Below are 115,343 nucleotides of genomic sequence, written 5' to 3' on the forward strand. Positions count from 1 at the left end.
GCCATCACAGCCTGTGCAGCTTTCGCGGAGAAGCCACACTGCGGGGCATTCGGCGAACCTTTCATGTAAAGCAGAATGGTGTTGTTGGCAATCTGCTCTTTAATCGTTTCGATGATATCCATGGAGCACCTCGGCTGAACTTTCCGACTCATGGGTCGGCACGGTGGCGCATTGTAACGGAATCCCGAGCGCCATGCTCGGTCTCCCCGACAGACATGCTCAAGCCGCCGCCACCGTGACCGGTACGCCGTTCAACGCAGCATTGCCGGACAATTCGTCGAGCTGACATTCATCCGTCAGGTCGTTGGCACTCGACCCCGGCTGGCCACTGGCAATCGCCATCTGCACACCCGGGCGCGCATGGCCCCAGCCGTGCGGGAGGCTGACCACGCCTTTCATCATGTCGAGGCTGCCAAGCACTTCCACTTCGATCTGCCCGACCCGCGAACTGACCCGCACCAACTGACCATCGTTGAGCCCACGACTGGCGAGGTCGTCCGGGTGCATCAGCAATTGATGGCGCGGCTTGCCTTTCACCAGACGGTGATAGTTGTGCATCCACGAATTGTTGCTGCGCACGTGGCGGCGGCCAATCATCAGCAGCTCATCGGCGGCCGGCGCCTGCAATGCTGCGAAGCGAATGAGGTCGGCGAGGATCTCTGGCGGAGCAGCCTGCACACGCTGATTAGGCGTTTTCAGCCGCGACGCCAGATTCGCTTTGAGCGCCCCAAGATCAATACCGTGAGGATGATCGAACAGCGTCGCCAACGAGAGCTTCTGCTCGGCGGCGTCACCGTACATACCCATGCGCAGGCCCATGTCGATCATCTTCGCCGGCGGCAGGGTCGGTTTCAGCTCCTTGCCGGTCTTCGCGGCGAAGGCTTTGGCCAGGCCAACAAAAATCTCCCAGTCATGCAGCGCGCCTTCGGGCTTGGCGAGGATCGCGCGGTTGAAGCGGGTGACGTTGCGTACCGCGAACAGGTTGAACGTGGTGTCGTAGTGATCATTTTCCAGCGCCGATGTCGACGGCAGGATCAGGTCGGCGTAACGCGTGGTTTCGTTGATGTACAGGTCGATGCTGAGCATGAACTCCAGGCCATCCAGCGCCTGTTCCAGTTGTCGCCCGTTCGGCGTCGACAACACCGGATTGCCGGCCACGGTGATCAGCGCGCGGATCTGGCCTTCGCCGTCGGTGAGCATCTCTTCAGCCAGCGCCGAAACCGGCAACTCGCCACCGTACTCGGGACGCCCGGAAACCCGGCTCTGCCATTTGTTGAAATGCCCGCCGGAGGTTGATGCCACCAGATCCACGGCCGGCTCGGTGCACAACGCGCCGCCAACGCGGTCGAGGTTGCCAGTGACCAGATTGATCAACTGCACCAGCCAATGACACAACGTGCCGAAGGCCTGGGTTGAAACGCCCATGCGCCCGTAGCAGACCGCACTCGGTGCGGCGGCGAAATCCCGGGCCAATTGACGGATCTGCTCGGCAGGCACGGCACACAACGGGCTCATGGTTTCAGCAGTAAACGCAGCGACGGCGGCGCGCACGTCGTCCAGCCCATCGACCGGCAAGTGACTGTCACGGGTCAGGCCTTCGCTAAACAGGGTGTTGAGCACTCCAAACAACAACGCTGCATCGCCACCAGGGCGCACGAACAAATGCTGATCGGCCATCGCCGCCGTCTCGCTGCGCCGAGGGTCGACCACCACGACTTTACCACCGCGCGCCTGGATCGCCTTCAGGCGTTTCTCGACATCGGGCACGGTCATGATGCTGCCGTTGGACGCCAACGGATTACCGCCGAGGATCAACATGAAATCGGTGTGATCGATGTCCGGAATCGGCAGCAGCAGGCCGTGTCCATACATCAGATAACTGCTCAGGTGATGCGGCAACTGATCGACCGAGGTCGCCGAGAAGCGATTGCGCGTCTTCAGCAAACCGAGGAAATAATTACTGTGGGTCATCAACCCGTAATTGTGCACGCTCGGGTTGCCCTGATAGACCGCCACGGCGTTCTGCCCGTGACGCTCCTGAATTGCCGCCAGTTTTCCAGCCACCAGCGCAAATGCCTCGTCCCATTCGATCGGCAGCCATTCGCTGCCAACGCGGCGCATCGGCTGGCGCAGGCGATCGGGATCGTTCTGGATATCCTGCAGCGCCACCGCTTTGGGGCAGATGTGGCCACGGCTGAAAGTATCGAGGGCATCGCCCTTGATCGAGGTGATCGCGACGTTGCCATCGGTCTCGGTGGTTTCGATGGTCAGGCCGCAAATGGCTTCACACAGGTGGCAGGCACGGTGGTGGAGAGTCTTGGTCATGGCCAGTCTCTGTCTTGTTCTGGGCGGGCAATCACGCCCGCGGGAACAAAACTATGGCCCCGGCGCAGGTCTGGCGCCAGCGACGTTCGTCTTGTGAATCGAGGCCTATCAGGTGGGCCGATAGACTGCCAAGATCAGTTCGATGGCAGCTGTGGCGGTGCTGCCAACTGAATTTCCTGGATGGTTTCGATCTGCTCATGGGCGACGTGCACGCCGGTGAGTTCGCCGATCAACCGCCAGTGCTCGTCGAGCCCGGCGCTGATGGTAGCCATGCGGTCGATCATATGGCGACCGGCAGTCTTCACCACTTCGTCTTCGCTGCGCAGCAGCTCAAACGACATTGAAGTGACTGACGCCGTGAGATGGGTCAGTGAGCGAGCCGTGTGGCCCAGCAATTCCATTAACAGTTTTTCTTTCGATTCCATGCGGAGGCTTCCTGCGTCGCTCGAAACTTATTTATAACTCAGCACTTTGCTTTAGCAAATGTTTCAGGTCGATCATCCGACCAAGCGAATGCGCCACCACCCGGTTGCAAACCGACCAAAGCCTTGCCCTCCCCGTCGCGGCGCATTGCCAAGCCCCGCGAGGCCAGTGTACAAAGAGGCTCGCTACTGTCCTGAACCCGGCTTCAAATGCGCGACTGCAACATTCAGTGCGCCGTCCGAATCCCGCAAGAAACCGTAGCCTATTGGCGTAACGCGACATTTAGTGTCAATATCGCGCCTCCCCCTATTTCCGTCGCCCCGTGCGGCTTACGCCGCAGGTCTCGCCCGTTGTTCCGTTAAACAAGGCTTTGAGCATCTGCGGTTTGTAGCAATAAGGTAGTCAATGATGAGCGCAAGGCACTTTCTCTCCCTGATGGATTGCACGCCCGAAGAGCTGGTCAGCGTGATCCGTCGAGGCGTTGAGCTCAAGGACCTGCGTAACCGCGGCGTACTGTTCGAGCCTCTGAAAAACCGCGTGCTGGGCATGATCTTCGAGAAATCCTCGACCCGTACCCGGATCTCGTTCGAGGCCGGCATGATCCAGCTCGGCGGCCAGGCGATCTTCCTCTCGCCGCGCGACACCCAACTGGGCCGTGGCGAGCCGATCGGTGACTGCGCCATCGTCATGTCGAGCATGCTCGATGCGGTGATGATCCGGACCTTTGCCCACAGCACCCTGACCGAATTCGCCGCCAACTCGCGCGTGCCGGTGATCAACGGACTGTCCGATGACCTGCACCCGTGCCAGCTGCTGGCCGACATGCAAACCTTTCTGGAACACCGTGGCTCGATCCAGGGCAAAACCGTGGCCTGGATCGGCGACGGCAACAACATGTGCAACAGCTATATAGAAGCGGCGATCCAGTTCGACTTCCAGCTGCGCGTCGCTTGCCCGCAAGGCTACGAGCCCAATCCCGAGTTCGTGGCCAAGGCAGGCGATCGCGTGACCATCGTCCGCGATCCGCAGGACGCCGTGCGCGGCGCGCATCTGGTGAGCACTGATGTCTGGACTTCGATGGGCCAGGAAGAGGAAACTGCCAAGCGCCTCAAGCTGTTCGCCCCGTTCCAGGTCAACCGTGCCCTGCTCGACCTCGCTGCCGAGGACGTGTTGTTCATGCACTGCTTGCCTGCGCATCGTGGCGAGGAAATCAGCCTCGACCTGCTTGATGACCCGCGCTCCGTCGCCTGGGATCAGGCAGAAAACCGTCTCCACGCACAGAAGGCCCTGCTCGAGTTCCTCGTTGAACCGGCATATCACCACGCATGAGCCATGAATTACTGCTGAACCTGCGCAACCTCGCTTGCGGCTATCAAGATCAACGCGTGGTGCAGAACCTCAATCTGCACCTCAACGCCGGTGACATCGGCTGCCTGCTCGGTTCGTCCGGCTGCGGCAAGACCACCACCCTGCGCGCCATCGCCGGTTTCGAGCCGGTGCATGAAGGTGAGATCACCCTCGGTGGCGAAACCATTTCCCGCGCCGGTTTCACTTTGGCGCCTGAGAAACGCCGGATCGGTATGGTGTTTCAGGACTACGCGCTGTTCCCGCACCTGAGCGTTGCGGACAACATCGCCTTCGGCATTCGCAAGCACCCGAACAAGGCGCGCGTCACCGAAGAGCTGCTGGAACTGGTCAACCTGAAAAACCTCGGCAAGCGCTTCCCTCACGAGTTGTCCGGCGGCCAGCAACAGCGTGTCGCCCTCGCCCGCGCGTTGGCACCGGAACCGCAACTGCTGCTGCTCGACGAACCGTTCTCCAACCTCGATGGCGAATTGCGCCGCAAACTCAGCCATGAGGTGCGCGACATTCTCAAGGCCCGTGGCACCAGCGCGATTCTGGTGACTCACGACCAGGAAGAGGCCTTTGCTGTCAGCGATCACGTTGGTGTGTTCAAGGAAGGTCGACTGGAACAGTGGGACACGCCGTACAACCTCTATCACGAACCGGCCACGCCGTTTGTGGCGAGCTTTATCGGTCAGGGCTACTTCATTCGCGGCCAGCTCGGCAGCCCGGAATCGGTGCAGACAGAGCTGGGCGTGCTGCGCGGCAACCGGGCGTACGGGTGGCCGATTGGCGGCGCGGTGGATGTGTTGCTGCGCCCGGATGACATTATTTATGCACCGGACAGCGCGCTGAAAGCACGTATCGTCGGCAAGACGTTCCTCGGGGCTTCGACGCTGTATCGCCTGCAATTGCCGACGGGTGCTCAGCTGGAATCGATTTTTCCGAGCCATGCCGATCATCAGGTCGGTGCGCAAGTCGGGATTCGTGTTGCCGCTGAACACTTGGTGTTATTCCAGGCCTGCGGCAGCACCGCTGCACAAATCCCGGCGGTGGAAAACGGCGTCCGCCGCTACAGCACCGCGCTTTAAAGATCAAAAGATCGCAGCCTTCGGCAGCTCCTACAGGGATCAAGGTAGGAGCTGCCGAAGGCTGCGATCTTTTAGCTTTTAACCCAGGATCAGGGTGCCGCTGGCCACCAGTGTCGCATGCCCGCCAATCTTCACCCGCTCCCCTTCCAACCGGCAGAACAACTCGCCACCCCGCGCCGAACGCTGGCACGCGGTCAGGCTCGATTTGCCCAGACGCTTCGACCAATACGGAATCAGGCTGCAGTGCGTCGAGCCGGTCACCGGATCCTCATTGATGCCGATTGCCGGTGCGAAATAGCGCGAGACGAAATCATGCTGATTGCCCCGCGCCGTGACGATCGCGCCCAGCCACGGCAGCTTGGCCAGCGCGACCATGTCCGGTTTGCAATCGAGCACGGCCTGCTCGGATTCCAGCACGACAAACAGTTCGTTGGAGCCAAGCACATCCACCGCTTCGACGCCCAGCGCCCGCTCGACATCCAGGGTCACGCCAATTTCTGACGGCACGATCGAAGGGAAGTCCAGCCACAACCGGTCACCATCGCGAGTGACACTCAGCGGGCCGGACTTGCAGGTGAAGTCGATCCGCTCGGCGGTTTCCTTGTAGATCTCGAACAGCACGTAAGCGCTGGCCAGCGTCGCATGTCCGCACAGCGGTACTTCAGTGGTCGGGGTAAACCAGCGGATATGCCAGGCCTGACCTTCGCGTACCAGAAAAGCGGTTTCCGCCAGATTGTGTTCACCGGCGATCTTCTGCATCAGCTCATCCGCGAGCCACGCATCCAGCCGATAAATCATCGCCGGATTGCCACTGAACGGCCGATCACTGAACGCGTCGACCTGATGAAACTCGAGCTGCATAACCTTCTCCCTAAGTCAGTCGACAGAGCATGCAACGCGTGCAGAAACGGCGCCAGTGACAAAACCGGCCAATTTTCCTCATACAGCGATAAGGCTCAGGCGCGACCAATATCGGCGAATTTGGCCTGAGTGTGTTCGGCGAGTACGGCGGGCGCCAATTCGACTTCCAGCCCGCGCCGGCCGGCACTGACATAAATAGTCGCAAAACCCTGAGCCGAGTTATCAATGAAGGTACGCAGGCGCTTCTTCTGTCCCAATGGGCTAATGCCACCCAACAGATAACCCGTAGAGCGCTGTGCCGCCGCCGGGTCAGCCATTTCGACTTTTTTCACTCCAGCGGCGTGGGCCAGACCTTTAAGGTCAAGGCTTCCGACGACCGGCACCACCGCCACCAGTAGCTCACCTTTTTCACTGGCTGCCAGCAGAGTTTTAAACACCTGCGCCGGCTCAAGCGAAAGTTTTTCTGCAGCCTCCAGCCCATACGACGCGGCTTTTGGATCATGTTCGTAACTGTGCACGCGATGTTCGGCACGAACTTTTTTCAACAAGTCCAACGCAGGGGTCATGGCAGCTCCAGGCTCGGCAGTGACAGAAAAATCCTCCGCCGGATTCTAGGCGATCAGCGCCTAAAAGGCTCTATCCCAAGCCACGAATCCCGGGGCTTGCAGACATTCCGAGCATTCTTTGCAACGCCGAGGACACAGGATCATTCATCCAGCGAATAGTTATATTGTGACTGGCCGTTCACTTTCGACCTTTGACAGGTTTGTTTCTTGTCTATATTTTTTCGAATCTGAATAATGTAAGAATTATCATTATTGCAGCACCCAGCAGTAAACCGGGAACCGAATGGGGATTCCAACCCGGTGAAAATCGCGCCCTGCCCTTACGGCAATGCGCCAGACAACAACAAAAACCGAGGTTTTCAATGACGACTGCTTTACAGCAACCAACGCTCTCGAGCCAATGCATGGCCGAGTTTCTGGGTACTGCACTCCTGATCTTTTTCGGCACCGGCTGTGTCGCCGCGCTCAAAGTCGCGGGCGCCAGCTTCGGCTTGTGGGAAATCAGCATCATCTGGGGCGTCGGCGTGAGCATGGCGATCTACCTCACTGCCGGGGTTTCCGGCGCGCACCTGAACCCGGCCGTGAGTATCGCGTTGGCGATTTTCGCCGATTTCGAAAAGCGCAAACTGCCCTTCTATATTCTTTCGCAGATCGCTGGCGCCTTCTGCGGTGCGCTGCTGGTTTACACGCTGTACAGCAATCTGTTCTTCGATTTCGAACAAACTCACCAAATGGTTCGCGGCTCGGCCGCCAGCCTTGAATTGGCCTCCGTATTCTCGACCTTCCCGAACCCGGTGCTTTCGACCGCTCAGGCGTTCCTGGTCGAGATGATCATCACTGCGATCCTGATGGGCGTGATCATGTCCCTCACCGACGACAACAACGGCCTGCCGAGAGGCCCACTGGCGCCGCTGCTGATCGGTTTGCTGATCGCCGTGATCGGCAGTTCGATGGGCCCGCTGACCGGTTTTGCGATGAACCCGGCGCGCGACTTCGGTCCGAAACTGATGACTTTCTTCACTGGCTGGGGTGAAATTTCCTTCACTGGCGGCCGTGACATTCCGTATTTCCTGATTCCGATTTTTGCACCGATTGTCGGTGCCTGCCTCGGCGCTGCCGGGTATCGCGGGCTGATTGCCCGCCACCTGACCGGCGCCACACCTGCTACAAAGGATGCAGAACCGGCCATTGACGGCAAACCAAGAACTTCTTGAAACAGTCGGCGCAGGCTCCTGCCCAATAGAGCCTGCGCCACGGCCCACTCTCCCTTATTTCGTCCAAGGCAATCGACATGACCGACATTCAGAATAAGAACTACATCATTGCCCTTGATCAGGGTACGACCAGCTCCCGCGCGATCATTTTCGACCGCGATGCGAACGTGGTCTGCACCGCGCAGCGCGAATTCGCCCAGCATTATCCGCAGGCCGGTTGGGTCGAACATGATCCGATGGAAATTTTCGCCACCCAGAGCGCGGTGATGGTTGAAGCACTGGCGCAGGCCGGTCTGCACCACGACCAGGTCGCCGCCATCGGCATCACCAACCAGCGCGAAACCACCGTGGTCTGGGACAAGACCACTGGCCGCCCGGTGTACAACGCCATCGTCTGGCAGTGCCGCCGCAGCACTGAGATCTGCCAGCAGCTCAAGCGTGACGGCCACGAAGATTACATTCGTGACAACACCGGCCTGGTCACCGACCCGTACTTCTCCGGCACCAAACTGAAGTGGATCCTCGACAATGTCGAAGGCAGTCGCGAACGTGCGCGCAACGGTGAACTGCTGTTCGGCACTGTTGATAGCTGGCTGATCTGGAAATTCACCGGCGGCAAAGTACACGTCACCGACTACACCAACGCCTCGCGCACCATGCTCTTCAACATTCACTCGCTGGAGTGGGATTCGAAGATGCTGGAGATCCTCGACATCCCGCGCGAGATGCTCCCGGAAGTGAAGGCTTCTTCGGAAATCTACGGTCGCACCAAAAGCGGCATCGCCATCGGCGGCATCGCCGGCGACCAGCAAGCCGCTCTGTTCGGCCAGATGTGCGTTGAGCCGGGCCAGGCGAAAAACACCTACGGCACCGGCTGCTTCCTGCTGATGAACACCGGCGACAAAGCGGTGAAATCCCAGCACGGCATGCTCACTACCATTGCTTGCGGCCCGCGCGGCGAAGTCGCCTACGCACTGGAAGGCGCAGTGTTCAACGGCGGTTCCACCGTGCAGTGGTTGCGTGATGAACTGAAGATCATCAACGATGCCCACGACACCGAATACTTCGCCAATAAAGTGAAGGACAGCAACGGCGTTTATCTGGTGCCAGCATTTACTGGTCTCGGCGCTCCTTACTGGGACCCGTATGCCCGTGGCGCACTGTTCGGCCTGACGCGCGGTGTGCGCGTGGATCACATCATCCGCGCCGCACTGGAATCGATCGCCTACCAGACCCGCGACGTGCTCGACGCCATGCAACAGGACTCCGGCGAGCGCCTCAAAGCCCTGCGCGTGGACGGCGGTGCAGTGGCGAACAACTTCCTCATGCAGTTCCAGGCCGACATCCTCGGCACGCAGGTCGAACGCCCGCAAATGCGCGAAACCACGGCACTCGGCGCGGCGTATCTGGCCGGTCTGGCGTGCGGTTTCTGGGGCAGCCTGGAAGAACTGCGCGGCAAAGCGGTGATCGAGCGCGAGTTCGAGCCGAGCCTGGACGAAGTGGAGAAAGAGAAGCTGTACAAAGGCTGGAAAAAAGCCGTCAGCCGCACCCGTGACTGGGCGCGTGAAGACGCTGAATAAGCCAACCTTCTGTTTCAGATAGGCATCTAACTGGTAGGGAGCAGATTCCTGCGGCATCATGGGCAAATTTTGCACGGCAGCCCAAAGGAAGCCCCATGAATCTGCCTCCCCGTCAGCAGCAAATCCTCGAGCTGGTCCGCGAACGCGGCTATGTGAGCATCGAGGAAATGGCCACGCTGTTCATAGTTACCCCGCAAACCATTCGCCGCGACATCAATCAGCTCGCCGAAGCCAATCTGCTCCGCCGTTACCATGGCGGCGCCGCCTATGATTCCAGCGTCGAAAACACCGCTTATGCGATGCGCGCCGATCAGATGCGCGATGAAAAACAACGCATCGGCGAAGCCATCGCCGCGCAGATTCCCGATCACGCCTCGCTGTTCATCAATATCGGCACCACCACCGAATCGATTGCCCGCGCCCTGCTCAATCACAATCACCTGAAGATCATCACCAACAACCTGCACGTGGCGTCCATGCTCAGTGCCAAGGATGATTTCGATGTGCTGCTGACTGGCGGCAATGTGCGCCGTGATGGCGGTGTAGTGGGTCAGGCGAGTGTGGACTTCATTAATCAGTTCAAGGTTGATTTCGCGCTGGTCGGGATTAGCGGTATTGATGAGGACGGCAGTTTGCTGGATTTCGATTATCAGGAAGTGCGGGTTTCGCAGGCGATCATCGCCAATGCGCGGCAGGTGATTCTGGCAGCCGACTCGAGCAAGTTCGGGCGCAACGCAATGATCCGGTTGGGGCCGATCAGTCTGATTGATTGTTTGGTGACCGATCAGCAGCCTGTGCCGGCGTTGGCGCAGTTGTTGAGCCAGCACAAGATTCGGCTAGAAGTCGTTTAACCCCCAAGATCAAAAGATCGTCCGATCGCGGCCCGAGCCTTCGGCAGCTCCTACAGGTCAGGTGACCCAATGTAGGAGCTGCCGAAGGCTGCGATCTTTTGCTTTTAATGTTCGAAAATTTTCCTTTCCCCACCCTTCGATGAGTTTTTTCAATCGAACGTGACTGGCTGCGCGCGTGTTTATGGGCTACCATTTTCGCAAATGAACATTCATGTTCGATTTCCAATATAGAAAATCAAAAGAACCCGAGGCCAGCCGATGTCCACCTCTACCTTGCGTACGCCCCCAATCTCCGAGATCTACGATGTTGCCGTTATTGGCGGCGGGATCAATGGCGCGGGGATCGCAGCGGATGCCGCCGGTCGCGGGCTTTCGGTGTTCCTTTGTGAAAAGGACGACCTTGCCAGCCACACCTCGTCGGCCAGCAGCAAGCTGATCCACGGTGGCCTGCGCTACCTCGAACATTACGAATTCCGTCTGGTGCGTGAAGCGCTGGCAGAACGCGAAGTGCTGCTGGCCAAGGCGCCGCACATCGTCAAACCGATGCGTTTCGTGCTGCCGCACCGTCCGCACCTGCGCCCGACGTGGATGATCCGCGCTGGCCTGTTCCTCTATGACAACCTCGGCAAGCGCGAAAAACTGCCAGGCTCGAAAAGTCTCAAGTTCGGCGCCGACAGCGCACTGAAAAGCGAAATCAAGAAAGGCTTCGAATACTCCGACTGCTGGGTCGACGACGCCCGTCTGGTGGTACTCAACGCCATGGCCGCCCGTGAAAAAGGCGCCCACGTGCACACGCAGACCCGTTGCGTCAGCGCCCGTCGCGCCAAAGGTCTGTGGCACCTGAACCTGGAACGCGCCGACGGCAGCCTGTTCTCGATCACCGCCAAAGCGCTGGTGAACGCCGCCGGTCCATGGGTTGCCAAGTTCATTCGTGACGACTTGAAGATGGAGTCGCCGTACGGCATCCGTCTGATTCAGGGCAGCCACATCATCGTGCCGAAGCTGTACGAAGGTGATCACGCGCACATTCTGCAAAACGAAGATCAGCGCATCGTGTTCACCATTCCGTACCTGAACCACTTCACCCTGATCGGCACCACCGACCGTGAATACACCGGCGATCCGGCGAAAGTGGCAATCACCGAAGGCGAGACCGATTACCTGTTGAAAGTCGTCAACGCGCACTTCAAGCAGCAGATCAGCCGCGACGACATCCAGCACAGCTATTCGGGCGTGCGCCCGCTGTGCAACGACGAATCCGACAACCCATCGGCCGTCACTCGCGATTACACCCTGGCCTTGTCGGGTAACGCTGAAGAAGCGCCGCTGCTGTCAGTGTTCGGCGGCAAGCTGACCACCTACCGCAAACTCGCCGAGTCGGCGATGGCGCAACTAATGCCGTTCTTCACCCAGATGCGCCCGAGCTGGACGGCCACCGCCACCCTGCCCGGCGGCGAAGACATGACCACGCCACAATCCTTGAGCGCGCTGATCCGCGACAAGTTCGACTTCGTGCCGACCGAGATTGCCCGTCGCTGGTCTACCACTTACGGCAGCCGCACCTGGCGCATGCTCGAAGGCGTGCAAAGCCTCGCCGACATGGGCGAACACATTGGCGGCGGGCTCTACACCCGTGAGGTCGATTATCTGTGCAGCGAAGAGTGGGCAACCACGGCCCACGACATTCTCTGGCGTCGCAGCAAACTGGGCCTGTTCACCACTCCAGCCGAGCAGGAGAAACTTGCGGCGTACCTGGGCAAGGTCGAACAGAACCGTAGCAAGATCGAAGCGGCGTGATGTGAACATCGCTTGAGCAAAAGAAGCCCCTGAATCGCGAGATACAGGGGCTTTTTCATTTGTCCGCCGAACGATCGCAGTATTTCGTTCGGTTTTCCGAACGAGACCTGCCAGTCGATTCGGTAAACCGGATCATCCACGTTCAAAAAAACCGCCACAAAACTTTAATCACCTTATAAATCAATGCACTAACCATCAGCCACTGGTCTGGCACGACTCATGCTCTACACTCTCTCGACGAATGCCTGTTGTGCCAACACTTCAGGAGCCGTCAGGCATTCGAAGCACAAAAGGGCCGACGAACTGGCTCCATAAAAAAAACAATGTCGAGGAAAATTTGATGCGCATCGTTCCCCATATCCTGGGCGCAGCCATTGCTGCCGCTCTGATCAGCACGCCAGTTTTCGCCGCCGAACTCACCGGCACCCTGAAAAAAATCAACGATTCGGGCACCATCACGCTCGCTCACCGCGACAGCTCCATTCCGTTTTCCTACATTGCCGATGCTTCCGGCAAACCAGTGGGCTACTCCCACGACATTCAAGTGGCTATCGTTGAAGCCCTGAAAAAAGACCTGAACAAGCCCGATCTGCAGGTCAAATACAACCTGGTGACCTCGCAAACCCGTATCCCGCTGATCCAGAACGGCACCGCGGATATCGAGTGCGGCTCGACCACCAACAACGCCGAGCGCGCCCAGCAAGTCGACTTCACCGTCAACATCTTCGAAATCGGCACCCGTCTGCTGGTCAAGAAAGACAAGGAAGGCAAGCCGTCCTACGCTGACTTCGCCGACCTGAAAGGCAAAAACGTCGTGACCACCGCAGGCACCACGTCCGAGCGCATCATCAAAGCGATGAACGCCGACAAGCAGATGGGCATGAACATCATCTCCGCCAAAGACCACGGCGAATCCTTCAACATGCTGGAAAGCGGCCGCGCCGTTGCCTTCATGATGGACGACGCTTTGCTGGCCGGCGAAGAAGCCAAGGCCAAGAAGCCGGCTGACTGGATCATCACCGGTACGCCGCAGTCGTTCGAAGCCTACGCATGCATGGTTCGTAAAGACGACCCGGCCTTCAAGAAAGCTGTCGATGACGCCATCGTGGGCCTGTACAAGTCTGGCGAGATCAACAAGATCTACAGCAAATGGTTCGAGAGCCCGATCCCACCAAAAGGCCTGAACCTCAACTTCCCGATGAGCGACAAGGTAAAAGGTCTGATCGCCACCCCGAGCGACAAGCCGGCGCCTGACGTAAAAATCTGATTCCTGACTAACCTTATCTCCTGAGGGAGCCACCCTCCCTCAGGCGTCTGTTACTACCTGCTGGCTGTACTGTGGAACACTCGACCTGGCGGTTTCCGAGCCGATCGCGTGTGCCCGGCGTTCAACGTCGGGCGGGAAAGGACTTTCCCCAAGCGGGTGCTTGTACATCGATCGATTTCGAGGGGAGACCCTAATGAATTACAACTGGGACTGGGGCGTGTTCTTCAAGTCCACCGGCGTCGGCAGCGAGACTTATCTCGACTGGTACGTCACCGGTTTGGGCTGGACCATTGCCATTGCCATCGTGGCATGGATCATCGCCTTGCTGCTGGGCTCCATTCTGGGGGTCATGCGCACGGTGCCAAACCGCATCGTATCGGGCATCGCGACCTGCTACGTGGAACTGTTTCGCAACGTGCCGCTGCTGGTTCAGCTGTTCATCTGGTACTTCCTGGTGCCCGACCTGCTGCCGCAGAACCTGCAGGATTGGTACAAACAGGATCTCAACCCGACCACCTCGGCTTACCTGAGCGTTGTCGTGTGCCTGGGCCTGTTCACCGCTGCCCGTGTCTGCGAACAAGTGCGTACCGGCATTCAGGCGCTGCCCCGTGGCCAGGAAGCCGCCGCCCGCGCCATGGGCTTCAAGCTGCCGCAGATCTACTGGAACGTGCTGCTGCCCCAGGCCTACCGGATCATCATTCCGCCGCTCACCTCGGAATTCCTCAACGTCTTCAAGAACTCCTCCGTGGCGTCCTTGATCGGCCTGATGGAATTGCTGGCGCAAACCAAACAGACCGCCGAGTTCTCGGCCAACCTGTTTGAAGCCTTCACCCTGGCCACGCTGATCTACTTCACCCTGAACATGAGCCTGATGTTGCTGATGCGCATGGTCGAGAAGAAAGTCGCGGTGCCCGGCCTGATCTCCGTGGGGGGTAAATAATGGACTTCGATTTCAGCGGCATCATCCCCGCCATTCCGGGCCTGTGGAACGGCATGGTCATGACCTTGCAGTTGATGGTCATGGGCGTGATCGGCGGCATCGTGCTCGGGACGATCCTGGCGCTGATGCGCCTGTCGTCGAGCAAACTGCTGTCGCGCGTGGCCGGCGCCTATGTGAACTACTTCCGTTCGATCCCGCTGCTGCTGGTGATCACCTGGTTCTATCTGGCGGTGCCGTTCGTGCTGCGCTGGATCACCGGTGAAGACACGCCAATCGGTGCGTTCACCTCCTGCGTCGTGGCCTTCATGATGTTCGAAGCCGCGTACTTCTGCGAAATCGTCCGGGCCGGTGTGCAGTCGATCCCCAAAGGTCAGATGGCTGCCGCGCAAGCGATGGGCATGACCTATGGCCAGACCATGCGTCTGATCATCCTGCCCCAGGCGTTCCGCAAAATGACGCCGTTGCTGCTGCAACAGTCGATCATCCTGTTCCAGGACACCTCGCTGGTTTACACCGTGGGCCTGGTGGACTTCCTCAACTCCGCCCGCTCCAGCGGCGACATCATTGGCCGTTCCAACGAGTTCCTGATCTTCGCCGGTGTCGTCTACTTCATCATCAGCTTTTCCGCCTCGCTGCTGGTCAAGCGTCTGCAAAAAAGGTTCGCCGTATGATCTCTATCAAGAACATCAACAAGTGGTATGGGGACTTCCAGGTGCTGACTGATTGCAGCACCGAGGTCAAAAAAGGTGAAGTGATCGTGGTCTGCGGCCCGTCGGGTTCGGGCAAATCGACCCTGATCAAATGCGTCAACGCACTGGAGCCGTTCCAGAAAGGCGACATCGTCGTCGACGGCACTTCGATCGCCGACTCGAAGACCAACCTGCCGAAACTGCGTTCGCGCGTGGGCATGGTGTTCCAGCATTTCGAACTGTTCCCGCACCTGACCATCACCGAAAACCTGACCATCGCGCAGATCAAAGTGTTGGGCCGCAGCAAGGAAGAGGCGACCAAGAAAGGTCTGCAACTGCTCGAACGCGTCGGTCTGTCGGCCCACGCCCACAAGCATCCAGGGCAACTGTCCGGTGGCCAGCAACAGCGTGTGGCGATTGCCCGCGCGCTGGCGATGGACCCGATCGTCATGCTGTTCGACGAACCGACCTCGGCGCTCGACCCGGAAATGGTTAACGAAGTGCTCGACGTGATGGTGCAACTGGCCCACGAAGGCATGACCATGATGTGCGTGACCCACGAAATGGGCTTCGCCCGCAAAGTGGCCGATCGGGTGATCTTCATGGACGCCGGCAAGATCATCGAAGACTGCCCGAAAGAGGAATTCTTCGGCGACATCAGCGCCCGCTCCGAACGCGCGCAGCACTTCCTCGAGAAAATCCTGCAGCACTAAAAGCAACACCGCCTCCCCCTGTAGGAGCTGCCGCAGGCTGCGATCTCTTGACTTTGTTTTTAAAGATCAAAAGATCGCAGCCTGCGGCAGCTCCTACAGGGGATTGGTGAAGTCTGTTGTGGTGGTTGACCCAAGGCATCTGTGATGAAATGCGACCCCAATCTCTATCGCGCCGCGCCGCCATCACTTGCCGTGAAGCCCCGTCTGATTCGTCATTTGTTCCTGCCGCCACTGATCATCGCCCTGATGATCGGCCTGGGTTTTATCGGCTTCTGGACCAGTGAACATTTCGGCATCCGCAGCCTCGGCGAGAACGGCCAGCGTCAGCTGGAACTGCACGCCCGCGCGGTCGAAAGCGAGATCAGCAAATACACCTACCTGCCCAGCCTGCTGGAACTCGAAACCAGTGTCTCGCAGCTGCTGGCCGAGCCGACCCCGGAATACCGGGAAACGGTCAACGCTTACCTCGAAGGCCTGAACCGGCGCAGCCGCAGTCGGGCCATCTATGTCATGGACACCACCGGCCGCGTCATGGCCACCAGCAACTGGCGCGATGTCGACAGTTACCTCGGTGAAGACCTGTCCTTCCGCGCCTATTTCCAGAAAGCCGTACGCGGCGAACCCGGGCGCTTCTACGGTATCGGCAGCACCAACGGCGAGCCCGGTTATTACCTCGCCCACGGCCTCGAAGAACACGGCAAGATCATCGGCGTCGCCGTGGTCAAAGTGCGTCTGGAAGCCATGGAAGAACGCTGGCAGCGCGCACGCCTGGAAGCCTTCGTCAGCGATGAAAACGGCATCATCATTCTGTCCAGCGATCCGGCCCGGCGTTTGAAAGCGGTCATTCCCCTGAGTGAAGCCACCAAGGAAAAACTCGCCCGCAGCCTGCAGTATTACTGGTTCCCGCTCAACGAACTGCAACCGCTGGCTCGCGAAACCCTGTCCGAAGGCGTGGAGAAACTCACTTTCCCGGCCAACAGTGAAGTGCAGTCCGGCGAAGATGACATCAGCTATCTGGCGCAGACCCGGCCGCTGAGTGATACGCCGTGGAATTTCACCCTGCTGACGCCCCTTCAGGATCTGCGCCGCGAAGCGATCAACCAAGGCATTCTGGTCGCCGTAGCGTTTGCCCTGGTCGCCTTCCTGCTGATCGCCTGGAACGAACGGCGCAAGGTCATCGCCACCCGCCTCGCCGCCCGCGAAGCCCTGCAGGAAGCCAACAATCAACTGGAGCGTCGGATTACCGAACGCACCAGCGACCTGCGCGCCAGCAACGAACGATTGAAGAGTCAGATCCGCGAACGGCGTCAGGCTGAAGAAACGTTACGCCGCGCCCAGGACGAACTGGTGCAGGCCGGTAAACTCGCGGCCATCGGCCAGATGTCGACCAGCATCGCCCACGAATTGAACCAGCCGTTGGCCGCGATGCGCACGCTCTCCGGCAACACCGTGCGTTTTCTCGAGCGCGGCCAGCTCGATGTCGCCAGCACCAACCTGAACACCATCAACGACCTGATCGACCGCATGGGCCGCATCACCGCCAGCCTGCGCTCGTTTGCCCGGCGCGGCGACAATCAGGGTCAGGCCAGCCTCGGCAAAGCGGTCGATGCCGCGCTGCAAGTGCTCGGTGCCCGGGTCGAAGCCTCGGCGCTGAACGTGCATCGACAGTTCATCGACGTGCAAGTGCAGATCGACCAGACCCGTCTCGAACAGATTCTGGTCAACCTGATCGGCAATGCCCTCGACGCCATGCAGGCGCAACCGTTGCCCGAGCTGTGGCTGGAGGGCGAAGAATTCAATGGCAAATATCGCCTGCGCGTACGCGACAACGGCCACGGCATTGACGCCGAAGCGCGCAAGCACCTGTTCGAACCGTTCTTCACCACCAAGCCCGGCGAACAAGGCCTGGGCTTGGGCCTGACGCTTTCCGCCAGCCTCGCCGCCGCCACCGGCGGGCATCTGGGTGTCGAACACCCGGCCAGCGGCGGCACCACCTTCGTCCTCAGTTTACCGTTGGTAAGCCCTACACCTGCCGAGCCAATATGAACCCCGAACTCAGTGTACTGATCGTCGAAGACGACCCCCATGTGCTGCTCGGCTGCCAACAGGCGCTGACCCTCGAAGACATTCCCTGCGTCGGCGTCGGCAGTGCCGAGGAAGCGCTGGAGAAGGTCGGCGAAAACTTTGCCGGCATCGTCATCAGCGACATACGCCTGCCGGGCATCGATGGCCTGGAACTGCTGACGCGCCTCAAGCAACGCGACCGGAGCCTGCCGGTGGTACTGATCACCGGCCACGGCGACATTTCCATGGCCGTCGGCGCGATGCAGAAAGGCGCCTACGACTTCATGGAGAAACCGTTTTCGCCGGAGCGTCTGGTGGATGTTGCACGACGTGCGCTGGAGCAACGCAGCCTCGCCCGCGAAGTGTCGTCGCTGCGTCGGCAATTGGCTGAACGTGACTCCCTTGAGGGGCGGATCATCGGTCGCTCACCGGCGATGCAAAACCTGCGTGAACTGATCGCCAACATTGCCGACACATCGGCCAACGTGTTGATCGAAGGCGAGACCGGCACCGGCAAAGAACTCGTTGCCCGTTGCCTGCACGATTTCAGTCGTCGCCACAGCAAACAGTTCGTCGCGCTGAACTGCGGCGGCCTGCCGGAAAACCTTTTCGAAAGCGAAATCTTCGGCCACGAGGCCAACGCGTTCACCGGCGCCGGCAAACGGCGGATCGGCAAGATCGAACACGCCGATGGCGGCACGCTGTTCCTCGACGAAGTCGAAAGCATGCCGCTGCCGTTGCAGATCAAACTGCTGCGGGTGTTGCAGGAACGCACCCTCGAACGCCTCGGCTCGAACCAGAGCGTGGCGGTGGATTGCCGGGTGATTGCGGCGACCAAGTCCGACCTCGACGAGTCGAGCAAGGCCGGGGAATTCCGCAGCGACTTGTACTACCGCCTCAACGTGGTGACGCTGGAATTGCCGCCCCTGCGCGAGCGGCGCGAAGACATCCTGCAACTGTTCGAACACTTCACCCAGCAATCGGCGCTGCGCTTTGATCGCGCACTGCCGGAGCTGGACAACCAGACCTTGTCGAACCTGATGAGCCACGACTGGCCGGGCAACGTGCGCGAACTGCGCAACGTCGCCGAACGCTTTGCCCTCGGCTTGCCGGCGTTCAAGAAGTCCGGCGCCAGCGGTGGCGGCCAAGGCCTGGCCTTCGCCGAAGCGGTGGAAGCCTTCGAACGCAACCTGCTCAGCGATGCCTTGCAACGCAGCGGCGGCAACCTGACTCAGGCCAGCCTTGAGCTGGGCATGGCCAAAACCACGCTGTTCGACAAAGTAAAAAAGTACGGCCTCAGCCATTAAGCGAGAACGATGTGGATCTGATTTTCAAAGCCCTGTTGGGCGCGGCGGTGGTGGTAATCCTCGCGGCGCTGTCGAAAACCAAAAACTATTACATCGCCGGACTGGTCCCGCTGTTTCCGACCTTTGCGCTGATCGCGCATTACATCGTCGGCAAGGGACGCTCGATTGATGATCTAAAGACCACGATCGTGTTCGGGATGTGGTCGATCATTCCGTATTTTGTTTATCTGGCGACGTTGTATGTGATGGTGGACCGGATGCGGCTGGAGGCTTCGCTGGCCGTCGCGGCGGTGGCGTGGTTGATGGCCGCCACCGTGCTGGTGACCGTTTGGGTGCGCCTGCACAGCTAACCCTTGTAGGAGCTGCCGAAGGCTCGGGCCGCGATCGGACGATCTTTTGATCTATCCCTTAAAAAGATCCAAAGATCGTCCGATCGCGGCCCGAGCCTGCGGCAGCTCCTACATGGGAATGTGTTTAGCCGTTGACGGTGCCGCCCTTTGACTCGGCCATGATCTGGCGGATTGCGCCGACAAATGTTTCTACCGGTTGTCCGCCCGTCACCGCGTACTGACCGTTAAACACCACCGTCGGCACTGAACTCACCCCGCGCTGCAACCACAGCTGCTCCTCCTCGCGCACCTCATCGGCAAACTCGTCCGACGCCAGAATCGCCTCGGCACGCTGGCGATCCAGCCCGACACTTTCAGCAATCTGCAACAACTGCCCACGGTCAGACGGATTGCCGCCATCGCTGAAATACGCCTTCAACAACGCCTCCTTCAACGGCAGCTGCAACCCTTCAAGTTCGGCCCAATGCAACAAGCGGTGGGCGTCGAAGGTGTTGTAGATGCGGCTGTTGCTGTCGGTGCGAAAAGCAAAACCAAGCTCAGCACCACGGGCGCGAATGGCCTCGCGATTTTTCTGCGATTGCTCCGGCGTCGAGCCGTACTTTTCTTGAATGTGCTCGGCGATGTTCTGCCCTTCGGCGCCCATTTTCGGATTCAGCTCGAACGGCTGAAAACGGATCTCGGCCTGCACTTCGTTGCGCAGGATCTGCAACGCTTCAAGCAAGCCATACAGACCGACGACGCACCAAGGGCAGGAGACGTCGCTGACAAAGTCGATTTTCAAAGCGGAACTCATCACACACCTCGCGGGGGGAAATCGTGCGGGAAAGTTTGCACGATACACCTGCCCCGCAATTTACGGTGACCGTCATGGCCCCATCGCTGGCAAGCCAGCTCCCACAAGGATCACACTGAACCTGTGGGAGCTGGCTTGCCAGCGATAGGGCCTGCAGGGGCGACACACACCTGATGGTTACAGCAGCTTCCCACCCACCACCGGCTCAAGCTGCGCCCAATGCGACGTGTCCTCACGATGCGCCTGCAGATACGGCAACACCGCCGCCAGCAACGGTTCCTTGAACGCCTCTTGAAACCGATGGGCCAGGCCCGGAATCAGGCGCAATTGACTGCCACGAATATGCGCCGCCAGATGCACGCCGTGCATCACCGGCAACAACGGATCAGCGGTGCCGTGCACAACCAGCGTCGGCACGCGTAACTGGTTGAGCAATGCCACTCGGCTCGGTTCGGCGAGGATCGCCATGATCTGCCGCTTCACGCCTTCGGGATTGAACGCGCGGTCATAGGACGCCGCCGCCTGTTGCAGCAAGGCCTGTCGATCATCGGTCACCGCCGGGCTGCCTAATGCCGCGAGCAAATCAGCCTGCTGCTCCAGCGCTACCTGACGATTCGGAGCGCCGCGACGCGACAGCAATTGCACCAGCGCCGCACTCGGTGCCGGCAAGCCTTCGGCGCCCGACGTGGTCATGATCAGCGTCAGGCTTTCAACCCGCTGCGGTGCCATCGCCGCCATGTGCTGGGCGATCATGCCGCCCATGCTCGCGCCCAATACGTGGAATTGCTCGACGTGAAGCGCGTCCATCAGCCCCAGCGCATCGTCGGCCATGTCGGTCAGGCTGTACGGCGCCGACACCGGCAGACCGAGTTTGTAGCGCAGCACTTCAAAGGTCAGGTTGGCTTCAATCGGCGTCTGACGCCAGGTCGACAGCCCGACATCGCGGTTGTCATAACGGATCACCCGAAAACCCTGCTGACACAGCGCGACCACCACCTCATCCGGCCAGTGAATCAACTGCCCACCGAGCCCCATCACCAACAGCAATGCCGGGTCCGACGCGCGACCGATGCTCTGATAAGCGATGCTGACTTGTTGCAGATCGACGTGCTCGGTTGGCACGTTGACATCGCAACGCGCGGCCGCCATCGACGACGTACCGAACAAAAGCGCGGCCAACATGGCCGCGATTGATAGAAACACCTTGTGCATGAAAAACACCGAAACGCAGAACCCCAGTAGAGCGCGAGTCTGATGAAGTTTGTTCAAGCGCGCTGCCACAGTTGCGTGACAGTTTGATGAAGAGTGCCGAGCGGTCATTGCGCTGACGGAAACACACCCTGTCGACAGCTCCGCCAACATGAGACAAACTCACCACCAACGCTGAATTAGCAAATTTTGTTCATGGAGCCGTCGGTGCTTGAGATCCGCCATTTGAAAACCCTGCATGCCCTGCGCGAGGCCGACAGCCTCGTCGATGCGGCCGATCGCCTGCATCTGACGCAGTCGGCGCTGTCCCACCAGTTCAAGGAACTGGAAGAGCGCATGGGCATGCCCTTGTTCGTGCGCAAGACAAAACCGGTGCGTTTCACCAGCGCCGGTCTGCGCCTGTTGCAACTGGCCGATGCGACCCTGCCGCTGCTACGTGCGGCTGAACGCGACATCAGCCGCCTCGCCGGTGGCACCGCCGGCCGCTTGCACATGGCGATCGAGTGTCACAGTTGTTTTCAATGGCTGATGCCGACCATCGACCAGTTCCGCGATGCCTGGCCGGAAGTCGAACTGGACCTGGCTTCGGGCTTTTCCTTTGCACCACTGCCGGCTCTGGCGCGGGGTGATCTGGATCTGGTGGTGACCTCCGATCCGCTGGAAATTGCCGGCATCACCTATGTGCCGCTGTTCACCTATGAAGCGATGCTCGCGGTGGCCAATCAGCATGCGCTGGCGAGCAAGCCGTACATCGTGCCGGAAGATTTGCTCACAGAAACGCTGATCACCTATCCGGTGGAACGCGACCGCCTCGACATCTTCACCCGTTTCCTTGAACCGGCCGACATCGAGCCGGCGCAGGTGCGCACTTCCGAACTGACGGTGATGATGATGCAACTGGTCGCCAGCGGCCGAGGCGTATGCGGCATGCCACATTGGGCGCTGCATGAGTACAGCTCGCGCGGTTACGTGAAGGCCAAGCGGCTGGGTGAGAAAGGCTTGTTTGCCACGCTGTACGCGGGGATCCGCGCGGACATGCTGGATGCGCCGTATATGCGCGACTTTTTGCTGACCGCCAAAGACACTTCGTTTTCGACACTGGATGGGGTTAGCGCCGTTCGCTAAAAACCAAAATCAAAAGATCGCAGCCTTCGGCAGCTCCTACACAAACCCTGTAGGAGCTGCCGAAGGCTGCGATCTTTTGATCTTTAAGCCGGTGTCAGCTGCCGCCACATATGAATCTTGTCGAAGTAATCTTCGCCAACCCGCACCGCCAGCGGTTCCAGACCGAACTGGATAAAGCCGCAGCGCTCGTAGAGCTTGAACGCGGCATCGTTGCCAGCCGTAACGGTCAACTGGATCAGCTTCAGCGCCGAATGGTTCTGCGCTTCGGCCAGCGCCGCTTGCACCAGTTCATAACCCAGACCGTGCTGGCGAAAATCCGCTGAAACGTACATGCCGAACAGCGTGACTTTGTGTCGCGCCTTCTCCCGCGGCTCGAAGGCCAGGCCGACGATCCCGGCCAATTGCCCGGACTCGAATGCACCAAGCACCACATCCAGCTTGCTGGTCAGGCGCCCTTCCCACCAGCTCAACGGCATCACCGCACGCTCGCGCACGCTGGAGGTGAACGCCTGCGGATGGCGATCATAGGCTTCAAGCATCAGCTCTCGATAAGCCAGGGCATGACTGGCGTCCAGCCGTTCAATCCACATGTTCAAGCCGTCCTGCGCTGCTCAAGCATCAGCCGCACCGCCAGCCCGGCCAGCACAAATCCCATGAAGTAACGCTGCATCGCCAGCCATGTCGGATTGCGCACGAACCAGGACGCTATCCCTGCGGCGAACAACGCGATCAACAGATTGACGGTGAAGCTGACGCTGATCTGCGTCAGCCCGAGGATGATGCTTTGGGTGAATACGGAACCGTGTTCAGGCGAGATGAATTGCGGAAACACCGAGAGATAGAACACCGCAATCTTCGGGTTCAACGCACTGGTGAGAAACCCCATGGTGATCAGTTTGCGCGACGAATCCGGCGGCAACTGCTGGGCCTCGAACGGTGAACGCGCACCGGGTTTCACCGCTTGCCAGGCAAGCCACAGCAGGTACAGCGCACCGGCCCACTTCAACACTTCATAAGCCATCGGCACCGCGAGGAACACTGCCGTCAAACCGGCGGCCGCTGCGAACATGTGCACAAAGAACCCCGCGACCACACCGAGCAACGACGTCACCCCGGCCTTGCGTCCCTGACAGATCGAACGCGAGATCAGATAGATCATGTTCGGCCCCGGTGTCAGCACCATCAGCAGCGCGGCGGCAGCAAAAATCAGCAACTCGGGAAGCGGGATCATGGCAACGTCCTTTACAGGGATGATCAGGCGATTGCGGTCAGCGAGGCTCGATAAAACGGCAGGATCACATCCCGTGTCAATGGCGCCAGAACGACATCGCCATCAGTGGCCGGATCGATCCACAGCACTTCTTCGATTTCCGCCGCCGGGGAACCTTCGGCATGGATGGTCAGTTGAAAGATATCGGCCTGTACGATAAATCCCGGTTCGTTGGCGGCTGGCGCACTGAACTGGCCAAGGAAAGTGGCCTGTGCCGGATCAATCTGCAGACCCAACTCTTCTTCCAGCTCACGGGCCAGGGCATGCACCGGCAGCTCATGCGCTTCGATCTTGCCGCCCGGTTGCATGAATGCGCTGGTGCCGCGCTTGCGCACCAACAGGGTCTGGCCATTGGCATTAAGCAGCAGAGCAGCGGCAATGCGGATGAGGCGTGGCGAAGCGGCGGATGTCAGTGTCATGGGGCAAAAATGGCCTTGGCGAAAAGCCGTCAGGATCCCATGTTGGCGGGGCTCGCGTCATCAGAAGAACACTACATTGGCGACACCGTGATCTTCCGGATTCTGACGACAAGTCTGCCCGCAGGCTCGGAAATTTCCCACTCGCGAGTTTGGTAGCGTATCCACAGCTGCCCAAACGGCTATTCGCCTACTTCGCCTTAGAGGGAAAACGCTGCATGTCCGAGATCTCGACACTCAAGGAAAAGAACAACATCAAGACGTTTCATCTCATTCTGCTGACCCTGATTACCATGGGGCTCTATCCGATTGTCTGGCTGTACAAAACGGCGGCGCTGGTGGAGGAAATAACCCGCATCAAGACGCTGAGCCAGACTTGTCTGGTCGTCTATCTCGCGTGCTGCGGTATCGGCGGGATCCTTTTCACCATTTCTGATCTGACATTCATCATCGCGGGGTATGCGTTGACGCTCATTGCCCAGCTCATCGCGATTGCCTGGTGCTTTCGTGTACGCAGAGCCCTGCGCGCCTACACGCTGACCGAGTACGGCTTCGAGCTGCGAATGAACCGGCTGTATTCAGTCCTGTTCGGCTTCTATCACATCAATTACTGCATCAACGACATGGCCAGGGCCAAACACAAAGATGACCAAAAACGGCAAACGCCAATGGGTTCGGTAACGGCATAAAAAAGGCCGGCCCACGTCACCGGTTCGCTAGCCAGGGGAATGCATCTCGAAGTGGCAGCGAGGCTGCTCGCGAAGGCGTCGGCCCAGGAGACAGGTTTGCCCGCCAGCGCTCTGTGGGCCAGTATGCGCAACAGCATCCGCCCGGGCACCCAAAGGGACACCGATGACACTTTCCTTCGACGACATCACTTGGCATCGCGCCGTCGGGCAGTTGATCGAGGCGCTGGACAAGCCCAATTTCTGGGCGCAACTGGTGCACTTGCTCGATCAATACATGCCGTTCGATAGCTGGGTGGCGTTGCTGTTCAGCGCTGATCAACATCCCCAGGTCTTCGCCGCCAGCCCCGGTGCAGAAGGCCTTCCCGATCCACTGTTCGAGGATTATCTGCGCGGCCTTTACCTGCTCGACCCGTTCTACATCGCCAGCCGCGAACAATCGCGTTCGGGACTGTTTCGTCTGTGGGAGGTCGCGCCGGAGCATTTCGAGCTGACCGAGTATTACCAGCGATACTTTCGTCTGAATGTCGTGGCCGACGAAATCCAGTTCAATTGTCAGCTCGAAGGCGATCGCACGCTGTGCCTGTCACTGGGCAGCAAACAGCGTTTCAGCAGCGTACAGATTGCCTTGTTGTCGTTGATTCAACCGTGGATGCTGGCGTTATTGCGTCAGCGTCTGTCCCATGAAACCAGCGAAACCGCGGCACCGGCCACTGTCGACTGGCGCCTGCAACTGGAAAGCTCGGTGCAACAAATAAAAGGCGCGCAACTGACCGCGCGGGAGCTGGATGTCGGGCGTTTGATGCTCAGCGGTTGCTCCAGTAAAGAAATCGCCCGTAAGCTGGAAATCTCCGTAGAAACCGTGAAAGTCCATAAGAAACACATGTACAGCAAGCTGGGGATCAAATCCCAGTCCGAGTTGTTTTCGATCTTTCTTCAGGCGCAAAACGCCTGATCGTTTGGTGAAGTTGCCTTACGTACCGAGTCCGAACCAAGGAAACCGTATGAGCCTGTCACTCCTGAGCCGCTACGCCTTCTTTGCCGTCTGCGTGATTTTCACCCTCGCCAGTCTGCCTTTCCTCGAACATGACTGGCTGTGGCCGATCACTGCCGTTACCGGTGTATTGAGCCTGCTCGGTCTGTTCGATCTGCTACAGACACCGCATGCGGTACGCCGCAACTACCCGATCCTCGGCAACATCCGCTACCTGGTCGAAGGCATCCGTCCGGAGATTCGCCAGTACCTGCTGGAATCCGACAGCGATGCCCTGCCCTTCTCCCGCGCCCAGCGCTCGCTGGTCTATTCGCGGGCGAAAAACGAAACCGCCGACAAACCGTTCGGCACGCTGATCGATGTCTATCAGGCGGGTTTCGAATTCATCGGCCACTCGATGCGTCCGGCGCCGTTGAGCGACCCCAACAGTTTCCGCGTCACCGTCGGCGGCCCGCAGTGTTCGCAGCCGTACTCGGCGTCGGTGTTCAACATCTCGGCAATGAGCTTCGGCTCGCTCAGCGCCAATGCGATTCGCGCCCTCAACCAAGGTGCGAAGCTGGGCAACTTCGCCCACGACACCGGCGAAGGCAGCATCAGCCCGTATCACCGCGAACACGGCGGCGACCTGACGTGGGAACTGGGCAGCGGCTACTTCGGCTGCCGCACCAGCGATGGCCGCTTCGACCCGGAACGCTTCGCCACCCAAGCGCAAAACCCGCAAGTGCGGATGATCGAAATCAAGATGAGCCAAGGCGCCAAACCCGGCCACGGCGGCATCCTGCCCAAACACAAAGTCACCAAGGAAATCGCTGAAACACGCGGCATCATGATGGGCGAGGACTGCGTGTCGCCCTCACGCCACAGCGCATTTTCCACGCCGATCGAGATGATGCATTTCATCCAGCAATTACGCGAACTGTCCGGCGGCAAACCGGTGGGCTTCAAGTTTTGCCTCGGCCATCCGTGGGAGTTCATGGGCATCGCCAAAGCCATGCTGGAAACCGGCATCCTCCCTGACTTTATCGTGGTCGACGGCAAGGAAGGCGGCACCGGCGCGGCGCCCGTGGAATTCACCGACCACATCGGCGTGCCGATGCGCGAAGGTTTGCTGTTCGTTCACAACACCTTGGTCGGCCTCAATCTGCGCGACAAGATCAAGCTCGGCGCCAGTGGCAAGATCGTCAGTGCCTTCGACATCGCTAGTGTGCTGGCCATCGGTGCCGACTGGGCCAACTCCGCCCGTGGCTTCATGTTCGCCATCGGCTGCATCCAGTCGCAGTCGTGCCACACCAATAAATGCCCGACCGGCGTTGCCACCCAGGACGCTTTGCGCCAACGCGCACTGGTGGTTCCGGACAAAGCGCAGCGCGTGTTCAACTTCCATCGCAGCACGCTGAAAGCCTTGGCGGAAATGCTCGCAGCGGCGGGGCTTGAGCATCCCTCGCAACTGTCGGCCAAGCACTTGGTGCGACGCATGTCAGCGACTGAAATCAAACTGTTCTCGCAACTGCACGTGTTCCTGAAGCCGGGTGAACTGCTCACCGGGGAAGTCAACGGCGAGTTCTATTCGCGCATGTGGCAGATGGCGCGGGCCGACAGTTTCGAGCCGAACGAGATCGCGGCGGCATAGAGGACAAAGCGCCAGTCTGTGAAACGGGCTGGCGCTTCAAACCTCACGAATGCGAAACAACACAAAACGAAAAAAGCAGTACGCCAGCAACAGATTGATCCCGGTAAACGTCGCCACCGTGACCAATCCATGCAGCGCTCGCGCATCGCCCAAAGAGCCGATGCCAAAACTCACGCCGCCCATCGCCGCAATAAACAGCAGATAGCCGAGCATCGACGTGCCGGTTTCGAAGATGTACAGCATGTTCACATAAACCGTGAACGCGGCCGCCACGCAAAACGCCGTGAAATTGCTGGCCGCCTGAGTCAGCCCGCCGGCGCTGCTCATGACGAAGAACACTTGCCAGTGAATCAATGCGTCGGCCACGCCGATGACCATCAGTGCAGAGAATCCCTTCATCACCTCTCCTTGCCACTCTGGATTGGACGGAGACTCACGCTAAGCCTGCGGCCCACTTTGGTCTACTGTCAGAAATTACAGGTGGGGGCCCAAATCCGACGGATGGTGCAATAAAAAAGCCCCGATCTGGCGACCGGGGCTTTGCTGTTTCAGCGAGTAGCCGTTACGAAGCGGAACGCACCGCACCTTGCGACGCATTGCTCGGTTGCAGCTTGAACACGTAGAACAGCACCGTCAGCAGCACCAGAAACGCCGGGCCGATGTAAAGCGCCACGCGGGTGTCCGGGAAGTACGCCATCAGGCCGACCACCAGCACCAGGAATGCGAGGGCAAAGTACGAGCTGACCGGGTACAGCCACATCTTGTATTTGAGGCCGGCGCGTTCGCTGGCGCTCAGGCCTTTGCGGAATTTCAGTTGGGCCAGCAGGATCATCACCCAGGTCCAGATCGCACCGAAGGTTGCGATCGAAGTCACCCAGACGAAGACTTTTTCCGGCACCAGATAGTTGAGCAGCACGCCCAGCAGCAATGCAGCGATCGACAACAGCAACGCGCGACGCGGTACACCGTTGTTCGAGGTCTTGGCAAAACCCGCCGGCGCCTGGCCGTTCTGCGCCAGGCTGTAGAGCATGCGCCCGGTGCTGAAGATGCCGCCGTTGCACGACGACAGCGCAGCGGTGATCACCACGAAGTTGATGATGCCGGCGGCGGTCTTGATGCCCAGACGCTCGAAAGTCATCACGAACGGACTGCCCTGGGTGCCGATTTCATTCCACGGGTAGATCGACAGAATCACGAACAGCGCGCCGACGTAGAACAACAGAATCCGCCAAAACACCGAGCCGATCGCATCGGGAATGGTCTTCTGCGGGTTCTTCGCTTCACCGGCCGTCAGGCCGATCATCTCGACGCCGAGGTAGGCGAACATGACCATCTGCAGGGACATCAGCACGCCGGTTACGCCATTGGGCATGAAGCCGCCGTAGGCCCACAGATTGGAAATGCCCAGCGCCACGCCGTCATTGCCGAACCCGAAGGCGATGATGCCGACGCCGCCGATGACCATGGCGATGATGGTGACGATCTTGATCAGGGCGAACCAGAACTCGAATTCACCGAAAGCCTTCACCGCGATCAGGTTGATCGAGCCCATGCTGACCAGCGCCGCAAGCGCCCAGATCCAGCGCGGTACATCGGGGAACCAGATGCCCATGTACACGGCCACCGCAGTGATTTCTGCGACGCAGGTCACCAGCCACAGGAACCAGTAATTCCAGCCGGTGAGGAAGCCCGCCAAGGGGCCGAGATAGTCTTGCGCGTAACGGCTGAACGAACCGGCCACCGGATTGTGCACGGCCATCTCGCCGAGGGCGCGCATGATCACCAGAATCGCCAGACCACCCAGGATGTAGGAAATCATGATCGCCGGGCCGGCCATTTCGATGGCCTTGGCCGAACCTAGAAAAAGACCGACGCCGATACAGGCACCGAGCGCCATCAGGCGAATATGCCGTTCGCCGAGTTCGCGTTTTAGCGGACCGCCCTGAGCGGTGTCGCCGTGAGGCAGGTGATTGCCGACTGGCATAGGGGTACAACCTCGTCTTGTTATTGGATATGACCACCGAGTGTCGAAGCGTCGGCCGATAAGCCTTGGCTTGAAATGAAACCGTGCCTGCTTTGTGGGCAGACGCGTCTTGCAGGACAACCTGAAAGATCAGCGGGGCGTGCAGTATAAAAACCCTTGGGTAGGGCTTTTCACTCTATAAACCACAAGATTCAGCGGGAGTTGTCGCGAAGGAGCCAGTCGACCTGAAAGATCAACTGGCCTTTGTAGGAAAACTCACAACCAAAAACGGCCGCGAGTATTGCACAACCTTGGTGCGCCGCGCCTTAAGCACCGGGTTTTTCGTGGAGCAAAACCGACTCAGGTCCGATGCTTATTGCAGCGGGAAGGATTCACAGCGCGATCTGAATCGAAAAAAGCTCATCGGGCAAATCCGGCAACTCGGTGTGTGACAAGTCCTCAACGCGATCTATGTAATCCGGTTCAATATCAGCGAGACGAAATTCGCTGACTTGATACACCCGACCGCCTTTCGTATTTTTGAAGGTCGTATAGGTACTGGGGAGCGCACCACTTTCCAGCACTTTATGCAGACCGTTTTTCATGGATTGGATGGTTTCAAATTTTGCCAACCCTGCATTGGGGTCGTAGAAAAACCATGATGATTGGCCGTCGACCACTCTTGTCCCCGCGACCATTGCGTGATCTCGGGTGCTGATTCTGAGGCTTTTGGAATCAGGAGAAGCCAGCAGGTTGGCAATGATGTTGTCGGCACTCATCACATCAGGCGTGACATTAGGATGAAATGTATCGAAGCGGGCTACCTTGTCCTGAAAGCTTCTCAAATCTCTAATAAATTTTTGTGAAGCCGGGTTATCCGATCTGGACGCCACCTTGTAGAAGTTTTGTAGAAACGTTTGTTCCTTGCCGTAATGCATGGCCACTGCCATGGCATTCGCCAACCCTGCGCACTCCCCTTTGGTTGTCAGATCAACATAAGCTGCGTAATAGCTCTGCGATAAGGGCGTGACTTTCACCCCGCCGCCCTGAACGTCTTGCAGAAGCAAGCTGGAAAAGTAAGCCGCATCATCGAGAAGCCTCTTTTTGATTTCCCTTGTGACAGCGCCAATCTGTTCGGGGCTCAAGCCGGGTCGAGACGCTAACGTATAGAGATCCTGAAGCGGCATTGTGGGGGTGTAGCCCGCTATCCGTTCCAGGCTTCCACTGTCAAAACCCTTTTGATAGGACGGAAAATTTTGCGGAGCCCGCGCATTCAACAAATTACTGTGATATTCCACGAAGTAGCCGGGATGATTTGTATTCGGCCCATAAAGCCGATGCGTATCCGGAGATTTAGGCGTGAAGTTTCCAGCAGAGCCATAGAGCCGGTTGGTTTGAGCGTTGTAGGCGTACCACTGACCGTTTTTCAGCACCCCAACGCCAGCGATACTTTCGTCACCCACCTTGAAGGTGCCTAGCAAAGTCGGGCCGTGTTCCTTGCCCAGCACTTGCAGCAATTTATAACCATCCGGCGCATTGCGCAGCTTGTCGATCTGGCGCAGAGCGTGCACACCGACAAACCTGAAACCTTTGCCCAGGACACTCGCGGTGCCTCTCAACAGTTCAGGTATCCCGCTTAATGGATTAAGTTCGCCGATGACGAACGTCCCGATGATTTTGGCGGCGCGCAGTGCCTTGCCGAGTCCCGAGGCGGCCTTGGTTGCGACGTTGGCCAATTTGGAGGCAATGCCCGCGCCGGCGGTGACAAATCCCAGTACATCCATGAACAGATCCATTGCGCCGCCGAAGTAGTCGCCTTTTATAAAACTGGAAATGGCCGATTTGAACGGGATCAGGTTCACTACAAAATCGACTGCAGCCTGCAGGGTTGCCGCATGCTTGTCTTGGGTGGTCTGACCTCTGGCTTCCTGCAAGACTTTTTTATTGTCCAGGTCGAGATGCAGCATGAAGGCATGGGCAATTTCAAAAGTTCTCTGGCTGGAATAACTCACGGGAGTGGGTAGCGGAAAGTTGTCAGAGCTCGTGGCCAGCATCGGACGTTCAGGATGAAAAAGTTCCGTGGTATGAATGAGACTCGGGCTGGTCGAGTCCGACCTCTCCGTATCTTTTCCAGGATGTTTAGGATCCCTCCTTATTTCTCCCTTGTTTAAATCAATACGATACAACGTAACCTGCCCCATGAATTCAACCTTCAGTGTTAATTCAGGGCGGGTATCAATAAGTTCTTTCTTCCAGAAATCAGTGCCGATCTTATAGAGCTTGCTCTGATAGAAGTCTATCCTGCCATGTTCCAGATGTATCCTGTCCTGCAGTGGCAACTGGGAAATCAAATGTTTGATGGTCGTCATTGCACCTTTTTTGAGAGACCGAATCGTGGCGTTGAACTGAGTTGCAAAATCCTTCTCCACATCAAGTTCAAGCGGTGAGTTGATGTCACCAAGAAGGTATGAATAACGAAAGTTGTCAGTACTCCAGATATAGTAAGGCGGCCCTCCCATCATCGCGATATCCAATAGCGAATGCAGGCCCCATGTGGCTGAAAAGACTTCATCCACTCCGACATCAACGCCCGATCTTGCGTCGTAAAACAGAGGGGTTTCGAATGGGACGTTGCCCGGAAACTTTTCTTTCAGTTTTCCCAGGGCAATTTCCCTGCGACTCGGAATCTTGCTACTCAACAACTCCGAAGCTTCAAGCCGCTCGGTAGAGCGTCGATTGAATTCCCGTGCAATAGCGCCCAACTGTGCGTCGGTTACACGATCGTAGGCGTTCTCTTCGATCAAGCCATTGGCGAACCCCCAATCGATCATCGCCAATGTCTGGGCCAACCGGGCGATGTCGGGATCATTCAGCTGAGAATTTTCCGCGAGGATCATCACCTGGCCGAACGTCATCCTGGCGACTTTCCCCGGGGTCTGAGCTTCCATGAGTGCCGCAGCAACCGCCAGGTTGACCCAGGCAGCACTGCCATACCTCACGCTGTCGGGGATATCCTTGATCAGGTAGACACTGGCGTAACCTGCCAGCACGACATGCGCGGTCAAACCGGACATCGCCGCACTGCTCTTGGAAGATTGCGTCAGGAAATCCTCGAAGTTTTTAACGATCGTTGAGGCGGTCTGGCCCCAGTGTCGACTATTTGCCAGATCAAAATCAGCGATGTTGTTTCGATCAGCGATGCCAATAGACCGCTTTCCTAAGACCAATTGAATAGCGGCCAAAGCGTGTTCATCAATACTCATATCAGTTGCAATGGAGTTCATCTGCGTCTGCACCGCAAGCCCAAGTGCCTGACCCCTGGAACTGCGGACAAGGGCTTCCAGCGCGCTGGCGGGGTCGGCCAATACTGCAGCGGAAAGTGGCTCGCCACCATTCAAATGATCCAGTATCCCCAGCCTCGATTTTCCGTAACTGTCGAGCGTCTGAAGGTAATCTATCGCCGCGTTATAGGCGCTGGTCTGTTGAACGGTATTCCAGGGCACTGTCCAGGATAACGCCCCTGTGAAATCGCCAAACGCGTGTGGCAATAGAGCGTCAATTTCTGCAAACAGCTGATCAACATCATGACCGGACGCAGGAACAACTGCCAACGAAGAACCATTGGAATCAGACATGTAATCTTCCTTAATTAGAAAAACGAATAAACCTGCCAATAGAAAACAGCAACGCTTATTCAAAAAGAAGACAATATGCATTTCCAGGTTATTACACCGTCACACACCACACTGAACACACCCCCGATTTAACCCTCCGCAAAAATTACACATCAACAATCGTGCCCCACAAGCAACATCCAAATACAACACGCAGTGATAAGCAGACCCGCTCCGATAGCCGAATATACTCAGCGCAGAGCAGCATAAAAATCTGAACTCAATAAAAACTTATAGATGGTTACTTCCGCAAACCTTCATACACCCGACAAAAAATTGCCAATAACCGGCCACACTTTTATGGCGGCAGAACACTCTTGCTGTGGCGACAACCGTGTCGGATCAACAGTCCGCTCGAAACACGGCACAGGATGCTCCGCGCGGGCGCAAAGAAAATGCGTCTGCCCTGCGCAATTCCTCCTCCCACCGCCGAACCAGCGTCTAAGCTTCAGACAAGTCCGATCAATCTGCGTGAATGGATCAGTCGACTATGGGCGCTTTGTGGCAAACCGATTCGAGTAAAACCGTGGTCCCGACTGAACGTGTGGATGAAGCGTCTCCCCCTGAAAAACCTGAAAAACCACGCCGTCACCGGCATGGCTGGAAGGCGTTTTGGTTGTTGCTGGTGATTATCGCGATTGTCGTGGGGTTGGCGGCGTCCAAGGAAATGCGCACCTCGCGGTTTCAGGCCCGTGAGCTCAGCCAATATGCGGCGAAATTGACCTACAAGCTCGAACCGGGTCCGAGCGAAGCGATTCGTTATCCGGGCAATGGCCCTTTCGATTTGCGTTTGGGCTATAGCTCACTCGACGAATTCCTGCCGCGCCTGCTCAAACGCGATTACGTGGTCACCGAGCAAACCCGCTTCTCCCCCGCCCTGCTCAGCTACACCGACAAGGGCCTGTTCGTGCCCTACTCGGAGAAGATTCAGGCCGGGCTGTCGATCACCGATTGCCGGGCCGCGCCGCTGTACAAATACAACTACCCGCAACAGCTGTACTCGAACTTCGCTGCCATTCCGCCGGTGGTGGTCAGCAGTCTGTTATTCATCGAAAACCGCTTTCTGCTCGATCCCAAACAACCGCTGGCCAATCCGGCGGTGGACTGGCCGCGCTTCGGCATGGCGGCGTGGTCACAAGTGGCGAAGCTGCTGCATTTGCCCGGTCAGTCGGCCGGCGGCAGCACCTTGGCCACGCAGCTGGAAAAATACCGGCATTCCCCTGACGGCCTGACGGTGTCCGGCGCGGAAAAGCTGCGGCAGATGATGTCCGCCAGCGTGCGCGCGTATCAGGACGGCCCGCAAACCCTCGGCGCGCGGCAGAACATCGTCCGCGATTACCTCAACAGCGTGCCGCTCTCGGCGGTGCCGGGCCACGGCGAAGTGCATGGCATGGCCGAAGGTTTGCGCGTCTGGTACGGCAGCGACTTCACCAAAGCCAACGAACAACTGAACAGCCCGGCCACCGACCCGAAAACCATGGCCGACAAGGGTCTGGCCCTGCGTGAAATGCTTTCGCTGATGATCGCCCAGCGCCGCCCTTCGCATTATTTGAACAAGGGTCGCGAAGAACTCACCGACCTCACCGACAGCCACCTGCGCCTGCTCAAACAGAGCGGTGTAGTCGACAGCGCCCTTGCCGATGCCGCGCTGGCCAGCAAGGTCAGCTATCGCGACTGGCAGACCCAGCCGACCATGCAGCCGATTGAAACCAACAAGGGCATCAGCGCGGCCCGCAGCCGTCTGGCGAGCATGCTCAATCGTCCGCTCTACGATCTGGACCGCCTCGACCTCTCGGCCACCAGCACCTTGCAAGGTGACCTGCAAACCCAAGCCACCGAGTACCTGAAAAAACTCGCCGACCCGGCCTTCGCCGCGCAGATCGGCCTGCTCGGCGAACGCCTGCTGACGCCGACCAGCACCACCCAGGTGCGTTACAGCTTCACCCTGTTCGAACTGACCCCGGACGGTTCCCGCGTGCGGGTGCAGACCGACAGCACCGACCAGCCGTTCGACATCAACGAAGGCAGCAAACTGGAACTCGGCTCGACGGCGAAGATGCGCGTACTGACCACCTACCTGCAGATCATCGCCGAACTGCACGACAAGTACGGCGCCTTGAGCGTGCCGGAATTGAAGAAACTCGAAGTGCCCGATCAGGATCGCTTGAGCCAGTGGGTCATCGACTATCTGATCCAGAACAAGGATCACGACCTGTCGAAGATGCTCGGCGCCGCGCTTGATCGCAAATACTCGGCCAGCCCCGGCGAAGCGTTTTTCACCGGTGGCGGTCTGCATGTGTTCCATAACTTTCGCAAGGAAGACAACGGTCGCCTGCCGACCCTGCGCGATGCCCTGCGCGAGTCGATCAACCTGCCGTTCATTCGCCTGATGCGCGATGTGGTGCGCTACGTCACCTACTCGGGCCCCAACAGCAGCGCCGAATTGCTCAAGGATGATCGCGACCCGCGCCGGCAGGAATACCTGGCCAATTTCGCCGACCGCGAAGGCACCTCGTTTCAGCTCAAGTTCTGGAAAAAATACCGCAACAAAGACACCCAGGCGCGCCTCGACACCTTCCTCGACGGCATGCGCCCGACGCCGATCCGCATGGCGGCGGTGCATCGTTATCTGTTGCCGGAAGCCAGTCAGGAAGACTTCAATACCTTTGTGCGCGCGCATCTCAAAGGCGCCAAGCTCACCGAAAAGCTCACCGATGACCGGCTGATCCGTCTCTACGATTCTTACGGCCCCGGCAGCTACGATTTGCCCGACCAAGGCTTTATCGCCAAGGTGCATCCGCTGGACTTGTGGATGATGGGCTACCTGTTGAAAAACCCGGACGCGACCTTCAAGGACATCGTCAAAGCCAGCCATTTCGAGCGCCAGGAAGTCTACAGCTGGCTGTTCAAAAGCAAGCACAAGGGCGCCCGTGACAGCCGCATCCGCACCATGCTGGAAATCGAAGCGTTCCTCGAGATTCACCAGCGCTGGCAGAAAGTCGGCTACCCGTTCGATCATCTGGTGCCGTCACTGGCCACCGCCATCGGCAGCTCCGGGGATCGTCCCGCGGCGCTGGCCGAGTTGATCGGCACGATCCTCAACGATGGCGTACGCATGCCGACCCTGCGCATCGACAGCCTGCATTTTGCCCAAGGCACACCGTACGAAACCAAACTGGTCAACGACCCGCATGTCGGCAAACGGGTGATGCCATCAGAAGTTGCTACGGCCATGCGTGAAGCGTTGTCGCAAGTGGTCGATGCCGGGACGGCCAAACGTGTCTCGGGCAGTTTCAAACTGGCCGACGGCACGCCGTTGGCCATGGGCGGCAAGACCGGCACCGGTGACAACCGCATCGAGGCCATCGGTTCCGGCGGGCGGATTCTCAGTTCGAAGTCGATCAACCGTACGGCGACGTTCGTGTTCTACATCGGCGATCACCACTTTGGCACGCTCACCGCGTTTGTGCCCGGGCGATCGGCGGAGAACTTCAAGTTCACTTCGGCGCTGCCGGTGCAGGTGCTCAAAGGCATGGCGCCGATACTCACCTCGTACTTGCAGCCGGGCAGCGACACGGCCTGCAAACCCGCCGAGGTAGCCCAGCGCTAGGGCTCTTTCCAGTGGTGGTATCCAGGTATTTTTTCGCGGCTGTTTTCGAATGAATCTCGCGGTGAAAGCGCGCTCGCCGCGCTGAAATTTGCGCGTTTTATTTGCCGCTTCTGACGTTAGCCTGATCATCCCAATCGAGACTCAAGGATGATCACGATGTCGGTTTCAACTCAAGCTGCGGGCACTCCAGCAGCCAAAAACAAACACCTCGAACTGCTCAAACGAAACTTCAGCGACTGCTTTCAGACTGCCCCTCCCGAAAGGATCCAGGCGCTGGCCCGGGGCAAGCGCGACATTGAACATTGGTACAGCGAAAGCCCCGATCTGGCGGTGACCAACAAAGCGTCGTGGACGGCGCAGAATGCGGTCGATCAGGCGCTCGGCCAGATCCAGGGCGCCCGTGCGTTTGCCGAGCCGCTGCTGCGCGAGGCACTGCGAAAGAAGTACGCGGTGATCGTCGATGTCAACGCCACCTGCCTGCGCCTGTATCAGGCCAGAAACAGCTTGTGGGGGTTGCCCGATCCCTTGGGTGCCGTGACCACCCGCACGGTCTCTTTGCTCGACGCAGCGCTGCACAATTTCGCCGCCGGTGAAACGTTCATCGAAAAGGATTCGGTGTACATCAGCCAACCCGACGCAAGCGGGCGATTCACGATCAAACCGATCCAGCGGAACATGACCATCAAGCAGTTCATGGCCCTGTGCCGGGAACTGGACATTGGCAAGCAATACCAAGCGCATTTGAAAGAGGTCATACAGCCTGTCGACGCGACGGCCAGCCAAGCGTTCAAGGCAAAAATCATCGCCCACGAAAAGGCGATGCTGCTGACCGCCGCTGCCATGGCCGTTGCCTCGGGCGATATTTCCGAGAACGCTTACTCGGTCGTCACTGGCATGCTGGCAGGCAAAAAGAGCCTGACCCTGGTCGGCAAGGTTGCTGACACCTGTGACCTTTCACTGCTGGGAACGAAGCTGACCGGCATCGTGGTGTTTGGTCCGGTTGTGCAGCAGGACACCGGCGACAATCCGATCGTGGTCTACATCCCCCACGACCCTGATCACCCGATGAAACAGTATGACTCGTGGAAAGCGTTCATTCGCGAGTTGAGCCGGCAGTTGCGTGAGGACACCCTCTCCCCGGCCACGCAAATGAGCTACCGGCAGTTCTTCAGTCAATTCGTTGATCAACAGCAACGCGGGCATTTTTTCGCCGCCGTGCAAGCACGCGTGTCGAAGATCACCTTTCACCACAATGACGTGCTCGATAAACGGCCTGCATGGCGAGACTCGGCCGTGGAGCAACCCGACCTGCAATTCGTTCGAACCGCGTTCACCGAGAACATGGCCGAACACCTTTACCAGCGCAAAGTCGACAAGGTGCTCAAGGATGCCCGCGACCTTGCGATTTGCACCGCGGACGCCGACAGCAACGCGCGCAAGGCCTGGTGGGACAACTTCCGCAAGATCGCCTCGGATCTGTTCAATGTCGCGCTCATGGTGGTCACCCCGTTTGTCCCGGGGCTCGGTGAAATCATGCTGGCGTACACCGCTTATCAACTCGGTAGCGAAGTCATCGAGGGGATTGAAGATCTGAGCAAACACCAATGGTCCGACGCCCTGGACGATCTCGTCGGGATACTCGATGAAGTGGCGCAAATGGCTGCCATCGGCGCCGGATTCGCCGCGGGCAAACCCTTGTTGAACAGCGCATCGAAGTTCGTCGATGGCCTGCTCGCGGTGAAAATGCCCGCCGGTGAAACCCGCTTGTGGAACCCGGATCTGGCCCCCTACGAACAGAAAGACCTCGGCCTGCACAGCGAAGCGCAAGCAGAAGCCAACGGCCTCAATAGCCATAACGGCAAGCAGATTCTGCGGGTAGGCGACAAACACTACGAGGTCACCCAAGACGCCAAAACCGAGAAGCACCGGATTGCGCATCCGCAACGCGGCGAGGCCTATCAGCCTGAAGTCAGGCTCAACGGCCGGGGCACTTATGTGATCGAAATCGAACAGCCGCGCACCTGGGATGACGCCACCCTGCTGCGTCGCCTCGGCCCTTCGGTCGCCGAGCGGAGCGACGCGCAGCTGGAGACCGCGCGCAAGATCAGCGGCACGGACCCCGGCGAGTTGCGCCGTATGTACGTGGAAAACCGCCAGCCACCGGTCCTGCTTGTCGACACGTTGACGCGGTTGAAGATCGACCGCGACATCCAGATTTTTCTCGATCAGATGCGCAGCGATGATCCCGCGATCTATGGCCAAGCCGACCCGGTGACGCAACTGCACATCATGACCCAGTTCGGCATGTGGCCGAAAAACGCCTCGATGCGGGTCATCGATGGCGTTGGCAAGCCGATCTGGGAGCACACCGAAACCCTCGCGCCAGCGGGTAAAAAACTGGTCGTGCAACTTGAGGAGCGGCAAGTGCACAACGGCGAACTGCTCGGCACGGTCATGGCCGCGCTGGATCACAACGGCACGGCGATGATCCTCGACCAGGCGCCCGACATGCCGGTCGGCTCTTTGCAGGATCGCACTCAGGCCTTGCGTGAGCGGATCGCCAACGTCTGCGAAGACAAACGCAGAAAACTCTACGACGCGGACTACGCCAGCCGCGAACAACCGCTGCAACCGCTGGCCCAGCAGATTCGCGACAGGTTTCCCGAGATCCCGGTTCAAGGCATCGACAATCTGCTGGCCCAGGCCACGGCGACCGAGCGCAAGATCATGACCGATGAGGCACGCATCCCGCTGCGCCTGCAACGTATCGCTGAACAACTGACACTGGAAACCCGCACCGCGCGGGGCTACGAAGGTTTTTACCGCGATGAACTGATCAACGCCGATACCGAGCGCATGACGCTCAATGTTCTGCGCCTGTACACCGACGCCCTGAGCGACGTTCGCATCGAAGTGCGCGCTGAGCGATTCGACGGCGAACTGATTTGCCAGGCCGGCGCGTTCGACGCCTCGGTCGTGCGCGTTCTGGTCAAAGGCAAAACCAATGTCTATGAAATCCGCGACCCGGCCAATGCCAGCCTGTATCCGGCAACGGACTTTTACCGCGCGGTGCTGCAGGCCTTGCCGGACGAGCAACGCCAGCGACTGGGTTACCTGACCAGCGAAGGACCGGCATTCAAGCAATGGCTGATGGCGCAGGCCGAGCCTCCCAGCGTGCGGCGCACGGCGCTGGAGCCACAGCTTGCGCCCTACGTGCGTACCGAAGATCTATTGCTGTTACGCGGCCCGTTGCTGTCGAAAAGCCCGCGAACGCTGGCGGAACAAGTGGCGGACCTGTATCCGCACTTCTCCGAAAAAGAGGTCAGCGCGTTCGTCAGATCCCTTGATGACAGTGGTGATGCGGCCCTGACCCTGAGCCGCATGGAGAGTGAGCTGGAGGCGCTACGCACGCAGATCAAGCGCTGGCAGTACGACAATATTGTCAATTGGGGTCGCCACAGCAGTGACTACATCATGACCGGAGGCAAGCATCTGAGCGATCAACTGCTCGAATGCTTCGAACGCCGCAGCGAGGTGCTTGGCAAACGCCACACCGATCCGCGCGCAGGTTTTGCTCTGGACCTGTCCACCGAGGCGGTCGACTACGACATCGAGCGGTGGTGGAAGCAGCTGCCTGCGCTGGGCAAGTTCGTGGATCAGATCCGGGTCCTCAACGTCGATAACATTCGGCTGAAATCGGATGGCACGAGTTTGCTCAGAGACTTTCGCAACCTTCGCCAACTGAGTGCCAGAAATTGCGAGCTGACGCGTTTGCCGGAGCGCATAGGCAAGATGCACGGCATTGAAACCCTGCGCCTGAGTGAAAACCGCATCCGGCTCAGCGCGCAAGACGTCGAAAGCCTGCGCAAACTGACCCGCCTGGAAACCCTGCGCCTGGACGACAACCCCCTTGGTGCGCAAATCAACGTCGAACTGATGCCCCGGCTCAAAGTGCTGACCCTCAACAACACCGACATCACCACCTGGCCGCAAGGTCTTTTCAAAATGCACCGCCCGCGAGGTTTCTTCCTCGACATGCAGGACAACCCGATCAGCGAGCTGCCCGTCGTCGTACCGGGTTCGGAGCAGGCTTTTATCGTCGCCCGAACGCGCCTGTATTCCAATTCGCTCTCCGAAGCCAATCGCACGCTCTACGAAGACTACCGAAGATCAGTCGGTATCAGCCCGTACCTCTACTATTCCGAGCTGGCCAATCGAGAGTTGAGTAAATGGCCGGTATTCGAAGACCGCAACCTCGGCGATCGCAACCCGGGCCTTGGAACCTACCGTCCCGAGGCCTGGTCAGCGCTGGCCAAGGAGCGAAATTCACTGGGCTTTTTCAAAGTCATCGAAAAGCTCAGAGAATCGGCCGACTACCTGGCCGAAGGTGAGGCTCGCCTGGAATTGTCCGATCGCGTCTGGCGGACCATTGATGCCGCGTACCTTGATGACGGCTTGCGCGAAGAGCTGTTCATCATGACCACGGCGCCGACGAACTGCGGGGACGCCGGGGCGCAGCTGTTCAACAACATGGGCGTCAAGGTGCTCGCTGCGGAAGCACACGCCTCGGCGACCTCGCCATCGGAATTGCAGACCTCGATGGTCAGCCTCGCCCGAGGTGCTGCACGGCTCGAAGAAGTCGCAGAAATCGCCCGTGCCGATGTGCGGGCACGGCAAGGGAATCCTGATGAAGTCGAAATACACCTGGCCTACGAGACCGGTCTGGCCGCTCGCCTGGACTTGCCATGGCAGTCGCGAGAAATGTTGTACCGCCAGATTGCCGGGGTCAGTGATGAGACCATCGACCTTGCTTACGACAAGATCCTGGCCGATGAACAGGGTGATGGTCTGGTCAACCTCATGCTCGATCAGAAAGTCTGGACGGACTTCATGCAAGAGACCTGGCCTGACGAACTCGAGGGCAATCGCGTGGTGTTCCAGGACAAGGTGGCTGCCATTGAAGACCTGCGGACAGCCCAGGCGCTGTGGGCAGATTCCGCGCAGATGACCGAGGCCGAGAAAGAGCGCTTGCGCCAGCGCATGATCGTGCTCGCCGATGAGATTCCCGTGGAGCACGCACTGATCTTCACCGGCGACCCGATGAGCGAAGAAACCTGGGGTCAGCTGTATCTCGACCTGGGGCAAAACAAGAAAAACCTCGACCGCAGACTGACCCGCGACGCGCTGGAAAAAGCCGGGTTCTGACGGACGTTCTTCACTGACGGCGTCGAGATCTTGCGTGCCATGGCAAGATCTCGAACCGGTCTCAGACCGCCGAATCCCAGATCACGGTGACCTGACCACGGTAGGTTTTGCTGACGCCGTCGAGCATGCTTTCGACGTCCTTGCTGCCGACCTCAAAGTGCAATGTCCCCGGCTTGCGATCGAGGTAGTGCCCGGGCAAAAACAGCTCGGTGCCAGTGCCGTCGCGCACCAGGCGACGTCGATTGACCGATTGCCCGGAGCCGTCGGTGATGCCGTCCGGCAGGCTCACGGCGATGTTCAACGGCACCCGATGGCCGCTGACGGGCTCCTGAATCGAGCAGTTGTCGCCGCCGTCGGTGTACTGACACTCCAGATTCATGCGGAAACGGCTGGAGGCGGAAAGATTGAACGTCTGGTCGCGAAACAACCGTTCGGGACGCCGGTTGCGTTGCAGCCAGGCTTGCCATCCGCCCTGGGGCAGCAGCTCTACCTGATTGCCACCCGGTGGCACATCGACCTTGAGCGTATGCTCCACGTCCAGGGTGAAATTGAACGTCAGCAGATTGTCGGTGGGAATCATGATGTCGCCGAAATCGAAATCCATGTTCGGTCCGATAGTGAAGGTGATCGAACCGCTGTATTGGCCGGTCGACATGCCCAGCGGGTTGGGCGTGCGCAACTCGTAGGTGTATTCGAAGTTGAAGTAATGCAGCCTGGGAATATCCACCTCCGATGCCATGCCGCAAGCCCCTGCACCTTCCGGGATCAGCCAGAACCACAACCTCAACGTTGGCCCCGCCGCCCACATGCCCGTGTGTTGGCAAGGCGCCGGTGGGTTGGTCCAGTTCGGATCTGCGCCCCAGGCCAGTACCCCCGGAGGATTGGGGATGTCGAAGCGGTTGCCGATACCGGAAATGCGCATCTGGACCGTCTGCTGCTCGCCGAGACTGGAGGTCACCTGGAAGCTCTGCCAATCGGACGGCACTTTGAACATCACCCGTTTGCGGCTATCGGTTTCCCCGGCAGCCATCGGCCCGATCGAATTGAACTTGATGGCTTCGGTGCGAATGCTGAAGATCCCCAGCGCTTCGCAGCGAGCCGGCATATGTCCCGGGCAGACGCCGCTTTGTGGCGTCGTATTGGTGAATTTATTGACCATCGGGTTGCCCGGATCCGGACGAAAAACCGCCGTGATGTCCTGAACCGCCGCATTGGACGCCGGCGCCACCAGCAACCATAAACCACCAAACATCAACGCAGCGGCGCGCCATAGCGTGCTTGCAACAGGCATCGTCATTTTCCTGTTCAAGGCGCCAGCGCCTCGAAAATCATGTGCACGCTGCCGTAGTAACTGCCGGGGCGATAGCCACCTTCCGGCGCCTCGGCCGCAGCCACTTCCAGCCCTACACGCTTGCCGGGACGGGCATCGAGTTCGCTGACCACCAGATCGGCATCGAGCGTCAGGCGTTTGCGGTTGAATGTCACGACCAGAGGGATGTTGTCCGTGTCACGGCCATTGCTCAGGTACGGTTCGACATTGATACGTGCGGAGATCCCGCCGTTGCTGTTCTTCACATCGAAGTGTTTGCGCAACGGCGTGAATTTTCCGGATTGCGGATCGAAGGGCAAAACCTGTTCGAGGTGAATCCAGTCCGGCTCCGAAGGCAGTACATAAAATTCTGCCGTGGGAATCGTTACCGACACTTCAAAGGTTTCGCGCTCGGTGATGGCTTGCAGATCCTCACCGAGACACATCAGCAGCGGCACCACAAGCGCCGCGGATTTTGCCTTGAACATGGTACTCACCTTGTACGCTCGCGTTGCGCCGTCATCCTTTGATCTCCAGGCTCTTTTGGCTCTTGCCTTCAATCACCGTGAAGCTGTATTCGCGGCCGCCCTGCTTGGCAAACTCGAAGGTGCGCCCCGGCAGAATGTGGTGTTTGGTGGTCGGCTGACAGTCGGTTTCATTCTTGACCGAACAATCGCGAAACTCGTCGATCACCACCACCGAATTGCCTTGATTGCGAATCCGGTACTGCGTGGCCTGATTGTCGATCACGCTGTCGAAACGGGTCTGTGAGGGCCGCACGAAAAACACCGTGCCGTAGCCGGCCAACACATTGACCCCGGCGGAGAGGCTCTTTTTGTAGTCTTCGCGCTCTTCCCCGGAGACGGCGAATTCGTCTTCCTTTTCCGGCACCACAGGCACGAAACGCACGCGAAAATATCGCTCTCGGTCACGCTCGCCCATGTACACCAGTCGCGTCCCCTGCATGCCATTGGCCGGCACGATCAAGCGTGCCGGGCTGGCCAGCAGACCGTCACGCACCTTGGTTTCAGCCTGGGCAGTGAGAGGAATTTCTCGCGGTGTGCCGTCGGCGTCGTAAACGATTTCGAGGATGTTGACCTTGACGAACGCCGTGCTGATGCCGCCGTTGAACACCCGCTTCAGATAGGTGCTCTTGTCGGCGTCCAGATAGTCGTAGACCACCCCGACATTGATCGCCGGCACCGCATGGCCGGCCAGCGGCAACAACGCCGCGAATAACAGTGTCCATCGATAACTCATGTTGTTGATCTCCTTGAATGGATTGCCACGCCCGCGCTCAAACCTCTGAATCCCAGACCACCGTGACGTTGCCGCGATAGGTTTTGTTGACGCCGGTGAGCATTTCTTCGACGTCCTTGCTGCCGACTTCGAAATGCAGGGTGCCGGGTTTGCGGTCGACGTAATGCCCCGGCAAAAACAGTTCGGTGCCACTGCCGTCCCGCACCAGTGGGCGTCGATTGACAGACTGACCGGAAGCGTCGGTGATGTTGGCTGGCAACGTCACGGCAATGTGCAAGGGCACGGCGTGCCCACTGTTGGCTTCGTAGATCGAACAGTTATCGCCGCCGTCGGTGTGCTGGCATTCCAGGCCCATTCGGAACCGACTGGACACCGACAAATTGAACGTCTGGTCGCGGAACAAACGCTCCGGCCGACGGTTGCGCTGCAACCACGCTTGCCAGCCGCCCTGTGGCAGCAGCTCGACACGATTGCCGCCGGGGGGCATTTCGACTTTGAGGGTGTGCTCGACATCCAGCGTGAAGTTGAACGTCAGCACATTGTCATTCGGGATCATGATGTCGCCGAAATCAAAGTCACCGCCGGGCATCAGGGTGTAGCTGATGCTGCCGGTGTATTGCCCGGTCGACATGCCCAGCGGGTTGGGGGTTCGAAGTTCGTAGGCATACTCCAGCGCGCCATAACGTAACGTCGGGATCTCCTTGCCCGGATGGATCGTGCAAGCCCCCGCGTTCTCCGGGACGATCCAGAAAAACGTCCCGGCCGATACGCTGGCGGTAAAAAAACCGGTCGCTTGGCACGGCGCCGGAGGATTGCGCCAGAGGAAATCCCAAAACGTTCCCGGTCGGTTCCAATGACTGACGTGAGGTGCATGCCAGGTCGAACCGACCCCGGCAATCCGCACTTCGACCGTCTCGGTTTCCCCGGTTGAACGATGGGTGACCTGCACCGGACGCCAGTCCGACGGCACTTTGAACATCGCCCCGACCCGCGCATTCGGTTGGCCAACAAAGTTGGCCGGCATCAGCGCATTGGAATCGGCGCGGAACGACTCGTCGCGCAGACTGAAAATACCCAGTCGTTCGCACTGCGCAGGGATGTGTCCGGCGCACACTGAACTGATCGGTGTGGTGTTCTTGAATTTATTCACCAGCGGATTGGTCGGGTCGGGACGAAATACCGCAGTGAGTTCATGACTCGCGGCCATTGTCGGGCCGGCGAGCAGTCCACCCGCCAAGCCGATGCAGAGCCCCGCGAACAGGCGCCAGGAATACGTGCGTGTGATGATCGACATGGCTCAGCCCGCCTGCTCATTGCTGTGAAGATTGTCCGCCAACGTATCGGGCGAACAGCGCAAGTCACCGATCATCAGCACATTGTTTTCACTGCGCGCATTCGCCGTGTCGAGGCGGAACTGGCACAGCAACTGTTCGCCACGACGCACTTCCAGCGTCGGTGCCGAAGCATTCATTTCCATCGAGAAAAACCCGTCGACTTCCGTCACGCCACGGCTGGCGTGGTTGATCACGTGGTGGCCCTTGAGTGGAGAACCTTGCGGATCGAGCAACCGGCCAAGCACGGTGAAGGTCTTGTTCACGGTGATCTTGCGGTAGTCCACGCCCCCCTTGTTCAGGTGATAGCGCGCACGGGCCGGTTGAATACTCGCCGAAGGGGTGTGATTGCCTTCGAAATCAAAACTCACCGAACTGTTCTTGTAAGCCGTCAACGGCACGTAGTTACGGCCCGGCCGCAACGTTGCGCTGCCGCCACTGAGGTCGTCGGCGCGCAGCACGATCTCGTCCAGATCGGTCTCGACATCGATGATCATCCCGGCACCGGCGCCTTGCTGCTGACTGGTCATGACGATCCGCTGACCGCCCACCGCCACGGTGCTGTCGAGGTTCAGGCCACCGGTGTAATTGCCGTTGAAGGAAGATCGCTGAAGAAACGCATCGCCATTGACCAGGTCATTCTGAAAGTTGCTCATGCCCGTCAGACCGACGCCATAGGTGTCGGCCAGCGCCGTCACCGAAACGCTTTGCAGCACGTGATCCTGCAAAGTTCTGCGGTAGGTCAGCGAGCCGTTGTTGTCGCGCCCGCCATCACGCGAAGTGCGTGTGCCGATACTGCCCGACCATTGCTCGCCGGGGCCGCCAAGCGCCACGCTGACACTCAAATCCACCCCGCGATTGCGCGCATCGCCGCTGCTGTAACTGCCCGGCCGGTCGAACACCGAAAAGCGCCAGTTGGCCTCGCTGCCGAACAGCACGGTGCGCTGCGACCAGCCCAGATCCAGCGCCGTGCCTTCGACGTTGCCTTCGCTGTAGGAAACCCGGGCATTGAAGGAGTTTTTGCTGTTGAGCCGATGGTTGAGCGCCAGCGATGAACTGCTGGTCTGGCCGATGAACACGTTGCGCTGACGCACACGGGTGCCGTCGGGCAGGGTTTCGTAAGTGTTGGTGGTGTCCAGCCAGCTGCGGTTATGGGTGGCGAACAGGCTGCCCGAGCCATAGTTGTACATGGCTTGCACATCCATGCCGGTGCCGTGTTCTTCGGTCTGATAGACATTGGCGTAAAGGCTGGTGCTGTCGAGCAGGCTCCAGTCGATGGACGAGCCGTATTGCTGCTTGCCCTGAATCTGCCGCGCCGACAAACCGAGGATCACGCGCGGATGCAGCAAGTAATTGACCGCAGCCCCGGCGGTGGTATCACCGCTGTCCTGCTCATCCCAGTTGCTCAGCAGTTTGCTTTCCTGACCGGCGAACAGGCTGTAGCGCCAGCGCTCGTCGTGATTGCGCCAGTTGGTCGGTTTGTACACCAGTTCCTGGGTGGTCGAGGTGATCTGGCCATCCTCGATCAGACGCACTTCGACTTCGTAGATGCCACCGGGCAGCGGCCGGGTGTCGAGGGTCTGCAAACCGGCGGCGACGGCCTGGGTGTTGACCAGCAGGCCGTTGCGATAAATCTCCACCGACGCCTGGCGGTTGGCCGTGACGTAGATCGGATAAACACTCGGTTTCGCGCTGTTGACGGCCAGGCTGTCGGAGCTGCCGTACATCACGCCCACCGCCGTGTCGGGGCTAGCGCCGAACGAGCGCAGTTGCCGGGTCAAGCCATCGGAGCCGGGGGTGAAATAGCCCAGACGCAAAAAGGTGCCCGGCAATTCACGTTGGGTAAACAATTCGTGAACCGCGTGATAAAGCGTGTCGTCCGGATCGCCCAGGCGTGCCAGTTGCAGGTTGACCCGTTGCGTCCAGTTGCCGAGGCTGCTGCTCGCCTCCAGGCCATAGCGCCCACCGAGGTCTTGATCCTGGCCACCATTGAGGTTCAGTTGATTGCGCACGATCAACCCGGTGCTGCCGTTCTCCGGCAACTGGTAATAGCGCTGGGCTTCGCTGTCGCGCTCGGCATTTTGCGTGGCAATCGACAGCAACGAACTCTGCAGGTTGTAGTGCAAAGCGACCATTTGCTCCGGGCAACTGCCCTGGCAAGCTCCCAATGGCACACTTTGTTGCAGATACGCCGCCCAGGTTTCGCGCTCCACGGCCGGTATCTGGCTGTCACCGGTGTCGGTGAATTCCAGCAGGGTGACGCGATCATCCTTGGTCAGAACGATCATCGCTTCACCGAGAAATTGTTGATCACGCTCCACCCGTACAGCCAATGGCACATCGAAAAAGTGCTCTTCGAAATCCGTCGGCAAACCCTTGGCCTGCGCAAGCAGACTGCGAGGCGTAGTGCCGTTGTCATCAGGTGCAGCCACGGCACTGGCACATAAAAAAAGTGCGAGCGCCGCTGCGATGGGCGTCATCGGGAACATGATCTTGATATCCAGGTTACATAAGAAGTCGAACCCCGGCGGTGATCACTGGAACACCGCCGGGACGACTATTGAACAAACAACTTGTTATTCAACAGAGGCTGCAATCAAGGCTTGATAACAGGCTCGAAGATCACCGCAAAACTGCCGGTGTAGTTGCCGTTCTGGGTCGGGCCCGGGGTATCGGCCTTGATGCGCAAAGTGCGCTGAACGCCCGGCACCGAATCCTTCTCGTTGACGATTTCGGTGGTGCTGCTGCCCAGTTCCACGCCACCCACGGATACGGTCAGCGGAATGCTGTCGCGGCCGTTGTACAGCGCTGCAGTGCCGTCGATCAGCGCGTTGATCGCGCCTTTCGGGTCGGTGTGCTTGAGGTTGAAGATGTGATCGACCGGGCTCAGTTCACCACTGTCGAGCTGGTTCATCACTTCATCACGACCGAAATCGGGGTTCTGCGGCTTGATCACGAACAACGAGGTCGGAACGAAGGCGCGCACGTTGATGACCTGCGGATACGGTTCTACAGCGAAAGCCATCGAGGAGCTCATGGCCAGACCTGCGAGCGAAGCGGCGATTGCGAGTTTCTTGAACATCGTTCAGTACCTGTTTCTTGATGAGGATCGGATCATTGAAAGTTCAAACAACGCCTGCCTGAATGGAGCCGTGTTGCTTTGAACTTTCAACGCCGGGGCATCATCAACTTTTAGTTCTGGAAAGTAAGCAGGCAACTTCCGATGATCGCGTAGTTAGACGCCCTCGCACCCTGCCAGAAAAAACATCAAAAAACAGGATATTAAAACAGTGACTGTAAGTTATGCCTTACATACAGTTTTGAAGAAAAAACCATACAGGCAAAGCAACTAATGAATATGGGAACTTCGTAGGCTACGAATGGCGAAACAACAATTAATAGAGTGATAGCTTTAACTTTTCGGACATTAAGCCGGCCAGAAAATAATTGAAAGAAAAAAGCGACCAGATGCGTTCCCCCTCTGCCATTCATGCGAGCCGCCGCTCGTCGCCTGACGGACACGTCTGACAAAAACGCCTTGCGGGGGCCTTAAGATATATCTTAAGTTGTATCTAAATACGACGAGAGAGAAAGCAGAAATGAGAGACCATCATTCCCCCCACCGCGAACACGGCGACGGCCGCGACGGTTTCGAGAAACGCCCCGGTCGCGAACGCGGCGGTCGTGGCCCACGGGTCTTCGCCCCCGGCGACCTGAAACTGCTGTTGCTGGCGCTGATCGCCGAACAGCCGTGCCACGGCTACGACCTGATCCGCCAGATCGAAGGCATGTTCGACGGCGCCTACAGCCCAAGCCCCGGCGTGATCTACCCGACCCTGACTTTCCTCGAAGAAAGCGACCTGATCACCGGCGACGCTGAAGCGGGCAAAAAACGCTACAGCGCCACCGATGCCGGACGCTTGTCATTGAGCGAACAAGCCATCGCCCTCGACGGTGTGCGCATGCGCATCGACGTCAGCAAACGCTCACTGCGCGGCCACGATCGGCCAGCGGAAATTCATGAAGCGGTGCACAACCTGCGCCATGCGTTGCAAATGCATCACGGGCGCTGGAGCCCGGAAGAAATCCTGCGCGTGCGCGATCTGCTCAACAACACCGCCAAAGCCATCGTCGACGCCCCTGCCGTTCAACCTGCCTCGGAGAAAGCCGAATGACTGCAGTCGATACCCAAACCATTCACCGCGTGATGCACGAAATCAAACGTCGCAAACTGGAAGTGTTGCGCGTGGTCGACCTGACGCCACGCATGCGCCGCATCACCCTCGGCGGGCCGGAGTTGGCCGGGTTCATCAGCCTGGGCACCGACGATCACGTCAAACTGTTGTTCCCGCAGAACGCCGAACAGGCCGCCGCGCTGGACACCCTGGTGCTCGGCGCCGGCAAGGATGATGGGCCGAAACCCGAAATGCGCGACTACACCCCGCGCCGCTATGACCTCGAGGCGCTGGAACTGGACATCGATTTTGTCCTGCACGGCGATGGCCCTGCGTCGACTTGGGCGGAACAGGCCACCGTCGGCCAGTTCCTGCACATCGGCGGGCCGCGTGGCTCGATGATCGTCCCGGACATTTTCGACAGCTATCTGCTGATCGGCGACGAGACCGCCCTGCCCGCCATCGCCCGCCGCCTCGAAGGCCTGGCGGCCAATCGCAGGGCGCTGGTGGTGATCGAAGTGGAAAACGGTGCCGAGCAGCAAGTGCTCGAGAGTGCCGCACAGGTCAATGTGATCTGGGTATTGCGCGAAGGCGGCAAGGACAACCTGCTGACCACGGTGAAGCAGTTGCAAGTGCCCAAAGGCAATCTGTATGCGTGGGTGGCGACCGAGACCAAGGTGTCACGGCAGATCCGCCGGCTGCTGATCGATGAGCATGGGCTCGATGAGCAGCTCATTAAAGCCGTTGGCTATTGGCGCGCTGAGGGCACTGAAGAAGAGTGATATCCGCTGTAGGAGCTGCCGCAGGCTGCGATCTCTTGATCTTGTTTTTTTGAAAAATCAACGTCAAAAGATCGCAGCCTGCGGCAGCTCCTACAGGTGCTTTAACTCCGTGCAAATCTGCTGCGGTCGAGGCCGATGACCAACAACCCAATCAGCACAAACCCCAGCAAAATCCCCCCGGCATTGATCAGCACCTGTGGATAACCCAACACGGCCACATCAATGAACGGATACGCATACGCGCCGAGCAAATGCCCGCGTAGCAACGCGTAAATGAAATACGCCAGCGGATAAATCAGCCACACCGGCAGATGCCACAGGCGCAACGTTCCTTTCGGTACGCACCACCACCAATAGCCCAGAAACAGCAGCGGCATCACGTCGTGCAGCAGTTCATCGGCGATAAATTGCCAGCCTTCCGGGTGCCACAAATGCCGCAGCAAAATGCTGTACGCAAGCCCGACCACGGCAATGCTCACGGCGATCCCGCTACTGACCCACGGCTGCAGGAACCAGCGGCGTGCAGCGGATTCATGATGAGTCACGGCACAGGTCAGCACCGTCGCCACCAGTGTGTTGGTCAAAATCGTGAAGTAACTGAAAAAACTCACCAATCCGCCCAACAGACTGGCGCCGACGCTCAAGCGTGCAAAGAAAATCAGGTACAGCTGAATCGCCAACCCCGCCCAACCCAATACCGCTGCGCAGGTAATCAGGCGTCGCCGCCACACGGCGTCCATCTCAAAGCGGTCGCTTGGTGCGCATCAACTTCACGTACAGACGCTCGACCTTCTCCCGCGCCCACGGGGTTTTGCGCAGGAACGTCAGGCTCGACTTGATGCTCGGATCGCTCTTGAAGCAGCGGATATCGATGCGCTCGGCCAGCCCCGACCACTCGTAATGGCTCACCAGTGCATTGAGGATCTGTTCAAGGGTGACGCCGTGCAGCGGATCGGGGGTTTGTTCGTTCATGCCAGGCCTTTGGGCGAAGTAAAAATGCGGAAGCCGCGCACCTTAGCCGAGGGGGTGATCGGGTGGAAGGCCTACCTTCAAATGTAGGCCAACCTGAGAAGATCGCAGGCCGCGACTCGCCTCACAATGCGCCCGTTTGCCGCACTGTTACCGATTGCGAAATGCTGCATGTCTACAAAAGGCCTTTGTCTTTTTGTAACAGATCATTATCCTGCCGCCCTTCTGCTGAACCGCTTCACTGCCTGCGACATATTGAAGCGCTCGAATTGCACTCCCGAAAACACCAAAAAAAGACTTATCCATGCCTGATTTTTCCTTCTCCCGAGATAGCGCTATCTCAGCCCTGCGCACTCTCGGCGGCTGCACTGCGCTGGGCCTCGCCACCTGCGCACAAGCGGCGCCCGCGTTCGACAGCGAATCACCGTACATGCTCGGTGACTGGAACGGCACGCGCACCGAACTCGCGGAAAAAGGCTACGACTTCAAGCTCGATTACACCGGCGAAATGGGCAGCAACCTCCACGGCGGCTACGACCACGACCGCACCGCGCGTTACAGCGATCAGTTCGGTCTGGGTACGCACCTCGACCTGCAGAAAATCCTCGGCTGGGACGACGCTGAGTTTCAACTGACCATCACCAAGCGCAGCGGCAACAACATCAGCAACGACCGCATCAACGATCCGCGCGTCGGCGGCTTCACCTCGGCCCAGGAAGTCTGGGGCCGTGGCCAGACCACGCGCCTGACGCAGATGTGGTATCAGCAGAAATTCTTCGATCAGAAACTCGACATCAAAGTCGGCCGTTTTGGCGAAGGCGAAGACTTCAACACGTTCCCGTGCGACTTCCAGAACCTCGCGTTCTGCGGTTCGCAGGTCGGCAACTGGGTCGGCGGTATCTGGTACAACTGGCCGGTCAGCCAATGGGCGATGCGCGTCAAATATCACCTGACCCCAGAGTTGTATGCACAGGTCGGCGCCTACGAGCAGAACCCGTCGAACCTTGATCGCGGCAACGGTTTCAAACTGAGCGGCAGCGGCACCCAGGGCGCAATCCTGCCGATCGAACTGGTGTGGACGCCGAAACTCAACGGCCTGCCGGGCGAATACCGCGCCGGTTACTACTACAGCAACGCCAAGGCCACCGATGCTTACAAAGATCAGAACGGCCAACCGGCGGCCCTCAGCGGCGAAGCCTACCGCAGCGCGTCGAGCAAACACGGCGTGTGGCTGGGCCTTCAGCAGCAGATCACCAGCGTGGCCAGCGATAACAGCCGCGGCTTGAGCGTGTTTGCCAACGGCACCCTGCACGACAAGAAAACCAACGCCATCGACAACTACGTGCAGGCCGGCATCACCTACAAAGGCCCGTTCGACGCGCGCGCCAAGGATGACATCGGTTTCGCCCTCGCCCGCGTACACGTCAACCCGGCCTTCCGCAAAAACGCCGAAGCGACGAATCAGGCCAACGCCGTCTACGACTACGACGATCCGTCGTTCCTGCCGCCGCAAGACACCGAGTACAGCGCCGAGCTGTATTACGGCGTGCATGTAACCAACTGGCTGACCGTGCGCCCGAACTTGCAATACATCCGCCACCCCGGTGGCGTGAACGACGTCGACGACGCCCTGATCGGCGGGATCAAGATCCAGTCTTCGTTCTAAAGCACAACACAAATCCCCTGTAGGAGTGAGCCTGCTCGCGATAGCGGTGTTCCAGTCACTGGAGATGTCGCCTGAAACACCGCTATCGCGAGCAGGCTCACTCCTACAGATGAAATTTCGTTAGCTAGACAAGTTTTTATCTGAACCATGCCCGCGCCCAATCGTCATCTACAGTGACTACTGCGCGGGACTCTTTGAAACGTCACGGAGAATCACACTATGAGCACCGAAAGTGCTTCGAGTCGGGGCCGTCTGCTACCGAGCCTGCTCGGCATTCTGCTTCTACTGATGGGCCTGGCCATGTTGGCCGGTGGGGTCAAGCTGAGCATGCTCGGCGGCTCGCTGTACTACCTGCTGGCCGGTATCGGCATTGCGCTGACCGGTATCCTGCTGCTGATGCGCCGCCGCGCAGCGCTGGGCCTGTACGCCATCGTGCTGTTCGCCAGCACCGTCTGGGCGCTGTGGGAAGTCGGCCTGGACTGGTGGCAACTGGTGCCACGTCTGGCGATGCTGTTCGCCCTGGGCCTGGTCATGTTGCTGCCATGGTTCCGTCGTCCGCTGCTGCTCAACGGTCCAGCCCCGATGGGCACCGGCGCCTTGAGCGTGGCCGTGGTGCTGGCAGGTCTGACCGCACTGGCCAGCCAATTCACCAACCCGGGTGAAATCAAAGGCCAACTGGATCGCGACAGCGTCGACGGCATGACCAACACCGCACCGGCCATGCCCGACGGTGACTGGAACTCCTACGGCCGCAGCGCCCACGGTGACCGTTACTCGCCACTGGCCCAGATCACTCCGGCCAACGTGAGCAAACTGGTGCCGGCGTGGACCTATCGCACTGGCGACATCCCGGGTCCAAACGATCCGGGCGAAACCACCGCCGAAAACACCCCGCTGAAAGTCAACGGCATGCTCTACGTGTGCACGCCGCACAGCCAGGTGATTGCCCTTGATCCGGATTCGGGCAAGGAAATCTGGCGTTTCGATCCGAAGCTGAGCACGCAGAACGCGGCCAACTTCAAAGGCTGGGCGCACATGACCTGCCGTGGCGTGACTTACCACGACGACGCGGTCTACGCCTCCGAGCAGAGCCCGACCGGTTCGGCCAGCCCGGCCGCGGCCAGCGCCTGCCCGCGCCGCATCTTCCTGCCAACCGCCGACACCCGTCTGATCGCCCTGAACGCCGACACCGGCAAAATGTGCGAAGACTTCGGCGACAAAGGCCAGGTTGATCTGTCTGCCAACATCGGCGGCTTCAATGCCGGCGGCTACTACTCCACTTCGCCACCAGCGGTCACCAAAGACCTGGTAGTGATTGGCGGCCACGTCACTGACAACGTTTCCACCGACGAGCCAAGCGGCGTGATCCGCGCGTTCGACGTGCACACCGGCAAACTGGTGTGGAACTGGGACAGCGGCAACCCGGACGACACCGCGCCGATTGCCGAAGGCAAGACCTACACCCGCAACTCGCCCAACATGTGGTCGATGTTCGCGGTCGATGAAAAACTCGGCATGCTCTACCTGCCGATGGGTAACCAGACCCCGGACCAGTTCGGTGGCGCGCGTACCCCTGAGTCGGAACTGCATGCAGCGGGCCTGACCGCACTGGACATCGCCACCGGCAAAGTGCGCTGGAACTTCCAGTTCACCCACCATGACCTGTGGGACATGGACGTCGGCGGTCAACCGACCGTGATGGACATCAAAACCGCTGACGGCGTGAAGCCTGCGGTACTGGCGTCGACCAAGCAGGGCAGCATCTACGTACTGGATCGCAGCACCGGCAAGGCCATCGTGCCGATCAACGAGATTCCGGTGCCGCAAGGCGCAGTGGAAGGCGACCACACCTCGCCGACCCAACCGAAATCCGACCTCAACTTCATGCCGCCGCCGCTCAAAGAACGCGACATGTGGGGCGTAACCCCGTTCGACCAGATGCTCTGCCGGATCGACTTCAAGTCCCTGCGCTATGACGGCCCGTTCACGCCGCCATCGCTGCAAGGCTCGATCGTTTATCCAGGCAACTTCGGCGTGTTCGACTGGGGCGGCATCTCGGTCGATCCGGTGCGCCAGATCGCCTTCGTCAACCCGAGCTACATGGCGTTCCGTTCGAAACTGATCCCGGCCGCCGAAATCGCCAAGCAAGGTCCACGCGTCAGCGAGACCGAAGGCGTCCAGCCAAACAAAGGCGCGCCATACGGCGTAGTCCTCGAAGCACTGCTGTCGCCAATGGGCCTGCCGTGCCAGGCGCCAGCATGGGGTTATGTTGCAGCGGTCGACCTGACCACCAGCAAAACCATCTGGATGCACAAGAACGGCACCGTGCGTGACAGCTCGCCGGTTCCGATCCCGCTGAGCATGGGCGTACCTAGCCTGGGCGGCACCTTCACCACTGCCGGCGGCGTCGCGTTCCTGAGCGGCACCCTCGACCAGTACCTGCGCGCCTACGACGTGAAAAACGGCAAGCAACTGTGGGAAGGCCGCCTGCCAGCAGGCGCGCAAACCACACCGATGACCTACACCGGCAAGGACGGCAAGCAATACGTGCTCGTTGTTGCAGGCGGTCACGGCTCGCTCGGCACCAAGCAGGGTGACTATGTGATTGCGTACAAACTGTCGGAATAAGTTTTACCGGTAGTTGCAGAAGGCGATGTCTCGCGAGGGACATCGCCTTTTTTGTGCACGCCGATTTTGAATCCACCGCATATCCCCTGTGGAAGCTAACCCTGCTAGCGATTGCGGTCTGACGTTCAACATCTTTGTTGACTGACAGGGCCCCATCGCTAGCAGGGCTAGCTCCCACAGGTTGAGATGTGTGGGCTGTGGGAAATGTGCCTGTCCTACAAATGCCGATGGTTACGCGGAGTTTTCCGACAAGTCGCGTCGGTTGTGCCTCGGAAATCGGCTGGATAGGCTCGGGGGGTCGCTGCAAATTCAGCGAACGGGCGTCGCGGCCCGATAACTGATGCATAATCGCCACCCTCACGGCACCTCGGTGCCTGTTGTGTCATGGCGGCTGTGCGCGGGATATCTCCTTGGGGGTATGCCGATTCCTCAGTTATCGGTCCGCGAACCCGCGTACAGCTGCCACCTCAGATTGCGTCGCGGCAATCGAAGGCAGCTCCACTTTCACCAACTGAGTATTCACCATGATCAAACCCACGCCCAATCCCCCCGCAGCGGACGACACCACGCCCTACGAATTCCCCGGCTCAAAAAGATTCCACGACGCCGCCGAACGCGCCCTCGACCACTACCTCAAACCCAACGCCTTAACCCTGCGCTTCCACAAACCCAGCACCATGTTCCAGATCACCCCCGATCAGGACAACGAAACCCTGCTGGCCCACGCCTGCGAATCCCTCGCCTCCGCCAGCATCATGACCAGCGACATCGCCGCCTACATCGACCCGCCCCAGCGCCACACCATCCTGGCCATCCAGCAAATCATCATGCTGGCCGAACTGGCGGTGAACCAAGTGCTGGATAACGTCGAAACCCGCCAGCCACAACACTGACCCCTTGGTGGGAGCCAGCCCTGCTAGCGATTGCGGTCTGACCTTCAACATCACTTTCTACTGACCGGGCCCCATCGCCAGCAGGGCTAGCTCCCACGGTGGGAATTGGGTGCGGTCAGCAAGAGCTTGGTCGGCTGTCAGGCCGCCATCGCTGGCAAGCCAGCTCCCACAGGGATTAAGTTCAAACTCAGATACTCGTATCCCCCCGGCTTCTCACCACTCAAAACAATGAGCGCAAGCTCGAGTACCGCTCTTGATCTTGATCCACGAGCGACGTCGGAAGGCTTCGCTCCGGGATTGATCCGGGGGTGGGAGCGCAGCGACCGTTCGACGAAGTCGAACACATCGAGAGGAGGTGCAGCGAAGCAAACCGGAGGCGATGCGCCCGGATCGATCCCGGAGCGAAGGAACCCCGAGCCCCAGCGAGCGGGCCGAACGCAGGAGCAAAGCCTTTTTGGGTACTTTTTCGGCGTCTGGAAAAAGTGCCTCGCCGTAAGGGCGAAACCGTAATCAGCCCCCCCCGAAGCAACGGATATACCCCCAACCCCCAAGAGCATGGTCGGCCCAAAGGCCGCCAAGTCAAAAGCGTGACCCCTGTCAAAACCCTGAACACACAAGCAGAAACACCCCCACCCATTGAAACCACCCAAGCCTTGCCCCATCTAAGACCCATACCCCATTGCGCAGGTGCCCCATGAGCGACCAGCAAGAATTCCCGGAAAACCCAGACGACTACAGCGAAGCCGAACACATCGAACACACCGCCTCCGGCAAAGGCCTCGCCCTGCCCGGTCAAAACCTGCCGGACAAGGTCTACATCATCCCGATCCACAACCGCCCGTTTTTCCCGGCGCAAGTCCTGCCGGTCATCGTCAACGAAGAACCCTGGGCCGAAACCCTCGAACTGGTCAGCAAATCCGAACACCACTCCCTGGCCCTGTTCTTCATGGACACCCCCCAGGAAGACCCGCGCCACTTCGACACCGGCGCCCTCCCCGAATACGGCACCCTGGTCAAAGTCCACCACGCCAGCCGCGAGAACGGCAAACTGCAATTCGTCGCCCAAGGCCTGAGCCGCGTACGCATCAAAACCTGGCTCAAACACCACCGCCCACCGTACCTGGTCGAAGTCGAATACCCGCACCAGCCGACCGAGCCGACCGACGAGGTCAAGGCCTACGGCATGGCGCTGATCAACGCGATCAAGGAACTGCTGCCGCTCAACCCGCTGTACAGCGAAGAGCTGAAAAACTACCTCAACCGCTTCAGCCCCAACGACCCGTCGCCGCTGACCGACTTCGCCGCCGCCCTGACGTCCGCCACCGGCCCCGAGCTGCAAGAAGTGCTCGACTGCGTGCCGATGCTCAAGCGCATGGAAAAAGTCCTGCCGATGCTGCGCAAGGAAGTCGAAGTTGCGCGCCTGCAAAAAGAGATCTCGGCAGAAGTTAACCGCAAGATCGGCGAGCATCAGCGCGAGTTCTTCCTCAAGGAACAACTCAAGGTCATCCAGCAGGAACTCGGCTTGACCAAGGACGACCGCAGCGCCGACCTCGAACAGTTCGAACAGCGCCTCGAAGGCAAAGTCCTGCCGGCGCAGGTGCAGAAACGCCTCGATGAGGAAATGAACAAACTGTCGATCCTCGAGACCGGTTCGCCGGAGTACGCGGTCACCCGCAACTACCTCGACTGGGCGACTTCGGTGCCGTGGGGCGTTTACGGCGAGGACAAACTCGACCTCAAGCACGCGCGCAAAATTCTCGACAAACACCACGCCGGCCTCGACGACATCAAGGATCGCATCCTCGAATTCCTAGCCGTCGGTGCTTATAAAGGTGAGATCAGCGGCTCCATCGTGCTGCTGGTCGGCCCGCCGGGCGTGGGTAAAACCAGCGTCGGCAAATCCATCGCCGAATCCCTTGGCCGGCCGTTCTACCGCTTCAGCCTCGGCGGCATGCGCGACGAAGCCGAGATCAAGGGCCACCGCCGCACCTACATCGGCGCGCAGCCGGGCAAACTGGTGCAGGCGTTGAAAGACGTCGAAGTAATGAACCCGGTGATCATGCTCGACGAGATCGACAAGATGGGCCAGAGCTACCAGGGCGACCCGGCCTCGGCGCTACTGGAAACCCTCGACCCGGAACAGAATGTCGAATTCCTCGACCACTACCTCGACCTGCGCATGGACTTGTCGAAAGTCCTGTTCGTCTGCACCGCCAACACCCTCGATTCGATCCCCGGCCCGTTGCTGGACCGGATGGAAGTGATTCGCCTGTCGGGCTACATCACCGAAGAAAAAGTCGCCATCGCCAAGCGGCACCTGTGGCCAAAACTGCTGGAAAAGGCCGGTGTGTCCAAGGGCAGCCTGAGCATCAGCGACACGGCACTCAAAGCCTTGATCGACGGTTACGCCCGTGAAGCCGGCGTGCGTCAGCTGGAAAAACAGATGGGCAAACTGGTGCGCAAAGCGGTGATGAAGCTCATCGACGACCCGAAAGCGGTGATCAAACTCGGGCCGAAAGACCTCGAAGCGTCGCTGGGTCATCCGGTGTTCCGCAACGAACAAGTGCTGTCCGGCACCGGCGTCATCACAGGCCTGGCCTGGACCAGCATGGGCGGCGCGACCTTGCCGATCGAGGCGACGCGGATTCACACGCTCAATCGCGGCTTCAAACTCACCGGGCAACTGGGCGATGTGATGAAGGAATCGGCGGAGATCGCCTACAGCTACGTCAGCTCGCACCTGAAACAGTTCGGCGGCGACACGAAGTTCTTCGACGAAGCCTTCGTCCACCTGCATGTGCCGGAAGGCGCGACACCAAAAGACGGCCCGAGCGCCGGCGTGACCATGGCCAGCGCCCTGCTCTCGCTCGCCCGTAACCAGCCGCCGAAAAAAGGCGTGGCGATGACCGGCGAACTGACGCTGACCGGGCATGTGCTGCCAATTGGCGGGGTGCGCGAGAAGGTGATTGCGGCGCGGCGGCAGAAGATCTTCGAGCTGATTCTGCCGGAGCCTAACCGGGGCAACTTCGAGGAACTGCCGGATTATCTGAAGGAAGGGATTACCGTGCATTTCGCGAAGAAGTTCGCCGATGTGGCAAAGGTGTTGTTCTAAGTTGATCAGTGCTTCTGTCAGCGCACTGCGCTGGCAGAGGTCCTGCCTATTTCATTTGACGCAGTCAACGATCGCGAAAAGGCATAAGAACTGTCATATCTGACAGTTCTCAGTGGATGAATGCCAACCCAGACTGGCTTCTCGAATTCATTCAATTCAAGGAAGCACTTCATGGCAAATCCAACTGACACCAAAGCCGTATTCGTTGACGGAAATCTATCCGTTGAAGTGAAAGGCACGATTGGCGGCATTGCGGTCAACCTGACGAGCTACACGACAACAGCCACTTCTTTGTCATTCAGCCCGTTAGGAGGCTATTACCTTGATTTCAAGCACAATCAAAATCTGGTGAGTAACAGATCCATTTCCCTGTCGCTTCGCGATCTGTTGCAACCCGAGATCTCTAGCTACTCTGAATCAATCATTACCGAGCGAGGTATTCAGATTTATGAATACGATATGGAACGTTCATCATCAATCGACGTAACCCAACTCGGCGCGAGTCTGTACAGGTACTCCATCAGCGGTTTTAAACTTTCCGGCAAGGCTCGCTACGGGGATGACACCCGCGAAGTCACCGGCAAAGGCTTCGTTTTGCTCAACGAACTGATCTGGCCTTTCTGATACCCCGGCTATAACAGAGCTAGTTAGCGTGTGACGGCTGAGCAGTCACACGCTTGCAGCGCTCGCAAGTTGGTCATTGTCACACTTTGTCTCATCTTCAGTTATGCTCGCCGTTCGTCGTGAACGCCCGGAGCTGCTGAGCCTATGTCCCCCACTCGCCTGTTTGTCCCCCTCGCCCTTTCCTTGCTGGCCGCTTGTGCCACGCAACCGAAACATAACGTGACCGTGGAAAAACAAAGCGAATGCCCGGTGAAACTCACCAACGGGCAAAACCTGATCATCACGCTGCCAAGCAACCCGACCACGGGTTATCGCTGGGCGATTCAGGATTCCGCCGGCGGTGTATTGCGCGCCCTCAGTCCCGAGGTTTACAGCAATCCGGAAGATGCCGGCGTGGTCGGCGCTGCTGGCGTTTCCACTTGGCGTTTCCAGGCATTCACCACCGGCACCGGGCGCCTGCGCCTGACCTCGCAACAGCCGTGGGCGCCGGAAGTGCTGCCGGTGGAAACCTTTGACTGCGCGATCTCGGTGAACTGATCGTGGGTTGGCTGATTCTCGCGCTGATGGGCGCGGTGACGTTTCTCTACGGTGTCAGCACCCATGCGGCGTTGCTTTGCCTGTTGGTCAAACCGTTGCCGGTGCTGGCGTTGCTTGGCTGGTTGCACGATGCGCCGCCCAGCGACTATCGCCGCTGGATCAGCCTCGGCCTGATTTTCTCGCTGCTCGGCGATGTGTTGCTGGCGTGGCCGGGGGATCTTTTTGTATTCGGGCTGGGCGCATTTCTGCTCGCGCATCTGGCTTATCTGAAGGCTTATCTGAGTGACTGCAAGCGTCTGGCGATATTGCCGCTGCTGCTTGCCCTCGCGGTCGGCGCGGTGCTGCTGGGGCTTCTGATTTCCAGCGGTCTGGGCCCGCTGCTGGTGCCGGTGATCATCTATGGCACAGCGATCAGCGCGATGCTCTGGCGTGCCCTCGCCCGACTGGGCACCGACGTGCCCAAGCGCTCGGCGTTGCTGGCGGCCGGCGGTGCGCTGGCGTTTGTGTTCTCTGACAGCGTGATTGGCATTGATCGCTTCGTATCACCATTCCACGCTGCGCCGTACGTCATCATCCTCAGCTACTGGCTGGGTCAGTGGGGCATCGCCGCCTCGGCGTTCTCCCAGACCAAACGGATCTGATCGTTCCCACGCTCTGCGTGGAACCGATCACCGGCAAAAAACGCTTTATCAGACAACCCAAGCATCCCCGCGCCCTTTTGGCTAAAATGCCGGCCTTTCCATTTACACCGCCGGAACCGCCGTGAGCAAAGAACCCGATCGCATTTTCGCCAAGCCTCTGGCCCAGGTCCCCGACTTCGCCTTCAACGAAGACGTGGTGCGGGTGTTCCCGGACATGATCAAGCGCTCGGTGCCGGGTTATCCGACCATCGTCGAAAACCTCGGCGTGCTCGCCGCACAGTTCGCCCAGCCGAACAGTGTGCTCTACGATCTCGGCTCGTCGCTGGGCGCTGTCACTCAGGCTCTGCGTCGCCACGTGCGCACCGACGGTTGCCGGGTGATTGCGGTGGATAACTCCGCTGCCATGGTCGAACGCTGCCGCGAATACCTCAACGGGCAGGACTCGATGTTCCAGGAGTTACTGCCGGTAGAAGTCATCGAAGGCGACATCCTCGCCCTCGACTTCCAGCCTGCCTCGGTGGTGGCGCTGAACTTCACCCTGCAATTCATCGCCCCCGATCAGCGTACGGCGTTGCTCTCGCGCATCCGCCAATCCTTGCTGCCCGGCGGCGCATTGATCCTCTCGGAGAAACTGCGCTTCAACGATGCCGAAGAACACGCGCTGCTCACCGATCTGCACGTCGCCTTCAAACGCGCCAACGGCTACAGCGAACTGGAAATTGCCCAGAAGCGCAGCGCCATCGAAAACGTCATGAAGCCCGACAGCCTCGAAGAACACCGCGAACGCCTGTTGGCCGCCGGGTTCTCGAAAGTCGTGCCGTGGTTCCAGTGTCTTAACTTTGCCTCGTTGATTGCCTTGCCATGATTGATCTGTCCCCCCTCGCCCGCCGTTTGGCTGGCACACCGCTGGCCGAATGGGCCAACACCCTGCAAGCGCAACTCGACAAGAAAATGGAGAAGGGCCACGGCGATCTGGAGCGCTGGCAGAGCGCGCTGGACGCCTTGCCAAAGATTCAGCCGAGCGAAATCGACCTGCTCAACGGCCTGAAACTCGACACTGATTGCGACGATGAAACCCGCGCACAGATGCGCACTGCGCTGATGGGCCTGTCGCCGTGGCGCAAAGGGCCGTTCGACCTGTTTGGTGTGCACGTCGACACCGAATGGCGCTCGGACTGGAAATGGTCGCGGGTCGCCCCGCATCTGGATCTGAAAGGCAAACGCATCCTCGATGTCGGCTGCGGCAATGGCTACTACATGTGGCGCATGCTCGGCGCCGGTGCGGACAGTGTGATTGGTGTTGACCCGAACTGGCTGTTCTTCTGCCAGTTCCAGGCGGTGCAGCGTTATCTGTCAGAACCGAATGCCTGGCACCTGCCGTTCCCATTCGAGGACCTGCCGCCGAACCTGGAAGGGTTCGACACGGTGTTTTCCATGGGTGTGTTCTACCACCGCCGCTCGCCGATCGAGCATTTGCTGGCGCTGAAGGACTGCCTGGTCAAGGGCGGCGAATTGGTGTTGGAAACGCTGGTGGTCGAAGGCGACAAGCATCAGGTGCTGGTGCCGGAAGACCGTTATGCGCAGATGCGCAACGTGTGGTTCCTGCCGTCGGTGCCGGCGCTGGAATTGTGGTTGCGCCGCGCCGGGTTCACCGACATTCGTTGCGTGGACGTGAGCACGACAACGGTCGAGGAACAGCGCGGCACCGAGTGGATGAAGTATCAATCGCTCAGCGACTTCCTTGATCCCGAAGACCACAGCAAAACCATCGAAGGCCTGCCGGCGCCGATGCGCGCGGTGATCGTCGCGAAGAAGTAATCCGATCTCGCAAACGCTGCAAAAATCTGTGGGAGCTGGCTTGCCAGCGATAGCGGTGGATCAGTCGACATCAATGTTTGATGTGCGGACGCCATCGCTGGCAAGCCAGCTCCCACAGGGTTCGATGCAGTTCTTTATTCAGTGGTTTTCGCGCGGCGGGCTCTAAAAAATTCGGTCAACACCGCCCCACACTCCTCCGCCAACACCCCACCCTCATACAACACTCGATGGTTGAGAAAACCCTGGGTAAAAAACTGCCCCTGACTCTGCACAATCCCCGCCTTCGGCTCCAGCGCCCCATACACCACCCGCGCCACCCGCGAATGCACGATCAAACCGGCGCACATGCTGCACGGCTCCAGCGTCACATACAGCGTACTGCCCGGCAGACGATAGTTATCCACGGCCTGTGCGGCCGCACGGATCGCGACCATTTCTGCGTGGGCACTCGGGTCGCTGGTGCTGATCGGGCAATTGAAGCCGCGACCGATGATCGCGCCGTCCTGCACCAACACCGCGCCCACCGGCACTTCACCGAGCGCTGCGCCTTGTGCGGCGAGGGTCAGGGCTTCGCGCATGAAATCGCGGTCACGGCTGCGGTCGATGATCGCCGCGGGGCGAATCTGGCGCATCACTTCACCTCGATGGCGGCCATCAGACCGGTTTCCATGTGGTCGATCACGTGGCAGTGGAACATCCACACGCCGGGGTTATCCGCCACCAGCGCCACTTGCGCGCGCTCGTTCTTGCCCAGCAGATAGGTGTCGGTGAAGTACGGAATGATCTTGTGTCGATTCGACGCAATCACCTTGAAGCTCATGCCGTGCAGGTGAATCGGGTGCTGGTACTGAGTCATGTTTTTCAATTCGAAAATATAGCTCTGCCCCAGTTTCAGGCTGGCAATCGGCCGATCGGCGCAGGTCTTGTCGGTGATGTCCCAAGCCTTGCCGTTGATTTGCCACAGGCTCGGTGGCTTGCCGTTTTCGGTGTTGACCGACACCGAACCGACCCATTCGAAATTGAAGTTGAGTTTCTCGGCCTTGGCCAGATCCGGCTCCGCTACCGGGTTGGCTGGCAGCGCCTTTGGCCACTCGGTCGGCGCATCGGTATTGGCCACCGAACGCAGGGTGCCAAGACGGACCGGGCCGTTGCGCAGCGACAATTCCTCGCCAGCCGCCGGCGCCTTGATCGCCAGGCAAATGCGCATGCCGGGGCCCAACCAGTACTCCTTGCCCAGCGGGCGTGGCTCGACCGGGTTGCCGTCCAGCGCATAGATTTTTGCTTCGACGCCGGGAATGTTGATGCGATACGTCAGCGTGTTATCGAGGTTAAGCAAACGCACCCGCGTGATCTGCCCAGCGGGCAATTCAATCACCGGCAATGGCACGCCATTGATCGTCGACAAACGCCCCGCCGTACCACCACGCGCCGCTTCACGCGGAATGCTGAACTCGACGAAATTGCCTACATCATCGATGTGCCAATTCTTCAGGCTCAAGGTCTTTTCGTAGACGAAACCGGTCGGCTCGCGTTCTTCGATAATCAGCGGCCCGACCAACCCACGCCCCAGTTCTTCACTGCTGCTGACATGCGGGTGATACCAATAGCTGCCGGCATCCGGCACGCGGAATTTGTAATCGAAGTATTCGCCCGGAAGAACCGGCAATTGCGAGACGTAAGGCACGCCGTCCATTTCCAGCGGCAGGCGAATGCCATGCCAATGAATGGTGGTCGCCACCGGCAAATGGTTGATAAAGCGCACCCGCAACCATTCACCCTGACGCACCCGCAACTCGGTACCCGGCGCCGACGGCCCAAACGCCCAGGCTTCAGTCTTGTGCCCCGGCACCAGCTCAACGTCCAGCGGCGCGGCGATCAGCTGATAGTCATGCCCCGCCTCAGCGTCAGCCATTTTGCCCAGCCAATAACGCGACGCGCCCCCCGCACCAACGCCAACGACAACAAGACCGGCCAGGCCACCGAGGATTTGGCGACGGGTAAAGGACATGAACTCAACTACCTCACGAATCAGCGACGGGCACCGGGCCCGCAAAGGGCGAATACGATACACCTGCAATTGAGAAACGGTAAGGGCGACCTGAGGCCGCACGTCTTGCCAAGCGCCTTGAGTGCAGCCAAATAACCACCGCTGCGGCACAAGCTTCACTCCACTGATGTTGAGCGCCGCTGACATAAGGATGTGCAAACATTAATTCAGGCTCCTTTGTAGCTAGGAACTTTCGACCAGCCCGTTTCAAAATATGTGTTTGCCTGACAACAGGCCCATCCTCCGATAGGATGCGGGCGTGGCTATGGAACACCTTCCTTCTATCCCCATGAACTAGGGGTTCCGCTCTCCACACCGCGCCTGCTTATTGCAGGCGTTTTCATATCGATTGCAAGGTGATGCTTCTGCTCACTCGAAACGGCGACCAAGGAAGGAATCAAGATGAATCAGGAACTGTTCCTGCGGCGCCGTACAAAAGTTCACGTCCCTACGGGCACCGGCGGTGCCTCGCGCGCCCAGGTTGCGACGGCCGTAAAAGAAATTGCGGCGTTTCGATGTGTTCTTTCTGAGCCACTGATCGAGCAGATCGGCAAGCTTTCGGCGGCACAACTTACGGTCTGGCTGCGCGAGATTATTCGAGTACTTCGGCGACACACCGGAGCTCATGTTCATCACCGGCCGTTCTATCCTGATTTTCCGAATCAGGTCCTGCAGGCCTCAGAGGCGGAGTTGTACTTCAACGCCGTCATGCACTACCACACGCTTCTGCGCTTGCCTTCCAGTGAAGACGTTCGCCCGCCCATGCTTGAAGGCAACTTCATCCATCTTGTTATCGAACCGGGAAGTGTCTCTGAGTTCGAGTCGTTACTCGCACCGCTGGTCTCATCACGCACCTCGCTGTCCGAAGAGGAAGCTGCTGATGTCATCTGGTTTATCCGGAAATACAAAGACGATGTTTTCCGTCTGCTGCCCGAGACCGTCCCGTTCCGGGAGATTCGTGCACTGGTAGGCGGCGCACTGGTCCTGCATGTCGCTAACGATGCCCGTGTGGAGTCATTCCTCGAACAAAACGTCGAGACGGCAACCGACGTGCTGCGCTTGGCGATTGCGTTGCATGGCGGAGACGTCTCGCTGGCGACAGCGCAGACGCGCTTCCGCAAAATGAAACGCTCAATGCGCCGTCGGCTATTGCGCCTGCTCGATCGCGCGCCTAATGCAGTTGAAGATGTGATGCGTCATGCCGAACGCTGGAAACGTCTCGCGGAAGTACTGCATCCGGGCGACTACGCCGATAAATACCCGCGAGCGCTCGCCGCCATTACGGCAGCGCGTCGCAACGATCCGCCGGCTTCGTTTGGATCTCGTGTCGAAACATTGCTCGCCCAACGTCAGATCACAGCGCTAACGCCGCTGCTGCAAGAGCGCCCCGGTGAGTTCGCACGACGCTTGGACGTAACCCTGCGCCGCGCCACCGACGCAGATGCGGTACTCGACGCCTTTGAAGCTGCCGCGACGCAAGTATCCTCACCCGTTTTGCTGCAGTTGCTGGCCCAGGTTCGAGCTCCGCGTCCCCTGCCTTTGCGGGCCTTCACGCCAAAAGGGGCGATGGCCAAAGTCTTCGGCATCATGGATCGGCGCGAACCGATCGCACAGGAGGTGTTGGCGCGTGCAGCGAAGATCTGCGAGGAAGCTCTTGTCACACGCTTCGCGTCTCTACCACCGCTGGGCCGTAGCTTCATCGACCCGGCATTACGCGAATACCGAGTGCCTCTGGCCCAGCGGGCCGCAGCCAAGTCGCTACGCACGCTGGTACGCGGCAGTCAGTTACCGCTTCCTGACACGCAGTTCATCCGCTTGTTCCTGTGGTGGAAGAATGGCAAAGGACGCACGGATATCGACTTGTCCGCAGCCTTTTTCGACGCCGACTTCGTATTCAAGGATACGGTCGCGTATTACAACCTGAGGGGTTACGGCGGTTACCACAGCGGTGACATCGTCGACGCGCCAGAAGGAGCGTCCGAGTTCATCGACCTCGACCTTGATGTCCTCATCAAGCAAGGTATCCGCTATGTCGTTACGTCCATCAACTCGTATACACAGCAGCCATATTGCGATCTGCCGGAATGCTTCGCGGGCTGGATGGCCCGCGCCGACACCGCATCGGGTGAAGTATTTGAGCCGCGCTCCGTATTCGACCGCATCGATATCGCATCCGACACCAGCATCTGTCTGCCCTTCGTAATGGACTTGCAGGAACAACGCATGATCTGGGCCGATCTGGGGCTCACGTCTTCTCCCCAATGGAACAACGTCGCCAATAACCTCAGCGGGGTATCTTTGATGCTCCGGGCTTTGGTGCATACACCCCGGCCGGATCTAGAGACACTTTTCGAGTTACATGTACGTGCCCGGGGCGAACGAGTTGACTCCCCACTGCAAGCAGAGACGGTGTTTGCTCCTGATCAAGGGTTAACGCCGTTCGATACGGATTTGATTCGATCGCAGTTTCTTTAGCCATTACTCCAATCATTGCGATCAATTGAACGCGATGACTCTTGCCAAGATGCTTTCCGCCCAAAAACAAAAATGCCAGTCAGTACAACTGACTGGCATTGGCGAACATCCGTAAGCTGTGTTCAACGAGTACTTGCGTGCTAGTACCCACCTGATCGCTCCGTGAATTGCTCAAAAAAAACCGCCTGACGTTAACGCCAGGCGGTTTTTTATTTCAGTCAGTCGGCCTTCAGGCCGGTGACGTTACTCCCACTCAATCGTCGCAGGCGGCTTGCTCGACACGTCGTAAGTAACGCGCGAGATGCCTTCGATTTCATTGATGATGCGGCCGGAGACGGTTTCCAGCAGTTCGTAAGGCAGGTGAGCCCAACGTGCGGTCATGAAGTCGATGGTTTCTACGGCACGCAGGGCGACGACCCAGGCGTAACGACGGCCATCGCCAACGACGCCAACCGATTTCACCGGCTGGAACACCACGAAGGCCTGGCTGACTTTGTGGTACCAGTCGGCTTTGCGCAGCTCTTCGATGAAGATGTGGTCGGCACGACGCAGCAGGTCGGCGTATTCCTTTTTCACTTCACCGAGGATGCGCACGCCCAGGCCCGGGCCCGGGAACGGGTGACGGTAGACCATGTCGTACGGCAGGCCGAGTTCCAGACCCAGACGACGGACTTCGTCCTTGAAAAGTTCGCGCAGTGGCTCGACCAGTTTCAGGTTCATCTCTTCCGGCAGGCCGCCCACGTTGTGGTGCGACTTGATCACGTGTGCCTTGCCGCTTTTCGCGCCAGCCGACTCGATCACGTCCGGGTAGATGGTGCCCTGAGCGAGGTATTTGATGTTTTCCAGTTTGTTCGACTGGGCATCAAATACGTCGATGAAGGTACGACCGATGATCTTGCGCTTCTTCTCTGGATCGGCTTCGCCGGCCAGGTTGTCGAGGAACTGATCTTCAGCGTTGGCGCGGATCACTTTGACGCCCATGTTCTCGGCGAACATGGCCATCACTTGCTCGCCTTCGTGCAGACGCAGCAGACCGTTGTCGACGAAGACGCAGGTCAGCTGGTCGCCAATGGCTTTGTGCAGCAGCGCGGCAACCACCGAGGAGTCAACGCCGCCGGACAGACCCAGCAACACGTTGTCGGTGCCGACTTGTGCGCGGATGTTGGCGATGGCGTCTTCAGCGATCTTCGACGGCGTCCACAGGGCTTCACAGCCGCAGATGTCGAGGACGAAGCGCGACAGGATGCGGCCGCCCTGTTTGGTGTGGGTCACTTCCGGGTGGAACTGCACGCCGTAGTAGCCACGGTCGTCGTTGAACATACCGGCGATCGGGCAGCTCGGGGTGCTGGCGAGGATGTGGAAGTCTTCCGGCATCTTGGTGACTTTGTCACCGTGGCTCATCCAGACGTCGAGGCCGAACAGGCCGTCAGCGTCGATGTGGTCTTCGATGCCGTCGAGCAGGCGGCTCTTGCCAACCACGTCAACGCGGGCGTAACCGAACTCACGCAGTTCGGAACCTTCAACCTTGCCGCCCAGTTGCTCGGCCATGGTCTGCATGCCGTAGCAGATACCGAAAACCGGTACGCCCAGATCGAACACTGCCTGTGGGCAACGCGGGCTGTCGGCGACGTGCACGGACTCGGGGCCGCCGGCGAGGATGACGCCTTTAGGAGCGAATTCGCGGATCGCATCTTCGTCCATGTCGAACGGGTGCAGTTCGCAGTACACACCGATCTCGCGCACGCGGCGGGCAATCAGTTGGGTGTATTGCGAGCCGAAGTCGAGGATCAGGATGCGGTGAGCGTGAATATCGAGGGCCATGATTCAGTCTCGTCTAAGTCGTTCAGAAACAGTCGTGATTCAGAAACAACTCGGGGCTGAATCAAACAGCCCCGGTTGCTTACTTTATTGCTTGAAGGCTCAACCTACGCGGTAGTTTGGCGCTTCTTTGGTGATCTGCACGTCGTGAACGTGGGATTCGGCCATGCCAGCGCCGGTGATCCGCACGAACTCAGGCTTGGTGCGCATTTCTTCGATGTTGGCGCTACCGGTGTAGCCCATCGAGGAACGCAGACCGCCCATTAGCTGGTGAATGATCGCGCTCAGGGTGCCTTTGTACGGCACACGGCCTTCGATGCCTTCCGGAACGAGTTTCTCGGCGCCTGCCGAGGAGTCCTGGAAGTAACGGTCGGAGGAGCCTTGCGCCTGGGACATGGCGCCCAGCGAACCCATGCCGCGATACGCCTTGTACGAACGGCCCTGGAACAGTTCGATCTCGCCCGGCGCTTCTTCAGTACCGGCGAACATCGAGCCCATCATCACGCAGGAAGCACCGGCTACGATGGCCTTGGACAGGTCACCGGAGAAACGGATGCCGCCGTCGGCGATCAACGGAACGCCGGTGCCTTCAAGGGCAGCAGCAACGTTGGCGATGGCACTGATTTGCGGGACGCCGACACCGGCGACGATACGGGTGGTGCAGATCGAGCCCGGGCCGATACCGACCTTGACTGCGTCAGCGCCTGCTTCGGCCAGAGCCTTGGCAGCGGCGCCGGTGGCGATGTTGCCGCCGATCACCTGCACTTCAGGGAAATTCTCTTTGACCCAACGAACGCGGTCGATCACGCCTTTGGAGTGACCGTGGGCGGTGTCGACCACCACCACGTCCACACCGGCATGGACCAGAGCGGCTACGCGATCACCGGTGTCTTTACCGGTACCGACCGCAGCGCCCACGCGCAGACGACCTTGATCGTCCTTGCTGGCCAGCGGGTAGGCTTTGGCTTTTTCGATGTCTTTGACGGTCATCATGCCTTTGAGGGCAAACTTGTCGTCGACGATCAGAACTTTTTCCAGACGGTGCTTGTGCAGCAGCTCGCGGACTTCGTTCTTGTCGGCGCCTTCACGCACGGTGACCAGACGCTCTTTAGGCGTCATCACTTCACGTACGGTGGCTTCCAGACGGGTTTCGAAACGCACGTCACGGGAAGTGACGATGCCGACCAGGTCGCCATCGTGCAGTACCGGAACGCCGGAAATGTTGTGCATGCGGGTCAATTCGAACAGGTCACGCACCGTGGCATCTGCCTCGATGGTGATCGGATCCTTGACGACGCCGGCTTCGAACTTCTTGACCTTACGCACTTCGGCAGCTTGCTGCTCGATGGTCATGTTCTTGTGGATAATGCCGATGCCACCTTCCTGAGCCATGGCGATTGCCAGACGGGCTTCAGTAACGGTGTCCATTGCAGCAGAAACCAGAGGAATGTTCAGCTCGATGCCACGGGTAAGGCGGGTCTTGAGACTGACTTCGTTAGGAAGCACCTCGGAATAACCGGGCACTAGGAGAATGTCGTCGAATGTCAGAGCTTCTTGGCTGATACGCAGCATCGCGGGGGCTCCCGAGCGGGAAAATGGAAGCGCGCCATTATAGTCAGACACCCCCTTCGGAGCAACGTAAAACTCAGCTTAATATCAATGTTGCTGATGTACGGGAACGCCCGGCCCTACAGCTCCACCTTGACCCAAGAGACAGGTTGATCGAGCCAATCGGCGAACTCATCGATAAAGCTTTGCTTGAAGCCCGCCTCCAGCCAGTTGTTGAAGATGAAACCGAGGTTGGAAAACGCACATTCCTGCAAAAACAGAAAACCATTGATGTCGTCTTCGTGACCGCATTCCGGGCAGGTGAAGTTGTCGGTGCGGCCTGGGAACCATTCTTCAAGGCTTTCGAACAGTGCTTCGCCGACTTCACGCCGGCACTCGGCGCAACCGGCCTCTTCGAGAAACCCCTTGGCCGGGGTATAGATGCAGCGCTTGGTGACGATCTCCAAGCCGTTGATCGGCTCACCGAACGGCAACGCCTGCGGGTACAGCACCACGGCACGCGCACCATCGGCAATCGCGTACGCCATGCGATTGCCGGTGCGACCGCAGGTGCTCAGCTCCTCCTTGACGATGTTCTTGCGTACCAGCCAACGCAGAATCGCCCGGGCCCGGGGCTCATGGACCGGCAGGGTGGAAATTTTCGGGACGATGATGCTTTGCGAATTCATGGTGCAGCCTGCGACGTCAAATGGAAGTTCTGCGGTGCTCACTCCGCCGCCATCGCGGGCAAGCCCGCTCTCACAGGGATCTCGGTCGATCACAAATGTTGTGTACACCAGAGAAACTGTGGGAGCGGGCTTGCCCGCGATAGCGTCAGTGCGGCCGGCAGCTTAATCCCTGACGAAATCCGGTCAAGTGCTGAGATAACGCCCGATCAACGCAATCCCGCTCGCCAGCACCAGCCACGTCACCAACCGCACGAACGCCTCACGCGACAACCTCATGGTCAACCGCCGGCCAATCCACAACCCCAGCGCCATCGCCGGCAACAGACACAACGCCAACATCAACAAGGGTAGCTCGGCATACACACCGGCGATGGCGAACAGGCTCAAACGCACCACCGTGCTGCAACTGATCAGCGCACTTTGCGTGGCCCGCGCCGCGTCTTTCGGCAGCCGACTGTTGAGATAAATCGCATAGAGAAAGCCGCCGCTGCCAAACAGCGCACCAAACAACCCGCCCACCGTGCCCATCGGCACTGCCCACGCCGCCGACATTTGCGCCGGCCGCGCTTTCATCCAGAGGCTGTAAATCGCATACGCGCTGATAAACAGCCCCATCAACAGCAGCAACACATCAGATTTCAGGTTGAGCAGGAAAATCACTCCCAACGTACAACCGACCGCCATGCACGGCAGTAGCCGCAACAACTCGGGCTTGGCCACATCCCGCCGCGACGGCAACAGATTGCCGAACGCCGCGACAAAATCCAGCAACACCAACAACGGCACGATCTTCGACAAGGGCATGAACAGAATCAGAATCGGCCCCGCGACCAGCGCCGTGCCAAACCCGGCAATGCCGAACACGATATAGGCCAGCGCGATGCCCAGCCCGATCACCGCCCAACCTCCGGCGCCCCATGTCCACTCGCTCAACAACGCCGCCACACTCATGGGTCTACTTCCTTAATAAGTCTGAGATGACTTTAGCCAGCGGCGAGGGTTGCGACTAATATCTTCCAGGTCGCTTACTCATCTCGAAAAGGCATGTCTGGTGCTTTCAACCCGCCAATTGCGTTACTTCGTCGAAATCGCCGAATGCGGCAGCTTCAGTGCGGCCGCCGAGCGCTTGTTCATTGCGCAATCAGCGCTGAGCCGGCAGATCAAGGACATGGAAACGCGCCTGCAAACGCCACTGTTCGAGCGCACCGCGCGCCAGCCCCGACTCACAGCAGCGGGCGAAGCATTTTTGCCGCGCGCACGTAATCTGCTTAATGAGCTGAGCAAGGCCAGCGCCATGGCCACTGCGGTCGGCAATGGCCAACGCGGCACCTTGCGCCTGAGCCATTCGAGTACGGTGACGATCAGCGGATGGCTTCTTCAGCAGATCAGCACCTACCTTGATCAGCAGAGCAGCGTGTCGCTGGACATTGGCAAGTTGTCTTCCGAGGCGCAACTGGAAGAGCTGGCCGAAGGGCGCCTCGATATTGGCCTGCTGCGCCTGCCGGTGTTGCGCCAGCGCGAAGGCATTCAGATTGTCCCGCTGTTCACTGAACGGTTGCTGCTGGCGGTGCCGGCTAAGCATCGATTGGCCGAGGCAGCCGAAGTCGATCTGGCACAACTGAAGGAGGAAGCGTTTATCTCCATTCCCCATCCGCAACGCGGCGGCCTCAGTTATCTGTGTGCCGAGCTGTGCATGCGCCAGGGTTTCTTCCCGAAAGCCGCGCGGGTGATGTCGCGCAAGACCACGCAATTGCAGTTGATTCAGGCCGGTTTCGGCATCGCCCTGCTGCCGGAATCGATGCAAGACATTGCACCGTCGGGCATACGATTTCTTCCGCTGACTGATCCCGATTGCCACAGCACCGTCGCCCTCGCCTACCGCCAGAATCCAACACCGCTGATCCAACACTTCATCCAGACCTTCACACCTCCCGTGTAGGAGCTGACGAGTGAAACGAGGCTGCGATCTTTTGATCTTTTTCCTGCCGATCAAGATCAAAAGATCGCAGCCTGCGGCAGCTCCTACAGGGATCGTGCAATCAGCGGAAGAATGCCTTTAAACTGCGCCCCATGATTAAAGATCCCTTTGCAAGACTTGGCCTGGACCGTGAAGTCCTGACCGTCAGCCAGCTCAACGGCCGCGCGCGGGTGTTGCTCGAAGACGTGTTCAGCAACATCTGGGTCGAAGGCGAAATCTCCAACCTCGCCCGCCCGGCGTCCGGCCACATCTATTTCACCCTCAAGGACAGCGGCGCGCAGGTGCGCTGTGCATTGTTCCGGCAGAACGCGGCGCGCGTGCGTCAGGCGCTGAAAGACGGCCTGGCGGTGAAGGTGCGCGGCAAGGTCTCGCTGTTCGAGGGCCGTGGCGACTATCAGCTGATTCTCGACACCGTTGAACCTGCCGGTGACGGTGCGCTGCGTCTGGCCTTCGATGCGCTGAAAGAAAAGCTCAGCGCCGAAGGCCTATTCAGCGCCGAACGCAAACTGCCGCTGCCGGCGCATCCGCAACGCATCGGCATCATCAGCTCGCCAACCGGCGCGGTGATTCGCGACATCATCAGCGTGTTCCGCCGCCGTGCGCCGCAGGTACAACTGACGCTGATTCCGACCGCCGTGCAGGGCCGCGAAGCCACCGCGCAAATCGTCCGCGCCCTGAAAATGGCCGATGCCCGTGGGTTCGACGCGTTGATCCTCGCCCGTGGCGGCGGTTCGCTGGAAGACCTCTGGTGCTTCAACGAAGAAGCCGTGGCCCGCGCCGTTGATGCCTGCGTGACGCCGATTGTCAGCGCGGTCGGCCATGAAACCGATGTGTCGATCAGCGACTTTGTCGCCGACGTCCGCGCACCGACGCCATCCGCTGCCGCCGAATTGCTCGCGCCCGATTCCAGCCACCTGATCCGTCAGGTCGAAAGCCTGCACCGCCGCTTGGTGATGCGTATGCGCGACCGTTTGATGCGTGATCGCTTGCGTCTGGAAGGCATGGCCCGGCGCCTGCGTCATCCCGGCGAACGTCTGCGCCAGCAAGCGCAGCGTCTGGATGATCTGGACATGCGCATGCGCCGGGCGTTTGAGCGTCACCTCAATACCCGTCGCGAACGGCTGATCCGCCTGGAAACCCGCCTCGCCGGGCAACATCCGGGCCGCCAGTTGGCGATGCTGCGCCAGCGCCTCGACAGCCTCGCCGAACGCCTGCCTCGGGCGATGCGCGAAGGTTTGAAGAATCGTCGTCTGCAACTGCACAGCCAGATGCAGACGCTGCACGTGGTCAGCCCGCTGGCAACGCTTGGTCGTGGTTACAGCATTCTGCTCGATGAGCGCGGCCATGCGATCCGCAACGCTGCTCAGACCCACACCGGCCAGCGACTCAAAGCCAAGCTCGGCGAAGGCGAACTGCAAGTGCGCGTCGAGGACAATCATCTGACGCCCGTCACCCTCTCTTTACTGGACTGATCCATGCCGCGTTTTCTCGCTCCATTGTTGTTGCTCTGTCTGACCTTCAACGCCCACGCTGACAGCTACATCACCCGGCTGCTGAACAAACCGGTGCCGGGCGGTGTGGCCGTGGTTGATCTCGGCGCTGCTGCGCAGGCACCGAAGGCCACGTACCAAGGCAAACCGGTATTGGTGGTCAAAGAACAGAACAACTGGCTGGCGATTGTCGGCGTGCCGTTGACGGTCAAGCCTGGCGCGCAGCAGATCAGCAGTGGCGGGCGCAATTTGCCGTTTACCGTGGGCAACAAGAAATACCCGGAACAGCGCATCACCCTGAAGAACAAACAGCAGGTCAATCCGGATCAGTCAAACCTCAAGCGCATCGAAGGTGAACTGGCTGAGCAGATCAAGGCGTATCGCAGCTTCAGCCCGAACACGCCGAGCAATCTGCTGCTGGACAAACCCGTCAATGGACCGCTGTCGAGCAAGTTTGGTGTGCGTCGTTTCTTTAATGGTGAAGAGCGCAACCCCCACGCCGGCCTCGACTTTGCCGTGCCAGCAGGTACGCCGATCAAGACCCCGGCGGCGGGCAAGGTGATCCTCACCGGCAATTACTTCTTCAATGGCAATACCGTGTTTGTCGACCATGGCCAGGGCTTTATCAGCATGTTCTGCCATATGTCGAAGATTGACGTGAAGGTCGGCGATCAACTGGCGCGCGGCGCGGTGGTGGGTAAGGTTGGCATGACCGGCAGGGCGACCGGGCCGCATATGCACTGGAATGTCAGCCTGAATGATGCGCGGGTGGATCCGGCGATTTTCATTGGTGCGTTTCAACCTTAAGGGTTGTGTTGAGACTGGCTGCCTCATCGCTAGCGGGGCTAGCTCCCACAGGTTTTGTGTTGTGAACATGAGCCATTGTGGGAGCCAGCCCTGCTGGCGATTACTGACTTATTGGCACCGCAATCTCCCTGAAACTCCGCCAACCTCGATTGCGCCCCCATCAAACCTCGCGCAAAAAACCAAACGCCCATCGTTATTACGCACAATAAAATCGCGCAAAAACCCGCTTTCCGAGTATTCCTCTCAATTTTTTTCGACTGCTTGCCATCCTCTCCCCTCGCGGTTAGGGTTGAGGGCATGAAAACCTCTCACACCCTCATTCAGCTTCGCCAGCACCGCAGCCTGTGCCTCGTCAGCGCACGACTGCCGGGCTGAATCGCGGCACCTCGTCCCACGCTTTTCCCAAAACATTGGTAACACCGGCAGGCCGCCTCTTTTCGGCCCAGACAATAAGGAATTTCCCGATGAGCATGCTCAAAGATCCGTCTTCGAAATACCGCGCGTTTCCTGTCATCAACCTGCCGGATCGCACCTGGCCGTCGAAAACCATCGACACCGCGCCGATCTGGTGCAGTTCCGACCTGCGTGACGGTAACCAGTCGCTGATCGAGCCGATGGACGCGGTGAAAAAGCTGCGCTTCTGGAAAACCCTCGTGCAAGTGGGCGTGAAGGAAATCGAAGCCTCGTTCCCGGCCGCTTCGCAAACCGACTTCGACTTCGTGCGTACCTTGATCGAAGAAGGCCACATCCCGGACGACACCACCATTCAGGTGCTGACCCAGGGTCGTGAAGACTTGATCGAGCGTACCTTCGAATCCCTGCGCGGGGCGAAGAAAGCCATCGTTCACCTGTACAACGCCACCTCGCCGTCCTTCCGTCGCATCGTCTTCAACCAGGACAAGGACGGCATCAAGGCCATCGCCGTGAACGCTGCCAAGCTGTTCGTCAAATACGCGGCGATGCAGCCGGACACCGAGTGGACCTTCGAATACTCGCCGGAAACCTTCAGCGCCACTGAGCTGGAATTCGCCAAGGAAGTCTGTGATGCGGTGATCGAGGTGTGGAACCCGACGCCTGAGCACAAGATGATTCTCAACCTGCCGGCCACGGTTGAATGCGCGACGCCGAACATCTACGCCGACCAGATCGAGTGGTTCGGCCGCAACATCAACCGTCGTGACAGCGTGATCATCAGTCTGCACACCCACAACGACCGTGGCACTGGCGTCGCCGCCACCGAGCTGGGCCTGATGGCCGGCGCCGATCGCGTCGAAGGCTGCCTGTTCGGCAACGGCGAGCGTACCGGTAACGTCGACCTCGTTACCGTCGCATTGAACATGTACACCCAGGGTCTCGATCCGCAGCTGGACTTCTCCGACATCGACGGCGTGCGCAAAGTCGTCGAAGAGTGCAACCAGATTCAGGTTCACCCGCGTCACCCATACGTCGGCGACCTGGTGCACACCGCGTTCTCCGGCTCGCACCAGGATGCGATCCGCAAAGGCTTCTCCCAGCAGAAACCAGATGCCCTGTGGGAAGTGCCGTACTTGCCGATCGACCCGGCCGACATTGGCCGCAGCTACGAGGCGGTGATTCGCGTCAACAGCCAGTCGGGCAAGGGTGGCATCGCTTACTTGCTGGAACAGGAATACGGCATCAGCCTGCCACGTCGCATGCAGATCGAATTCAGCCAGGTCGTGCAGCGTGAGACCGACCGCCTGGGCCTGGAGATGACCGCCAAGCAGATCCACTCGCTGTTGATCAGCGAATACCTGCAAGCCAACACCCCGTACGCGCTGGTCAGCCATCGCCTGCAGGAAGAAAACGGCAACAGCAATGTTGAAGTGGAAGTGGCGAGCAAGGGTCAGGGCGAAACCAACCTGCACTGGCGTGGCAAGGGCAACGGTGCGCTGGAAGCACTGGTCGCCGGCCTGCCGATTCCGGTGGAGATCATGGACTACAACGAACACGCGATCGGCGCCGGCACCAACGCCAAAGCAGCGGCGTACATCGAGCTGCGCGTGAACGGTGAACGTGCGGTGCACGGCGTGGGTATCGATGAAAACATCACCACCGCCAGCTTCAAGGCCCTGTTCAGCGCACTGAACCGCTCGTTGAGCCAGCCTGAGGCGAAAGCGGCGTAAGCCTTCGCTGAAATGCAAAAGGCCCTGAAGTGAAAGCTTCAGGGCCTTTTTTTGCCTGCAGGTTTTGTGTTGCCTGTGCCGGCTTTATCGCTAGCAGGGCTAGCTCCCACAGGGGGTTTGTGCTGTGAACACGATCCACTGTGGGAGCCAGCCCTGCTGGCGATAGGGCCTTGGCAGTCAGCGCATAAAGATCAGGTGAACTCGAAGGTGTCGGCATCCAGATTCGCCGGAAAGCGCTCGCGATAAGCCGCCAATGGCGCCGCTTCCAGCACCACCTTGAACACGCCGTCCGCCTCCCCTGCCGCCAGCAAGCTCTCGCCCTGGAAATCCAGCACCTGACTGTCACCGGTATAGGCAAAACCCTTGCCGTCAGTGCCAACGCGATTCACCGCCGCCACGTAGCAGAGGTTTTCGATGGCCCGTGCCGGCAACAGGCGATTCCAGTGCAACCGTCGCGCCCCCGGCCAATTCGCCGTGTACAGCAGCAGATCAGTATCCTGCGAATCACGACTCCACACCGGGAAACGCAGGTCGTAGCAAATCAACGGGCGAATCCGCCAGCCCTTGAGCTCGAACTGCACCTGCCGTTCGCCGGGCGTGTAATGGTTGTGCTCGCCGGCCATGCGGAACAGGTGACGCTTGTCGTAATGCAACACTTCGCCGTCCGGCCGTGCCCACAGCAAGCGATTGCGATGGCTGCCGTCAGCCGCCTGGATGATTACGCTGCCGGTGATCACCGCATTCAATTTAGCGGCCTGCGTCCGCAGCCATTTGTGGCTCGGACCGTTCTCGGGCTCGGCGAGGGTTTCCGATTCCATGGAGAAGCCGGTGGTGAACATCTCCGGCAGGATGATCAGATCCGCGCCCTGCGCCTGTTCCAGCAACAGCTCGAAGTGTTCGAAGTTGGCCTGACGGTCGTGCCAGGCCAGGCTGGTCTGGATCAGCGCCAGGTTCAGATCGGGTAACGCACTCAGATCACGCATAGTTTTGCCGCCGCTTCACGCAGCGTCTCCTCGCGTTTGGCAAAGCACAGACGCACCAGGCGCTGGCCTTCGGGTGGATTCTGGTAGAAGACCGACACCGGAATACTCGCCACGCCGTGCTCGCGGGTCATCCACATCGCCATCTCGACGTCATTCAGGTCAGGACGGATCTGTGAGTAATCGACCAGTTGGAAATAGGTGCCGGTGACACGTTTGAAGGTGAAGCGCGACGGTGCCAGCAGATCACAGAACAGATCGCGTTTGGCCTGATAGAAGCCCGGCAACTCTTCGACGTGTTCAGGGTGCTCGGCCATGTAGTCGGCCAGCGCGTATTGCAGCGGGGTCACGCAGCAGAAACTGACGTACTGATGGACTTTGCGCAACTCGGCGGTCAACGCCGGGGGTGCGACGACGTAACCGGTTTTCCAGCCAGTGACGTGATAGGTCTTGCCGAACGAGCTGACCACGAACGCACGCGGGTACAACTCTTCGTGAGCAAGCACGCTGACGTGGGGCACGCCGTCGAACACCAGGTGTTCGTAGACTTCATCGCTGAGCAGATAGATGTCGCGATCGCGGATCAGCGCCGCCAGTTGGTCCAGTTCCGCACGGCTGATCAGGGCGCCGCTCGGGTTGTGCGGGGTGTTGATAACGATCATCTTCGTGCGCGGGCTCAGGGCCGCGGCGAGTTTGTCGAAATCGATGGAGAAGTCGTCCGCATTCAGCTGTACATGCACGCAACGACCACCGGCCAATTCCGTCGCCGGTGCGTAGCTGTCGTAGCACGGATCAAAAACGATGACTTCGTCGCCGCTGTGGATAACTGCCTGAATCGCACAGAAGATCGCCTGGGTCGCGCCCGGCGTCACGGTGACTTCGTTATCTGCATCGACGTTGACGCCGTAACTGCGGGCGATCTTCGCGGCGATCTGCTCACGCAGCGCCGGCAGACCGGTCATTGGCGAATATTGGTTATGACCACTGGCAATGTGCCGACCGACCGCATCACGCAGCGCCTGAGGGCCGTCAAAATCAGGAAAACCCTGTGACAGGTTGATTGCGCCGGTTTGCGCGGCCAGCTGAGACATCTGCGTGAAAATAGTGATGCCGACATTCGGCAGCTTGCTGGTGATCATGGGGGATTCCCTGCTCAACACCCGGCTCTGACGACGGCGCGGGAGAGCCCGAGGATAGCCCATCCGGCGCTCATAAAAAAAGGGCGCCGGATGGCACCCTTCTCTCATATTGATCGTTCCCACGCTCTGCGTGGGAATGCAGCCTTGGACGCTCTGCGTCGGCCGCTTTGTGACGCAGAGCGTCACGGGATACATTCCCACGCGGAGCATGGGAACGATCAACAGCCAGCGACCTTATTTCTTGTCGCGGCGCTTCTTGTCGGCTTTCTTGTGGTGCGACATCAAACGACGCTTCTTGTTGACCTGGCGGTCGGTCAGCGCAGTCTTGTTGCCTTCGTACGGGTTCTCGCCACCCTTGAACTCGATGCGGATCGGCGTACCGACCAGCTTCAGCACACGGCGGTAAGTGTTTTCCAGATAGCGCACATACGACTTCGGCACTTTCTCGATCTGGTTACCGTGGATCACGATAATCGGCGGGTTGGCACCACCCAAGTGGGCGTAACGCAGCTTGATCCGGCGATTGTTGACCATCGGTGGCGCGTGCTCGCCAACCGCATCTTCCAGAATCTGGGTCAGACGGTTGGTCGGCCAGCGGGTAACCGCCGACTTGAACGAGTTCTGCACCGAAGCGTAGAGGTTGCCCACGCCCGTGCCGTGCAGTGCCGAGATGAAGTGGATGTCGGCGTAATCAACGAAGAACAGGCGACGCTGCAGCTCGACCTTGACGTAGTCGCGCTCGCTCGGCGTCATGCCGTCCCACTTGTTGATCGCGATCACCAGCGCACGACCCGACTCAATGGCGAAGCCCAGCAGGTTGAGGTCGTGATCGACCACGCCTTCGCGGGCGTCCATCACGAAGATCACCACGTTGGCGTCTTTGATCGCCTGCAGGGTTTTCACCACGGAGAATTTTTCGACTTCTTCGTGGATCTTGCCGCGCTTGCGCACACCAGCGGTGTCGATCAGCGTGTACTTCTCTTCGTTCCGTTCGAACGGGATGTAGATACTGTCGCGGGTGGTGCCAGGTTGGTCATAAACGATTACCCGGTCTTCACCGAGCATGCGGTTGACCAAGGTCGACTTGCCCACGTTCGGGCGGCCGATGATGGCGATCTTGATGCCGTCCTTTTCGCTTGGGCCAGGAATGCGCTTGGCTTCCTCGCCTTCGGCAACGACTTCTTCCTCTTCACCTTCCGCCAGCTCGTCATCATCGCGCGGGAAATCGCCCAGGGCGGCTTCCAGCAACTGCGTGATGCCGCGGCCGTGAGCACCGGCGATCGGGATCGCGTGGCCCATACCCAGCGGGGCGAATTCGGCGCGGGCCATTTCCGGGTCGATGTTGTCGACCTTGTTGGCGACCACGTGGGAACGCTTGTTACGTTTGCGCAGGTGTTCGGCGATCATCTGGTCGGCGGCGGTAAAACCGGCCTTGGCATCTACCAGGAACAGCACAACATCAGCTTCTTCAATGGCCAGCAGCGACTGCTCGGCCATTTTTTCGTCCATACCATGCTCGTCACCGGAGATACCGCCGGTGTCGATCAGAATGTAGGAACGCCCTTGCCACTTGGCCTCACCGTACTGGCGATCACGGGTCAGACCGGACAAGTCGCCGACGATGGCGTCGCGAGTCCTGGTCAGGCGGTTGAACAAGGTGGATTTGCCGACGTTCGGTCGGCCCACCAGGGCGATTACGGGAACCATGCGGCTCTCCACTTCGTTATTTCAGAAAATACAAAAGCCGCTGCGAGGCAGCGGCTGGTGCTCGGGGCAACACTGCGGGAGTGAACAGGTCCACTTCCACAAGTGAAGCTGCCTGGGGTGTTATCCCCAAGCATAGTTGTTACTTGATGGTCAGGGCTTCCAGTTTGCCGCTGTTGCCATACACATAAATCGTGTCACCCACCACCAGCGGACGGGCACGCAGGCCGTCGCTGTCGATGCGCTCACGGCCGACGAAACGACCGTCAACCTGACTCAGCAGGTGCAGATAACCTTCCAGGTCACCCACTGCAACATAGCTGGAGAACACTTCCGGAGCCGACAGTTGACGGCGAGCCAGCGAATCGTTGCTCCACAATGCAGTGGTGGAACGTTCGTCGACGCCTTCAACGGTGCCCGAGGACAGGCTCACGTAAACGCTGCCGAAACCCTGGGCGATACCGGCGTAGCTCGACGCATCGCGCTGCCAGAGTTGACGACCGCTTTCCAGATCCAGTGCCGCAACGCGACCCTGATAGCTGGCAACGTACAAAGTACCGCCGGACAGCAGCAGGCCGCCGTCGATGTCGACCACGCGCTCCAGTTCCGAACGACCCTGTGGAATCGCAATGCGTTGTTCCCAGACCGGCACGCCGTTGGAAATATCCAGCGCGACTACTTTACCGGTCGACAGCCCAGCCACCGCGAGGCGGTTAGTGACCAGCGGGGCACTGGTGCCACGCAGGGTCAGTACGGCCGGAGTGCTGTCATACACCCAGCGCTGAGTACCGGTCGATGCATCCAGACCGATCAGACGATCGTCCTGAGTCTGCACAACCACAACGTCACCGTTGTTGGCCGGTGGTGCGAGGACTTCACTGTTGACGCGAGCGCGCCACTTCTCTTCACCGTTGCTGGTGTCCAGAGCGACGACTTCGCCACGCAGGGTGCCGATCAGAACCAGACCATAACCAACGCCGACAGCGCCGGAGACAGGCAGATCAAGATCCTGCTTCCATTTCACGTCGCCATTGCCACGATCCATGGCCATCACCACACCGGTCACATCGGCGGCGTAGATGGTGTCACCGTCGATCGCCGGCACCAGCATGTTGTAGGTTTCGCCCTGACCGTCACCGATCGAACGACTCCACTGCTTTTGCAGAACCACTTCTTCTTTGAAGTCGGTCAGTTCAGCCGGTGGCAATTCTTTTTTGCTGTTGCTGCTGCAACCCGCGGCCAGAAGGGCCAGAGCCAGCAATGCTGCATGCTTCCAACGGATCACGTCACGCATCCCCTTTGGCCAGGTCGTCGAGCTTGATTTGAAGGCCACCGACCGCCGCTTCATCCGACAGTGCCGCCTTGGCTTTTTGATACGCCTTGTTCGCGTCATCGGTACGGCCCAGCTGCACCAGCAGGTCGCCCTTGAGTTCTTCGCGAGTCGCCAGGAACGCTTTGTCGGCGTCGCCGTCGAGCAGTTTCAGGGCATCTTCAGCCTTGTTCTGTGCGCCGAGTACCTGAGCCAGACGCTGACGGGCGATTTCGCCCAGCGCCGGGTTGGCCGGTTTGTCGACGATGGCTTTCAGCTCGGTCGCGGCGTCGTCCAGCTTGCCGCTGTCCACAGCCACTTTGGCCACGAACAGGCTGCCGTACTGCGCATAGGCAGAACCGCCGAATTCGCTGTTGAGCTTGCCGGCCAGATCCGCAACGCGGGCAGCATCAGGCTTGCCGTCAGGCGTCAGCGTGGTTTCCAGCAATTGCTGATAGAGCACCGAGGCGCCTTGCGACTGGTTGCTCTGGTATTTGTGATATGCCTGCCAGCCGAACACGATGACCAGCGCCAACAGGCCGCCGGTGACCAGAGGTTTGCCGTTGCGTGTCCACCAGTCCTTCAAATCCGCCAACTGTTCGTCTTCGGTACTCGACACCCCAATACTCCTTAATCGCTAAATCGGCTGTTTAGACAGCTTCAACCCTGCACGACGCAGGTGGCCAGGTGAGCGGCGAGCGCATCCCAGGCAATGCTTTGTTGTTCGCCCTGGCCACGCAGGGGTTTGAAACCTACCACTTGCTGGGCCATTTCGTCGTCACCGAGGATCAGTGCGTACAGCGCACCGCTCTTGTCGGCCTTCTTGAACTGGCTTTTGAAGCTGCCGGCGCCGGCATTGACTTGCAGGCGCAGGTTTGGAAGTTGATCACGAACACGTTCAGCCAGGGCCAGACCGGCCAGCTCGGCTTCTTCACCGAAGGCACAAAGGTAGACGTCGACCTGACGGGAGATTTCTTCCGGGATCTGCTCAAGGGTTTCCAGCATCAGCACCAGACGCTCGATGCCCATGGCGAAACCGACGCCGGTGGTTGGCTTGCCGCCCATCTGCTCGACCAGACCGTCATAACGACCGCCCGCGCAGACAGTGCCCTGGGCGCCGAGCTTGTCGGTGACCCATTCGAAAACAGTTTTGCTGTAGTAATCGAGGCCGCGAACCAGTTTCGGGTTAAGCACGTACGGAATGCCGACGGCATCCAGACGCGACTTCAAACCCTCGAAGTGCGCGCGGGACTCATCGTCGAGGTAGTCGGCCATTTTCGGCGCATCGACCAGCACTGCTTGGGTGTCGGCATTTTTCGTGTCGAGCACGCGCAGCGGGTTGGTTTTCAGGCGACGCTGGCTGTCTTCGTCAAGCTTGTCGTAGTGCGCCGAGAGGTACTCGACCAGCGCTTCACGGTAGCGACCACGGGACTCGCTGGTGCCCAGGCTGTTGAGTTCGAGCTTGACCGCATCACGGATGCCCAGCTCGCCCCACAGGCGCCAGGTCATGATGATCAGCTCGGCGTCGATGTCCGGACCGTCGAGGTTGAACACCTCCAGACCGATCTGGTGGAACTGGCGATACCGGCCTTTCTGCGGGCGCTCGTGGCGGAACATCGGGCCGATGTACCAGAGTTTCTGCACCTGGCCGCCACCGGTGATGCCGTGTTCGAGCACCGCACGCACGCACGCCGCGGTGCCTTCCGGACGCAGGGTCAGGGAGTCGCCGTTGCGGTCTTCGAAGGTGTACATCTCTTTTTCGACGATGTCGGTCACTTCACCGATCGAGCGCTTGAACAGCTCGGTGAACTCGACGATCGGCATGCGGATCTGCTTGTAACCGTAGTTATCCAGCAGGCGCGCAACGGTGCCCTCGAAATAACGCCACAGCGGGGTCTGTTCGGGCAGGATGTCGTTCATGCCACGAATGGCTTGCAATGACTTGCTCACTTTAAATCCTTAAATTCGTTCGGCTCTTCAGTCAGGGTCAGCCGCGCGCGATTACGGCAGCGTCAGCTTCGACCTTTTCGGCCGCTTTCTGGCGGATCAGCCTTTCCAGCTCGTCCACCAGATTGTCATTCGTCAGTTTCTGCGCCGGCTTGCCGTCGATGTAAATCAGGTTTGGCGTGCCGCCGGTCAAGCCGATATGGGCTTCCTTGGCTTCGCCGGGGCCGTTGACCACACAACCGATCACCGCGACATCCAACGGCACCAGCAGGTCTTCAAGGCGCCCTTCCAGCTCGTTCATGGTCTTGACCACATCGAAGTTCTGCCGCGAGCAGCTCGGGCAGGCGATGAAGTTGATGCCACGGGAACGCAGATGCAAAGACTTGAGAATGTCGTAACCGACCTTCACTTCCTCGACCGGGTCGGCCGCCAGCGAGATGCGGATAGTATCGCCAATCCCCTCGGCGAGCAGCATACCTAGGCCCACGGCGGATTTCACTGTGCCCGAACGCAATCCACCGGCTTCGGTGATGCCCAGGTGCAGCGGCTGAACGATTTCTTTCGCCAGCAGGCGGTAGGCTTCAACGGCCATGAACACGTCGGAGGCTTTCACGCTGACCTTGAAGTCCTGGAAATTCAGGCGTTCGAGGTGCTCGACGTGACGCAGGGCGGACTCGACCAGCGCGGCTGGTGTCGGCTCGCCGTATTTCTTTTGCAGGTCTTTTTCCAGCGAACCGGCGTTGACGCCGATGCGGATCGGAATGCCGCGATCACGGGCGGCATCGACCACGGCACGCACGCGGTCTTCACGACCGATGTTGCCCGGGTTGATGCGCAGGCAGTCCACACCCAGCTCAGCTACGCGCAAAGCGATCTTGTAGTCGAAGTGGATGTCGGCAACCAACGGCACCTTGACCAGTTGCTTGATCTTGCCGAACGCCTCTGCGGCGTCCATGTCCGGCACCGAAACGCGAACGATGTCGACGCCCGCGGCTTCCAGACGATTGATTTGCGCAACAGTGGCGGCAACGTCATTGGTATCACTGTTGGTCATGCTCTGCACCGCGATCGGCGCATCGCCGCCCACCGGTACGTTGCCGACCCAGATCTTGCGCGAAACGCGACGTTTGATTGGAGATTCGCCGTGCATGACTTATTGACCCAACTTCAGGCGAGCAGTCTCGCCACTGGTGAACGGAGCGATATCGACCGGTTGGCCGTTGTAGCTGACCTGTGCGGCACGAGCTACGCCCAGACGTACGTTAAGCGGCGGCTTGCCGGAAACGCTGACGCTGTCGCCTTTATGCTTGAGACCACTGAAGATCACTTTGCCACGACCATCGGTCACCTGTGCCCAGCAATCGGCGCTGAACTGCAGTTGTACCTGACCTTCGCCAGCAACGGGTGCGACTGCTTCTGCGGTGGCTGCCGGAGCAGCAGGAACAACCGGAGCAGTAACGGTCGGCGCCGGAGTGGCCGGCACGGTAGGCGCTGGGGTCGCCGGAGTGGCGACAACCGGCGCCGGTGTATGAACCGGGGCGGTCGGCGTTGCAGCCGGAGCAGTTGGAGTGATGGCCGGAGCAGCGCCTTCGGCACCGGTCGATTCAGCCGTGGTTTCGGACTGAGGCAACGCCAGTGTCGTCGACGTATCGGCCTGATTCTCCTCGACAGCCTGGTCTTCCGGCTCATCGATCGGGTGAATCTGGGTCGTACCGTCGGCACCTTCGACTTCAACGTGCTCAGGCGCCAGAGACGTCAGGTCCTTGGTGCGCAGTGAGGTCTGATCCTGCCACCAGACGAAACCGCCGCCGATGACCGCGATCAGCAACAGCAGGCTGACGATTCGCAGAATGGTGTGGGAAACCCGCACAGGCTCTTCGATACGGCCGAGGGCGTGGACGTTGCTGCCCTGGGAATCGGTGCCGGTGGATTGGTCGAACTGCTGAACCAGTACAGTCTGGTCCATGCCGAGCAATTTGGCATAGGCGCGAATGTAACCGCGAGCGAAGGTATGCCCCGGCAGCTTGTCGAAAGCGCCGGCTTCAAGATTGCTCAGGGAAGTCACGGTGAGGTTGAGCTTGAGGGCCACTTCGGCCAGCGACCAGCCATTGCTTTCGCGGGCCTGGCGCAGGGTCTCACCGGGGTTAACGCGATTCGCTGCTACAACTTCGGGATGCGCCGCTTTCATCATTGCTCCGACAGGTATTGCTGATATTCCGGCGTACCGGGATAGAGTCGTTTTAATTGCAGGCCATAACTGGCGGCCTTGTCGCGATCTTCAAACACTTTTGCCAGCCGAACACCGAGCAATAGACTACGTGCATTTTGTTCGGTCAGCAGGCTGAAACGGTCGTAATAGTCACGTGCGGGCACATAATGCCTGTCTTCGAAGGACAACTCAGCCATTTCCAGCAATGCGCGTGGTTGTTGGCGGTTCAAACGCAGGGCCTTTTCCAGCTGCTGCTGCGCCAGATCACGCTCGCCAAGCTTTGAAGCGGTCATGCCGAGGTTCTCGAACACACGCGAACGCTCAGGATACAGGGTATCGGCGGCGGCCTGTTCAAAACGCTCGTAGGCTTCTTTATAACGCTGTTGTTCGTAGAGAAAACTGCCGTAGTTGTTGAGGATCCGCGCATCGGCAGGACGCGAGGACAAGGCCTTGCGGAAGTGTTCGTCGGCCAGTTCCGGTTCCATTTCGGACTGGAACACCAAGCCCAGGGCCGCATTGGCGTCAGGATCGGAGCCGTCGATTTCCAGCGCCTTCTTCAGCGGCACCTTGGCCCGCTCGCTCATGCCTTGTTGCAAGTATCCCAGCCCCAACTGCACGTACGCAGCCCGCGCTTCATCGCGGCCCTTGCTGGTCTTCATCGGGTTGTAGTCACCCGACAGGACACAACCAGCACACAGGCTGGCCAACAGCAACAGCAGCGCAAAGCGCAGGGACATAGAGATCCTCTCTTAGTTAGTGTTCGCGGCGTTCTGTGCCAGATCGCTGTCGGCGCTCAACTCACGCACGGCGATATAACGTTCGCTGCGACGGGTGCGATCCAGCACCTGCCCTACCAATTGACCACATGCGGCGTCGATGTCTTCACCACGGGTGGTGCGGACAGTGACGTTGAAACCGGCCTGATGCAACTGATCCTGGAAACGACGGATCGCGTTGTTGCTCGGACGCTCGTACCCGGAGTGCGGGAACGGGTTGAACGGAATCAGGTTGATCTTGCACGGGATATCTTTCAGCAGCGCGATCATTTCGACGGCGTGCTCGACCTTGTCGTTGATGTCCTTGAGCAAGGTGTACTCGATGGTCAGCACACGCTTCTCGCCAAGGGCGGACATGTAGCGCTGGCACGACTCGAGCAGCATCTTAAGCGGATACTTCTTGTTGATCGGCACCAATTGGTTACGCAATGCGTCATTCGGTGCGTGCAGGGACAACGCCAGGGACACGTCGATGTGCTTGGCCAGCTCATCGATCATCGGCACCACACCCGAAGTGGACAGGGTCACGCGGCGCTTGGAGATCCCGTAGCCGAGGTCATCCATCATCAGATGCATGGCGGCGACGACGTTGTCGAAGTTCAACAGCGGCTCACCCATGCCCATCATCACCACGTTGGTGATGGCACGGTCGACGGTTGCCGGGACACTGCCGAAAGATTTGTTGGCAATCCACACCTGACCGATGACTTCGGCGGCGGTGAGGTTGCTATTGAAGCCTTGCTTGCCGGTGGAGCAGAAACTGCAATCCAGGGCACAGCCTGCCTGGGACGAAACGCACAGAGTGCCGCGTTTGCCCTGGGGAATGTACACGGTCTCGACGCAGCTGCCGGACGCCACGCGCACCACCCACTTACGGGTGCCGTCGCTGGAGATGTCCTCGCTGACCACTTCCGGACCACGGACCTCAGCAATGGCCTTGAGCTTGTCGCGCAGGGCCTTGCTGACGTTCGTCATGGCGTCGAAATCATCGACGCCAAAGTGGTGAATCCATTTCATTACCTGACCGGCACGGAAACGCTTCTCCCCGATTGAGTCGAAGAATTTTTCCATTTCCTGTTGAGTCAGACCCAGCAGGTTGGTTTTTACAGTCGATGTAGTCATGGATTCACCTTCACTCTTAAGCCAATGCTTAGCGAGTGGTTACTTCAGTAGCTGCGAAGAAGTACGAGATTTCACGAGCAGCTGCGGCTTCGGAGTCCGAACCGTGAACAGCGTTGGCGTCGATGGAATCAGCGAAGTCAGCGCGGATGGTGCCGGCAGCAGCTTCTTTAGGGTTGGTAGCGCCCATCAGCTCACGGTTCAGAGCGATAGCGTTTTCGCCTTCCAGAACCTGAACAACAACAGGACCGGAGATCATGAAAGCAACCAGGTCGCCGAAGAAACCACGAGCGCTGTGCTCAGCGTAGAAGCCTTCAGCTTCGGCTTTGGACAGTTGCTTCAGTTTCGAAGCTACAACGCGCAGGCCTGCTTTTTCGAAACGAGTGGTGATCTCGCCGATGACGTTTTTAGCAACAGCGTCAGGCTTGATGATGGAGAAAGTACGTTGAACAGCCATGGTGTAACTCCAGAAACGGTAATTTGCGAAAAATTAAACCCGCGAATTATACGCGGGTTCTTGGGTATTGCCTAACCTGCGAGACGATCAGTCCAATTCTTTGGCCCAGAGCTCCTGAACCGCTTCCAGCACCTTCTCGCCGACACGGCCAGAAGTGCTATCGAAGTCAGGCAGATCCAGGATCATCTGCTGCAGACGGACAAAACCTACAGAATACGGATCGACGCCGGCATGGGCCTCGGACAGTTCTTCTGCAATACGTTGAACATCATTCCAACCGTAGCTCATGACAGTCTTACCAGTCAGTGCGGCGCTTCAGCCGCATGGTTAAGCGAATATTTCGGAATCTCGACGGTGATGTCTTCTTCACCAACGATAGCCTGGCAAGCCAGACGCGATTGCGCTTCCAGTCCCCAGGCACGATCAAGGAAGTCTTCTTCCAGCTCGTCCGCCTCTTCCATCGAGTCGAAACCCTCGCGAATGATGCAGTGGCAGGTGGTGCAGGCGCAGACGCCGCCGCAGGCACTTTCCATCTCGATGTGGTGTTCGTGGGCCAGCTCGAGAATCGAGGTGCCGGGTGCAGCCTCGACGACCATGCCTTCAGGGCAGAACTTCTCGTGGGGCAGAAAAATGACCTGCGGCATCAGATATCCTCGATTTCATTCAGATTGCGCCCCGACAGAGCGGCTTTCACCGTCAGATCCATGCGGCGGGCAGCAAAAGCATCGGTCACTTGCGACAGACGTTTGGTCTGCTGCTCGATGGCGTAACCATCAGTACCTTTCATCAGTTCGGCCAGCTCCTGCACCTGCAGGTCGATAACCATGCGCTCTTCGGCGTCGAGCAAACGCTCGCCATCAACCTCGAGAGCACCCTGCACCGCTTCAATCAGGCGCTGGGCATCGACTTGCTGCTCGCGCAGAACGCGGGCGACCTTGTCGTCATTGGCGTGCTGAAACGAATCCTTAAGCATTTTGGCAATTTCGCCGTCGGTCAGACCGTAGGACGGCTTGACCTGGATGCTCGCCTCAACGCCCGAACCCAGTTCACGGGCGGAAACGCTGAGCAGACCGTCGGCATCGACCTGGAAGGTCACGCGAATTTTCGCTGCACCGGCCACCATCGCTGGAATGCCGCGCAATTCGAAGCGCGCCAGCGAGCGGCAGTCGCTGATCAGCTCGCGCTCGCCCTGCAATACGTGGATCGCCATGGCCGACTGGCCGTCTTTATAAGTCGTAAAATCTTGTGCGCGAGCGACGGGAATGGTGGTGTTACGCGGAATCACCTTCTCCATCAGGCCGCCCATGGTTTCCAGCCCCAGGGACAGTGGAATCACGTCGAGCAGCAGCAATTCGCCGCCATCACGCTTGTTGCCAGCCAGGGTATCGGCCTGGATCGCGGCACCGATGGCCACCACTTGATCTGGATCGATCTCGGTCAAAGGCTGACGACCAAAGGCTTCGGCAACGGCTTCGCGAACACGCGGAACGCGCGTCGAACCGCCAACCATGACCACGGCGTGCACGTCTTCCAACTCGATGCCGGAATCGCGAACGGCGCGACGGCAGGCTTTCAGGCTGCGCGCGACCATTGGCTCGATCAGCGCATCGAAGGCTTCGCGAGTCAGCGGCGCTTTCCAGTTGCCATAGACCACTTCAACGCTGGCCGCATCGGTCAGGGCTTCTTTGGCCGCACAAGCGGTTTGCAGCAGATTGCGTTGCGCGCCCGGATCGAGATCAGCGGACAGACCCGCGCTCTCGATGATCCAGCCGGCAATCGCGTGATCGAAGTCGTCGCCGCCCAGCGCGCTGTCGCCGCCAGTGGCCAAGACTTCGAAAACACCGCCAGTCAGACGCAGAATGGAGATATCGAAGGTGCCGCCGCCCAGGTCGTAAATGGCGACCAGACCTTCAGCATGCTGATCCAGACCGTACGCCACCGCAGCGGCAGTCGGCTCGTTGAGCAGACGCAGCACGTTCAGACCGGCGAGTTTGGCCGCATCTTTGGTGGCTTGACGCTGAGCATCGTCGAAATACGCCGGAACGGTGATCACCGCCCCCACCAATTCGCCACCCAAGGTCGCTTCAGCGCGCTGACGCAGGACCTTGAGGATATCGGCGGAGACTTCGACCGGGCTTTTCGGGCCCTGCACGGTGTCGATGAACGGCATGTGCGATTCGCCGCCGACAAAGCGGTACGGCAGTTGCTCGCCCAATTGCTTGACGTCGGACAGACCACGACCCATCAAGCGCTTGACCGACAGCACAGTGTTCAAAGGGTCGGAGGCGGCAGCCAGTTTGGCCGATTCGCCGACTTCGACGCGATCGGCGTGATAACGCACGGCGGACGGCAGGATGACCTGCCCGTTAGCGTCGGCCAGCGGCTCGGAAAGACCACTGCGCAATGCAGCGACCAGCGAATTGGTAGTGCCCAAGTCGATCCCCACAGCCAGGCGACGCTGGTGCGGTTGAGGACTTTGGCCGGGTTCGGCGATCTGCAGTAGAGCCATGGTAATCAGGTCTTGTCTGTCTATCAGGCGTGCAATCAGGGCAGCACTGGGTTAATCGTCGAGGCGCTCTTCTAACTGGCGCACTTCGTAGGTGAGCTTGTCGAGGAACTGCATGCGCCGCATCAGGCGTTCGGCCTGTTCGCGTTGCGCTGCATCATCCCAACAGGCTGCGAAGCTTTCGTTGAGTTCTTCCTGAGCCACCTTCAAGCGACGCTTGAATACCGCGACACCGTCGAGGTCGGCACTGTCCTGAAGGTCTTCGAGCTCTTCGCGCCATTGCATCTGCTGCAGAAGAAACTCGGGATCATGGACGGTGACTTCCATCGGCACTTCATGCCCGCTGATGGTCAGCAGGTAGCGTGCGCGCTGGGCCGGACTCTTGAGCGTCTGATAGGCGTCGTTGAGCCGCGCAGATTGCTCGAGTGCCGAGCGCTGCTCACGCTCGGAAGCATCGGCAAAGCGGTCAGGATGAACGCCGCGCGCCAACTCACGATAGCGCGTGGCCAACTGCTCGAGATCCAGACGGAAACTCGGTTGCAGCTCGAATAAAGCGAAATGACAAGGAATACCCACGACAAGCCTCAGATGTTGAAGCTTTCGCCGCAGCCACACTCACCGCGTACGTTGGGGTTGTTGAACTTGAAGCCTTCGTTCAACCCTTCCTTGACGAAATCGAGCTCGGTGCCGTCCAGGTAGGCCAGGCTTTTCGGGTCGATGATCACTTTTTCGCCGTGACTCTCGAACACCTGATCCTCTGCAACCACCTCGTCGACAAACTCCAGCACGTAGGCAAGGCCGGAACAGCCTGTGGTGCGAACACCCAGACGAATCCCTTCACCTTTGCCGCGCCCGTCGAGGGAGCGCCGCACGTGTCGAGCAGCCGCTTCTGTCATGCTGATAGCCATCGGTGACTCCTTACTCGTCGCCAAATCCAGAAAGTCAGATCAAGCCTTTCTTCTGCTTGTAATCGCGAACAGCCGCTTTGATAGCGTCTTCAGCCAGTACCGAGCAGTGAATTTTCACTGGCGGCAGGGCCAGTTCTTCGGCCAGCTGAGTGTTCTTGATGGTTTCTGCTTCGTCCAGGGTCTTGCCCTTCATCCACTCGGTAGCGAGGGAGCTGGAAGCGATAGCCGAACCGCAGCCGTAGGTCTTGAACTTGGCATCTTCGATGATGCCAGCGTCGTTGACCTTGATTTGCAGACGCATCACGTCGCCGCATGCCGGAGCACCAACCATGCCGGTGCCGACATCAGGATCTTCCGCGTTCATCTTGCCGACGTTGCGCGGGTTTTCGTAGTGGTCGATGACCTTTTCGCTGTAAGCCATGATTCTCAATCCTCACTCATCAGGGCCGCTCTTGAGACCCTGTAACTGCGCTGCGTAAACCGCCGCGTCGCTACAGGATCTGTATCCGGCGGCTTCTATATTTAGTGTGCCGCCCACTCGATTTTCGAGATATCGACGCCGTCTTTGTACATGTCCCACAGCGGCGACAGAGCGCGCAGCTTGGTAACGGCCTCGCAGACTTTCTGCGCGGCGTAGTCGATTTCTTCTTCGGTAGTGAAGCGACCGAAGGTGAAGCGGATCGAGCTGTGTGCCAGTTCGTCGTTGCGGCCCAGGGCGCGCAGTACGTACGAAGGCTCGAGCGACGCCGAGGTGCAGGCCGAACCGGACGATACCGCCAGATCCTTGAGCGCCATGATCAGCGACTCGCCTTCAACGTAGTTGAAGCTCAGGTTCAGGTTGTGCGGAACGCGGGCGGTCAGGCTGCCATTGACGTACAGCTCTTCCAGATGCTCGACCTGCTTGTAGAAACGGTCGCTCAAGGCTTTGATACGGACGTTTTCAGCAGCCATGTCTTCTTTGGCCACGCGGAACGCTTCGCCCATGCCAACAATCTGGTGAGTCGCCAGGGTGCCGGAACGCATGCCACGCTCGTGACCGCCGCCGTGCATGGTCGCTTCGATGCGCACACGCGGCTTGCGACTGACGTACAGCGCGCCGATGCCTTTAGGGCCGTAGGTTTTGTGAGCGGAGAACGACATCATGTCGACTTTCAGCTTCTGCAGGTCGATCTCGACCTTGCCAGTGGACTGAGCGGCGTCGACGTGGAACAGAATGCCCTTGGCGCGGAGCATTTCGCCGATCGCGGCGATGTCGTTAACGGTGCCGATTTCGTTGTTCACGTGCATCACGGAGACCAGGATGGTGTCTTCGCGCAGTGCAGCTTCAATCATCGCCGGTGTGATCAGACCGTCTTCGGTCGGCTCGAGATAGGTCACTTCGAAACCTTCACGCTCCAGTTGGCGCATGGTGTCGAGGACAGCCTTGTGCTCAATCTTCGAGGTGATCAGGTGCTTGCCCTTGGAGGCGTAGAAATGTGCCGCACCTTTGATTGCCAGGTTGTCGGATTCGGTAGCGCCCGAGGTCCAGACGATCTCGCGAGGGTCGGCGTTGACCAGATCGGCCACCTGACGACGGGCGTTTTCGACGGACTCTTCAGCTTTCCAGCCGAATACGTGGGAACGGGACGCCGGGTTACCGAAGTTTCCGTCAACCAGCAGGCATTCACTCATTTTTTGCGCAACGCGCGGATCGACCGGGGTGGTCGCAGAGTAATCAAGGTAAATCGGCAATTTCATGGACTATCTCCTAAATCAGGGCTGGCGTACCGCTAGCTCTTCGGCTGTCATTCGACGGCGGACGCTTCAATCTTGTCCAGGCGTGGCGCCTTGCTGTTGCAACGGCGCTGGTCCTGACGCTGGGCTACTTCTTGCACCTCACGGCGAGTTACAAGATCAGCCAAGCTGATACCACTTAGAAATTCGTGAATCTGCAGGCTCAAGTCGCACCACAGATGGTGAGTCAGGCACGTGTCGCCGGAATGGCAATCGCCTTGGCCCTGGCACTTTGTGGCATCAACCGATTCGTTTACTGCATCGATCACCTGGGCGACCTGGATGCCCTGCATGTCGCGGGACAATTGGTAGCCGCCACCCGGACCGCGAACGCTGGAAACCAGGTTGCTGCGGCGCAGCTTGGCGAACAGCTGCTCGAGGTAGGACAGGGAGATGCCTTGGCGCTCGGAGATATCGGCCAGGGACACGGGCCCGTGCTGCGCGTGCAACGCCAGGTCAAGCATGGCGGTCACGGCGTATCGGCCTTTTGTAGTCAGTCGCATGGACAGTTACCACGGAGTTCAGAATGGGGCGAGTATGCAATTCCCGAGTATTTAAGTCAACTTTAAGACCTAGTACTTTAGTCAGGATTACCCGCAAAAGAGCGCGCGAATGATAGCAGGGTCTGTGGCGTAATGGCACACCGGCTGCCGGATACCCCTGTAGGAGCTGCCGCAGGCTGCGATCTTTTGATTTTGCTCTTTAGAAAATCAAGGGATCGCAGCCTGCGGCAGCTCCTACAGGGGAATGTCAGCTCGCTTTGGATTCGTCTTTGCCTTTGACGCAGGCAAAGTCTTCCTCACGCAGCTCAGGCAGATCTTTCGCACAGTAATTGCTGCCCAGATCCTTCAAAGCGCCGCACATTCCTTCCAGCCGCCCGTCCACCGCTTGCAAGTGATCGAGCAACTGACCGATGGCGCGCGCCACCGGGTCGGGCATGTCTTCGCTGACGCCATAAGCATCGAAACCGATCTTCTCAGCCATGGCCTTGCGCTTGGCGTCCTGCTCTTCGTCAGATTTGACGATGATCCGCCCCGGGATACCCACAACCGTAGCGCCCGGCGGCACTTCTTTGGTCACCACGGCATTGGAACCGACCTTGGCACCGGCGCCGACCGTGAACGGGCCGAGCACTTTGGCGCCCGCGCCCACCACAACACCGTCGCCCAGCGTTGGATGGCGCTTGCCTTTGTTCCAACTGGTGCCACCCAGGGTCACACCCTGATAAATGGTTACGTCGTCGCCAATTTCGGCGGTTTCACCGATGACGATGCCCATGCCGTGGTCAATAAAGAAGCGTCGACCAACTTTTGCCCCCGGATGAATTTCGATACCGGTCAACCAGCGACCGAAGTTCGACACCAGCCGCGCCAGCCATTTCAGTTCGTTGCGCCACAGCATGCCGGCCAATCGATGAATCCAGATCGCATGCATGCCGGGGTAGCAGGTCAGGACTTCAAAAGCGTTACGCGCCGCCGGATCTCGATGGAATACGCTCTGGATATCTTCACGCAAACGCTCAAACATCATTTAGTCCTTCCGTTTAAGAAGCTCGCCACGGGCCGCTTTTTGGGTTTCCGTGAGGATGCCACGCAAAATATTCATTTCCGCTCGGCTGACCGAGCTGCGTCCGTACAACCGGCGCAGGCGCGCCATCAAGTGTCGCGGTTTTTCCGGATCGAGGAATTCGATGGCAACCAGCGTCTGCTCCAGGTGCTCATAAAAGCGCTCCAGCTCATCCATGGTCGCCAGCTCGGCGCTTTTCACCGAGGCCACTTCTTCTTTCTCGATCTTGCTCGGTTGACCTTGTGCGGCCAGCCAGGCCATGCGCACTTCATAGCTCAACACCTGCACCGCCGCGCCGAGGTTCAGCGAACTGAACTCCGGATCGGAGGGGATGTGCACGTGAAAGTGACATCGCTGCAGCTCGTCATTGGTCAGGCCGGAATCTTCACGGCCGAACACCAGGGCGATTTCGGCGCCCTGCCCGGCCTCCTCGACCACTTTGGTGCCGCACTCGCGCGGATCCAGCAGCGGCCAGGGAATACGACGATCACGGGCGCTGGTGCCGAGCACCAGATTGCAGCCGACCAAGGCGTCTTCCAGGGTGGCGACGACTTGCGCATTTTCAAGAATGTCACCGGCACCGGAGGCGCGAGCATCGGCCTCGTGGTGCGGAAACAGGCGCGGTTCGACCAGCACCAATCGCGACAGACCCATGTTTTTCATGGCGCGCGCGGCCCCGCCGATGTTGCCGGGGTGGCTGGTATTGACCAGGACGACACGAATGTTCTGCAGCAAGGGAGGCGCTCTCGGACACAGGAAAGGGGTGCAAATCTTACAGAACAGCCTACCGTTAAGCTATGAAAGCGAACAGCGTCCTTCACCTGAAGAAAAGTTCTGATAGAATGCGCGGCTTTCTTTAACAACCTTAGGTGACACATCCATGCAGCCCATGCTGAATATCGCGCTGCGCGCCGCCCGCAGCGCCAGTGAACTGATCTTCCGCTCCATCGAGCGCCTGGATACCATCAAGGTCGACGAAAAAGACGCCAAGGATTATGTATCCGAGGTCGATCGCGCCGCTGAACAGAAAATCATCGATGCCCTGCGCAAGGCTTACCCGAATCACTCGATCCAGGGTGAAGAGACTGGCCTGCACGCCGGCACTGGCATCGAAGGCGAAGAGTACCTGTGGATCATCGATCCGCTGGACGGCACCACCAACTTCCTGCGCGGCATTCCTCACTTCGCTGTCAGCATTGCCTGTAAGTACCGTGGTCGCCTGGAGCACGCAGTGGTTCTCGACCCGGTTCGCCAGGAAGAATTCACCGCCAGCCGTGGTCGCGGCGCTCAACTGAACGGTCGTCGCCTGCGCGTCAGCGGTCGCACCAGCCTCGACGGCGCCCTGCTGGGTACCGGCTTCCCGTTCCGTGACGACCAGATGGACAACCTCGACAACTATCTGGGCATGTTCCGCGCTCTGGTTGGCCAGACTGCCGGCATCCGCCGCGCCGGTTCGGCGAGCCTGGACCTGGCTTATGTCGCTGCCGGTCGTTTCGATGCATTCTGGGAGTCAGGTCTGTCCGAGTGGGACATGGCTGCAGGCGCCCTGCTGATTCAAGAAGCTGGCGGCCTGGTGAGCGACTTCACCGGCGGTCACGATTTCCTTGAAAAAGGCCACATCGTTGCCGGCAACACCAAATGCTTCAAGGCAGTTCTGACGGCGATCCAGCCGCACCTGCCGGCTTCGCTGAAGCGCTAAGCTTCAGGCGTAACGAAAAAAGCACCCTTCGGGGTGCTTTTTTTATGCCCGAATTTTCCATCATACCCAGTAGGAGCTGCCGAAGGCTGCGATCTTTTGATCCTGGTTTTTAAAAGACAAAGATCAAAAGATCGCAGCCTTCGGCAGCTCCTACAGTAGAGATCGGGTTTCCTGTGGGCACAAAAAAGCACCCCGCAGGGTGCTTCTTTTTAAAAACAGTCGGTCCTTACTGACCCGGCTCATTCTGCGACAGAATCAGCTTACCTTCCTTGTCGACCGGAATCTGGTTGCCCGGATCGCGATCCATCCGCACTTTGCCTTCCTTGCCATCGAGCGAGTAACGCACGTCGTAACCGACAACCTTGTCGCTGATGTCATTCACGGTGTTACAGCGAGTCTGGGTCGTGGTGTAGGTGTCGCGATTCTGCATACCTTCCTGCACCTTGTTACCGGCGTAACCGCCACCGACTGCGCCAGCCACCGTGGCGATCTTCTTGCCGGTGCCGCCGCCAACCTGATTACCCAGCAAACCACCGGCTACCGCACCGATTGCAGTGCCAAGAATCTGGTGCTGATCTTTGACCGGCGCCTGGCGGGTCACCGCTACATCCTTGCACACTTCACGTGGCGTCTTGATCTGTGTTTTAACCGGTTCAACGGCCAACACTTGCGCATACTCAGGGCCGCTTTTAACCAGGCTGTAGGTGGCAACAGCACCCCCGGCAGTCACACCGACAGCACCCAATACCGCACCAACCAGCAACGACTTGTTCACATGAACCTCCTGACCATCACATGCGGGACGCGCCCGCGCTTCTCCCAGCCTTGGAGCATAAAAAAAGGCGCGAGTTCAACTCGCGCCTTTCTTGGGCTGACAGCCGGGAAAGCGATGGCCGTTATGGACGGTCGTCGACTTCCTTCTCGGTGTTGGCCGGAGGAATCAGATCCTCGGTGCTCAGATTCAGCCAGATCAACACCACGTTGGCGATGTAGATCGACGAGTAAGTACCCGCCAGAACACCGATGAACAGGGCGATCGAGAAGCCGAACAGATTGTCACCGCCGAAGAACAGCAGTGCCGCGATCGCCAGCAAGGTGGAGATCGACGTCGCCATGGTCCGCAACAGGGTCTGAGTCGTCGAGATGTTGATGTTCTCGATCAGCGTAGCCTTGCGCAGAACACGGAAGTTCTCACGAACCCGGTCGAATACCACGATGGTGTCGTTCAGCGAGTAACCGATGATTGCCAGTACCGCCGCCAGTACCGTCAGGTCGAAGGTGATCTGGAAAAACGACAGGATACCGATGGTCACGATCACGTCGTGAATCAGCGAAACGATGGCGCCGACCGCGAACTTCCACTGAAAGCGGAAAGCCAGGTAGATCAGGATGCCGCCGAGCGCCAGCAGCATGCCGAGGCCGCCCTGGTCGCGCAGCTCTTCACCGACCTGCGGGCCGACGAACTCGACACGCTTGACCGTCGCCGGGTTGTCGCCACCGAGCTTCTGCAGCGCTTCCGCGACCTGATGGCCCAGCTGCGGGTCTTCACCCGGCATGCGCACCAGCAGATCGGTGGTTGCACCGAAGCTCTGCACGATGGCTTCGTGGTAACCCGAAGTCACCAGCTCTTCACGCACCTTGGTGACATCCGCTGGACGCTCGTAGGTCAGCTCGATGAGCGTACCGCCGGTGAAATCCAGGCCCCAGTTCATACCCTTGGTCACGACACTGAAAATAGCCAGCAACGTGAGAAACACTGTGACGCCGAACGCGAAGTTGCGAACGCCCATGAAGTTGATTGTACGTAACATGGCAGCCCCTTAAATCCACAACTTCTTGAAGTCACGTCCGCCAAAGATCAGGTTGACCATTGCGCGGGTCACCATGATGGCCGTGAACATCGAGGTAAAGATCCCGAGGGACATGGTCACTGCGAAACCTTTGACCGGGCCGGTGCCCATCGCAAAGAGAATCCCGCCGACCAACAAGGTAGTCAGGTTGGCGTCGAGAATCGCGGTGAATGCCCGGCCGAAGCCTTCGTTGATTGCACGCTGCACGGTCATGCCGGCGGCGATCTCTTCACGGATCCGCGAGAAGATCAGCACGTTGGCGTCGACCGCCATACCCATGGTCAGCACGATACCGGCGATACCCGGCAGGGTCAGTGTTGCACCCAGCAGCGACATCAGCGCCAGCAGCAGCACCATGTTCACCGCCAGTGCGACGGTGGCGATAATGCCGAAGAAGCGGTAGATGGCAATGATGAACAGCGACACGAACAGCATGCCCCACAGCGACGCATCGATACCTTTGGTGATGTTGTCAGCACCCAGGCTCGGGCCGATTGTGCGCTCTTCAGCGAAGTACATCGGTGCAGCCAGACCACCGGCACGCAGCAGCAGCGCCAGTTCGGACGACTCGCCCTGACCGTTCAGGCCAGTGATGCGGAACTGAGCACCCAGCGGCGACTGAATGGTCGCCAGGCTGATGATCTTTTTCTCTTCTTTGAACGTTTGCACCGCGACGTCTTTTTCGACGCCGTCGACCATCTGCTTGACGTAGGTGGTAACCGGACGCTGCTCGATGAAGATCACCGCCATGCTGCGACCAACGTTCGAGCGGGTTGCGCGGCTCATCAGCTCACCACCGTGACCATCCAGACGGATGTTCACTTCAGGTGTGCCGTGCTCGCCGAAACCGGCCTTGGCGTCGGTGACCTGGTCACCGGTGATGATCAGACCACGTTCGATCTGCGCAGGAGGACGATTGCCTTCACGGAACTCGAAAGTCTCGGAAGTGGCTTTCGAAGCACCCGGCTCTGCAGCCAGACGGAACTCAAGGTTGGCCGTCTTGCCGAGAATACGCTTGGCTTCGGCAGTGTCCTGCACGCCCGGCAGCTCAACCACGATGCGGTTGGCGCCCTGACGCTGGACGATCGGTTCGGCAACACCCAGCTCGTTGACGCGGTTACGTACCGTGGTCAAGTTCTGCTTGATGGAGTATTCACGGATTTCCGCCAGCTTGGCCGGGGTCATCGCCAGACGCAGTACCGGTTGACCGTTGAGGTCGGCCGGAACAATGTCGAAATCGTTGAAGTTCTTGCGGACCAGCGCACGGGCCTGTTCACGGGAGTCTTCATCGCTGAAGCCCAACTGAATGGCACCATTGAGCTGCGGCAGGCTGCGATAACGCAGTTTCTCTTTGCGCAGCAGGCTCTTGACGTCGCCTTCGTAGACTTTCAGGCGTGCATCGAGGGCTTTGTCCATGTCCACTTCCAGCAGGAAGTGCACACCACCGGACAAGTCCAGACCCAGCTTCATCGGGTGCGCGCCCAGATTGCGCAGCCATTGCGGGGTGGTCTGTGCCAGGTTCAGCGCGACGACGTAGTCATCACCCAACGCCTTGCGCACCACGTCTTTGGCCGGCAGCTGATCTTCAGCCTTGCTCAGACGGATCAGGCCGCCCTTGCCATTTGCCGCCAGCGTGGCTGCCTTGACGTTGATGCCGGACTCGTGAAGCGCGGTGCTTACGCGGTCCAGATCGGCTTGATTGACCTGCAGAGCCGTGCTGGCGCCGCTGATCTGAATAGCCGGGTCATCGGGGTATAGATTCGGAGCGGAATAAATCAGACCGATCGCCAGCACCGCCAGGATCAGAATGTATTTCCACAGAGGATATTTGTTCAGCATCACGCCGCCCGTTATGACGCGGGGCGCCTTGCGCGCCCCGTCGATTGAGTAGAAGTTGTTGCTCTTAGATCGCTTTCAGCGTGCCTTTTGGCAGCGTGGCAGCGATGGCGCCTTTCTGGAACTTCATTTCCACGGTGTCGGAAACTTCCAGAACCACGAAGTCATCGGCCACTTTGGTGATCTTGCCGGCGATGCCGCCAGTGGTCACAACTTCGTCGCCCTTCTGCAGGCTGCTCAGCAGGTTCTTCTGCTCTTTGGCGCGCTTGGCCTGTGGACGCCAGATCATCAGGTAGAAGATGACCAGGAAGCCGACCAGGAAAATCCACTCGAAGCCGCCGCCCATTGGGCCGGCAGCAGCCGGTGCAGCCGCGTCAGCCATGGCGTTAGAGATAAAAAAGCTCATTTAGCACTCCAGTTGCAAATGTTGAATCTTGGGGTCAGAAAACTCAGTCCAAAGGCGGAACGGGGAGCCCGCGTTTGGCGTAGAAGGCATCGACAAAGGCGGCCAATGTACCCTGTTGAATAGCCTCGCGCAAACCAGCCATCAGCACCTGATAATGGCGCAAGTTATGGATGGTATTGAGCATGCTGCCGAGCATTTCGCCGCACTTGTCCAGGTGATGCAGATAAGCGCGCGAGAAGTTCTGGCAGGTATAGCAATCGCAGGTCGGATCCAGCGGCGATTCATCATGGCGATGGAACGCGTTACGGATCTTCAGCACGCCTGTATCAATGAACAGATGCCCATTGCGGGCATTACGGGTTGGCATCACGCAATCGAACATGTCCACACCGCGGCGCACACCCTCAACCAGATCTTCCGGTTTGCCAACGCCCATAAGGTAACGAGGTTTGTCAGCCGGCATCATGCCCGGCAGATAATCCAGCACTTTGATCATTTCGTGCTTCGGTTCGCCCACCGACAGACCGCCAATGGCCAGGCCATCGAAGCCGATCTTGTCGAGGCCTTCGAGCGAGCGCATGCGCAGATTCTGGTGCATGCCGCCCTGAACGATACCGAACAACGCTGCGGTGTTTTCACCGTGGGCATTTTTCGAACGCTGGGCCCAGCGCAGCGACAACTCCATCGAAACGCGCGCGACATCTTCGTCAGCCGGGTACGGCGTGCATTCGTCGAAGATCATCACGATGTCGGAACCGAGATCGCGTTGAACCTGCATCGATTCTTCCGGCCCCATGAACACTTTGGCGCCGTCGACCGGGGAGGCGAAGGTCACGCCCTCCTCCTTGATCTTGCGCATCGCGCCGAGGCTGAACACCTGGAAGCCACCGGAATCGGTGAGGATCGGGCCTTTCCACTGCATGAAATCGTGCAGGTCGCCGTGCTCCTTGATCACCTGAGTGCCGGGACGCAGCCACAGGTGGAAGGTGTTGCCCAGAATGATTTCCGCGCCAGTGGCGACGATGTCACGCGGCAACATGCCCTTGACCGTGCCGTAAGTGCCCACCGGCATGAACGCCGGGGTCTCGACGGTGCCACGGGGGAAGGTCAGGCGACCACGACGAGCCTTGCCATCGGTGGCAAGGAGCTCAAAGGACATTCGACATTCGCGACTCATTCTGTTTCCTCTGGGCCTGTTTCTTTAGGGGCAGTCGGTGCGGGATTGCGGGTGATGAACATCGCATCACCGTAGCTGAAAAAGCGGTAACCGTTGTCGACGGCAGCCTTGTAGGCGGCCATGGTTTCGGGATAACCGGCGAACGCGGAAACCAGCATCAGCAGCGTGGATTCCGGCAAATGGAAATTGGTCACCAAGGCGTCGACCACATGGAACGGCCGGCCCGGGAAGATAAAGATATCGGTGTCGCCACTGAACGGCTTGAGCACGCCATCGCGCGCCGCACTTTCCAGCGAACGCACGCTGGTGGTGCCGACCGCGATCACTCGACCGCCGCGCGCACGGCATGCCGCGACCGCATCGACCACGTCCTGGCCGACTTCCAGCCATTCGGTATGCATGTGGTGATCTTCAAGCTTCTCGACGCGCACTGGCTGGAACGTCCCCGCGCCAACGTGCAGCGTGACGAATGCGGTCTCGACGCCCTTGGCGGCAATCGCTTCCATCAGCGACTGATCAAAATGCAGCCCTGCGGTCGGCGCCGCCACCGCGCCCAAGCGCTCGGCGTACACGGTCTGATAACGCTCGCGATCCGAGCCTTCGTCCGGGCGGTCTATATAAGGAGGCAACGGCATGTGCCCGACGCGATCGAGCAGCGGCAGCACTTCTTCAGCGAAGCCCAGTTCGAACAACGCATCGTGACGCGCAAGCATTTCTGCCTCGCCACCGCCGTCGATAAATATCTTCGAACCCGGCTTCGGCGATTTGCTGGAACGCACATGGGCCAGCACGCGGTGCGTATCGAGCACCCGCTCAACGAGGATTTCCAGCTTGCCGCCGGACGCTTTCTGCCCGAACAGCCGCGCCGGAATCACCCGGGTATTGTTGAACACCATCAAATCGCCCGGGCGCAAGTGCTCGAGCAAATCAGTGAATTGACGGTGTGCGAGGGCGCCGCTCGGCCCATCAAGGGTCAGCAGGCGACTACCGCGACGCTCGGCCAAAGGGTGGCGGGCGATCAGCGAATCAGGGAGCTCGAAAGTAAAGTCAGCAACGCGCATGATGGGGTTCGTCTAGCAGGGCCGGAAAGTCTAGCGGAAATATTGAAAATTCTCTATGTACCTGATTGACCGACGGTAATCTCATCTCTATACTTCGCCGCCATTGAGCCCTGATGGCGGAATTGGTAGACGCGGCGGATTCAAAATCCGTTTTCGAAAGGAGTGGGAGTTCGAGTCTCCCTCGGGGCACCAAAATTAAGAAAGGTCTTGCTTAGCAAGGCCTTTTTTTTCGCCTGCCGGAAAGTGCCGACGGCCGCCCGGCGAGATCCCATAAAGGTCATCCATGGAAACGTCACTGGAAACAGTCGCCCTTTTCTCCCTCAAGCTCGCTTACGAGGAAGAAGGCTTGAGCCCGATTCTGCGGGACGACATGGTCATGGGTGATTATCAGAAAGACATTTTCGAGTTGTTGGTGCGCCGTGGCGATGTGGAGGCTATTCAGTTCAAGATGAATGAATGCCTGGGCTTGGCGATGACTGCCTTGGGCGGTGTCGAGAAACCGCTGGGACGCGAGTTGCACAAGTTGTCAGCCGACTTCTGCCAGGCGCAATCGCTGGAGCAGCTCGGTCAGCCGCTCCTCGCGCTCAAGGGTTACTTGAAGGACATTCTGTGATCGAACGGGGCGATCACTTGCGCACTTTCACCACTCGAATCTTGATCGGAAACCCACCCGCTCCCTTCAGCGTCTTCCATCCCACGTACTGGAATATCAAATCTTCGTCGATGGGGTCGCCCCGCTCTACCATTGGTCCACCCAGCACCGCGACTTCCTTATAGACGGCGCAGCTGCCCGAATTGGGGCCGACGACGTAGACCACATAGGGTTTGACGTATTGCACCGCGCGGAAATGTCGGCCGCACTTCCAGTCGACCGTAAGCATCAACGTCTTCAGATACGCTTCGCCATCCGTCTCCGATTCCTCGGCGAGTTCTTTGAGCTTGCCGATTCCGCCGACGTCTTTAAATCCCAAAGCCCGTGCGCGCTTGTATTCCGGGGATTTCTGGTGCTCGGCCTGAGCTTTGTAGTATTGCTCTTGAAGCTCTGCGACCAGGACCGGCTCTTCCTTGTTCCGGATCTCGAACGCTTGGGCAATGATGGTTTCGCAACGGGTATATTCGGGAGAGGCAAGGCTTGCCGGGACGAGGTGATCGCGGTGGACGTACAGCGTGTGATTCAAGCTGTCGACGCGGTTCATCGCTTGCCTGCTCGTCATGACCCCGCTTTGAACCCTGTTCACTACCTCCTGAAAACTCTGACAATCGGCGAGGTAGCCTTTCCAGGCGACCTCCGGGGTTTCATCCCAACCGGCGAGCGCCGGGGTCATTACGATGGCAAGCAGGAAAGCGCTGAGCAGGCGCGAGACAGAAGAAACCGTAGGCATGTGTAGTCCGTTACGCAGTTGAAGAAAGTGGCGCGAAGCTACTATTTTGCTATCTTGCCGTCCACATCGCTGGAGGCGTATCAACCGCCTCCGTTATCGGGCGCTCGGGAATAAATCAATGGATGCTGTGTTGTGCTTGCTGGTAATGGCCGGAACCTGGTTTTGGGTAGTGAAGCAACGGGGTGAGTGGAATTTGTGGGTTGCCAACCTCGCCGGTGCAGGAAGTAGCGTGGTGACCGGCATTGTTTTCACGCTTATTTATGGCGGACTGATTGGTACGTCGATGGCGACGCAGAATCTGGATCGCAGTCTTGTGGTTTTCATGACCAGCGCCGGCGTTCTGGCGGGTGTATGGATGTGGGTTGCCAATCGCCGCCAACCCGAACATCCGGTGGCACGGCAACTGTTGGGCGCGGTGTGTGGCTTTGCTGCCGGCATGACGACGCTCACGTTTCTGGCGGTGAATTATTTTCCCCACACTTGATTGGACGGCGCGCCTGTTTTGTTATCGTGCTGCGCAGCATTGGCGTTCACTTCGGACGTGCGTTGGTTTCAGATTTAGAAGTTTAAGGAAAGGATCGAATGGATTTTCTGCGTTTATTGGCCTTTGTCGCCACCTGGGGTTTCATGTGGCGCTGGGTCGTTAAGAACCGCGGTAGCTGGAATATTTTCTACGGCAATATCGTTGGCGTAGCAGGCGGCCTCATCGTGGGTTTAGTGGTGCTGTCGATCACGTTCTCGTTGTTTCCGTCGGCGCACACGCCCGAAGTGGCACAGACAGAAAGCGCGGTAACACAACCCGTCGAGCCCACTTCGTTGTTGCCGGAATCCGAATCAGCGTCGACGACCGTTGCCCTCGAAAACGCGCCCGCCTTCGCGGCAATCGAACCGGACAACACGCCCTCTCCGGCCGACTCCGCGCTGCTGCCGAACTACGCCAGCCGGGCGCCGAAGTCGATGTCGGAAAAATCCGTGCTCGAGCAAAGCGATGAGCAGGGTCGCAAGGCCTTGACCGCGCTGAGCAATAAACTCGGACACGATGCCGACAGCGACAAGTCGATGCTCGCTTATGTTATGTGCAGCCCGTTTGTCACCAGCACCCTGCGCTTCCCGGCTTCGGCACAATTTGCCGACAGCAAGTCGCTCACCACTCAGCGCTTCAAGGATCAGGTTTACACCTTCAGCAACATCCTGACCGCACGGAACATGAATGGCGACGATGTCAGCTACCGTTTCAATTGCTCGGTACAAGAAAAAGCGTCGTCCGAATGGACGCTGCTGAGTCTGAAACTGCAGAAAACCGACTCTTAAGCCTCGCTTAAGGGTTCAAGGCGCCGGCTGCGCTATCATCGCCGGCCTGTGCGCCTTGAGCTTGTCCCCGGATGTCCGCAACCCTTGATGACCTGACCCCGCTGCCAGCTGTTTTGGCCGGCCCGCTGCTGCGACGGCTGGAACCGACTCGGCTGGTGTTCTGGCTGGTCGGCACGCGCCGTTTGTCACTGACCCTGCGCCTGCAAGGTGCAGGAGACATTCCTCTCGACGCCGGGAAATGCACGGTGATTCCCGTAGGCCGCCAGGCGTTTGTTCATCTCATCGATGTATCTCTCGACAGCGCCCTGCCCTGCGACACGCAGATCGACTATGACCTGCTGATCGACAATGCAGAGGGTATCGCCAACTGGGCGCCGCACCTGCTGTACGGCAATTCGACAAGTCCGAATTTCGTCCTGCGCTCACGGATCGATCAACTGCTGCACGGCTCTTGCCGCAAGCCCCATCACCCGGCAACGGACGGTTTGTTGTGCGTCGATAAACTGCTGGCGACCGAAACCGATCCACAACAACGCCCCGCCCTGTTGATGATGAGTGGTGATCAGGTCTACGCCGACGATGTGGCCGGTCCGATGCTGCGCGCCATTCACGCGTTGATCGAACGCCTCGGCCTGTTCGACGAACACCTCGAAGGCGCGGTGGTCAGCGACAGCGCCAAGCTCTACGAACACCCGGCCAGTTATTACCATCGTGCGGATTTGTTACCGGCGCTGGAGAGCAACGAGACATTGCGCGAGCGATTTTTCGGCGGTGCGCGTAAGCCGATTTTCACCAGCAGCAGCGCTGACAATCACTTGGTGACCTTCGCCGAGGTGATGGCGATGTACCTGCTGGTGTGGTCTCCGACGGCTTGGTCGCTGATCGACCCGCAAGCTCCCGAACTGACGCCTGAGCGCCTCAAGCGCTACACGCTCGAACAGACGCGCATCGACGCCTTCAAGGCTGGCCAGGGCAACGTCGCCAGAGCGCTGGCGCATCTGCCGAGCCTGATGATTTTCGATGATCACGACATCACCGATGACTGGAACCTGTCTGCGCAGTGGGAGGAAACGGCCTACGGTCATCCGTTTTCCAAACGCATCATCGGCAATGCGCTGATTGCCTATATGTTGTGTCAGGGTTGGGGCAACAATCCCGACGCCTTCAAAGCTGTGATGGAGAAAACCCTCGCGCTGAGCGCCAGTGGCAATGACCAGTATCTCGACAGTCCGGTGCAGGATGATCTGATCGATGATCTGCTGCGCTTTCAGCAGTGGCATTTCGTGCTGCCGACGAGCCCGGCACTGGTGGTCATCGACACTCGCACCCGGCGCTGGCGCAGCGAAATGGCGCTCAAGCAACCTTCGGGGCTGTTGGATTGGGAGGCTTTGAGCGAGTTGCAACAGGAGCTGCTTGATCACCCCTCGGCCATCATCGTTTCCCCGGCACCGATCTTCGGCGTGAAGCTGATTGAAACCGTGCAAAAAGTGTTCAGTTGGTGCGGCCACCCACTGCTGGTCGACGCGGAAAACTGGATGGCCCATCGTGGCGCCGCTCAAGTGATCCTGAACATTTTCCGACACTCGCGGACACCGGGTAACTACGTAGTGCTGTCCGGCGATGTGCATTATTCCTTCGTCTACGAAGTGCTTATCCGACACCGCAAGGCCGGCCCGAGAATCTGGCAGATCACCAGCAGCGGCATCAAGAATGAGTTTCCGAAAACCCTGCTGGAATGGTTCGACCGCCTCAACCGCTGGCTCTATTCACCACGCTCACCGCTGAACTGGTTTACCAAACGCCGCCGCATGCGCATCGTGCCGTACACACCTGAACATGCTGAGGCAGGTGAACGGTTATGGAATTCGGCTGGGATCGGTCAGGTGTTTTTCAATGAGCAGGGGCAGCCACGCGAGATCATTCAGCACAATTCGAATGGCAAGGCGAAGACGCGGATGCTGGCGCCGGATCTGGCGGATTATCCGGACTAGAGGCTGTCCGTTGTGGGAGCGAGCTTGCTCACGATTGCGGTCTAGCATTCAGCATTAATGTCGACTGTGACGACGCCTTCGCGAGCAAGCTCGCTCCCACAGGGTTATCGGATATCCATTAACTGGCGGAAACAATCCGTCCAATTCCTCTGACAATCATCTCCACCTCCCGCTCATCAATCGTCAACGGTGGCAGCAGCCGTATCGTCTTGCCACGGGTGACGTTGATCAACAGCCCATGATCCCGCGCGGCGATCAGCGTCAGGTCACGCACCGGTTGTTTCAACTCGATGCCGATCATCAAGCCCTGCCCACGAATCGCCAACACATTGGGATTGTCCGCCAGCTCTGCCCGCAGCCGGGTCAACAGACGTTCCCCTTGAATCCGGGCATTTTCCAGCAGCCCCTGTTCTTCGATGATGTCCAGCACTGTGCAAGCCACCCGGCAGGCCAGCGGATTGCCGCCGAAGGTGCTGCCATGGCTCCCGGGCGTAAACAGATCTGCCGCCCTACCCCGCGCCAGGCAAGCGCCGATCGGCACGCCATTGCCCAGCCCTTTTGCCAGCGTCATCACGTCCGGAACGATGCCTTCATGCTGGAATGCAAACCAACGCCCGGTGCGACCGATACCGGTCTGAATTTCATCGAGCATCAGCAGCCATGCATGACGATTGCACAGTTCGCGCAGGGCTTTCAGATAACCGGGCGGCGCCAGTTGCACGCCACTTTCGCCCTGAATCGGCTCGACCAGAATGGCCACGATGCGCTCGCCGTGCTTTTGCTGCACCCGCTCGAGCGCCGCGAGATCGCCGAACGGCACTTTGGCGAAGTCTCCCGGTAACTCGTTGAAACCCAGCCGCACCGCCGGGCCATCGCTGGCCGACAAAGTGCCAAGCGTGCGGCCATGGAAGGCGTTGGCCATGACCACCACCAGCGGCTGTTCGATACCCTTGCGCCAGCCGTACAAACGCGCGAGTTTGAGCGCGGTTTCATTGGCCTCGGCGCCAGAGTTATTGAAGAACGCTCGCGCCATTCCCGACAGCTCGGTCAGCCGTTTGGCCAACTGTTGCTGCCAGTCGATGCTGTACAGATTCGAGGTGTGCAGCAGCAATCCCGCCTGCTCGCTGATCGCTGAAACAATCCGCGGGTGCGAGTGGCCGACGTTGGTCACCGCCACACCGGCCACCGCATCCAGGTACTCGCGACCGGCCTGATCCCACAGGCGGGTGCCGAGGCCTTTGGTGAAACTCAGGGCCAGCGGTTGGTAGGTGTTCATCAGGGCGGCGGTCATGACTTCAAACTCCAGTGAAGGTCGGTGTACTGGCAGTATGGTTAGCCACCTAAACTGGATAAACTCGGGAAAACTTCATTCATTTAAAAGCAGAGCTTGATAATGGACCTGTTCCAGTCGATGAGCGTCTACGTCAAAGTCGTCGAAGGCGGAAGCATGACCGCGGCCGCGCTGCAGTGCGACATGTCGACGACCATGGTCGGCAATCACCTGCGCGCGCTGGAGCAGCGTCTCGGTGTGCAATTACTGCAACGCACCACCCGGCGTCAGCGGCTCACCGAATTCGGCAGCGTTTATTACCAGCGTTGTCTGGATGTCTTGGGACTGGTGGCCGACTCCGAACGCCTTGCCGAACAGGCCCTCGATGAGCCACGCGGTCTGCTGCGTATTACCGCGCCGCTAACATTTGGCGTAGAACGCCTGGCACCGGCGCTCAGCGAGTTCTCCCTGCAATACCCTCAGGTCAAAATGGATGTGGTGCTGACCAACAGCCGCCCGGACCTGCTGGAAAGTGGTCTGGATGTGGCGTTTCGGTTGGGTCACTTCGAAGAGTCAAACCTGATCGCCCGTCCCTTGATCGACTACACCCTGACCGTATGCGCCTCCCCGGAATACGTCGCCCGTCGCGGCATGCCGCAAACCCCGGAAGACCTGCGACTGCACGACTGCCTGTCATTCGCCTACCCCTCCGGCGACGATTGGCAATCCGTGGAAAAACGCTGGCGCCTCAGCGGCCCCAACGGGGAAATACTCGTCGACGTCAGCGGACCGATGCTGATGAATACGTCTGCTGGCCTGCATCAGGCCGCGCGCACCGGCATGGGCATCGTCATGTTGCCCGATGCACTGGTGGAACAGGATCTGCGCGACGGCAAACTGGTGACCGTCATCCCCGACTTCCAACCGCCCAGCCGTCCTCTGCACTTGTTGTACGCACCGGATCGCTATCGCTTGCCGAAGCTGCGCCGGTTTGTCGAATTTGCGATGCAGACGTGGGGCAGATCTTGATGCCGCTTGAAATGCCCGCGCCTGAAATAGCGAACGTCGGGAAAAAACTCGACCGGCAGACCGTTGCTCCGTGACAACGCCGCCGCGCTCCCCTAAATTAGTCGGCCTGAAAAAGCCCTCGGGCTTGCTCATCTCAACTCAAGTTAAAAAGTAGTGAAATTTCAATGTCCGATTTCAACACCGCTGAATCCGTAGTCACCGAATCGTCCAAAGCGGAATACGAAAACTCCATCAATCTTTCACAACACCTTCCACAAGCCAAAATCATCAGCGAAATGGTCCTGGATGCGTTCCAGTCGACCCGTGAAAGCGACCAGATCCGCGAGCTGCGCGCCGCGATCCGTCAGGCTCACGACAGCTTCGATGATGACAAGGCCTACGAGCTGATGGGCGAACTCAAGGCGCTGAAAGACGCCGAAGCTGCCGACCTTGCAGCCTTGGAAGACCTCAGCAGCAAGTTCTCGATAGGCCGTATCCTGTCGAGCTTCAAGGACGATCCGGCGTTCCAGGAAATCGTCTATGGCCTAGCCCTCAAAGTGCTGAACCAGACCCATCAGGCGATCAGCAATCCGAGCGGTGGCAAGAGCAAAGCGGCGAAGAAGAAAGAAGTCGAAATCTTCACCATCAGCAAGGACGGCACCAGCGTGACCCTGCCACTGCGTACTCCGCGTTCGCGTCTGAACGTCGACCGTGAAGCGCTGGAGTTCCTCGGTTTCACCTTCGTCGGTGAAGGCGAAGAAGCGGAACTGGAAAGCGAAGTCTTCGTTGATAACGACGGCACTGAGCAGGCGGTGAACCGCAAGAACATCATCACCGCCCTGCAAAAGCAGACCGCGTTCGATGGCTACAGCATCGCCGCGCAGTAAGAGCGCAGCGTCAAACGAAAAAGCCCCGCACTGAGATTCAGGCGGGGCTTTTTGTTTTCTGGCGTTCGGTGATTACGCGCCTGAATGCAAAGCGGCGATCATGTCGACCTCGATCGCCGCGTTCTTCGGCAACTGATACACACCAATGGTGGTGCGGGTGTGTCGGCCAGCATCGCCAAGCACATGGCTGAACACGTCCGAAGCACCATTGGCCACTTCACTCAGATCGACAAAATCAGGCGTCGACTTCACGTACACGGTCACCCGCAACAGCGCCTTGATCTTGTCCAGCGAACCAACCGCATCAACGATCAGCGCCAGGCAACGCATCGCGCTGATACTCGCAGCAGCTTGCGCATCCTTGAGCGTCAACTCCAGCCCGACACGGCCCGGATACTGAATCTTGCCGTGGGTGCGCGGCACCATGCCGCTGATATACAACTCATCGTGATGACGGATCAGCGGCGCGTAATTGCCGCCGGCAGTGTTCTCACCGTAAATGTCATAGTTCAGCTCTTGGGCCAGGGCAATAAAACGCTCGTCGCAGCTCATCCTCTCAGTCATTTCGCCCAGCCTTTTGATCAGTGCATGAAGAAACGTAGATGACCAGTTGAGCACCCCCGAAGGCTGGGGCTATAACCGACATGGATCCAAATCTAGGTCTTTTACCCAGCATCCGCAACCAGGGATGACAGAAACAAAAAACCCCGCACATCTCTCAATGTGCGGGGTTTTTCTTGAAGCCTTTCAGCCTTACGGCGCGTACGTCAGCAACAGCTCTGCCGGCACCTTGAAGTCCAGGGACATCATGACGCTCAACGCAGTGATGGTGAAGATCGAGAACACGAACAGCTTGCGTGCCCAGACGGTGTCATCCACTGCTTTGTAGCCGGTCCAGGCCATGTACAACCAGTACATGCCCATGGCTGCGGCGACGGCGAGGTAGCTCATGCCGGCGTAGCCGCTAAAGGTCAGCATCAAGGTCGCTACGAGGAACGCCAGGATGTAGAGCAGGATGTGCTTCTTGGCCACTTGAATCCCGCGCTTCACTGGCAACACCGGAATCGATGCGGCCAGGTAATCGTTGAAGCGGAAGATCGCGATGGCGTAGGAATGCGGCATCTGCCACAGGCTGAACATCACCAGCAACGTCAGCGCAGCCATGTCGAAGCTATTGGTTACGGCAACGTAACCGATCACTGGCGGCATGGCGCCCGACAGACTGCCCACCAGCGTGCCGTGAACCGACTTGCGCTTGAGGTACAGGCTGTAGAAGCCGACGTAGATAACGAAGCCGATTACGGCGAACAGGGCAGCCAACGGGTTGGCCACCTTGTACAACAAGGCAACGCCGAGAACACCAAGGATGGTCGCGTAGACCAGGGCCAGTTTCAGGGAGATCAAGCCCTGGACCAGCACGCGGTTTTTGGTGCGTTCCATCTTCAGGTCGATGTCGCGGTCGATGCAATTGTTGAACACGCAACCGGAGGCGACGACCAGGGACGTGCCGATCATGGCTGCCAGAAACACCGCCAGATCGACATGCCCTTTCGAGGCCAGGAAGAACCCGCCTGCCACAGAAAGCACGTTACCGAAAATGATCCCCGGTTTGGTGATTTGGATAAAGTGCTTAAGCGACATCGGGTCTACCTCACTTCGCCATCATGTACGTGTGGATGCTGAACATGATCCACAACGACAGACCAACCAGCAGCACGATCACAATCGCGGCGAACACGAAGGCGATCACATTGTTACGTTGCGCAGCCGAACGATCCAGGTGCAGGAAGTACACCAGGTGGACAACCACCTGGATCACGGCGAAGGCCAGAACGATCATCAGCGTGATCGACTTTGGCAACGACGGGTACATCACCAGTGCAAACGGGATTGCAGTCAGGATCACCGACAGGATGAAGCCGATCGCGTAGGACTTGACGCTGCCGTGGCCGGCGTCGTCGTGGCTGTCATGGGAGTGTGCGTTAGCCATTACAGGGTCCCCATCAGGTAAACAACGGTGAATACGCAGATCCACACCACGTCCAGGAAGTGCCAGAACAGGCTCAGGCAGCTCAGACGGGTCTTGTTGGTCGCCGTCAGGCCGTGCTTGTTGACCTGGTACATCATGATGCCCATCCAGATCAGACCCGCGGATACGTGCAGACCGTGGGTACCGACCAGGGTGAAGAACGCCGACAGGAAGCCCGAACGGCTAGGACCGAAGCCCTCGGAGATCAGCAGGTGGAACTCGTTGATCTCCATCGCGATGAAGCCTGCGCCCAGCAGGAAGGTCATGAACAACCAACCCAGAACCTGCTGCTTCTTACCTTTGTACAACGCCAGCATGGCGAAGCCGTAGGTGATCGAACTGAAC

At 59.1% G+C, this 115,343-nt stretch carries 102 protein-coding genes and 1 tRNA gene (2 of these 103 only partly in view); 43 read left to right on the forward strand and 60 right to left on the reverse strand.

Going from position 1 to position 115,343, the window contains the following annotated elements; genetic code table 11:
• From grxD to AC3Y64_RS22405, 3 genes are all read right to left on the reverse strand, one after another.
• A protein-coding gene (gene grxD / locus AC3Y64_RS22395) for a Grx4 family monothiol glutaredoxin (RefSeq protein WP_016773402.1) crosses the window boundary here: on the reverse strand, nucleotides 1-122 show its 5' portion. It extends 220 nt beyond the left edge of the window; the window shows 122 of its 342 coding nt (coding positions 1-122); the start codon lies at nucleotides 120-122; its stop codon lies off the left edge, out of view.
• Nucleotides 123-219: 97 nt separating this feature from the next.
• Nucleotides 220-2,325, reverse strand: coding sequence for a molybdopterin oxidoreductase family protein (locus AC3Y64_RS22400; protein ID WP_489985290.1), 2,106 nt, complete (start codon nucleotides 2,323-2,325; stop codon nucleotides 220-222).
• Between the two features lie 134 nt (nucleotides 2,326-2,459).
• A complete protein-coding gene (locus tag AC3Y64_RS22405) occupies nucleotides 2,460-2,750 on the reverse strand; it encodes a hypothetical protein (protein WP_027612069.1) in 291 nt (96 codons plus the stop codon).
• A 406-nt stretch (nucleotides 2,751-3,156) separates the two neighbouring features.
• Between AC3Y64_RS22405 and argF the strand changes: the two genes are divergently transcribed.
• Both argF and AC3Y64_RS22415 read left to right on the forward strand, forming a co-directional pair.
• Complete coding sequence (gene argF, locus AC3Y64_RS22410) at nucleotides 3,157-4,077, forward strand: ornithine carbamoyltransferase (RefSeq protein ID WP_105707129.1); 921 nt, start codon at nucleotides 3,157-3,159, stop codon at nucleotides 4,075-4,077.
• Nucleotides 4,074-5,183, forward strand: coding sequence for an ABC transporter ATP-binding protein (locus AC3Y64_RS22415; RefSeq protein WP_489985291.1), 1,110 nt, complete (start codon nucleotides 4,074-4,076; stop codon nucleotides 5,181-5,183). The genes argF and AC3Y64_RS22415 overlap by 4 nt, the downstream gene beginning before the upstream one ends.
• A gap of 78 nt (nucleotides 5,184-5,261) precedes the next feature.
• On the opposite strand, the gene AC3Y64_RS22420 is transcribed toward AC3Y64_RS22415, so the two are convergent.
• A complete protein-coding gene (locus tag AC3Y64_RS22420; RefSeq protein ID WP_489985292.1) occupies nucleotides 5,262-6,044 on the reverse strand; it encodes a PhzF family phenazine biosynthesis protein in 783 nt (260 codons plus the stop codon).
• A gap of 95 nt (nucleotides 6,045-6,139) precedes the next feature.
• A complete protein-coding gene (ybaK, locus tag AC3Y64_RS22425; protein ID WP_158955186.1) occupies nucleotides 6,140-6,610 on the reverse strand; it encodes a Cys-tRNA(Pro) deacylase in 471 nt (156 codons plus the stop codon).
• A gap of 362 nt (nucleotides 6,611-6,972) precedes the next feature.
• On the opposite strand from ybaK, the gene AC3Y64_RS22430 reads away from it, so the two are divergent.
• The 11 genes from AC3Y64_RS22430 to AC3Y64_RS22480 all read left to right on the forward strand — a co-directional run bounded on the left by AC3Y64_RS22430 (nucleotide 6,973) and on the right by AC3Y64_RS22480 (nucleotide 19,382).
• Complete coding sequence (locus AC3Y64_RS22430) at nucleotides 6,973-7,824, forward strand: MIP/aquaporin family protein (RefSeq protein WP_158955184.1); 852 nt, start codon at nucleotides 6,973-6,975, stop codon at nucleotides 7,822-7,824.
• Nucleotides 7,825-7,901: 77 nt separating this feature from the next.
• Nucleotides 7,902-9,404: a glycerol kinase GlpK gene (gene glpK / locus AC3Y64_RS22435; protein ID WP_122606844.1), complete on the forward strand. Its 1,503-nt coding sequence runs from the start codon at nucleotides 7,902-7,904 to the stop codon at nucleotides 9,402-9,404.
• Nucleotides 9,405-9,499: 95 nt separating this feature from the next.
• The gene (locus AC3Y64_RS22440; RefSeq protein ID WP_489985293.1) at nucleotides 9,500-10,255 is read left to right on the forward strand and encodes a DeoR/GlpR family transcriptional regulator; all 756 of its coding nucleotides are present in this window, start codon (nucleotides 9,500-9,502) and stop codon (nucleotides 10,253-10,255) included.
• Between the two features lie 258 nt (nucleotides 10,256-10,513).
• Complete coding sequence (gene glpD, locus AC3Y64_RS22445) at nucleotides 10,514-12,052, forward strand: glycerol-3-phosphate dehydrogenase (RefSeq protein ID WP_489985294.1); 1,539 nt, start codon at nucleotides 10,514-10,516, stop codon at nucleotides 12,050-12,052.
• A gap of 340 nt (nucleotides 12,053-12,392) precedes the next feature.
• Nucleotides 12,393-13,319, forward strand: a complete 927-nt coding sequence (locus AC3Y64_RS22450; protein WP_158961030.1) for a glutamate/aspartate ABC transporter substrate-binding protein — start codon at nucleotides 12,393-12,395, stop codon at nucleotides 13,317-13,319.
• Between the two features lie 193 nt (nucleotides 13,320-13,512).
• A complete protein-coding gene (locus AC3Y64_RS22455) occupies nucleotides 13,513-14,259 on the forward strand; it encodes an amino acid ABC transporter permease (protein WP_008079435.1) in 747 nt (248 codons plus the stop codon).
• Nucleotides 14,259-14,930, forward strand: coding sequence for an amino acid ABC transporter permease (locus AC3Y64_RS22460; protein WP_007963949.1), 672 nt, complete (start codon nucleotides 14,259-14,261; stop codon nucleotides 14,928-14,930). The genes AC3Y64_RS22455 and AC3Y64_RS22460 overlap by 1 nt, the downstream gene beginning before the upstream one ends.
• Complete coding sequence (locus tag AC3Y64_RS22465) at nucleotides 14,927-15,661, forward strand: amino acid ABC transporter ATP-binding protein (RefSeq protein ID WP_007963947.1); 735 nt, start codon at nucleotides 14,927-14,929, stop codon at nucleotides 15,659-15,661. The genes AC3Y64_RS22460 and AC3Y64_RS22465 overlap by 4 nt, the downstream gene beginning before the upstream one ends.
• A gap of 144 nt (nucleotides 15,662-15,805) precedes the next feature.
• Entirely contained in the window at nucleotides 15,806-17,707 is a 1,902-nt protein-coding gene (aauS, locus tag AC3Y64_RS22470) for a two-component sensor histidine kinase AauS (RefSeq protein WP_489985295.1), read from the forward strand.
• The gene (gene aauR / locus AC3Y64_RS22475) at nucleotides 17,704-19,032 is read left to right on the forward strand and encodes a two-component response regulator AauR (RefSeq protein WP_489985296.1); all 1,329 of its coding nucleotides are present in this window, start codon (nucleotides 17,704-17,706) and stop codon (nucleotides 19,030-19,032) included. The genes aauS and aauR overlap by 4 nt, the downstream gene beginning before the upstream one ends.
• A gap of 20 nt (nucleotides 19,033-19,052) precedes the next feature.
• Complete coding sequence (locus AC3Y64_RS22480; protein ID WP_489988022.1) at nucleotides 19,053-19,382, forward strand: GlpM family protein; 330 nt, start codon at nucleotides 19,053-19,055, stop codon at nucleotides 19,380-19,382.
• A gap of 124 nt (nucleotides 19,383-19,506) precedes the next feature.
• Here the strand turns inward: AC3Y64_RS22480 and AC3Y64_RS22485 are convergent, their stop codons facing one another.
• Nucleotides 19,507-20,175, reverse strand: coding sequence for a DsbA family oxidoreductase (locus AC3Y64_RS22485; RefSeq protein ID WP_489985297.1), 669 nt, complete (start codon nucleotides 20,173-20,175; stop codon nucleotides 19,507-19,509).
• Nucleotides 20,176-20,352: 177 nt separating this feature from the next.
• Nucleotides 20,353-21,387, reverse strand: coding sequence for an alpha/beta fold hydrolase (locus AC3Y64_RS22490; protein WP_489988023.1), 1,035 nt, complete (start codon nucleotides 21,385-21,387; stop codon nucleotides 20,353-20,355).
• A 204-nt stretch (nucleotides 21,388-21,591) separates the two neighbouring features.
• On the opposite strand from AC3Y64_RS22490, the gene metR reads away from it, so the two are divergent.
• Nucleotides 21,592-22,509: a transcriptional regulator MetR gene (metR, locus tag AC3Y64_RS22495; protein ID WP_158961018.1), complete on the forward strand. Its 918-nt coding sequence runs from the start codon at nucleotides 21,592-21,594 to the stop codon at nucleotides 22,507-22,509.
• Nucleotides 22,510-22,592: 83 nt separating this feature from the next.
• Here the strand turns inward: metR and AC3Y64_RS22500 are convergent, their stop codons facing one another.
• From AC3Y64_RS22500 to AC3Y64_RS22510, 3 genes are read right to left on the reverse strand one after another with little or no spacing between them, the layout of a single operon-like run.
• Nucleotides 22,593-23,099 (reverse strand): GNAT family N-acetyltransferase, encoded by a 507-nt coding sequence (locus AC3Y64_RS22500; protein ID WP_489985298.1) that lies wholly within the window; start codon nucleotides 23,097-23,099, stop codon nucleotides 22,593-22,595.
• Between the two features lie 2 nt (nucleotides 23,100-23,101).
• On the reverse strand, nucleotides 23,102-23,740 hold the full coding sequence (locus AC3Y64_RS22505) for a LysE family translocator (RefSeq protein ID WP_489985299.1): 639 nt from the start codon (nucleotides 23,738-23,740) through the stop codon (nucleotides 23,102-23,104).
• Nucleotides 23,741-23,763: 23 nt separating this feature from the next.
• Nucleotides 23,764-24,198, reverse strand: a complete 435-nt coding sequence (locus tag AC3Y64_RS22510) for an NUDIX hydrolase (RefSeq protein ID WP_489985300.1) — start codon at nucleotides 24,196-24,198, stop codon at nucleotides 23,764-23,766.
• 215 nt (nucleotides 24,199-24,413) lie between these two features.
• Between AC3Y64_RS22510 and AC3Y64_RS22515 the strand changes: the two genes are divergently transcribed.
• From AC3Y64_RS22515 to AC3Y64_RS22525, 3 genes are all read left to right on the forward strand, one after another.
• The gene (locus tag AC3Y64_RS22515; RefSeq protein ID WP_489985301.1) at nucleotides 24,414-24,884 is read left to right on the forward strand and encodes a DUF4234 domain-containing protein; all 471 of its coding nucleotides are present in this window, start codon (nucleotides 24,414-24,416) and stop codon (nucleotides 24,882-24,884) included.
• A gap of 163 nt (nucleotides 24,885-25,047) precedes the next feature.
• The gene (locus tag AC3Y64_RS22520; protein ID WP_489985302.1) at nucleotides 25,048-25,836 is read left to right on the forward strand and encodes a helix-turn-helix transcriptional regulator; all 789 of its coding nucleotides are present in this window, start codon (nucleotides 25,048-25,050) and stop codon (nucleotides 25,834-25,836) included.
• Between the two features lie 49 nt (nucleotides 25,837-25,885).
• Nucleotides 25,886-27,505 (forward strand): FMN-binding glutamate synthase family protein, encoded by a 1,620-nt coding sequence (locus tag AC3Y64_RS22525; protein WP_158961008.1) that lies wholly within the window; start codon nucleotides 25,886-25,888, stop codon nucleotides 27,503-27,505.
• A 36-nt stretch (nucleotides 27,506-27,541) separates the two neighbouring features.
• Here AC3Y64_RS22525 and AC3Y64_RS22530 read toward each other — a convergent pair whose 3' ends face one another.
• The 3 genes from AC3Y64_RS22530 to AC3Y64_RS22540 form a co-directional block, all read right to left on the reverse strand.
• Entirely contained in the window at nucleotides 27,542-27,904 is a 363-nt protein-coding gene (locus AC3Y64_RS22530; RefSeq protein WP_489985303.1) for a GtrA family protein, read from the reverse strand.
• A gap of 163 nt (nucleotides 27,905-28,067) precedes the next feature.
• Nucleotides 28,068-29,489, reverse strand: a complete 1,422-nt coding sequence (locus AC3Y64_RS22535) for an amino acid permease (protein WP_489985304.1) — start codon at nucleotides 29,487-29,489, stop codon at nucleotides 28,068-28,070.
• A gap of 371 nt (nucleotides 29,490-29,860) precedes the next feature.
• Nucleotides 29,861-33,103, reverse strand: coding sequence for a hypothetical protein (locus tag AC3Y64_RS22540; protein WP_489985305.1), 3,243 nt, complete (start codon nucleotides 33,101-33,103; stop codon nucleotides 29,861-29,863).
• Between the two features lie 529 nt (nucleotides 33,104-33,632).
• On the opposite strand from AC3Y64_RS22540, the gene AC3Y64_RS22545 reads away from it, so the two are divergent.
• On the forward strand, nucleotides 33,633-36,752 hold the full coding sequence (locus AC3Y64_RS22545; RefSeq protein ID WP_489985306.1) for a transglycosylase domain-containing protein: 3,120 nt from the start codon (nucleotides 33,633-33,635) through the stop codon (nucleotides 36,750-36,752).
• Between the two features lie 156 nt (nucleotides 36,753-36,908).
• Nucleotides 36,909-41,957: an NEL-type E3 ubiquitin ligase domain-containing protein gene (locus tag AC3Y64_RS22550; RefSeq protein ID WP_489985307.1), complete on the forward strand. Its 5,049-nt coding sequence runs from the start codon at nucleotides 36,909-36,911 to the stop codon at nucleotides 41,955-41,957.
• Nucleotides 41,958-42,018: 61 nt separating this feature from the next.
• On the opposite strand, the gene AC3Y64_RS22555 is transcribed toward AC3Y64_RS22550, so the two are convergent.
• The 6 genes from AC3Y64_RS22555 to AC3Y64_RS22580 form a co-directional block, all read right to left on the reverse strand.
• On the reverse strand, nucleotides 42,019-43,248 hold the full coding sequence (locus tag AC3Y64_RS22555) for a hypothetical protein (RefSeq protein WP_489985308.1): 1,230 nt from the start codon (nucleotides 43,246-43,248) through the stop codon (nucleotides 42,019-42,021).
• A 14-nt stretch (nucleotides 43,249-43,262) separates the two neighbouring features.
• Entirely contained in the window at nucleotides 43,263-43,754 is a 492-nt protein-coding gene (locus AC3Y64_RS22560) for a CS1 type fimbrial major subunit (protein WP_489985309.1), read from the reverse strand.
• Nucleotides 43,755-43,785: 31 nt separating this feature from the next.
• Nucleotides 43,786-44,526 carry a molecular chaperone gene (locus AC3Y64_RS22565; RefSeq protein ID WP_489985310.1) on the reverse strand — a complete coding sequence of 247 codons (741 nt, stop codon included), beginning with the start codon at nucleotides 44,524-44,526 and terminating at the stop codon, nucleotides 43,786-43,788.
• A gap of 37 nt (nucleotides 44,527-44,563) precedes the next feature.
• A complete protein-coding gene (locus AC3Y64_RS22570; RefSeq protein WP_489985311.1) occupies nucleotides 44,564-45,820 on the reverse strand; it encodes a hypothetical protein in 1,257 nt (418 codons plus the stop codon).
• 3 nt (nucleotides 45,821-45,823) lie between these two features.
• Complete coding sequence (locus AC3Y64_RS22575) at nucleotides 45,824-48,346, reverse strand: TcfC E-set like domain-containing protein (protein ID WP_489985312.1); 2,523 nt, start codon at nucleotides 48,344-48,346, stop codon at nucleotides 45,824-45,826.
• A 107-nt stretch (nucleotides 48,347-48,453) separates the two neighbouring features.
• Entirely contained in the window at nucleotides 48,454-48,939 is a 486-nt protein-coding gene (locus AC3Y64_RS22580) for a CS1 type fimbrial major subunit (protein WP_489985313.1), read from the reverse strand.
• 517 nt (nucleotides 48,940-49,456) lie between these two features.
• On the opposite strand from AC3Y64_RS22580, the gene AC3Y64_RS22585 reads away from it, so the two are divergent.
• Both AC3Y64_RS22585 and AC3Y64_RS22590 read left to right on the forward strand, forming a co-directional pair.
• Nucleotides 49,457-50,032 carry a PadR family transcriptional regulator gene (locus AC3Y64_RS22585; protein ID WP_489985314.1) on the forward strand — a complete coding sequence of 192 codons (576 nt, stop codon included), beginning with the start codon at nucleotides 49,457-49,459 and terminating at the stop codon, nucleotides 50,030-50,032.
• Nucleotides 50,029-50,814, forward strand: coding sequence for a siderophore-interacting protein (locus AC3Y64_RS22590; RefSeq protein WP_489985315.1), 786 nt, complete (start codon nucleotides 50,029-50,031; stop codon nucleotides 50,812-50,814). Before AC3Y64_RS22585 ends, AC3Y64_RS22590 begins: the two co-directional genes overlap by 4 nt.
• A gap of 101 nt (nucleotides 50,815-50,915) precedes the next feature.
• On the opposite strand, the gene AC3Y64_RS22595 is transcribed toward AC3Y64_RS22590, so the two are convergent.
• Nucleotides 50,916-51,554, reverse strand: coding sequence for a Pr6Pr family membrane protein (locus AC3Y64_RS22595; protein WP_489985316.1), 639 nt, complete (start codon nucleotides 51,552-51,554; stop codon nucleotides 50,916-50,918).
• 1 nt (nucleotide 51,555) lies between these two features.
• Nucleotides 51,556-51,786: a VF530 family protein gene (locus AC3Y64_RS22600; protein ID WP_007916799.1), complete on the reverse strand. Its 231-nt coding sequence runs from the start codon at nucleotides 51,784-51,786 to the stop codon at nucleotides 51,556-51,558.
• A 301-nt stretch (nucleotides 51,787-52,087) separates the two neighbouring features.
• On the opposite strand from AC3Y64_RS22600, the gene AC3Y64_RS22605 reads away from it, so the two are divergent.
• The 9 genes from AC3Y64_RS22605 to cmoB all read left to right on the forward strand — a co-directional run bounded on the left by AC3Y64_RS22605 (nucleotide 52,088) and on the right by cmoB (nucleotide 63,702).
• On the forward strand, nucleotides 52,088-53,449 hold the full coding sequence (locus tag AC3Y64_RS22605) for a carbohydrate porin (protein WP_489985317.1): 1,362 nt from the start codon (nucleotides 52,088-52,090) through the stop codon (nucleotides 53,447-53,449).
• Nucleotides 53,450-53,668: 219 nt separating this feature from the next.
• Nucleotides 53,669-56,077, forward strand: a complete 2,409-nt coding sequence (locus tag AC3Y64_RS22610) for a glucose/quinate/shikimate family membrane-bound PQQ-dependent dehydrogenase (protein WP_489985318.1) — start codon at nucleotides 53,669-53,671, stop codon at nucleotides 56,075-56,077.
• 524 nt (nucleotides 56,078-56,601) lie between these two features.
• Nucleotides 56,602-56,970 (forward strand): DUF6124 family protein, encoded by a 369-nt coding sequence (locus AC3Y64_RS22615; RefSeq protein ID WP_489985319.1) that lies wholly within the window; start codon nucleotides 56,602-56,604, stop codon nucleotides 56,968-56,970.
• A 694-nt stretch (nucleotides 56,971-57,664) separates the two neighbouring features.
• On the forward strand, nucleotides 57,665-60,082 hold the full coding sequence (gene lon, locus AC3Y64_RS22620) for an endopeptidase La (protein WP_489985320.1): 2,418 nt from the start codon (nucleotides 57,665-57,667) through the stop codon (nucleotides 60,080-60,082).
• A gap of 171 nt (nucleotides 60,083-60,253) precedes the next feature.
• The gene (locus AC3Y64_RS22625; protein ID WP_489985321.1) at nucleotides 60,254-60,706 is read left to right on the forward strand and encodes a hypothetical protein; all 453 of its coding nucleotides are present in this window, start codon (nucleotides 60,254-60,256) and stop codon (nucleotides 60,704-60,706) included.
• A 144-nt stretch (nucleotides 60,707-60,850) separates the two neighbouring features.
• Complete coding sequence (locus AC3Y64_RS22630) at nucleotides 60,851-61,243, forward strand: protease inhibitor I42 family protein (RefSeq protein ID WP_489985322.1); 393 nt, start codon at nucleotides 60,851-60,853, stop codon at nucleotides 61,241-61,243.
• Nucleotides 61,244-61,245: 2 nt separating this feature from the next.
• Nucleotides 61,246-61,884, forward strand: coding sequence for a lysoplasmalogenase (locus AC3Y64_RS22635; RefSeq protein WP_489985323.1), 639 nt, complete (start codon nucleotides 61,246-61,248; stop codon nucleotides 61,882-61,884).
• A gap of 121 nt (nucleotides 61,885-62,005) precedes the next feature.
• Complete coding sequence (cmoA, locus tag AC3Y64_RS22640; protein WP_007916813.1) at nucleotides 62,006-62,749, forward strand: carboxy-S-adenosyl-L-methionine synthase CmoA; 744 nt, start codon at nucleotides 62,006-62,008, stop codon at nucleotides 62,747-62,749.
• Nucleotides 62,746-63,702 (forward strand): tRNA 5-methoxyuridine(34)/uridine 5-oxyacetic acid(34) synthase CmoB, encoded by a 957-nt coding sequence (gene cmoB / locus AC3Y64_RS22645; protein WP_489985324.1) that lies wholly within the window; start codon nucleotides 62,746-62,748, stop codon nucleotides 63,700-63,702. The genes cmoA and cmoB overlap by 4 nt, the downstream gene beginning before the upstream one ends.
• Nucleotides 63,703-63,836: 134 nt before the next feature.
• Here the strand turns inward: cmoB and tadA are convergent, their stop codons facing one another.
• Nucleotides 63,837-64,334 carry a tRNA adenosine(34) deaminase TadA gene (gene tadA, locus AC3Y64_RS22650; RefSeq protein ID WP_489985325.1) on the reverse strand — a complete coding sequence of 166 codons (498 nt, stop codon included), beginning with the start codon at nucleotides 64,332-64,334 and terminating at the stop codon, nucleotides 63,837-63,839.
• On the reverse strand, nucleotides 64,334-65,710 hold the full coding sequence (locus AC3Y64_RS22655; RefSeq protein ID WP_489985326.1) for a multicopper oxidase family protein: 1,377 nt from the start codon (nucleotides 65,708-65,710) through the stop codon (nucleotides 64,334-64,336). Before AC3Y64_RS22655 ends, tadA begins: the two co-directional genes overlap by 1 nt.
• A gap of 441 nt (nucleotides 65,711-66,151) precedes the next feature.
• On the opposite strand from AC3Y64_RS22655, the gene AC3Y64_RS22660 reads away from it, so the two are divergent.
• Complete coding sequence (locus AC3Y64_RS22660) at nucleotides 66,152-68,224, forward strand: TerD family protein (protein WP_489985327.1); 2,073 nt, start codon at nucleotides 66,152-66,154, stop codon at nucleotides 68,222-68,224.
• Nucleotides 68,225-68,467: 243 nt separating this feature from the next.
• On the opposite strand, the gene guaA is transcribed toward AC3Y64_RS22660, so the two are convergent.
• From guaA to AC3Y64_RS22680, 4 genes are all read right to left on the reverse strand, one after another.
• Nucleotides 68,468-70,045, reverse strand: a complete 1,578-nt coding sequence (gene guaA / locus AC3Y64_RS22665; protein WP_122589943.1) for a glutamine-hydrolyzing GMP synthase — start codon at nucleotides 70,043-70,045, stop codon at nucleotides 68,468-68,470.
• A 99-nt stretch (nucleotides 70,046-70,144) separates the two neighbouring features.
• Nucleotides 70,145-71,614, reverse strand: coding sequence for an IMP dehydrogenase (gene guaB, locus AC3Y64_RS22670; protein WP_158960958.1), 1,470 nt, complete (start codon nucleotides 71,612-71,614; stop codon nucleotides 70,145-70,147).
• Between the two features lie 116 nt (nucleotides 71,615-71,730).
• The gene (locus tag AC3Y64_RS22675; RefSeq protein ID WP_489985328.1) at nucleotides 71,731-72,279 is read right to left on the reverse strand and encodes a sugar ABC transporter ATPase; all 549 of its coding nucleotides are present in this window, start codon (nucleotides 72,277-72,279) and stop codon (nucleotides 71,731-71,733) included.
• A 183-nt stretch (nucleotides 72,280-72,462) separates the two neighbouring features.
• Complete coding sequence (locus tag AC3Y64_RS22680; RefSeq protein ID WP_489985329.1) at nucleotides 72,463-73,230, reverse strand: sulfite exporter TauE/SafE family protein; 768 nt, start codon at nucleotides 73,228-73,230, stop codon at nucleotides 72,463-72,465.
• A gap of 100 nt (nucleotides 73,231-73,330) precedes the next feature.
• On the opposite strand from AC3Y64_RS22680, the gene AC3Y64_RS22685 reads away from it, so the two are divergent.
• The 4 genes from AC3Y64_RS22685 (at nucleotide 73,331) to leuA (ending at nucleotide 78,698) form a co-directional block, all read left to right on the forward strand.
• Nucleotides 73,331-74,218 (forward strand): LysR family transcriptional regulator, encoded by an 888-nt coding sequence (locus AC3Y64_RS22685; protein WP_489985330.1) that lies wholly within the window; start codon nucleotides 73,331-73,333, stop codon nucleotides 74,216-74,218.
• A 131-nt stretch (nucleotides 74,219-74,349) separates the two neighbouring features.
• Nucleotides 74,350-75,729: an exodeoxyribonuclease VII large subunit gene (xseA, locus tag AC3Y64_RS22690; RefSeq protein ID WP_489985331.1), complete on the forward strand. Its 1,380-nt coding sequence runs from the start codon at nucleotides 74,350-74,352 to the stop codon at nucleotides 75,727-75,729.
• 3 nt (nucleotides 75,730-75,732) lie between these two features.
• Nucleotides 75,733-76,554, forward strand: a complete 822-nt coding sequence (locus AC3Y64_RS22695; protein ID WP_489985332.1) for a peptidoglycan DD-metalloendopeptidase family protein — start codon at nucleotides 75,733-75,735, stop codon at nucleotides 76,552-76,554.
• Nucleotides 76,555-77,018: 464 nt separating this feature from the next.
• Nucleotides 77,019-78,698 carry a 2-isopropylmalate synthase gene (gene leuA, locus AC3Y64_RS22700; protein WP_053123514.1) on the forward strand — a complete coding sequence of 560 codons (1,680 nt, stop codon included), beginning with the start codon at nucleotides 77,019-77,021 and terminating at the stop codon, nucleotides 78,696-78,698.
• Nucleotides 78,699-78,889: 191 nt separating this feature from the next.
• Here the strand turns inward: leuA and AC3Y64_RS22705 are convergent, their stop codons facing one another.
• From AC3Y64_RS22705 to trmJ, 21 genes are all read right to left on the reverse strand, one after another.
• The gene (locus AC3Y64_RS22705; RefSeq protein WP_158960947.1) at nucleotides 78,890-79,681 is read right to left on the reverse strand and encodes an amidohydrolase; all 792 of its coding nucleotides are present in this window, start codon (nucleotides 79,679-79,681) and stop codon (nucleotides 78,890-78,892) included.
• On the reverse strand, nucleotides 79,669-80,817 hold the full coding sequence (locus tag AC3Y64_RS22710; protein WP_489985333.1) for a pyridoxal phosphate-dependent aminotransferase: 1,149 nt from the start codon (nucleotides 80,815-80,817) through the stop codon (nucleotides 79,669-79,671). Before AC3Y64_RS22710 ends, AC3Y64_RS22705 begins: the two co-directional genes overlap by 13 nt.
• Nucleotides 80,818-81,051: 234 nt before the next feature.
• Nucleotides 81,052-82,524 carry a ribosome biogenesis GTPase Der gene (der, locus tag AC3Y64_RS22715; RefSeq protein ID WP_158960943.1) on the reverse strand — a complete coding sequence of 491 codons (1,473 nt, stop codon included), beginning with the start codon at nucleotides 82,522-82,524 and terminating at the stop codon, nucleotides 81,052-81,054.
• A 139-nt stretch (nucleotides 82,525-82,663) separates the two neighbouring features.
• Nucleotides 82,664-83,815, reverse strand: a complete 1,152-nt coding sequence (gene bamB / locus AC3Y64_RS22720) for an outer membrane protein assembly factor BamB (RefSeq protein WP_016984368.1) — start codon at nucleotides 83,813-83,815, stop codon at nucleotides 82,664-82,666.
• The gene (locus tag AC3Y64_RS22725; RefSeq protein ID WP_038362971.1) at nucleotides 83,808-84,449 is read right to left on the reverse strand and encodes a YfgM family protein; all 642 of its coding nucleotides are present in this window, start codon (nucleotides 84,447-84,449) and stop codon (nucleotides 83,808-83,810) included. The genes bamB and AC3Y64_RS22725 overlap by 8 nt, the downstream gene beginning before the upstream one ends.
• Nucleotides 84,450-84,490: 41 nt before the next feature.
• Nucleotides 84,491-85,780: a histidine--tRNA ligase gene (gene hisS / locus AC3Y64_RS22730; RefSeq protein WP_489985334.1), complete on the reverse strand. Its 1,290-nt coding sequence runs from the start codon at nucleotides 85,778-85,780 to the stop codon at nucleotides 84,491-84,493.
• A 37-nt stretch (nucleotides 85,781-85,817) separates the two neighbouring features.
• Nucleotides 85,818-86,927, reverse strand: a complete 1,110-nt coding sequence (gene ispG, locus AC3Y64_RS22735) for a flavodoxin-dependent (E)-4-hydroxy-3-methylbut-2-enyl-diphosphate synthase (protein ID WP_008084646.1) — start codon at nucleotides 86,925-86,927, stop codon at nucleotides 85,818-85,820.
• Nucleotides 86,928-86,930: 3 nt separating this feature from the next.
• Entirely contained in the window at nucleotides 86,931-87,965 is a 1,035-nt protein-coding gene (locus tag AC3Y64_RS22740) for a RodZ domain-containing protein (protein WP_489985335.1), read from the reverse strand.
• On the reverse strand, nucleotides 87,965-88,723 hold the full coding sequence (gene pilW / locus AC3Y64_RS22745) for a type IV pilus biogenesis/stability protein PilW (RefSeq protein WP_489985336.1): 759 nt from the start codon (nucleotides 88,721-88,723) through the stop codon (nucleotides 87,965-87,967). The genes AC3Y64_RS22740 and pilW overlap by 1 nt, the downstream gene beginning before the upstream one ends.
• 12 nt (nucleotides 88,724-88,735) lie before the next feature.
• Entirely contained in the window at nucleotides 88,736-89,884 is a 1,149-nt protein-coding gene (gene rlmN, locus AC3Y64_RS22750; RefSeq protein ID WP_025109218.1) for a dual-specificity RNA methyltransferase RlmN, read from the reverse strand.
• 28 nt (nucleotides 89,885-89,912) lie between these two features.
• Complete coding sequence (gene ndk, locus AC3Y64_RS22755; protein WP_007916882.1) at nucleotides 89,913-90,338, reverse strand: nucleoside-diphosphate kinase; 426 nt, start codon at nucleotides 90,336-90,338, stop codon at nucleotides 89,913-89,915.
• Nucleotides 90,339-90,425: 87 nt separating this feature from the next.
• Nucleotides 90,426-90,626 (reverse strand): Fe-S cluster assembly protein IscX, encoded by a 201-nt coding sequence (gene iscX, locus AC3Y64_RS22760; RefSeq protein WP_489985337.1) that lies wholly within the window; start codon nucleotides 90,624-90,626, stop codon nucleotides 90,426-90,428.
• Nucleotides 90,627-90,640: 14 nt separating this feature from the next.
• Complete coding sequence (gene fdx / locus AC3Y64_RS22765; RefSeq protein WP_007916885.1) at nucleotides 90,641-90,982, reverse strand: ISC system 2Fe-2S type ferredoxin; 342 nt, start codon at nucleotides 90,980-90,982, stop codon at nucleotides 90,641-90,643.
• Entirely contained in the window at nucleotides 90,982-92,847 is a 1,866-nt protein-coding gene (gene hscA / locus AC3Y64_RS22770; protein WP_489985338.1) for a Fe-S protein assembly chaperone HscA, read from the reverse strand. The genes fdx and hscA overlap by 1 nt, the downstream gene beginning before the upstream one ends.
• A 51-nt stretch (nucleotides 92,848-92,898) precedes the next feature.
• On the reverse strand, nucleotides 92,899-93,420 hold the full coding sequence (hscB, locus tag AC3Y64_RS22775; protein ID WP_008084660.1) for a co-chaperone HscB: 522 nt from the start codon (nucleotides 93,418-93,420) through the stop codon (nucleotides 92,899-92,901).
• Nucleotides 93,421-93,428: 8 nt separating this feature from the next.
• Nucleotides 93,429-93,752, reverse strand: a complete 324-nt coding sequence (gene iscA, locus AC3Y64_RS22780) for an iron-sulfur cluster assembly protein IscA (RefSeq protein WP_003227904.1) — start codon at nucleotides 93,750-93,752, stop codon at nucleotides 93,429-93,431.
• 34 nt (nucleotides 93,753-93,786) lie between these two features.
• Nucleotides 93,787-94,173, reverse strand: a complete 387-nt coding sequence (iscU, locus tag AC3Y64_RS22785) for a Fe-S cluster assembly scaffold IscU (RefSeq protein ID WP_007916892.1) — start codon at nucleotides 94,171-94,173, stop codon at nucleotides 93,787-93,789.
• A gap of 101 nt (nucleotides 94,174-94,274) precedes the next feature.
• Nucleotides 94,275-95,489: an IscS subfamily cysteine desulfurase gene (locus tag AC3Y64_RS22790; protein ID WP_158960936.1), complete on the reverse strand. Its 1,215-nt coding sequence runs from the start codon at nucleotides 95,487-95,489 to the stop codon at nucleotides 94,275-94,277.
• 47 nt (nucleotides 95,490-95,536) lie between these two features.
• A complete protein-coding gene (gene iscR, locus AC3Y64_RS22795) occupies nucleotides 95,537-96,028 on the reverse strand; it encodes a Fe-S cluster assembly transcriptional regulator IscR (RefSeq protein ID WP_003227911.1) in 492 nt (163 codons plus the stop codon).
• 247 nt (nucleotides 96,029-96,275) lie between these two features.
• On the reverse strand, nucleotides 96,276-97,052 hold the full coding sequence (gene cysE, locus AC3Y64_RS22800; protein ID WP_007916901.1) for a serine O-acetyltransferase: 777 nt from the start codon (nucleotides 97,050-97,052) through the stop codon (nucleotides 96,276-96,278).
• 3 nt (nucleotides 97,053-97,055) lie between these two features.
• A complete protein-coding gene (gene trmJ, locus AC3Y64_RS22805) occupies nucleotides 97,056-97,826 on the reverse strand; it encodes a tRNA (cytosine(32)/uridine(32)-2'-O)-methyltransferase TrmJ (RefSeq protein ID WP_008084663.1) in 771 nt (256 codons plus the stop codon).
• A 145-nt stretch (nucleotides 97,827-97,971) separates the two neighbouring features.
• On the opposite strand from trmJ, the gene suhB reads away from it, so the two are divergent.
• Complete coding sequence (gene suhB, locus AC3Y64_RS22810) at nucleotides 97,972-98,790, forward strand: type III secretion system regulator SuhB (RefSeq protein WP_016773320.1); 819 nt, start codon at nucleotides 97,972-97,974, stop codon at nucleotides 98,788-98,790.
• Nucleotides 98,791-99,016: 226 nt separating this feature from the next.
• On the opposite strand, the gene AC3Y64_RS22815 is transcribed toward suhB, so the two are convergent.
• The 6 genes from AC3Y64_RS22815 to queA form a co-directional block, all read right to left on the reverse strand.
• A complete protein-coding gene (locus tag AC3Y64_RS22815; RefSeq protein WP_008084667.1) occupies nucleotides 99,017-99,565 on the reverse strand; it encodes a glycine zipper 2TM domain-containing protein in 549 nt (182 codons plus the stop codon).
• Nucleotides 99,566-99,686: 121 nt separating this feature from the next.
• A complete protein-coding gene (gene secF, locus AC3Y64_RS22820; protein WP_250606270.1) occupies nucleotides 99,687-100,601 on the reverse strand; it encodes a protein translocase subunit SecF in 915 nt (304 codons plus the stop codon).
• Between the two features lie 9 nt (nucleotides 100,602-100,610).
• Nucleotides 100,611-102,479, reverse strand: a complete 1,869-nt coding sequence (gene secD, locus AC3Y64_RS22825; RefSeq protein ID WP_489985339.1) for a protein translocase subunit SecD — start codon at nucleotides 102,477-102,479, stop codon at nucleotides 100,611-100,613.
• Between the two features lie 64 nt (nucleotides 102,480-102,543).
• Nucleotides 102,544-102,882, reverse strand: coding sequence for a preprotein translocase subunit YajC (gene yajC, locus AC3Y64_RS22830; RefSeq protein ID WP_007916913.1), 339 nt, complete (start codon nucleotides 102,880-102,882; stop codon nucleotides 102,544-102,546).
• 43 nt (nucleotides 102,883-102,925) lie between these two features.
• Nucleotides 102,926-104,041, reverse strand: coding sequence for a tRNA guanosine(34) transglycosylase Tgt (gene tgt, locus AC3Y64_RS22835; protein WP_163004910.1), 1,116 nt, complete (start codon nucleotides 104,039-104,041; stop codon nucleotides 102,926-102,928).
• Between the two features lie 14 nt (nucleotides 104,042-104,055).
• Nucleotides 104,056-105,120, reverse strand: a complete 1,065-nt coding sequence (queA, locus tag AC3Y64_RS22840; protein WP_489985340.1) for a tRNA preQ1(34) S-adenosylmethionine ribosyltransferase-isomerase QueA — start codon at nucleotides 105,118-105,120, stop codon at nucleotides 104,056-104,058.
• 107 nt (nucleotides 105,121-105,227) lie between these two features.
• On the opposite strand from queA, the gene AC3Y64_RS22845 reads away from it, so the two are divergent.
• Nucleotides 105,228-105,312: transfer RNA gene (locus AC3Y64_RS22845), tRNA-Leu, on the forward strand.
• Between the two features lie 91 nt (nucleotides 105,313-105,403).
• Entirely contained in the window at nucleotides 105,404-105,733 is a 330-nt protein-coding gene (locus AC3Y64_RS22850; protein WP_489985341.1) for a hypothetical protein, read from the forward strand.
• 13 nt (nucleotides 105,734-105,746) lie between these two features.
• Here the strand turns inward: AC3Y64_RS22850 and AC3Y64_RS22855 are convergent, their stop codons facing one another.
• Entirely contained in the window at nucleotides 105,747-106,502 is a 756-nt protein-coding gene (locus tag AC3Y64_RS22855; RefSeq protein ID WP_489985342.1) for a hypothetical protein, read from the reverse strand.
• A gap of 118 nt (nucleotides 106,503-106,620) precedes the next feature.
• Here AC3Y64_RS22855 and AC3Y64_RS22860 point away from each other — a divergent pair, with 118 nt between their 5' ends.
• The 3 genes from AC3Y64_RS22860 (at nucleotide 106,621) to AC3Y64_RS22870 (ending at nucleotide 109,804) form a co-directional block, all read left to right on the forward strand.
• Nucleotides 106,621-106,986: a hypothetical protein gene (locus AC3Y64_RS22860; RefSeq protein WP_158958306.1), complete on the forward strand. Its 366-nt coding sequence runs from the start codon at nucleotides 106,621-106,623 to the stop codon at nucleotides 106,984-106,986.
• A 98-nt stretch (nucleotides 106,987-107,084) separates the two neighbouring features.
• A complete protein-coding gene (locus AC3Y64_RS22865; RefSeq protein WP_489985343.1) occupies nucleotides 107,085-107,813 on the forward strand; it encodes a hypothetical protein in 729 nt (242 codons plus the stop codon).
• A gap of 71 nt (nucleotides 107,814-107,884) precedes the next feature.
• Nucleotides 107,885-109,804, forward strand: coding sequence for an alkaline phosphatase D family protein (locus tag AC3Y64_RS22870; protein WP_489985344.1), 1,920 nt, complete (start codon nucleotides 107,885-107,887; stop codon nucleotides 109,802-109,804).
• Nucleotides 109,805-109,922: 118 nt separating this feature from the next.
• Here AC3Y64_RS22870 and AC3Y64_RS22875 read toward each other — a convergent pair whose 3' ends face one another.
• Entirely contained in the window at nucleotides 109,923-111,095 is a 1,173-nt protein-coding gene (locus AC3Y64_RS22875; protein WP_489985345.1) for an aspartate aminotransferase family protein, read from the reverse strand.
• A gap of 102 nt (nucleotides 111,096-111,197) precedes the next feature.
• Between AC3Y64_RS22875 and AC3Y64_RS22880 the strand changes: the two genes are divergently transcribed.
• Both AC3Y64_RS22880 and AC3Y64_RS22885 read left to right on the forward strand, forming a co-directional pair.
• Complete coding sequence (locus tag AC3Y64_RS22880; RefSeq protein ID WP_489985346.1) at nucleotides 111,198-112,103, forward strand: LysR family transcriptional regulator; 906 nt, start codon at nucleotides 111,198-111,200, stop codon at nucleotides 112,101-112,103.
• Nucleotides 112,104-112,267: 164 nt separating this feature from the next.
• Complete coding sequence (locus AC3Y64_RS22885) at nucleotides 112,268-112,969, forward strand: hypothetical protein (protein ID WP_489985347.1); 702 nt, start codon at nucleotides 112,268-112,270, stop codon at nucleotides 112,967-112,969.
• Between the two features lie 72 nt (nucleotides 112,970-113,041).
• On the opposite strand, the gene AC3Y64_RS22890 is transcribed toward AC3Y64_RS22885, so the two are convergent.
• From AC3Y64_RS22890 to cyoC, 4 genes are all read right to left on the reverse strand, one after another.
• Nucleotides 113,042-113,533: a RidA family protein gene (locus AC3Y64_RS22890; RefSeq protein WP_489985348.1), complete on the reverse strand. Its 492-nt coding sequence runs from the start codon at nucleotides 113,531-113,533 to the stop codon at nucleotides 113,042-113,044.
• A 189-nt stretch (nucleotides 113,534-113,722) separates the two neighbouring features.
• Complete coding sequence (cyoE, locus tag AC3Y64_RS22895) at nucleotides 113,723-114,610, reverse strand: heme o synthase (protein ID WP_053123579.1); 888 nt, start codon at nucleotides 114,608-114,610, stop codon at nucleotides 113,723-113,725.
• 10 nt (nucleotides 114,611-114,620) lie between these two features.
• Complete coding sequence (cyoD, locus tag AC3Y64_RS22900; protein WP_053123586.1) at nucleotides 114,621-114,959, reverse strand: cytochrome o ubiquinol oxidase subunit IV; 339 nt, start codon at nucleotides 114,957-114,959, stop codon at nucleotides 114,621-114,623.
• Nucleotides 114,959-115,343, reverse strand: partial view of a cytochrome o ubiquinol oxidase subunit III gene (cyoC, locus tag AC3Y64_RS22905; protein WP_129395410.1) — the 3' portion only. Its footprint extends 239 nt past the window's final position; 385 of the gene's 624 nt are visible here — the last part of the coding sequence; the start codon falls outside the window, past its right edge; its stop codon occupies nucleotides 114,959-114,961. The genes cyoD and cyoC overlap by 1 nt, the downstream gene beginning before the upstream one ends.

It is taken from the genome of Pseudomonas sp. 4CAES_32.4 (assembly GCF_058136335.1).

Bases quoted from the DNA above. Each gene is read 5' to 3' on its own strand.
- AC3Y64_RS22400 (WP_489985290.1), bottom strand. From the start codon at position 2,325: ATGACCAAGACTCTCCACCACCGTGCCTGCCACCTGTGTGAAGCCATT.
- AC3Y64_RS22405 (WP_027612069.1), bottom strand. From the start codon at position 2,750: ATGGAATCGAAAGAAAAACTGTTAATGGAATTGCTGGGCCACACGGCT.
- argF (WP_105707129.1), top strand. From the start codon at position 3,157: ATGAGCGCAAGGCACTTTCTCTCCCTGATGGATTGCACGCCCGAAGAG.
- AC3Y64_RS22415 (WP_489985291.1), top strand. From the start codon at position 4,074: ATGAGCCATGAATTACTGCTGAACCTGCGCAACCTCGCTTGCGGCTAT.
- AC3Y64_RS22420 (WP_489985292.1), bottom strand. From the start codon at position 6,044: ATGCAGCTCGAGTTTCATCAGGTCGACGCGTTCAGTGATCGGCCGTTC.
- ybaK (WP_158955186.1), bottom strand. From the start codon at position 6,610: ATGACCCCTGCGTTGGACTTGTTGAAAAAAGTTCGTGCCGAACATCGC.
- AC3Y64_RS22430 (WP_158955184.1), top strand. From the start codon at position 6,973: ATGACGACTGCTTTACAGCAACCAACGCTCTCGAGCCAATGCATGGCC.
- glpK (WP_122606844.1), top strand. From the start codon at position 7,902: ATGACCGACATTCAGAATAAGAACTACATCATTGCCCTTGATCAGGGT.
- AC3Y64_RS22440 (WP_489985293.1), top strand. From the start codon at position 9,500: ATGAATCTGCCTCCCCGTCAGCAGCAAATCCTCGAGCTGGTCCGCGAA.
- glpD (WP_489985294.1), top strand. From the start codon at position 10,514: ATGTCCACCTCTACCTTGCGTACGCCCCCAATCTCCGAGATCTACGAT.
- AC3Y64_RS22450 (WP_158961030.1), top strand. From the start codon at position 12,393: ATGCGCATCGTTCCCCATATCCTGGGCGCAGCCATTGCTGCCGCTCTG.
- AC3Y64_RS22455 (WP_008079435.1), top strand. From the start codon at position 13,513: ATGAATTACAACTGGGACTGGGGCGTGTTCTTCAAGTCCACCGGCGTC.
- AC3Y64_RS22460 (WP_007963949.1), top strand. From the start codon at position 14,259: ATGGACTTCGATTTCAGCGGCATCATCCCCGCCATTCCGGGCCTGTGG.
- AC3Y64_RS22465 (WP_007963947.1), top strand. From the start codon at position 14,927: ATGATCTCTATCAAGAACATCAACAAGTGGTATGGGGACTTCCAGGTG.
- aauS (WP_489985295.1), top strand. From the start codon at position 15,806: ATGAAATGCGACCCCAATCTCTATCGCGCCGCGCCGCCATCACTTGCC.
- aauR (WP_489985296.1), top strand. From the start codon at position 17,704: ATGAACCCCGAACTCAGTGTACTGATCGTCGAAGACGACCCCCATGTG.
- AC3Y64_RS22485 (WP_489985297.1), bottom strand. From the start codon at position 20,175: ATGAGTTCCGCTTTGAAAATCGACTTTGTCAGCGACGTCTCCTGCCCT.
- AC3Y64_RS22490 (WP_489988023.1), bottom strand. From the start codon at position 21,387: ATGCACAAGGTGTTTCTATCAATCGCGGCCATGTTGGCCGCGCTTTTG.
- AC3Y64_RS22500 (WP_489985298.1), bottom strand. From the start codon at position 23,099: ATGTGGATTGAACGGCTGGACGCCAGTCATGCCCTGGCTTATCGAGAG.
- AC3Y64_RS22505 (WP_489985299.1), bottom strand. From the start codon at position 23,740: ATGATCCCGCTTCCCGAGTTGCTGATTTTTGCTGCCGCCGCGCTGCTG.
- AC3Y64_RS22510 (WP_489985300.1), bottom strand. From the start codon at position 24,198: ATGACACTGACATCCGCCGCTTCGCCACGCCTCATCCGCATTGCCGCT.
- AC3Y64_RS22515 (WP_489985301.1), top strand. From the start codon at position 24,414: ATGTCCGAGATCTCGACACTCAAGGAAAAGAACAACATCAAGACGTTT.
- AC3Y64_RS22520 (WP_489985302.1), top strand. From the start codon at position 25,048: ATGACACTTTCCTTCGACGACATCACTTGGCATCGCGCCGTCGGGCAG.
- AC3Y64_RS22525 (WP_158961008.1), top strand. From the start codon at position 25,886: ATGAGCCTGTCACTCCTGAGCCGCTACGCCTTCTTTGCCGTCTGCGTG.
- AC3Y64_RS22530 (WP_489985303.1), bottom strand. From the start codon at position 27,904: ATGAAGGGATTCTCTGCACTGATGGTCATCGGCGTGGCCGACGCATTG.
- AC3Y64_RS22535 (WP_489985304.1), bottom strand. From the start codon at position 29,489: ATGCCAGTCGGCAATCACCTGCCTCACGGCGACACCGCTCAGGGCGGT.
- AC3Y64_RS22540 (WP_489985305.1), bottom strand. From the start codon at position 33,103: ATGTCTGATTCCAATGGTTCTTCGTTGGCAGTTGTTCCTGCGTCCGGT.
- AC3Y64_RS22545 (WP_489985306.1), top strand. From the start codon at position 33,633: ATGGGCGCTTTGTGGCAAACCGATTCGAGTAAAACCGTGGTCCCGACT.
- AC3Y64_RS22550 (WP_489985307.1), top strand. From the start codon at position 36,909: ATGTCGGTTTCAACTCAAGCTGCGGGCACTCCAGCAGCCAAAAACAAA.
- AC3Y64_RS22555 (WP_489985308.1), bottom strand. From the start codon at position 43,248: ATGCCTGTTGCAAGCACGCTATGGCGCGCCGCTGCGTTGATGTTTGGT.
- AC3Y64_RS22560 (WP_489985309.1), bottom strand. From the start codon at position 43,754: ATGTTCAAGGCAAAATCCGCGGCGCTTGTGGTGCCGCTGCTGATGTGT.
- AC3Y64_RS22565 (WP_489985310.1), bottom strand. From the start codon at position 44,526: ATGAGTTATCGATGGACACTGTTATTCGCGGCGTTGTTGCCGCTGGCC.
- AC3Y64_RS22570 (WP_489985311.1), bottom strand. From the start codon at position 45,820: ATGTCGATCATCACACGCACGTATTCCTGGCGCCTGTTCGCGGGGCTC.
- AC3Y64_RS22575 (WP_489985312.1), bottom strand. From the start codon at position 48,346: ATGTTCCCGATGACGCCCATCGCAGCGGCGCTCGCACTTTTTTTATGT.
- AC3Y64_RS22580 (WP_489985313.1), bottom strand. From the start codon at position 48,939: ATGTTCAAGAAACTCGCAATCGCCGCTTCGCTCGCAGGTCTGGCCATG.
- AC3Y64_RS22585 (WP_489985314.1), top strand. From the start codon at position 49,457: ATGAGAGACCATCATTCCCCCCACCGCGAACACGGCGACGGCCGCGAC.
- AC3Y64_RS22590 (WP_489985315.1), top strand. From the start codon at position 50,029: ATGACTGCAGTCGATACCCAAACCATTCACCGCGTGATGCACGAAATC.
- AC3Y64_RS22595 (WP_489985316.1), bottom strand. From the start codon at position 51,554: ATGGACGCCGTGTGGCGGCGACGCCTGATTACCTGCGCAGCGGTATTG.
- AC3Y64_RS22600 (WP_007916799.1), bottom strand. From the start codon at position 51,786: ATGAACGAACAAACCCCCGATCCGCTGCACGGCGTCACCCTTGAACAG.
- AC3Y64_RS22605 (WP_489985317.1), top strand. From the start codon at position 52,088: ATGCCTGATTTTTCCTTCTCCCGAGATAGCGCTATCTCAGCCCTGCGC.
- AC3Y64_RS22610 (WP_489985318.1), top strand. From the start codon at position 53,669: ATGAGCACCGAAAGTGCTTCGAGTCGGGGCCGTCTGCTACCGAGCCTG.
- AC3Y64_RS22615 (WP_489985319.1), top strand. From the start codon at position 56,602: ATGATCAAACCCACGCCCAATCCCCCCGCAGCGGACGACACCACGCCC.
- lon (WP_489985320.1), top strand. From the start codon at position 57,665: ATGAGCGACCAGCAAGAATTCCCGGAAAACCCAGACGACTACAGCGAA.
- AC3Y64_RS22625 (WP_489985321.1), top strand. From the start codon at position 60,254: ATGGCAAATCCAACTGACACCAAAGCCGTATTCGTTGACGGAAATCTA.
- AC3Y64_RS22630 (WP_489985322.1), top strand. From the start codon at position 60,851: ATGTCCCCCACTCGCCTGTTTGTCCCCCTCGCCCTTTCCTTGCTGGCC.
- cmoB (WP_489985324.1), top strand. From the start codon at position 62,746: ATGATTGATCTGTCCCCCCTCGCCCGCCGTTTGGCTGGCACACCGCTG.
- tadA (WP_489985325.1), bottom strand. From the start codon at position 64,334: ATGCGCCAGATTCGCCCCGCGGCGATCATCGACCGCAGCCGTGACCGC.
- AC3Y64_RS22655 (WP_489985326.1), bottom strand. From the start codon at position 65,710: ATGTCCTTTACCCGTCGCCAAATCCTCGGTGGCCTGGCCGGTCTTGTT.
- AC3Y64_RS22660 (WP_489985327.1), top strand. From the start codon at position 66,152: ATGAATCAGGAACTGTTCCTGCGGCGCCGTACAAAAGTTCACGTCCCT.
- guaA (WP_122589943.1), bottom strand. From the start codon at position 70,045: ATGGCCCTCGATATTCACGCTCACCGCATCCTGATCCTCGACTTCGGC.
- guaB (WP_158960958.1), bottom strand. From the start codon at position 71,614: ATGCTGCGTATCAGCCAAGAAGCTCTGACATTCGACGACATTCTCCTA.
- AC3Y64_RS22675 (WP_489985328.1), bottom strand. From the start codon at position 72,279: ATGAATTCGCAAAGCATCATCGTCCCGAAAATTTCCACCCTGCCGGTC.
- AC3Y64_RS22680 (WP_489985329.1), bottom strand. From the start codon at position 73,230: ATGAGTGTGGCGGCGTTGTTGAGCGAGTGGACATGGGGCGCCGGAGGT.
- xseA (WP_489985331.1), top strand. From the start codon at position 74,350: ATGATTAAAGATCCCTTTGCAAGACTTGGCCTGGACCGTGAAGTCCTG.
- AC3Y64_RS22695 (WP_489985332.1), top strand. From the start codon at position 75,733: ATGCCGCGTTTTCTCGCTCCATTGTTGTTGCTCTGTCTGACCTTCAAC.
- leuA (WP_053123514.1), top strand. From the start codon at position 77,019: ATGAGCATGCTCAAAGATCCGTCTTCGAAATACCGCGCGTTTCCTGTC.
- AC3Y64_RS22705 (WP_158960947.1), bottom strand. From the start codon at position 79,681: ATGCGTGATCTGAGTGCGTTACCCGATCTGAACCTGGCGCTGATCCAG.
- AC3Y64_RS22710 (WP_489985333.1), bottom strand. From the start codon at position 80,817: ATGATCACCAGCAAGCTGCCGAATGTCGGCATCACTATTTTCACGCAG.
- der (WP_158960943.1), bottom strand. From the start codon at position 82,524: ATGGTTCCCGTAATCGCCCTGGTGGGCCGACCGAACGTCGGCAAATCC.
- bamB (WP_016984368.1), bottom strand. From the start codon at position 83,815: ATGCGTGACGTGATCCGTTGGAAGCATGCAGCATTGCTGGCTCTGGCC.
- ispG (WP_008084646.1), bottom strand. From the start codon at position 86,927: ATGCACGGCGAATCTCCAATCAAACGTCGCGTTTCGCGCAAGATCTGG.
- AC3Y64_RS22740 (WP_489985335.1), bottom strand. From the start codon at position 87,965: ATGAAAGCGGCGCATCCCGAAGTTGTAGCAGCGAATCGCGTTAACCCC.
- pilW (WP_489985336.1), bottom strand. From the start codon at position 88,723: ATGTCCCTGCGCTTTGCGCTGCTGTTGCTGTTGGCCAGCCTGTGTGCT.
- rlmN (WP_025109218.1), bottom strand. From the start codon at position 89,884: ATGACTACATCGACTGTAAAAACCAACCTGCTGGGTCTGACTCAACAG.
- ndk (WP_007916882.1), bottom strand. From the start codon at position 90,338: ATGGCTGTTCAACGTACTTTCTCCATCATCAAGCCTGACGCTGTTGCT.
- iscX (WP_489985337.1), bottom strand. From the start codon at position 90,626: ATGAGCTACGGTTGGAATGATGTTCAACGTATTGCAGAAGAACTGTCC.
- fdx (WP_007916885.1), bottom strand. From the start codon at position 90,982: ATGCCGCAGGTCATTTTTCTGCCCCACGAGAAGTTCTGCCCTGAAGGC.
- hscA (WP_489985338.1), bottom strand. From the start codon at position 92,847: ATGGCTCTACTGCAGATCGCCGAACCCGGCCAAAGTCCTCAACCGCAC.
- iscA (WP_003227904.1), bottom strand. From the start codon at position 93,752: ATGGCTATCAGCATGACAGAAGCGGCTGCTCGACACGTGCGGCGCTCC.
- iscU (WP_007916892.1), bottom strand. From the start codon at position 94,173: ATGGCTTACAGCGAAAAGGTCATCGACCACTACGAAAACCCGCGCAAC.
- AC3Y64_RS22790 (WP_158960936.1), bottom strand. From the start codon at position 95,489: ATGAAATTGCCGATTTACCTTGATTACTCTGCGACCACCCCGGTCGAT.
- iscR (WP_003227911.1), bottom strand. From the start codon at position 96,028: ATGCGACTGACTACAAAAGGCCGATACGCCGTGACCGCCATGCTTGAC.
- cysE (WP_007916901.1), bottom strand. From the start codon at position 97,052: ATGTTTGAGCGTTTGCGTGAAGATATCCAGAGCGTATTCCATCGAGAT.
- suhB (WP_016773320.1), top strand. From the start codon at position 97,972: ATGCAGCCCATGCTGAATATCGCGCTGCGCGCCGCCCGCAGCGCCAGT.
- secF (WP_250606270.1), bottom strand. From the start codon at position 100,601: ATGTTACGTACAATCAACTTCATGGGCGTTCGCAACTTCGCGTTCGGC.
- secD (WP_489985339.1), bottom strand. From the start codon at position 102,479: ATGCTGAACAAATATCCTCTGTGGAAATACATTCTGATCCTGGCGGTG.
- yajC (WP_007916913.1), bottom strand. From the start codon at position 102,882: ATGAGCTTTTTTATCTCTAACGCCATGGCTGACGCGGCTGCACCGGCT.
- tgt (WP_163004910.1), bottom strand. From the start codon at position 104,041: ATGTCCTTTGAGCTCCTTGCCACCGATGGCAAGGCTCGTCGTGGTCGC.
- queA (WP_489985340.1), bottom strand. From the start codon at position 105,120: ATGCGCGTTGCTGACTTTACTTTCGAGCTCCCTGATTCGCTGATCGCC.
- AC3Y64_RS22850 (WP_489985341.1), top strand. From the start codon at position 105,404: ATGGAAACGTCACTGGAAACAGTCGCCCTTTTCTCCCTCAAGCTCGCT.
- AC3Y64_RS22855 (WP_489985342.1), bottom strand. From the start codon at position 106,502: ATGCCTACGGTTTCTTCTGTCTCGCGCCTGCTCAGCGCTTTCCTGCTT.
- AC3Y64_RS22860 (WP_158958306.1), top strand. From the start codon at position 106,621: ATGGATGCTGTGTTGTGCTTGCTGGTAATGGCCGGAACCTGGTTTTGG.
- AC3Y64_RS22865 (WP_489985343.1), top strand. From the start codon at position 107,085: ATGGATTTTCTGCGTTTATTGGCCTTTGTCGCCACCTGGGGTTTCATG.
- AC3Y64_RS22870 (WP_489985344.1), top strand. From the start codon at position 107,885: ATGTCCGCAACCCTTGATGACCTGACCCCGCTGCCAGCTGTTTTGGCC.
- AC3Y64_RS22875 (WP_489985345.1), bottom strand. From the start codon at position 111,095: ATGACCGCCGCCCTGATGAACACCTACCAACCGCTGGCCCTGAGTTTC.
- AC3Y64_RS22880 (WP_489985346.1), top strand. From the start codon at position 111,198: ATGGACCTGTTCCAGTCGATGAGCGTCTACGTCAAAGTCGTCGAAGGC.
- AC3Y64_RS22885 (WP_489985347.1), top strand. From the start codon at position 112,268: ATGTCCGATTTCAACACCGCTGAATCCGTAGTCACCGAATCGTCCAAA.
- AC3Y64_RS22890 (WP_489985348.1), bottom strand. From the start codon at position 113,533: ATGACTGAGAGGATGAGCTGCGACGAGCGTTTTATTGCCCTGGCCCAA.
- cyoE (WP_053123579.1), bottom strand. From the start codon at position 114,610: ATGTCGCTTAAGCACTTTATCCAAATCACCAAACCGGGGATCATTTTC.
- cyoD (WP_053123586.1), bottom strand. From the start codon at position 114,959: ATGGCTAACGCACACTCCCATGACAGCCACGACGACGCCGGCCACGGC.